The organism is Sphingomonas sp. BL2 (assembly GCF_056680015.1).
Genome location: NZ_CM155261.1, coordinates 1,257,172 through 1,368,608, shown reverse-complemented (window position 1 = coordinate 1,368,608; position 111,437 = coordinate 1,257,172). Strand labels below are relative to the sequence as shown.

Annotated in this window: 117 protein-coding genes, 2 tRNA genes, 1 pseudogene and 1 riboswitch (2 of these 121 only partly in view); of the genes and pseudogenes, 69 read left to right on the top strand and 51 right to left on the bottom strand. The window is 66.1% G+C overall.

The genetic code is table 11. The annotated features are described in order from the left end of the window. From AC1ME3_RS06335 to AC1ME3_RS06320, 4 genes are all read right to left on the bottom strand, one after another. A protein-coding gene (locus AC1ME3_RS06335) for a PAS domain-containing protein (RefSeq protein ID WP_480955299.1) crosses the window boundary here: on the bottom strand, positions 1–684 show its start. The gene continues 798 nt to the left of window position 1, outside the view; 684 of the gene's 1,482 nt are visible here — the first part of the coding sequence; its start codon is at positions 682–684; its stop codon lies beyond the left edge, outside the window. Positions 685–814: 130 nt separating this feature from the next. After that, positions 815–3,232 carry a bifunctional diguanylate cyclase/phosphodiesterase gene (locus AC1ME3_RS06330; RefSeq protein ID WP_480955298.1) on the bottom strand — a complete coding sequence of 806 codons (2,418 nt, stop codon included), beginning with the start codon at positions 3,230–3,232 and terminating at the stop codon, positions 815–817. Positions 3,233–3,321: 89 nt separating this feature from the next. Then, the gene (locus tag AC1ME3_RS06325; RefSeq protein WP_480955297.1) at positions 3,322–4,716 is read right to left on the bottom strand and encodes a sensor histidine kinase; all 1,395 of its coding nucleotides are present in this window, start codon (positions 4,714–4,716) and stop codon (positions 3,322–3,324) included. Then, complete coding sequence (locus AC1ME3_RS06320; RefSeq protein WP_480955296.1) at positions 4,706–5,371, bottom strand: response regulator transcription factor; 666 nt, start codon at positions 5,369–5,371, stop codon at positions 4,706–4,708. Before AC1ME3_RS06320 ends, AC1ME3_RS06325 begins: the two co-directional genes overlap by 11 nt. 91 nt (positions 5,372–5,462) lie before the next feature. Here AC1ME3_RS06320 and AC1ME3_RS06315 point away from each other — a divergent pair, with 91 nt between their 5' ends. From AC1ME3_RS06315 to AC1ME3_RS06300, 4 genes are all read left to right on the top strand, one after another. Then, positions 5,463–6,548, top strand: a complete 1,086-nt coding sequence (locus tag AC1ME3_RS06315; RefSeq protein WP_480955295.1) for an ABC transporter substrate-binding protein — start codon at positions 5,463–5,465, stop codon at positions 6,546–6,548. Continuing rightward, positions 6,545–8,026, top strand: a complete 1,482-nt coding sequence (locus tag AC1ME3_RS06310) for an OprO/OprP family phosphate-selective porin (RefSeq protein ID WP_480955294.1) — start codon at positions 6,545–6,547, stop codon at positions 8,024–8,026. Before AC1ME3_RS06315 ends, AC1ME3_RS06310 begins: the two co-directional genes overlap by 4 nt. A 219-nt stretch (positions 8,027–8,245) precedes the next feature. Continuing rightward, positions 8,246–9,547 carry a CitMHS family transporter gene (locus AC1ME3_RS06305; protein ID WP_480955293.1) on the top strand — a complete coding sequence of 434 codons (1,302 nt, stop codon included), beginning with the start codon at positions 8,246–8,248 and terminating at the stop codon, positions 9,545–9,547. Positions 9,548–9,587: 40 nt separating this feature from the next. Next, positions 9,588–10,247, top strand: coding sequence for an alpha/beta fold hydrolase (locus AC1ME3_RS06300; RefSeq protein WP_480955292.1), 660 nt, complete (start codon positions 9,588–9,590; stop codon positions 10,245–10,247). 8 nt (positions 10,248–10,255) lie between these two features. Here the strand turns inward: AC1ME3_RS06300 and AC1ME3_RS06295 are convergent, their stop codons facing one another. From AC1ME3_RS06295 to AC1ME3_RS06285, 3 genes are all read right to left on the bottom strand, one after another. After that, complete coding sequence (locus AC1ME3_RS06295; RefSeq protein ID WP_480955291.1) at positions 10,256–10,903, bottom strand: hypothetical protein; 648 nt, start codon at positions 10,901–10,903, stop codon at positions 10,256–10,258. Between the two features lie 32 nt (positions 10,904–10,935). Continuing rightward, positions 10,936–11,292 carry a hypothetical protein gene (locus AC1ME3_RS06290; RefSeq protein ID WP_480955290.1) on the bottom strand — a complete coding sequence of 119 codons (357 nt, stop codon included), beginning with the start codon at positions 11,290–11,292 and terminating at the stop codon, positions 10,936–10,938. A gap of 61 nt (positions 11,293–11,353) precedes the next feature. Then, positions 11,354–12,568, bottom strand: a complete 1,215-nt coding sequence (locus AC1ME3_RS06285; protein WP_480955289.1) for a UbiH/UbiF/VisC/COQ6 family ubiquinone biosynthesis hydroxylase — start codon at positions 12,566–12,568, stop codon at positions 11,354–11,356. A 144-nt stretch (positions 12,569–12,712) separates the two neighbouring features. Here AC1ME3_RS06285 and AC1ME3_RS06280 point away from each other — a divergent pair, with 144 nt between their 5' ends. The 6 genes from AC1ME3_RS06280 (at position 12,713) to AC1ME3_RS06255 (ending at position 20,025) form a co-directional block, all read left to right on the top strand. After that, entirely contained in the window at positions 12,713–15,025 is a 2,313-nt protein-coding gene (locus AC1ME3_RS06280) for a DNA translocase FtsK (RefSeq protein ID WP_133020150.1), read from the top strand. Positions 15,026–15,245: 220 nt separating this feature from the next. After that, positions 15,246–16,634 (top strand): carbohydrate porin, encoded by a 1,389-nt coding sequence (locus AC1ME3_RS06275; RefSeq protein WP_480955775.1) that lies wholly within the window; start codon positions 15,246–15,248, stop codon positions 16,632–16,634. 82 nt (positions 16,635–16,716) lie between these two features. Beyond that, positions 16,717–17,346, top strand: coding sequence for a LolA family protein (locus tag AC1ME3_RS06270; protein ID WP_480955288.1), 630 nt, complete (start codon positions 16,717–16,719; stop codon positions 17,344–17,346). Between the two features lie 344 nt (positions 17,347–17,690). Next, entirely contained in the window at positions 17,691–18,473 is a 783-nt protein-coding gene (locus tag AC1ME3_RS06265) for an exodeoxyribonuclease III (protein WP_480955287.1), read from the top strand. Beyond that, positions 18,470–19,516 (top strand): GTP cyclohydrolase II, encoded by a 1,047-nt coding sequence (gene ribA / locus AC1ME3_RS06260; protein WP_480955286.1) that lies wholly within the window; start codon positions 18,470–18,472, stop codon positions 19,514–19,516. Before AC1ME3_RS06265 ends, ribA begins: the two co-directional genes overlap by 4 nt. 29 nt (positions 19,517–19,545) lie before the next feature. Next, positions 19,546–20,025, top strand: coding sequence for a YdcF family protein (locus AC1ME3_RS06255; protein WP_480955285.1), 480 nt, complete (start codon positions 19,546–19,548; stop codon positions 20,023–20,025). A 207-nt stretch (positions 20,026–20,232) separates the two neighbouring features. On the opposite strand, the gene AC1ME3_RS06250 is transcribed toward AC1ME3_RS06255, so the two are convergent. Then, complete coding sequence (locus tag AC1ME3_RS06250; RefSeq protein WP_480955284.1) at positions 20,233–20,907, bottom strand: HAD family hydrolase; 675 nt, start codon at positions 20,905–20,907, stop codon at positions 20,233–20,235. Next, positions 20,904–21,578 (bottom strand): YggS family pyridoxal phosphate-dependent enzyme, encoded by a 675-nt coding sequence (locus AC1ME3_RS06245; protein ID WP_480955283.1) that lies wholly within the window; start codon positions 21,576–21,578, stop codon positions 20,904–20,906. Before AC1ME3_RS06245 ends, AC1ME3_RS06250 begins: the two co-directional genes overlap by 4 nt. Positions 21,579–21,600: 22 nt before the next feature. On the opposite strand from AC1ME3_RS06245, the gene AC1ME3_RS06240 reads away from it, so the two are divergent. Continuing rightward, entirely contained in the window at positions 21,601–22,119 is a 519-nt protein-coding gene (locus AC1ME3_RS06240) for a thiamine phosphate synthase (protein WP_480955282.1), read from the top strand. Positions 22,120–22,335: 216 nt separating this feature from the next. On the opposite strand, the gene AC1ME3_RS06235 is transcribed toward AC1ME3_RS06240, so the two are convergent. Then, positions 22,336–23,043, bottom strand: coding sequence for a hypothetical protein (locus AC1ME3_RS06235; RefSeq protein ID WP_353466927.1), 708 nt, complete (start codon positions 23,041–23,043; stop codon positions 22,336–22,338). 291 nt (positions 23,044–23,334) lie between these two features. Here AC1ME3_RS06235 and AC1ME3_RS06230 point away from each other — a divergent pair, with 291 nt between their 5' ends. The 4 genes from AC1ME3_RS06230 to holA are packed head-to-tail and all read left to right on the top strand — an operon-like array spanning position 23,335 to position 27,927. Beyond that, positions 23,335–23,766 (top strand): DUF3576 domain-containing protein, encoded by a 432-nt coding sequence (locus AC1ME3_RS06230; protein WP_056053843.1) that lies wholly within the window; start codon positions 23,335–23,337, stop codon positions 23,764–23,766. A gap of 11 nt (positions 23,767–23,777) precedes the next feature. Continuing rightward, positions 23,778–26,384, top strand: coding sequence for a leucine--tRNA ligase (gene leuS, locus AC1ME3_RS06225; protein WP_480955281.1), 2,607 nt, complete (start codon positions 23,778–23,780; stop codon positions 26,382–26,384). After that, positions 26,381–26,911: an LPS assembly lipoprotein LptE gene (gene lptE, locus AC1ME3_RS06220; RefSeq protein ID WP_480955280.1), complete on the top strand. Its 531-nt coding sequence runs from the start codon at positions 26,381–26,383 to the stop codon at positions 26,909–26,911. Before leuS ends, lptE begins: the two co-directional genes overlap by 4 nt. Then, complete coding sequence (gene holA, locus AC1ME3_RS06215; RefSeq protein ID WP_056053835.1) at positions 26,908–27,927, top strand: DNA polymerase III subunit delta; 1,020 nt, start codon at positions 26,908–26,910, stop codon at positions 27,925–27,927. Before lptE ends, holA begins: the two co-directional genes overlap by 4 nt. Positions 27,928–28,106: 179 nt before the next feature. On the opposite strand, the gene AC1ME3_RS06210 is transcribed toward holA, so the two are convergent. The 6 genes from AC1ME3_RS06210 to AC1ME3_RS06185 are packed head-to-tail and all read right to left on the bottom strand — an operon-like array spanning position 28,107 to position 33,807. Continuing rightward, positions 28,107–29,006, bottom strand: coding sequence for a ParB/RepB/Spo0J family partition protein (locus AC1ME3_RS06210; RefSeq protein WP_480955279.1), 900 nt, complete (start codon positions 29,004–29,006; stop codon positions 28,107–28,109). After that, positions 29,003–29,785, bottom strand: a complete 783-nt coding sequence (locus tag AC1ME3_RS06205) for a ParA family protein (protein ID WP_056064325.1) — start codon at positions 29,783–29,785, stop codon at positions 29,003–29,005. The genes AC1ME3_RS06210 and AC1ME3_RS06205 overlap by 4 nt, the downstream gene beginning before the upstream one ends. Beyond that, complete coding sequence (gene rsmG, locus AC1ME3_RS06200; RefSeq protein ID WP_480955278.1) at positions 29,782–30,402, bottom strand: 16S rRNA (guanine(527)-N(7))-methyltransferase RsmG; 621 nt, start codon at positions 30,400–30,402, stop codon at positions 29,782–29,784. Before rsmG ends, AC1ME3_RS06205 begins: the two co-directional genes overlap by 4 nt. Further along, a complete protein-coding gene (mnmG, locus tag AC1ME3_RS06195) occupies positions 30,399–32,234 on the bottom strand; it encodes a tRNA uridine-5-carboxymethylaminomethyl(34) synthesis enzyme MnmG (RefSeq protein ID WP_480955277.1) in 1,836 nt (611 codons plus the stop codon). The genes rsmG and mnmG overlap by 4 nt, the downstream gene beginning before the upstream one ends. 54 nt (positions 32,235–32,288) lie before the next feature. Next, a complete protein-coding gene (gene mnmE, locus AC1ME3_RS06190) occupies positions 32,289–33,566 on the bottom strand; it encodes a tRNA uridine-5-carboxymethylaminomethyl(34) synthesis GTPase MnmE (RefSeq protein ID WP_480955276.1) in 1,278 nt (425 codons plus the stop codon). 7 nt (positions 33,567–33,573) lie between these two features. After that, a complete protein-coding gene (locus AC1ME3_RS06185) occupies positions 33,574–33,807 on the bottom strand; it encodes a DUF6489 family protein (RefSeq protein WP_056053820.1) in 234 nt (77 codons plus the stop codon). A gap of 56 nt (positions 33,808–33,863) precedes the next feature. Here AC1ME3_RS06185 and AC1ME3_RS06180 point away from each other — a divergent pair, with 56 nt between their 5' ends. Then, entirely contained in the window at positions 33,864–34,334 is a 471-nt protein-coding gene (locus AC1ME3_RS06180; protein ID WP_480955275.1) for a methylated-DNA--[protein]-cysteine S-methyltransferase, read from the top strand. Beyond that, positions 34,331–35,032, top strand: coding sequence for a dienelactone hydrolase family protein (locus AC1ME3_RS06175; RefSeq protein WP_480955274.1), 702 nt, complete (start codon positions 34,331–34,333; stop codon positions 35,030–35,032). The genes AC1ME3_RS06180 and AC1ME3_RS06175 overlap by 4 nt, the downstream gene beginning before the upstream one ends. A gap of 183 nt (positions 35,033–35,215) precedes the next feature. Here AC1ME3_RS06175 and AC1ME3_RS06170 read toward each other — a convergent pair whose 3' ends face one another. The 4 genes from AC1ME3_RS06170 to hemE form a co-directional block, all read right to left on the bottom strand. Next, complete coding sequence (locus AC1ME3_RS06170) at positions 35,216–35,935, bottom strand: TerC family protein (RefSeq protein ID WP_480955774.1); 720 nt, start codon at positions 35,933–35,935, stop codon at positions 35,216–35,218. A 201-nt stretch (positions 35,936–36,136) separates the two neighbouring features. Next, positions 36,137–37,393: a transcription termination factor Rho gene (gene rho / locus AC1ME3_RS06165; protein ID WP_031395107.1), complete on the bottom strand. Its 1,257-nt coding sequence runs from the start codon at positions 37,391–37,393 to the stop codon at positions 36,137–36,139. A gap of 266 nt (positions 37,394–37,659) precedes the next feature. Next, positions 37,660–38,121 (bottom strand): CopD family protein, encoded by a 462-nt coding sequence (locus AC1ME3_RS06160; protein ID WP_121886474.1) that lies wholly within the window; start codon positions 38,119–38,121, stop codon positions 37,660–37,662. Beyond that, positions 38,118–39,167 (bottom strand): uroporphyrinogen decarboxylase, encoded by a 1,050-nt coding sequence (gene hemE, locus AC1ME3_RS06155; protein ID WP_480955773.1) that lies wholly within the window; start codon positions 39,165–39,167, stop codon positions 38,118–38,120. The genes AC1ME3_RS06160 and hemE overlap by 4 nt, the downstream gene beginning before the upstream one ends. Positions 39,168–39,495: 328 nt before the next feature. On the opposite strand from hemE, the gene AC1ME3_RS06150 reads away from it, so the two are divergent. The 10 genes from AC1ME3_RS06150 (at position 39,496) to AC1ME3_RS06105 (ending at position 46,097) form a co-directional block, all read left to right on the top strand. Next, on the top strand, positions 39,496–40,329 hold the full coding sequence (locus AC1ME3_RS06150) for a pyruvate, water dikinase regulatory protein (protein WP_056488303.1): 834 nt from the start codon (positions 39,496–39,498) through the stop codon (positions 40,327–40,329). Then, positions 40,326–40,916, top strand: coding sequence for a Maf family protein (locus AC1ME3_RS06145; RefSeq protein ID WP_480955273.1), 591 nt, complete (start codon positions 40,326–40,328; stop codon positions 40,914–40,916). Before AC1ME3_RS06150 ends, AC1ME3_RS06145 begins: the two co-directional genes overlap by 4 nt. A 248-nt stretch (positions 40,917–41,164) precedes the next feature. Continuing rightward, positions 41,165–41,977, top strand: a complete 813-nt coding sequence (locus AC1ME3_RS06140; RefSeq protein WP_480955272.1) for a shikimate dehydrogenase family protein — start codon at positions 41,165–41,167, stop codon at positions 41,975–41,977. After that, positions 41,974–42,549, top strand: coding sequence for a dephospho-CoA kinase (gene coaE, locus AC1ME3_RS06135; protein ID WP_480955271.1), 576 nt, complete (start codon positions 41,974–41,976; stop codon positions 42,547–42,549). The genes AC1ME3_RS06140 and coaE overlap by 4 nt, the downstream gene beginning before the upstream one ends. Before the next feature lie 15 nt (positions 42,550–42,564). Then, complete coding sequence (gene dnaQ / locus AC1ME3_RS06130) at positions 42,565–43,257, top strand: DNA polymerase III subunit epsilon (protein WP_480955270.1); 693 nt, start codon at positions 42,565–42,567, stop codon at positions 43,255–43,257. 61 nt (positions 43,258–43,318) lie between these two features. Further along, the gene (gene hpf / locus AC1ME3_RS06125) at positions 43,319–43,918 is read left to right on the top strand and encodes a ribosome hibernation-promoting factor, HPF/YfiA family (protein WP_480955269.1); all 600 of its coding nucleotides are present in this window, start codon (positions 43,319–43,321) and stop codon (positions 43,916–43,918) included. Between the two features lie 100 nt (positions 43,919–44,018). Then, positions 44,019–44,486: a PTS sugar transporter subunit IIA gene (locus tag AC1ME3_RS06120; RefSeq protein ID WP_056064361.1), complete on the top strand. Its 468-nt coding sequence runs from the start codon at positions 44,019–44,021 to the stop codon at positions 44,484–44,486. Further along, a complete protein-coding gene (locus AC1ME3_RS06115) occupies positions 44,476–44,961 on the top strand; it encodes a PaaI family thioesterase (protein ID WP_056064364.1) in 486 nt (161 codons plus the stop codon). The genes AC1ME3_RS06120 and AC1ME3_RS06115 overlap by 11 nt, the downstream gene beginning before the upstream one ends. Continuing rightward, positions 44,958–45,284: a DUF1491 family protein gene (locus tag AC1ME3_RS06110; protein ID WP_480955268.1), complete on the top strand. Its 327-nt coding sequence runs from the start codon at positions 44,958–44,960 to the stop codon at positions 45,282–45,284. The genes AC1ME3_RS06115 and AC1ME3_RS06110 overlap by 4 nt, the downstream gene beginning before the upstream one ends. 153 nt (positions 45,285–45,437) lie before the next feature. Continuing rightward, the gene (locus tag AC1ME3_RS06105) at positions 45,438–46,097 is read left to right on the top strand and encodes a cell wall hydrolase (RefSeq protein ID WP_480955267.1); all 660 of its coding nucleotides are present in this window, start codon (positions 45,438–45,440) and stop codon (positions 46,095–46,097) included. 91 nt (positions 46,098–46,188) lie between these two features. Here AC1ME3_RS06105 and AC1ME3_RS06100 read toward each other — a convergent pair whose 3' ends face one another. The 4 genes from AC1ME3_RS06100 to recQ form a co-directional block, all read right to left on the bottom strand. Beyond that, the gene (locus AC1ME3_RS06100; protein WP_480955266.1) at positions 46,189–48,045 is read right to left on the bottom strand and encodes an AsmA family protein; all 1,857 of its coding nucleotides are present in this window, start codon (positions 48,043–48,045) and stop codon (positions 46,189–46,191) included. An 84-nt stretch (positions 48,046–48,129) separates the two neighbouring features. Then, a complete protein-coding gene (locus AC1ME3_RS06095; RefSeq protein WP_480955265.1) occupies positions 48,130–48,528 on the bottom strand; it encodes a hypothetical protein in 399 nt (132 codons plus the stop codon). Then, positions 48,525–48,953: a protein tyrosine phosphatase family protein gene (locus AC1ME3_RS06090; protein ID WP_480955264.1), complete on the bottom strand. Its 429-nt coding sequence runs from the start codon at positions 48,951–48,953 to the stop codon at positions 48,525–48,527. Before AC1ME3_RS06090 ends, AC1ME3_RS06095 begins: the two co-directional genes overlap by 4 nt. Further along, positions 48,950–50,719: a DNA helicase RecQ gene (gene recQ / locus AC1ME3_RS06085; RefSeq protein ID WP_480955263.1), complete on the bottom strand. Its 1,770-nt coding sequence runs from the start codon at positions 50,717–50,719 to the stop codon at positions 48,950–48,952. The genes AC1ME3_RS06090 and recQ overlap by 4 nt, the downstream gene beginning before the upstream one ends. 140 nt (positions 50,720–50,859) lie before the next feature. On the opposite strand from recQ, the gene AC1ME3_RS06080 reads away from it, so the two are divergent. Beyond that, positions 50,860–51,831, top strand: a complete 972-nt coding sequence (locus tag AC1ME3_RS06080) for a hypothetical protein (RefSeq protein WP_480955262.1) — start codon at positions 50,860–50,862, stop codon at positions 51,829–51,831. A 94-nt stretch (positions 51,832–51,925) separates the two neighbouring features. After that, a complete protein-coding gene (locus AC1ME3_RS06075; protein ID WP_480955261.1) occupies positions 51,926–52,999 on the top strand; it encodes a type I restriction endonuclease in 1,074 nt (357 codons plus the stop codon). Positions 53,000–53,448: 449 nt separating this feature from the next. On the opposite strand, the gene AC1ME3_RS06070 is transcribed toward AC1ME3_RS06075, so the two are convergent. After that, complete coding sequence (locus AC1ME3_RS06070; protein ID WP_480955260.1) at positions 53,449–55,278, bottom strand: ABCB family ABC transporter ATP-binding protein/permease; 1,830 nt, start codon at positions 55,276–55,278, stop codon at positions 53,449–53,451. Here AC1ME3_RS06070 and AC1ME3_RS06065 point away from each other — a divergent pair. Continuing rightward, positions 55,277–55,630 carry a hypothetical protein gene (locus tag AC1ME3_RS06065; RefSeq protein ID WP_480955259.1) on the top strand — a complete coding sequence of 118 codons (354 nt, stop codon included), beginning with the start codon at positions 55,277–55,279 and terminating at the stop codon, positions 55,628–55,630. The two genes, AC1ME3_RS06070 and AC1ME3_RS06065, sit on opposite strands and share 2 nt — an antisense overlap. Positions 55,631–55,754: 124 nt before the next feature. Here the strand turns inward: AC1ME3_RS06065 and AC1ME3_RS06060 are convergent, their stop codons facing one another. The 5 genes from AC1ME3_RS06060 to crtY all read right to left on the bottom strand — a co-directional run bounded on the left by AC1ME3_RS06060 (position 55,755) and on the right by crtY (position 60,662). After that, complete coding sequence (locus AC1ME3_RS06060) at positions 55,755–56,705, bottom strand: phytoene/squalene synthase family protein (protein WP_480955772.1); 951 nt, start codon at positions 56,703–56,705, stop codon at positions 55,755–55,757. 184 nt (positions 56,706–56,889) lie between these two features. Beyond that, positions 56,890–57,471: an LOG family protein gene (locus AC1ME3_RS06055; protein ID WP_480955258.1), complete on the bottom strand. Its 582-nt coding sequence runs from the start codon at positions 57,469–57,471 to the stop codon at positions 56,890–56,892. Positions 57,472–57,565: 94 nt separating this feature from the next. Further along, positions 57,566–57,838: a hypothetical protein gene (locus AC1ME3_RS06050; RefSeq protein WP_480955257.1), complete on the bottom strand. Its 273-nt coding sequence runs from the start codon at positions 57,836–57,838 to the stop codon at positions 57,566–57,568. 185 nt (positions 57,839–58,023) lie between these two features. After that, on the bottom strand, positions 58,024–59,499 hold the full coding sequence (locus AC1ME3_RS06045) for a phytoene desaturase (RefSeq protein WP_480955256.1): 1,476 nt from the start codon (positions 59,497–59,499) through the stop codon (positions 58,024–58,026). Continuing rightward, complete coding sequence (gene crtY, locus AC1ME3_RS06040; protein ID WP_480955255.1) at positions 59,496–60,662, bottom strand: lycopene beta-cyclase CrtY; 1,167 nt, start codon at positions 60,660–60,662, stop codon at positions 59,496–59,498. The genes AC1ME3_RS06045 and crtY overlap by 4 nt, the downstream gene beginning before the upstream one ends. Positions 60,663–61,161: 499 nt before the next feature. On the opposite strand from crtY, the gene AC1ME3_RS06035 reads away from it, so the two are divergent. Next, a complete protein-coding gene (locus tag AC1ME3_RS06035; RefSeq protein ID WP_480955254.1) occupies positions 61,162–61,689 on the top strand; it encodes a GNAT family N-acetyltransferase in 528 nt (175 codons plus the stop codon). 9 nt (positions 61,690–61,698) lie between these two features. On the opposite strand, the gene AC1ME3_RS06030 is transcribed toward AC1ME3_RS06035, so the two are convergent. The 3 genes from AC1ME3_RS06030 to AC1ME3_RS06020 all read right to left on the bottom strand — a co-directional run bounded on the left by AC1ME3_RS06030 (position 61,699) and on the right by AC1ME3_RS06020 (position 64,393). Further along, on the bottom strand, positions 61,699–61,899 hold the full coding sequence (locus tag AC1ME3_RS06030) for a hypothetical protein (protein WP_480955253.1): 201 nt from the start codon (positions 61,897–61,899) through the stop codon (positions 61,699–61,701). A gap of 118 nt (positions 61,900–62,017) precedes the next feature. Further along, positions 62,018–63,979 carry a glycoside hydrolase family 127 protein gene (locus AC1ME3_RS06025; protein ID WP_480955252.1) on the bottom strand — a complete coding sequence of 654 codons (1,962 nt, stop codon included), beginning with the start codon at positions 63,977–63,979 and terminating at the stop codon, positions 62,018–62,020. Positions 63,980–64,051: 72 nt separating this feature from the next. After that, a complete protein-coding gene (locus AC1ME3_RS06020) occupies positions 64,052–64,393 on the bottom strand; it encodes a hypothetical protein (protein ID WP_480955251.1) in 342 nt (113 codons plus the stop codon). An 85-nt stretch (positions 64,394–64,478) separates the two neighbouring features. On the opposite strand from AC1ME3_RS06020, the pseudogene AC1ME3_RS06015 reads away from it, so the two are divergent. The 7 genes and pseudogenes from AC1ME3_RS06015 to thiC all read left to right on the top strand — a co-directional run. Next, a pseudogene (locus AC1ME3_RS06015) lies at positions 64,479–64,762 on the top strand (sterol desaturase family protein); the annotation flags it as partial. 1 nt (position 64,763) lies between these two features. Then, on the top strand, positions 64,764–65,198 hold the full coding sequence (locus tag AC1ME3_RS06010; RefSeq protein WP_480955250.1) for a DUF2141 domain-containing protein: 435 nt from the start codon (positions 64,764–64,766) through the stop codon (positions 65,196–65,198). Positions 65,199–65,288: 90 nt separating this feature from the next. After that, positions 65,289–66,131 (top strand): MipA/OmpV family protein, encoded by an 843-nt coding sequence (locus AC1ME3_RS06005; RefSeq protein WP_480955249.1) that lies wholly within the window; start codon positions 65,289–65,291, stop codon positions 66,129–66,131. A gap of 391 nt (positions 66,132–66,522) precedes the next feature. Beyond that, entirely contained in the window at positions 66,523–67,515 is a 993-nt protein-coding gene (locus AC1ME3_RS06000; protein ID WP_480955248.1) for a ferritin-like domain-containing protein, read from the top strand. A gap of 49 nt (positions 67,516–67,564) precedes the next feature. Beyond that, positions 67,565–68,614 (top strand): ferritin-like domain-containing protein, encoded by a 1,050-nt coding sequence (locus AC1ME3_RS05995; protein ID WP_333961058.1) that lies wholly within the window; start codon positions 67,565–67,567, stop codon positions 68,612–68,614. 76 nt (positions 68,615–68,690) lie between these two features. After that, positions 68,691–69,569, top strand: coding sequence for an outer membrane protein (locus AC1ME3_RS05990; protein ID WP_480955247.1), 879 nt, complete (start codon positions 68,691–68,693; stop codon positions 69,567–69,569). 416 nt (positions 69,570–69,985) lie between these two features. Then, positions 69,986–70,074: riboswitch (TPP riboswitch) on the top strand. Positions 70,075–70,128: 54 nt separating this feature from the next. Further along, positions 70,129–72,048 carry a phosphomethylpyrimidine synthase ThiC gene (gene thiC, locus AC1ME3_RS05985; RefSeq protein ID WP_480955246.1) on the top strand — a complete coding sequence of 640 codons (1,920 nt, stop codon included), beginning with the start codon at positions 70,129–70,131 and terminating at the stop codon, positions 72,046–72,048. 62 nt (positions 72,049–72,110) lie between these two features. Here the strand turns inward: thiC and AC1ME3_RS05980 are convergent, their stop codons facing one another. The 4 genes from AC1ME3_RS05980 to AC1ME3_RS05965 all read right to left on the bottom strand — a co-directional run bounded on the left by AC1ME3_RS05980 (position 72,111) and on the right by AC1ME3_RS05965 (position 73,651). Then, a complete protein-coding gene (locus AC1ME3_RS05980) occupies positions 72,111–72,278 on the bottom strand; it encodes a hypothetical protein (RefSeq protein WP_480955245.1) in 168 nt (55 codons plus the stop codon). 389 nt (positions 72,279–72,667) lie between these two features. Further along, positions 72,668–72,982 carry a type II toxin-antitoxin system RelE/ParE family toxin gene (locus AC1ME3_RS05975; RefSeq protein ID WP_480955244.1) on the bottom strand — a complete coding sequence of 105 codons (315 nt, stop codon included), beginning with the start codon at positions 72,980–72,982 and terminating at the stop codon, positions 72,668–72,670. Further along, on the bottom strand, positions 72,979–73,344 hold the full coding sequence (locus AC1ME3_RS05970; protein WP_480955243.1) for a ribbon-helix-helix domain-containing protein: 366 nt from the start codon (positions 73,342–73,344) through the stop codon (positions 72,979–72,981). The genes AC1ME3_RS05975 and AC1ME3_RS05970 overlap by 4 nt, the downstream gene beginning before the upstream one ends. A gap of 40 nt (positions 73,345–73,384) precedes the next feature. Then, on the bottom strand, positions 73,385–73,651 hold the full coding sequence (locus tag AC1ME3_RS05965) for a Txe/YoeB family addiction module toxin (protein WP_480955242.1): 267 nt from the start codon (positions 73,649–73,651) through the stop codon (positions 73,385–73,387). 110 nt (positions 73,652–73,761) lie between these two features. Between AC1ME3_RS05965 and AC1ME3_RS05960 the strand changes: the two genes are divergently transcribed. Continuing rightward, a complete protein-coding gene (locus AC1ME3_RS05960) occupies positions 73,762–74,616 on the top strand; it encodes a hypothetical protein (RefSeq protein WP_480955241.1) in 855 nt (284 codons plus the stop codon). A 36-nt stretch (positions 74,617–74,652) separates the two neighbouring features. Here AC1ME3_RS05960 and AC1ME3_RS05955 read toward each other — a convergent pair whose 3' ends face one another. Next, positions 74,653–74,952 (bottom strand): alkylphosphonate utilization protein, encoded by a 300-nt coding sequence (locus tag AC1ME3_RS05955; protein ID WP_480955240.1) that lies wholly within the window; start codon positions 74,950–74,952, stop codon positions 74,653–74,655. Next, positions 74,952–75,647, bottom strand: a complete 696-nt coding sequence (ung, locus tag AC1ME3_RS05950; RefSeq protein WP_480955239.1) for a uracil-DNA glycosylase — start codon at positions 75,645–75,647, stop codon at positions 74,952–74,954. The genes AC1ME3_RS05955 and ung overlap by 1 nt, the downstream gene beginning before the upstream one ends. A gap of 182 nt (positions 75,648–75,829) precedes the next feature. On the opposite strand from ung, the gene aguB reads away from it, so the two are divergent. Further along, a complete protein-coding gene (gene aguB / locus AC1ME3_RS05945) occupies positions 75,830–76,690 on the top strand; it encodes an N-carbamoylputrescine amidase (protein WP_480955238.1) in 861 nt (286 codons plus the stop codon). Between the two features lie 138 nt (positions 76,691–76,828). Here the strand turns inward: aguB and AC1ME3_RS05940 are convergent, their stop codons facing one another. After that, positions 76,829–77,404, bottom strand: a complete 576-nt coding sequence (locus AC1ME3_RS05940) for a DUF4337 domain-containing protein (protein ID WP_480955237.1) — start codon at positions 77,402–77,404, stop codon at positions 76,829–76,831. 68 nt (positions 77,405–77,472) lie between these two features. Here AC1ME3_RS05940 and AC1ME3_RS05935 point away from each other — a divergent pair, with 68 nt between their 5' ends. Next, positions 77,473–77,850 carry a hypothetical protein gene (locus AC1ME3_RS05935; RefSeq protein WP_480955236.1) on the top strand — a complete coding sequence of 126 codons (378 nt, stop codon included), beginning with the start codon at positions 77,473–77,475 and terminating at the stop codon, positions 77,848–77,850. Between the two features lie 15 nt (positions 77,851–77,865). Then, complete coding sequence (locus tag AC1ME3_RS05930; RefSeq protein ID WP_480955235.1) at positions 77,866–78,510, top strand: MBL fold metallo-hydrolase; 645 nt, start codon at positions 77,866–77,868, stop codon at positions 78,508–78,510. A gap of 202 nt (positions 78,511–78,712) precedes the next feature. Here AC1ME3_RS05930 and AC1ME3_RS05925 read toward each other — a convergent pair whose 3' ends face one another. Next, on the bottom strand, positions 78,713–79,447 hold the full coding sequence (locus AC1ME3_RS05925) for a uracil-DNA glycosylase (protein WP_480955234.1): 735 nt from the start codon (positions 79,445–79,447) through the stop codon (positions 78,713–78,715). A 22-nt stretch (positions 79,448–79,469) separates the two neighbouring features. On the opposite strand from AC1ME3_RS05925, the gene folK reads away from it, so the two are divergent. The 3 genes from folK to AC1ME3_RS05910 all read left to right on the top strand — a co-directional run bounded on the left by folK (position 79,470) and on the right by AC1ME3_RS05910 (position 80,753). After that, entirely contained in the window at positions 79,470–79,979 is a 510-nt protein-coding gene (folK, locus tag AC1ME3_RS05920; protein ID WP_480955233.1) for a 2-amino-4-hydroxy-6-hydroxymethyldihydropteridine diphosphokinase, read from the top strand. A gap of 21 nt (positions 79,980–80,000) precedes the next feature. After that, positions 80,001–80,076: transfer RNA gene (locus tag AC1ME3_RS05915), tRNA-Lys, on the top strand. 242 nt (positions 80,077–80,318) lie between these two features. Further along, positions 80,319–80,753: a phosphatase PAP2 family protein gene (locus AC1ME3_RS05910; RefSeq protein ID WP_480955232.1), complete on the top strand. Its 435-nt coding sequence runs from the start codon at positions 80,319–80,321 to the stop codon at positions 80,751–80,753. Here AC1ME3_RS05910 and AC1ME3_RS05905 read toward each other — a convergent pair. Then, a complete protein-coding gene (locus AC1ME3_RS05905) occupies positions 80,733–81,566 on the bottom strand; it encodes an HpcH/HpaI aldolase/citrate lyase family protein (RefSeq protein WP_480955231.1) in 834 nt (277 codons plus the stop codon). The two genes, AC1ME3_RS05910 and AC1ME3_RS05905, sit on opposite strands and share 21 nt — an antisense overlap. Next, a complete protein-coding gene (galE, locus tag AC1ME3_RS05900; protein WP_480955230.1) occupies positions 81,563–82,561 on the bottom strand; it encodes a UDP-glucose 4-epimerase GalE in 999 nt (332 codons plus the stop codon). The genes AC1ME3_RS05905 and galE overlap by 4 nt, the downstream gene beginning before the upstream one ends. A gap of 59 nt (positions 82,562–82,620) precedes the next feature. Here galE and msrA point away from each other — a divergent pair, with 59 nt between their 5' ends. After that, the gene (gene msrA / locus AC1ME3_RS05895) at positions 82,621–83,163 is read left to right on the top strand and encodes a peptide-methionine (S)-S-oxide reductase MsrA (RefSeq protein WP_192238486.1); all 543 of its coding nucleotides are present in this window, start codon (positions 82,621–82,623) and stop codon (positions 83,161–83,163) included. Between the two features lie 125 nt (positions 83,164–83,288). On the opposite strand, the gene AC1ME3_RS05890 is transcribed toward msrA, so the two are convergent. Continuing rightward, a complete protein-coding gene (locus AC1ME3_RS05890) occupies positions 83,289–84,308 on the bottom strand; it encodes an L-threonylcarbamoyladenylate synthase (RefSeq protein ID WP_480955229.1) in 1,020 nt (339 codons plus the stop codon). Positions 84,309–84,354: 46 nt separating this feature from the next. Between AC1ME3_RS05890 and AC1ME3_RS05885 the strand changes: the two genes are divergently transcribed. Beyond that, positions 84,355–86,067 carry an acyl-CoA dehydrogenase family protein gene (locus tag AC1ME3_RS05885; protein ID WP_480955228.1) on the top strand — a complete coding sequence of 571 codons (1,713 nt, stop codon included), beginning with the start codon at positions 84,355–84,357 and terminating at the stop codon, positions 86,065–86,067. Between the two features lie 633 nt (positions 86,068–86,700). Beyond that, a complete protein-coding gene (locus AC1ME3_RS05880) occupies positions 86,701–87,516 on the top strand; it encodes an arylamine N-acetyltransferase family protein (protein WP_480955227.1) in 816 nt (271 codons plus the stop codon). Positions 87,517–87,735: 219 nt separating this feature from the next. On the opposite strand, the gene AC1ME3_RS05875 is transcribed toward AC1ME3_RS05880, so the two are convergent. Further along, a complete protein-coding gene (locus tag AC1ME3_RS05875) occupies positions 87,736–88,092 on the bottom strand; it encodes a GntR family transcriptional regulator (protein WP_056053547.1) in 357 nt (118 codons plus the stop codon). A 37-nt stretch (positions 88,093–88,129) separates the two neighbouring features. Continuing rightward, complete coding sequence (locus AC1ME3_RS05870; protein WP_056064276.1) at positions 88,130–88,705, bottom strand: nitroreductase family protein; 576 nt, start codon at positions 88,703–88,705, stop codon at positions 88,130–88,132. Positions 88,706–88,822: 117 nt separating this feature from the next. On the opposite strand from AC1ME3_RS05870, the gene AC1ME3_RS05865 reads away from it, so the two are divergent. Beyond that, complete coding sequence (locus AC1ME3_RS05865) at positions 88,823–90,616, top strand: peptide MFS transporter (protein ID WP_480955226.1); 1,794 nt, start codon at positions 88,823–88,825, stop codon at positions 90,614–90,616. A gap of 105 nt (positions 90,617–90,721) precedes the next feature. Here the strand turns inward: AC1ME3_RS05865 and AC1ME3_RS05860 are convergent, their stop codons facing one another. Continuing rightward, a complete protein-coding gene (locus tag AC1ME3_RS05860) occupies positions 90,722–91,714 on the bottom strand; it encodes an aldo/keto reductase (protein WP_480955225.1) in 993 nt (330 codons plus the stop codon). Beyond that, positions 91,689–92,951 carry a dicarboxylate/amino acid:cation symporter gene (locus tag AC1ME3_RS05855; protein ID WP_480955224.1) on the bottom strand — a complete coding sequence of 421 codons (1,263 nt, stop codon included), beginning with the start codon at positions 92,949–92,951 and terminating at the stop codon, positions 91,689–91,691. The genes AC1ME3_RS05860 and AC1ME3_RS05855 overlap by 26 nt, the downstream gene beginning before the upstream one ends. A 68-nt stretch (positions 92,952–93,019) precedes the next feature. On the opposite strand from AC1ME3_RS05855, the gene glmM reads away from it, so the two are divergent. The 7 genes from glmM (at position 93,020) to AC1ME3_RS05820 (ending at position 99,857) form a co-directional block, all read left to right on the top strand. After that, positions 93,020–94,360: a phosphoglucosamine mutase gene (gene glmM / locus AC1ME3_RS05850; RefSeq protein ID WP_056487731.1), complete on the top strand. Its 1,341-nt coding sequence runs from the start codon at positions 93,020–93,022 to the stop codon at positions 94,358–94,360. Further along, positions 94,360–94,575, top strand: coding sequence for a DUF1272 domain-containing protein (locus AC1ME3_RS05845; RefSeq protein ID WP_192976762.1), 216 nt, complete (start codon positions 94,360–94,362; stop codon positions 94,573–94,575). The genes glmM and AC1ME3_RS05845 overlap by 1 nt, the downstream gene beginning before the upstream one ends. Before the next feature lie 338 nt (positions 94,576–94,913). Further along, positions 94,914–95,774 (top strand): bifunctional hydroxymethylpyrimidine kinase/phosphomethylpyrimidine kinase, encoded by an 861-nt coding sequence (thiD, locus tag AC1ME3_RS05840; RefSeq protein WP_480955223.1) that lies wholly within the window; start codon positions 94,914–94,916, stop codon positions 95,772–95,774. Next, entirely contained in the window at positions 95,762–96,400 is a 639-nt protein-coding gene (locus AC1ME3_RS05835; protein WP_480955222.1) for a ribonuclease HII, read from the top strand. Before thiD ends, AC1ME3_RS05835 begins: the two co-directional genes overlap by 13 nt. Positions 96,401–96,576: 176 nt before the next feature. Then, the gene (locus AC1ME3_RS05830; RefSeq protein ID WP_480955221.1) at positions 96,577–97,716 is read left to right on the top strand and encodes a DNA methyltransferase; all 1,140 of its coding nucleotides are present in this window, start codon (positions 96,577–96,579) and stop codon (positions 97,714–97,716) included. Between the two features lie 126 nt (positions 97,717–97,842). After that, positions 97,843–98,892, top strand: a complete 1,050-nt coding sequence (gene folP / locus AC1ME3_RS05825; RefSeq protein ID WP_480955771.1) for a dihydropteroate synthase — start codon at positions 97,843–97,845, stop codon at positions 98,890–98,892. 80 nt (positions 98,893–98,972) lie between these two features. Continuing rightward, positions 98,973–99,857, top strand: a complete 885-nt coding sequence (locus AC1ME3_RS05820; protein ID WP_056064245.1) for a bestrophin family protein — start codon at positions 98,973–98,975, stop codon at positions 99,855–99,857. Positions 99,858–99,910: 53 nt separating this feature from the next. On the opposite strand, the gene AC1ME3_RS05815 is transcribed toward AC1ME3_RS05820, so the two are convergent. Continuing rightward, positions 99,911–101,326: a sigma-54-dependent transcriptional regulator gene (locus AC1ME3_RS05815; protein ID WP_480955220.1), complete on the bottom strand. Its 1,416-nt coding sequence runs from the start codon at positions 101,324–101,326 to the stop codon at positions 99,911–99,913. A 140-nt stretch (positions 101,327–101,466) separates the two neighbouring features. Here AC1ME3_RS05815 and AC1ME3_RS05810 point away from each other — a divergent pair, with 140 nt between their 5' ends. From AC1ME3_RS05810 to AC1ME3_RS05775, 8 genes are all read left to right on the top strand, one after another. Continuing rightward, the gene (locus tag AC1ME3_RS05810; protein ID WP_082441508.1) at positions 101,467–101,589 is read left to right on the top strand and encodes an aa3-type cytochrome c oxidase subunit IV; all 123 of its coding nucleotides are present in this window, start codon (positions 101,467–101,469) and stop codon (positions 101,587–101,589) included. A gap of 4 nt (positions 101,590–101,593) precedes the next feature. Then, positions 101,594–102,715 carry an NAD(P) transhydrogenase subunit alpha gene (locus AC1ME3_RS05805; protein ID WP_480955219.1) on the top strand — a complete coding sequence of 374 codons (1,122 nt, stop codon included), beginning with the start codon at positions 101,594–101,596 and terminating at the stop codon, positions 102,713–102,715. 10 nt (positions 102,716–102,725) lie between these two features. Continuing rightward, a complete protein-coding gene (locus AC1ME3_RS05800; protein WP_480955218.1) occupies positions 102,726–102,974 on the top strand; it encodes a type II toxin-antitoxin system HicA family toxin in 249 nt (82 codons plus the stop codon). Beyond that, a complete protein-coding gene (locus AC1ME3_RS05795) occupies positions 102,971–103,186 on the top strand; it encodes a type II toxin-antitoxin system HicB family antitoxin (RefSeq protein WP_120300897.1) in 216 nt (71 codons plus the stop codon). The genes AC1ME3_RS05800 and AC1ME3_RS05795 overlap by 4 nt, the downstream gene beginning before the upstream one ends. A gap of 19 nt (positions 103,187–103,205) precedes the next feature. Next, on the top strand, positions 103,206–103,523 hold the full coding sequence (locus AC1ME3_RS05790; protein ID WP_056064542.1) for an NAD(P) transhydrogenase subunit alpha part 2: 318 nt from the start codon (positions 103,206–103,208) through the stop codon (positions 103,521–103,523). 27 nt (positions 103,524–103,550) lie between these two features. Next, positions 103,551–105,047 carry an NAD(P)(+) transhydrogenase (Re/Si-specific) subunit beta gene (locus tag AC1ME3_RS05785; protein ID WP_480955217.1) on the top strand — a complete coding sequence of 499 codons (1,497 nt, stop codon included), beginning with the start codon at positions 103,551–103,553 and terminating at the stop codon, positions 105,045–105,047. A 100-nt stretch (positions 105,048–105,147) separates the two neighbouring features. Continuing rightward, positions 105,148–106,089 carry a hypothetical protein gene (locus tag AC1ME3_RS05780; protein WP_480955216.1) on the top strand — a complete coding sequence of 314 codons (942 nt, stop codon included), beginning with the start codon at positions 105,148–105,150 and terminating at the stop codon, positions 106,087–106,089. Positions 106,090–106,140: 51 nt separating this feature from the next. Next, positions 106,141–106,212: transfer RNA gene (locus AC1ME3_RS05775), tRNA-Val, on the top strand. Between the two features lie 8 nt (positions 106,213–106,220). Here the strand turns inward: AC1ME3_RS05775 and AC1ME3_RS05770 are convergent. Continuing rightward, the gene (locus AC1ME3_RS05770) at positions 106,221–106,781 is read right to left on the bottom strand and encodes a helix-turn-helix domain-containing protein (protein WP_480955215.1); all 561 of its coding nucleotides are present in this window, start codon (positions 106,779–106,781) and stop codon (positions 106,221–106,223) included. A 99-nt stretch (positions 106,782–106,880) separates the two neighbouring features. Here AC1ME3_RS05770 and AC1ME3_RS05765 point away from each other — a divergent pair, with 99 nt between their 5' ends. The 3 genes from AC1ME3_RS05765 (at position 106,881) to AC1ME3_RS05755 (ending at position 108,961) form a co-directional block, all read left to right on the top strand. Continuing rightward, on the top strand, positions 106,881–107,345 hold the full coding sequence (locus tag AC1ME3_RS05765; RefSeq protein WP_480955214.1) for a DUF6456 domain-containing protein: 465 nt from the start codon (positions 106,881–106,883) through the stop codon (positions 107,343–107,345). A 39-nt stretch (positions 107,346–107,384) separates the two neighbouring features. Then, positions 107,385–108,323, top strand: a complete 939-nt coding sequence (dapF, locus tag AC1ME3_RS05760) for a diaminopimelate epimerase (protein ID WP_480955213.1) — start codon at positions 107,385–107,387, stop codon at positions 108,321–108,323. A gap of 83 nt (positions 108,324–108,406) precedes the next feature. Beyond that, on the top strand, positions 108,407–108,961 hold the full coding sequence (locus AC1ME3_RS05755; RefSeq protein ID WP_120301488.1) for a fasciclin domain-containing protein: 555 nt from the start codon (positions 108,407–108,409) through the stop codon (positions 108,959–108,961). 223 nt (positions 108,962–109,184) lie between these two features. Here the strand turns inward: AC1ME3_RS05755 and AC1ME3_RS05750 are convergent, their stop codons facing one another. Further along, positions 109,185–110,450, bottom strand: a complete 1,266-nt coding sequence (locus AC1ME3_RS05750; RefSeq protein WP_480955212.1) for a NupC/NupG family nucleoside CNT transporter — start codon at positions 110,448–110,450, stop codon at positions 109,185–109,187. A 145-nt stretch (positions 110,451–110,595) separates the two neighbouring features. On the opposite strand from AC1ME3_RS05750, the gene AC1ME3_RS05745 reads away from it, so the two are divergent. Together AC1ME3_RS05745 and argB are read left to right on the top strand one after the other, a co-directional pair. Next, positions 110,596–111,243 (top strand): queuosine precursor transporter, encoded by a 648-nt coding sequence (locus AC1ME3_RS05745; RefSeq protein ID WP_480955211.1) that lies wholly within the window; start codon positions 110,596–110,598, stop codon positions 111,241–111,243. Positions 111,244–111,365: 122 nt separating this feature from the next. Beyond that, on the top strand, positions 111,366–111,437 hold the 5' portion of the coding sequence (gene argB, locus AC1ME3_RS05740; RefSeq protein ID WP_060526005.1) for an acetylglutamate kinase. The gene runs 846 nt beyond the window's last position; the window shows 72 of its 918 coding nt (coding positions 1–72); it begins with the start codon at positions 111,366–111,368; its stop codon lies beyond the right edge, outside the window.

The following is a 111,437-nucleotide window of genomic DNA, read 5'->3' as shown; positions in this document are numbered from 1 at the left end:
CGTTTCGAGGAACTCGGGATAACCGAACGCCGCGCCCGGATCATAGCCGAAGACGATCTTGCAGCCATCCGACGCGTCGAGATGCTGGCTGGCGGGATCGAAGGTCCACGCGCCCAGCCGCCCAGCCTTCAACGCGAATTGCAGCCGCGCGGCGCTGTCGGCGAGCCGAACCTGCGTCTCCGCGGCGGACGCCTCGAGTTCGCGCTGCTCGGCCTCCAGCAGCGCGAGCGTTTCGCGTTCGAGCGTCACGTCGTGCTGCGACGCGACGTAATAGCGCAGATGCCGGCTGCGATCGAACACCGGCGCGACCAGTAACCGGTTCCAGAACGGCGTCCCGTCCTTGCGGTGGTTGAGCAGGTCGATCTCGATCCGCTCGGACCGCCTTATCGCATCCCGCAGTCGCGACACGTCTTCTGGATACGTCTCCGGCCCTTGCAGGAACCGGCAATTCCGCCCGACCACCTCGTCGCGAGCATAGCCCGTCAAGTGCTCGAACGCGGCGTTCACGTGAATGATCGGGTTGTCGGGAAGCGTCGGATCGCTGATCGCCATAGGCAATGGCGCTTCGTTGAACCCAACCACGAAAGGATCGGTAGCATCCAGCGAACGGCCGAACGCCGCCATGATCAGAGTATGATCGGCATCCTGGTCCTGCAAGGACGTCTGGTTCTTACTCTGTTCCAAGCGACCATTTGCTATCGAAATTCTAACACGCCCACAATAGCATACCGTCGTTGCACGGAAGCAATTCGACCGCCCGGCACTCTTGCGAATGCGCGGACAGGCGGGATGCCCGCGTGTGAGCGGTAAACGGTCAGGCGGCCATCCGCGCGACGGACGCGGACTCGTCGCCGGTCGGGCTCGAACCCATTCCCACCGCCATCGGCACGAGATTTTCGACCGCGTCGGTGAATGGCACGACAGGTCGCCCGACCAGATAGCCCTGCACCGCGTCGCACCCGATCGAGCGCAGCAACTCGAGCTGTTCGCGCGTCTCGACCCCCTCCGCATGCGTCAGGACGCCGAGTTCCTGGCCGATCGCGACGGTCGCGCGCAGCACCGCCATGCACCGCGCGTCGGAGCCCGCCTCGATCACGAAGCTCCGGTCGATCTTGATCCGGTCGAACTGAAAATCGCGAAGATGCGCGAGCGACGACTGGCCGGTGCCGAAATCGTCAAGCGCGACCTTGATCCCGGTCCGGCGGATCCGCGCCAACATCGCCGCCGTGCGCGCGGCATCGTCGATCAGCGCGGTCTCTGTGATCTCGACCTCGACCCGCTCCGGCGCGATACCATAGACCAGGATCGCCTGCGTCAGATGGTGCAGCAGCGCGTCCGACTTCAGCTGTCCCGCCGAGACGTTGATCGCGACGTGGAGGTGCGGCGACCAGCCCGCCAGCTGCCGGCACGCTTCCATGATCACCCACCGGCCGATTTCCTCGATCAGGCCGCAATCCTCGGCGATCGGGATGAAGGTATCGGGCGATATCCAGCCGCGCGTCGGGTGGTTCCAGCGGATCAGCGCCTCGTATCCCGTCGTGATGCCCGACGACAGCGCCACCACCGGCTGGAACGCCAGCGAGAAACCGCCATTCTGCACCGCCTCGTACAGGTCGTCGGTGATGTGCTGCCGTTCGACCAACCGTTCGGCGAGGCCCGAGACATAGGGTTGCGCACGCCGGCGCCCGCGTCGCTTCGCCTCGTACAGCGCCATGTCGGCGCGTTTCATCAGTTCGTCGGGCGTCAGGTCGTTGGCGAACCCGGCAATGCCGATGCTGCATCCGGGCAGCAGCCGGCGTTCGTCGATGATCACCGGCGCGCTCAGCCGGACGACGATCGTATCGGCCAGCGCGGTCGCCGCATCGCCGAGCTGCGTGGCGATGATCGCGATCTCGTCGCCGCCCATCCGCGCGACGAAGCTGTCGTCGGGCAGCAGGCTCGTCAGCTCGGCCGCGACATGGATCAGCAACGTGTCTCCCACCGCATGGCCATACGCATCGTTGATCCGCTTGAAATCGTCGAGGTCGATCAACAGCAGTGAGAACGGCTTGCCGAGACCGATCCGTGCCTCCTTCTCCTCGCGCAGCGCGCGGCGGTTGCGCAGGCCGGTCAGCGGATCGTGATAGGCGAGATGCGTGAGGTTATCGAGCGCACGGCGTTCGGCGCTGACGTCGTTGAACGTCAGCACGATGCCCTGTCGCGGGATCGACCGGCACTGCATCTGATAGGTGCGGCCATCCTCCATCTCGCACTCGCGGTCGAAATCGTCGTCGAGCTGCACCCACTGCTTCATTGCGCCCCCGACCAGCGTACGCTTCTCTGCCGCCCAGCCGCGGCATGTCGCGATGACGTCGAGGAACTGGTCGATCGTCAGCCCCGGGCCGATCGCGTCGACCGGCGTGTTGAACAGGTCGAGGAAACGCCGGTTGAAATGACGCAGGCGGCCTTCGCGGTCGATGAACACCAGCCCGTCGGACATGCTCTCCATCACCGACTTCAGCGTCTGCGCCTCTTCCTCGCGCGTCGTCTTGAAGCGCGCGAAGGTCAGTAGGCTGCCGAGGCACGTGACCGACACTGCGAAGGTCATGCAGGCCGCGACCAGCCCCGGCGACAACACGCTGCCGGGCACGTCGTTGATGCTGCCGAGGACGAGGTCGCCCGACAGCGACAGGAAATGCGTGACGCAGATCGACAGCGCGAACACCAGGCACCCGATCGGCCGCGAGCGCGACCATCTGCGGTTGATCTGCCAGGAAGACAGCAGCAGCGTCCCCATGATCAGCCCGGCGGCATTGGTCGGCCAAGAAAAGACGTGGATACAGTCGGTCATGCCGGTGATGCCGACCGCGTGCATGCACCAGATCCCCGCCCCCGCCGCACCCGCGGCGACGATCCGCCCCTTGTGCGACCGCAACCGCGTGATCGCGACGATCGGCGCGCCGACGGTCAGTATCCCGACCAGCGCCGACACCGTCGTCACGAACGGGTCGTAGCGCAGCAGCAGGTCGGGCCGGTATGCGAGGATCGCGATGAAGTGCGTCGCCCACACCCCCAACCCGGCCGCCAGAGCCAGCGCACCGTGACGCCAGCCCAACGGCTCGCTCTGCGGGGCGTTGGCCATGTCGGTGGTCAGCAGCGACACGGACCAGCTTGCGGTCAGGCAGATGCCGATCGCGACGACGACCAGATAGCCCGAATGCTGGAAATGGAGATTGAAGAGGGTTGGTAGCATGGTCGCTCGGTCGTTTTTTCCCGAGTGACACGAACACGTTAAGGAAACCGCACACTGGCATTCGGGGTGTCGAGCGATATTGATGCAGGTTACTCGTTCGCATGAAAGAACCGCAGGATCACGCTCGTGCCGCTGGTCACCTCGCCGAACGCCACGGTCGCGTTGAGGCGAGTCGCCGCCGACCGCACGATCGCCAGGCCGAGGCCGCTTCCCTCCGGACTCCCAGTCGCGCCGAGCCGGACGAACCGGTCGAACGCCTTGTCGCGCTGGTCGAGCGGTATCCCCGGCCCATCGTCGACCACCGCGATCGTCGTCTCCGATGGCGTCGTCTGGAGCCTGACCGAGACGGTGCCGCCGCGCCGGTTGTAGCGGATGCCGTTGTCGATCAGATTCGACACGATCTCGAAGATCAGCGTGCGGTGGCCGGAAACCAAGTGGCCGACCTCGGGGTCACCCTCGATCGTCAGGTCGATGCCCGCATCGATCGCGCGGTTGATCTGTCGCGTGATGACCGCCACCGCCACTTCGCGCAGGTCGACCGCCTCGAGGGGCGCGGACACGCCGGCCTCCTCGGCGCGCGCCAACGCCAGCAACTGCGTCACCAGGCGTTCGAGGCGCACCACCGCGTCGGCGATCTCGTCGAGCGCGACGCTGCGTTCGGGTCCCGAGCCGCGGCGGGCGAGTGCGACCTGGACCTTCAGCACCGACAGCGGCGTGCGCATCTGATGCGAGGCGTCGGCGGTGAAGCGGCGGACGCCGACGGTGGCGGTGTCGAGCTGCGCCAGCAGGCGGTCGAACGCACCGGCGAGCGGGCGGAGTTCGCTCGGGAGCGGACCTGTGTCCAGCGGCGAGAAATCGGGACGCGCGCGTCCGTCTCGTGCTTCGACGGCACCGCGGAGGCGGGCCAGCGGGCGGAGGCTCCAACCTAACGCAGGCCGGATGAGCAACGCCGCCGCGCCGACGAGAACGCATTCGCCGATCAGCAGCGCGAGCATCAGCCGGCGGGTTAGCGCACCGCGGTTGTCGAGCGTCTCGGCGATCTGCACGATCACGGGCTTGTCGATCCGGGGGAGCGAGCGGCGCACCTCGGCGATACGGATCTGCTGGCCGCGGTAGCGCGCGAAGCGATAGCGCGGCACGTCGATATCGAGCGTCGCGGGATCGGGGGCGGGCAAATCCGCATAGCCGGTGAGCAGGTCCGGCCCGACGGCAACGCGGTAATAGACGTTGTCGCGCTCGGTGTTCTCCAGCATCCCGAACGCGGCGGACGGCAGGTCGAGCGTAACCTCGCCGCGCTCGACCTGCACCGTCTCGGCGATCGCGCCGAGCGCACCGCCGAGCACGCGATCGTTGGTGCGGCGGACGACGTCGGCGATCAGCGTCGCCCCGACCACGCCGATCAGGATCGCCGCCGCCAGCAACGGTCCGAGCACCGCGACCAGCAGGCGCGTGCGCAGCGCTGGCGTTCGCGTTTCAGCCGGCATCGAGCATGTACCCGACCCCGCGGACGGTGCGGATACCGGGGCCGTCGGGCGCGAGCTTGGTCCGCAGCCGCGTGACGTGGACTTCGATCGCATTGTCGCCGACCGGCTCGTCGAACCCGAACACCTCGCCGATCAGCAGCGCGCGAGGGACGACCCGGCCTGCACGCGTTGCCAACGCCTCCAGCACCGCGCGCTCCCGCCGACGCAAGTCGAGCGCACGGCCGGCAATGTCCGCGTCGCCGGTCGAGCGGTTGATCGTGAGCGTGCCGACGCTCAGCACCGGCAGCGGATCGCCGCCTCGCCGCCGCCCCAGCGCCCGGACGCGCGCCTCCAGTTCCTCGGGGTCGAACGGTTTCCGCAAATAATCGTCGGCGCCGAGATCAAGCCCGCGCACGCGGTCGTCGAGCGCATCGCGTGCGGTCAGCATCAATACCGGCACCCGCTCGCCGCGCCGCCGCAACGTCTCCAGCACGGTAAACCCGTCGATACCGGGCAGCCCGACGTCGAGGATCACCAGCGCATACGGCTCCCCCGCGATCACCGACAGCGCATCCTCGCCCGTCGCGACGTGATCGACCGCATTACCGCCCGCGCGCAGCAACGCCGCGATGCTGCGCGCCAACGCCGCGTCGTCCTCGATCAGCAGGATGCGCATGAAAACCCATGAAAGGTTGGTGACAGGTTCGGTTCGTACTCCACCGTTGCAGTCTATCCGAACACAGAGACGGAAGGCGAGGAGAGTGACGATGGCACGAATTTTAGTGAAGATCGCGATACTGACCGGGCTGTCGACGCTTGCCGCGACCGCCGTCGTGGCACAGCGCCCTGCCAATTATCCGCGCTCCTACGACCAGCTGATCTCCGACGCGCGCGCCGAGCGGCAGGTGCGGATCTACGGCAATGCCGATCGCGCCGAACTGCTGCCGGTCGTCGCCGCCTTCCGGAAACGCTATCCGGGCATCACCGTGCTGTATGCGGACATCGGCTCCACCGAGATGTACCGCCGCTTCGTCACCGAGACGCGCGCGCGCCGCATGTCCGCCGATCTCGTCTGGTCGTCGGCGATGGACCTGCAGGTGAAGCTGATCAACGACGGCTTCGCGCAGGGCTATGCGAGCCCGGAAAAGCCCGCGCTGCCGCCGGTATCGGTGTGGAAGAACATGGGTTTCGGCGTCACCGCGGAGCCGATCGGGATCGTCTACAACAAGCGCCTCGTGCCCGCCGGACAGGTGCCGCGCACGCACGCCGCGCTGGAGACATGGCTGCGGAAGAACGTCCGCGCGCTCAACGGGCGCGTGACGACGTTCGACCCTGCGCGCTCCAACGTGGGCTATCTGTATCTTACGGAAGACATGGCGATCACGCGCGACACGCGGTCGTTGCTGGAGGCGATCGCCGCGACGAAACCGGTTCTTGCGCAGACCAGCGAGCCAATGCTGCGCGGCGTCGCCGAGGGGCGGCAGGCGATCGCGTACAACGTCATCGGCTCCTACGCGCTGGAACGCGCGCGGACCGATCCCCGCATCGGCGTCGCGTTCCTCCAGGACTATACGATCGTCACCTCGCGGATCGCGTTCATCGCGCGCGAGGCCGCACACCCGGCGGCGGCGAAGCTGTTCCTCGATTTCCTGCTGTCGCGCGAGGGCCAGTCGCTGCTCGCCAAGCGCAGCCTGTGGCCGGTCCGCACGGACGTTTCCGCCCGCCGTCTTCCCTCGAGCCAAGCGCGACCGATCCGCGTGGGGCCACAACTTCTCGTCAACCTCGACCGCGTCAAGCGCCAGCGTTTCCTGCGCGACTGGACCGCGATTCTCGCCACCGGAGCCCAACAATGACTCTCTTCCGTACCGGGTGCGCCGCACTCGCGCTGATCGCCGCGACTCCGGCGCTGGCCCAAGCTCCGACCGATGCCGATCTCGGTGCGCTGGTGCGCGCGCAGGCCGCCGAGATCGCCGCATTGAAGTCGCGGCTCGATCGGCTGGAGAACAATGCCGCCGTCGCGCAGGCGTCCGCTCCGGTCGCGCCGTTGCAGCCGGCACCGCAGGCGGTCGCGCAGAACACCGAGCCGCGCCGCACCGTGCCGTTCGCGCCGCAGCTCGCGCCGCCCGGCCCCGCCGATCGCAGTGTCGCGCAGGCGGTCGCCGCACGCGACAATCCGTCGGGCGTGACCACCGAATGGGGCGCCGGCCTGCCCGTCTTCCACTCGGCGGACGGCGTCTACACGTTCAAGCCACGCGGCCGTATCCTGACCGACGTCAGCTCGAGCTTCGGCTCGAAGTACGATGGCCGCAACATCACCACGACGGGCATGCGCGCACTCCGCCTCGGCCTCGAAGGCGGCGTCGGCACGCACTTCTTCTACCAGTTCGAGAGCGATTTCTCGGAGAACGAGGTCGACGTCGTCACCGCGTTCGTCGGCTGGCGCAACAAGATCAAGCCGGGCCTCGACTACGACGTTCGCGCCGGTCACCTGTTCAACGATCGCGGCTTCGAAGGCTCGACCGGCTCGGATTCGACGCCGTTCCTGGAGCGCACCACGGTCGCCACCGCGATCATCCCGCAGCGTGGCTTTTATGGCATCGGCGTGATGCCGCGCATCTTCTGGAAAACCGGCCATGCCTCGGTTACGATCACCGGCGACCGGATCGACGGGACGCAGACCGTCGGCGACAGCCGCACGGTGCTCGGCCGCGCGCACTGGAACCCGATCAAGTCCGATACCGGCGTACTGCACATCGGCGCATGGGGCTTCGACGAATCCCTGTCGTCGGTCGCCGGCACGCTGACTCGCAACACGGTGATCGGCGGCCGCTTCAACGGTGCGCTGCGCGTGTCGACCGGCCCGCTGATCGGCGGTACCGGCACGACCGGCTACGGCGTCGAACTCGGCGGCTATCGCGGACCGTTGTGGGTGATGGGCGAGGCCGGCCGCCGCAACGCGCGGCTCGACGGCGGTCGTCCCGATTTCATCAGCAAGGCGTGGAGCGTCTCGGGCGGTCTGTTCCTGACGGGCGACCTGCCGCCGTACAACCCGCGGCTCGGCAGCTTCGGCCAGCCCAAGGTGTTGAAGCCGACCTTCGATGGCGGCGTCGGCGCGATCGAGCTCACCGCGCGCTACGAAAGCCTCGATTTCGACAATCTGCTGACCGGCGGCGACGGCTGGGCAGCGACCGTCGGGGTCAACTGGTACCTGAACTCCTTCACCCGTTTCCAGGTGAACGCGATCCAGTGGAACACCGACAACCGCGCCGGCGACTATGTCGGCAACGACAGCGGGCAGACGCTGAGTGCCCGCGTCGGAGTTACGTTCTGATGCTGGCCGTCGCCAAATCACTCCGTCACCCCGGACTGGTTCCGGGGTCCACCGTTCCGCACATCAAACGCTCTCGATTGTGCGGCACCGTGGATGCCGGAACGAGCCCGGCATGACGAAGAACTTAGCGATTTCGTCGACTCAAACCGATCGACGTTCGACGCGCATATTCGTCACTGCGCGCTCTCCCTTTTTCACGCCCTTTCCTAGGACGAAGCGATGAACCTTGCCCTGCTCGGCTTCCTGATGGTCGCCACGTTCATGACGTTGATCATGACCAAGAAGATGACGCCGCTGGTCGCGCTCATCGTGATACCGTCGATGTTCGGCGTGTTCGCGGGTGAGGCCGCGGGCCTCGGCCCGATGATGATCGACGGCATCAAGAACCTCGCGCCGACCGGCGTCATGCTGTTGTTCGCGATCCTGTTCTTCTCGACGATGACCGACACGGGCCTGTTCGATCCACTGGTCGGACGACTGATCCGGATGGTCCACGGCGATCCGATGCGGATCCTGATCGGGACGGTCGTGCTGTGCGCGCTCGTCAGCCTCGATGGCGACGGCTCGACCACCTACATCATCACGATCGCCGCGCTGCTGCCGCTCTACAAGCGCTTCAACATGAACCGGCTGTACCTGGTCTGCCTGTTGATGACGACGAGCGGGATCATGAACCTGACGCCGTGGGGCGGGCCGACCGCGCGTGCCGCAAGTGCGCTGAAGCTCGATCCCGCGACACTGTTCCTCCCGCTGATCCCCGGCATGATCGCCGGCCTCGCCTTCCTGATCGGTCTCGCCGTGTATTTTGGGCGCAAGGAGCGCGTCCGGATGGGCGAAGCGGGGATCACGGCGGACACCGAGTTCACCGGCATGGCCGTCTCGCAATATCCCGAGGCACGCCGCCCGAAACTGATCTGGTTCAACGCCGCGCTCGTCATCACGCTGCTGACGTTGCTGGTCTGGGGCATCCTGCCCTTGTCGGTGCTGATGATGCTGGCGTTCGCGATCGCGATGATCGTCAATTACCCCGGCGTCGCCGACCAGAAGGAGCGCATTTCCGCGCATGCCGGCAACGTGCTCGCGGTCGTCTCGCTGATCTTCGCGGCGGGCATCTTCACGGGGATCCTCGGTGGCACCGGCATGGTCGAGGCGATGAGCAAGGCGGTGGTCGGCGTGATCCCGCCCGCGCTCGGGCCGTACATGGCGCCGATCACCGCGGTGCTGAGCATGCCGTTCACCTTCTTCATCTCGAACGACGCGTTCTATTTCGGGATGCTGCCGATCCTCGCCGAGGCCGGCGCGCATTACGGCGTCGCGCCCGAGGCGATCGCCCGCGCATCGCTGATGGGCCAACCGGTCCACCTGCTCAGCCCGCTGGTGCCGTCGACCTATCTGCTCGTCAGCCTGGTCGGGATCGACCTCGCCGATCACCAGCGCTTCACGCTCGTGCCCGCGATCGCCGTCTGCGTCGTGATGACGATCGTCGGCATGATCGCGCTCGCCTTCCCGTTCGTCGCCTGAGGTGAGCATCCCCGCAACCCGCCGCTACCGGAGCTTCCGCATGATCCGACCGCGTACACCGTTGATGCTGCTCCCCGCGATGGGCTGCGACGGGCAGCTCTGGGCACGCCAGATCGTCGATCTCGCCGCCGTCGCACAGGTCGAGTTCGGCGACCTGTCGCAGGACGATACGCTGTCCGAAATGGCCGCGCGCGTGCTCGCCAGCGCACCACCGCGGTTCGCGGTCGCGGGCGTCAGCCTCGGCGGCTACGTCGCGATGGAGATGGTGCGGCAAGCCCCCGACCGTATCGAGCGGATCGCGCTGTTCGGCACGCGCGCGTCGATGGAGGTGCGCCCGCGCACCGTCGTCGGCCAGGGCCTGCTCGCCACCGCGCCGCACGCCGACCCGCGCCTGACCGCGATCGTCGCCGGCCCCGCACAGGCGATGGCGGAACGCGTCGGCCAGACCGTCTTCGAACGCCAGCAACGCGCGCTGCTCGCGCGCCCGGACATCAGCGAGGCGATCGCCGCGATCCACGTCCCGACGCTGGTAGCGGTCGGCGACCGCGACCTGATCTGCACCCCCGACGACGCGCGCGCGCTGAGTGCCCGGATCGAGGGTTCGCGGTTTCACATGCTGCGCTCCTGCGGCCACCTCGCACCGATGGAGCGTCCCGGCGAAGTCACCGCGCTGCTCCGCCAGTGGCTGAAGACCGGCTGAGCGATCGCCTAGTCGCGGACGCGATCGAGCTTCGCGTAAGCCGTGCCGATCTCGACCTCGAGTCGATCCGCGCGGGGATCGAGCGCGATCGCGGGAATGTCGAACGGCTCGACGTCGCTCGGATAATAGGTGAAGCGAAAGCTGTTCGGCCCCCCGCGGCCGAGCGGCACGACCGTCAGCACCTTGCGATCCGACAGCCTCACGACCGAAAACCGTGCCGCGTCGCCCAACTCCTCCACCGAAGCCGAGTGTCGCCCGTCGCTCATCGCGAACAGGCCGTTGGATTCGGGCCATGTCGCCCCGAGCCCCTCGGCCGGCGTACCGTCCGCATTCACGACGGTGACGGACAACCCGACGGCGGGATCACGAATCGGGTTCGGCACCTGTTCGAGCCGAACCGGGCTCGGCCGGTTGTGGATGTGGATCACGTCGCCTGCGAGCGTCCAGAAACCCTCCGCCTTCATGAAGTCCGCATCGGCCTCGCCAGAGGTAATGTGGTACAGCGCGCTATGGTCGGCGTTGAGGCGGACCGTCACTTTCATGCCATCGGCGCGCTCGACATAGCGGTACGCCCCGACCAGCATGCGCTCGTCCTGGATCAGCACGGGAACGCTGTTCGACGGCAGTTGCGCGCTGACCGGGGCCGCCACCATCATCGCCAGGCAACACCCCCATACCCGCGAGAGCGTCATGTGCCCCTGAACGACAGGGACCACGACGCGGGCGTCGTGACCGTGCGCGTCTCGTCCATGCTGTAATTCAGTTCCGCGTCACTGGCATCCCGCATCACCTTGTCCAAGGTCGCGGCGGTCAGGTCGACCGGGAGTGCCGTCTCGATCCGAACGATACCGTGTGCTGCCGACCCGATCGGCACCTGCCTGAACGCAGGAACGGTCGCGCCTTCGATCGCAACGAAGCGTCGGACGTCGTCGGCCCGGCCCCAGATCGTCATGCGCTTCGAGGCGTGCACCGTCGGCGGCTGCCGATTGCTGCACCCCGCCGCGCCGACCGCGACCACGAGTGCCAATACCCATTTGCCCTGCATGATCGGTTCCCCCCGATGCGATGCTAGGGCGACCGCCGCGTCATATCCAGAGGCCTGCGACTTAGATCACCATGCCTTGCAACAGCTTGGGCAGGTCACCCGATTCACCGCGTGCTTCGGCCATGAAGCGGTCCTTCAGCGGCGGGATCGCGTTGACCGCGCTGATGCCGAACCGGCGGACGGCGCTCGCGGTCTTGCCGGGGAGGCCGAACAGGCGGGTGAGCGTGTCGGTGGCGGCGGCGGTCATGAACGTGTCGAGCCCGCGCCAGCGCTGGTAGCGCGCGAGCAAGGCAGCGTCGCCGAGGTCGAGGCCGAGCCGCTTGCCCTCGACCAGCACTTCGGCGAGCGTCGCGACGTCGCGGAAGCCGAGATTGAGCCCCTGCCCCGCGATCGGGTGAATGCCGTGGCCCGCGTCGCCGACCAACGCGAGCCGCGTGTCGGTGATCCGCGCGGCGTGGTGGAAGCCAAGCGGGTAGCTCGACCGCGGCGTCGCCATCGACAGCTTGCCGAGGAAGCCGCCCATGCTCTTCTCGGCTTCGGCGAGGAACGCGCGGTCGCCGAGCTTCAGCATGCCGGGCGCGTTCTTCGCGTCGACCGTCCAGACGATTGCCGAGCGGTGGCCATCGGCATCGTCGGGAAGCGGGAGCAGCGCGAACGGGCCACTCGCATAGAAGATCTCGTACGCGACGTCCTCGTGCGAACGCTCGTGGTGGAACGCGGCGATGATCGCGGTGTGCTCGTACGACCAGCGGGCGATCGTGATCCCTGCGGCCTCGCGCGTCGGCGAGTTGCGGCCCTCCGCGGCGATCAGCAGTGGCGCGCGAATGACGTCGCCCGAGTCCAGTGTGGCGGTGACGCCCGATGCGGCACGGTCGACCGTCGTCGCGCGCGTCTGCATGCGCAGGTCGACATGCGGCGCGGCGGTCGCCGCGTCGAACAGTGTGCGGCGGAGCAGCTTGTTCTCGTACATCGTGCCGAGCGCGCCATCGTCCGCGGCGGGGACGAAATCGAGCGCGCCGGGTTCGAGGCCATCGCTGACCCGAATCTGGCGGATCGCACAGCCCTGCCCCGCCAGCGTCGCGCCGATGCCGATCGCGTCGAGCATGCGGTGGCTCGCGCTTGCCACCGCCGACGCACGGCCGTCGAAGCCGGGCGCCAGCGTCACCGCGGGGTCGGCGGGGTCGATCACGATCGTCGAGATGCCGTGCACGTCGAGCGCCACGGCGAGCGTCGCGCCGACCAGCCCGCCACCGAGGATGATTACATCTGTGTCCATGGCGCCCGCTTTATCCCGCCAGCCGGTCGCTGCCAACGACGTTCCCGACGCGCTTTAACCCGTGTTGCAGCGCGGTTATCTTGACGTTGACGCTGCCGGGGACGATGCATTTCTCTATTGTAGAGAATCTGGAGAATACGGGTCATGGCCAGCCGCGCGCAGCCAGCCTTGTGGCGTGAGACGGTGAAGGCGGGTGCCGTCCGCAGCGGCGCGCTGATCGCGGCGATCGCGTTGTTCGTCGGCACGCTGCTGATGGCGCTGGCGCTGGCGAGCTATCACCCGAGCGACCCCGCGCTGAACACCGCGTCGGGCGGCGACCCCGCCAATCTTGTCGGGCCGCCGGGTGCATGGTTCGCCGATATCGCGCTCACGCTGTTCGGACCCGCGGTCGCGCTGTTGCTGCCGATCGGACCGATTCTGGGCATGCGACTGTGGCGTGACGCGCCGCTCGGGCATTGGCTGCGGATGGTGCGCGGCGCGGCGATCGGCGTCGCGCTGATGGCGAGCGCGCTGGCGTTCGTATCGGGCACGTCGGTGCTCGCGCTCCCCGCCGGCTGGGGTGGCGTGATCGGCCTGTCGGTCTCCAGCGCAGTGCATTGGGCGTTGAGCTTCATCGGCCAGCCGGTCGCCGAACTCTGGTCCGCGCGCGCAATCGGGCTGGTCGCCGCGATCGCCGGCGCGATCGTCTGGGGCAAGAGCATCGAGATCGATCTCGGCGAGCGCAAATGGCGCCTGCCCCGCCGCAATCGCACCGAAGCGCTTGGCTATGACGGCTTTGCGGAGATCGACGAGGACGACGACGAGCCGCTGACGTTGACGCGCAAACCGGTCGAGCCGCGTGCGGTCGCGGAGCCCGACCCGCGTCCCGCTCCCGTCATCGCGGATCGCCAGAACGCGCCGTCGCAGGCGAAACCCAAGGAGCGCCAGTCTTCGCTCGACCTGCGCGATAATTTCACGTTGCCGAGCCTCGACCTGCTGACGCCGTCGCCGCCGAGCCAGGGCAATGTGATCGACAAGGCAGGCCTGGAGCGCAACGCGCGACTGCTGGAGAACGTGCTCGACGACTTCCATGTGAAGGGCTCGATCATCGAGGTCCGGCCGGGCCCGGTCGTGACGATGTACGAACTCGAGCCCGCGCCCGGCATCAAGGCGAGCCGCGTGATCGCGCTGGCCGACGATATCGCGCGCAACATGTCCGCGATCTCCGCGCGCGTCGCGGTGATTCCGGGGCGCAACGTGATCGGTATCGAGCTGCCGAATGCGCGGCGCGAGGCGGTGAGCCTGCACGAACTCGTCGGCAGCCAGACGTTCGAGGACCAGTCGGCGCAGTTGCCGATCATCCTCGGCAAGAACATCGCGGGCGATTCGGTGATCGCGGATCTCGCGCCGATGCCGCATCTGCTGGTCGCGGGCACGACCGGCTCGGGCAAGTCGGTCGGCCTGAACAGCATGATCCTGTCGCTGCTGTACAAGCTGACGCCGAACCAGTGCCGGATGATCATGATCGATCCGAAGATGCTCGAGCTGAGCATGTACGACGACATTCCGCATCTGCTGTCGCCGGTCGTCACCGATCCCGCCAAGGCGGTGCGCGCGCTGAAATGGGCGGTCGAGACGATGGAGGATCGCTATCGCCAGATGTCCTCCGTCGGTGTCCGCAGCCTCGCCGGCTTCAACGACAAGGTGCGCGGCGCGAAGGCTAAGGGGCAGCCGCTCGGCCGAAAGGTGCAGACGGGGTATCACCCGGATACCGGCGCGCCGATGTACGAGGAGGAGAAGCTCGAATACGACGTGCTGCCGCAGATCGTCGTGATCGTCGACGAGCTTGCCGATCTGATGATGACCGCGGGCAAGGAGGTCGAGTTCCTCATCCAGCGGCTTGCGCAGAAGGCGCGCGCGGCCGGCATCCATCTGATCATGGCGACGCAGCGGCCGTCGGTCGACGTCATCACCGGCGTCATCAAGGCCAACCTGCCGACCCGGATCAGCTTCCACGTCACCTCGAAGATCGATTCGCGCACCATCCTCGGCGAACAGGGTGCCGAGCAGCTGCTCGGCAAGGGCGACATGCTCTACATGCCCGGCGGCAAGGGCATCGTCCGCGTCCACGGGCCGTTCGTGACCGATGACGAAGTGCGGCTGGTGGCGGATCACTGGCGGTCGCAGGGGCTGCCGGATTACATCTCGTCGGTGACCGAGGAGCCCGAGGAGAGCTTCGCATTGGAGGGCTCGCCGACCGGGGAGGACTCCGCGGAGGACCAGCAGTATCGCCAGGCGATCCAGCTGGTGTGCGAGTCGCAGAAGGCGTCGACCTCGTGGCTCCAGCGGCAGTTGCGGATCGGCTACAACTCCGCCGCGCGGTTGATCGAGCGGATGGAGAAGGACGGTATCGTCGGCCGCCCGGATCATGTCGGCCGCCGCGAAGTGCTGCGCGATACCGAGGGGCATGCGATCTAGCGTTGCGGTGCTGCGGCGCTCCGTCCTCTGACTCGCTGTTCCCTCGCGAACGCGGGGGTCCAGGAACCAAGAACGATATCGTCTGGAATCCAGGTCTCCCGCCGTCGCGGGAGAACTGGAAGGGGTGCGCCTCATCAAGACATACCTTTGGACAAGGGTTCCGAACAGCCGATGCCCGGTATACGGGATTGATACAGGTTACGAAAAACAGGTGGGCGTTATGGGAAATTGGCGGTTCTGTGCAGCGGCAGCGTTGACGCTCGCGATACCCGGTCAGGTCTCCGCGCAGGATACCGCCAAGCAGACCCCCGGTAGCAGTGCGACCGACACGCAGCACCGCCCGCGCTCCGGCGTGCGCCGTGACAGCGATCTGTCGCCCTCCGCGCTGACCGCGGATACGCAGCGGACCCCGCCGCCCGGCCTGTTCGCCGACTGGTTCGACATCCGCAAACGCCTGGCCGATCGCGGCATCGGCCTTAGCGCGCGCTATGCCTCCGAAAGCGCGTATAATTTCTCCGGTGGCGACCGGAAGCTGCTGCGTGAAACCGGCCAGTTCGACGTCGGCGTGCTGCTCGATCTCGACAAGGTCGTCGGCCTCAGGGGCGGTGCGTTCCAAGCGACCGTCACCTACCGCCGCGGTCGCGATCTGGGTGCGGACGCCAATCTCGGCGTGCTGCAACAGGTGCAGGAAGTGTACGGCCGCGGGCAGACCGTCCGGCTGACGCAATTCTGGTACGAGCAGAAGCTCGGCGAAAAGCTCGAACTGAAGATCGGCCGCACCAATCCGGGCGAGGATTTCGCGTCCTTCTCGTGCTATTTCCAGAACCTCAGCTTCTGCGGTGCGCCGCCGGGCAATCTGAACGGCGATTATTGGCAGAACTGGCCGGTCAGCCAATGGGGCGCGCGGTTGCGCTACGACGTCAATGATCACCTCACGCTGAAGACCGCCGCCTACGAAGTGAACCCGCGCAACCTCGATAACGACTTCGTGATCGGCCATTTCCACGGCGCGACCGGCGCGCTGATCCCGGTCGAGGCCGAATGGCGGCGCGGCGACGATGACGGTCGAGTCGGCGCATACAAGGTCGGCGGCTGGGTCAATACCTCGAACGGCGACGACGTGTTCTACGACCTGAACCGTCGGCCGATCGCGATCACCGGGCTCGAACCGCTCCGCCGCAGCGCGCGCTACGGCGTGTATTTCAACATTCAGCAACAGGTTACCGGCACCTCGAAGGACGGCAAGTCGGTCACCGGGCTCAGCGTGTTCCTCAACGCGACGCAGGCCGATCGCGCGACCTCGACCACCGACAACCAGATTGCCGCGGGGCTGTTCTACAAGGGGCTGGTGCCGTGGCGGCCGAACGACATCCTCGGCTTCGGCGTGGCGCGGACCAACGTCAACGGGCGCGTGGCAAGGGGCCAGGAGCTCGATCCGGCGCGGCCCGCGGTGCGGGATGCCGAATACGCGTCTGAAATCTATTACAGCGTCCACCCGACCAAGTGGCTGGAACTGCGCCCGAACGTGCAGTGGGTCCACAACCCCGGCGGCGTGCACGACGCGAACGACGTCGCGGTGCTCGGCCTGAAGGGCGCGATTACGCTGTAGTCCGCGCGCCCTGACGGAACCCGCCGAATTCAGTGGCGGTTCAAGCGCGGGCGGGCAACGATCGCGCCTTGAGGAGATTTCGATGTTCAATACCCGCCCCGCGGTGATCGCGACGATCGCCGCTTTGTCCGTCGCCGCCATGCCTGCCCCGATCGCCGCGCAGGCGACCGGTGACCTCGCCGCCGTGCAGAAGCACCTGCAATCGGTCGAGACGATGACCGCGAATTTCTCGCAGGCGGATCGCAACGGCAAGGTGCTGACCGGCGTGCTGACGCTGAAGAAGCCCGGCAAACTGCGTTTCCAGTATGAGAAGGGCGTGCCGATCCTGATCGTCGCGGAGGGCGGCGCGCTGACCTTCATCGATTATTCGGTGAAGCAGGTGCAGCGCTGGCCGATCAAGAACTCGCCACTCGGCGTGCTGCTCGATCCGACCCGCGACATCACGCGTTATGCCAAGCTCGTCCCCGGCTACGACCAGCGGATCGTCTCGGTCGAGGCGAACGATCCCAAGCACCCGGAATATGGCCGGATCACGCTGGTGTTCGTCCGCAACGCGACCGCGCCGGGCGGGCTGATGCTGCAGGGCTGGGTCGCGCTCGACAGCCAGAACAACCGGACGACGATCCGTTTAACCAACCAGAAGTTCGGCGAACCGGTCAGCGACAACAGCTTCCGCTGGAACGATCCGCGCCGCACGGGTGTAAGAAAATAACATAAAATTCGTGTCATTCATGCAAGCGACAGGTTCGGCCCCCTAGAGAGTGGCTCGCGGATGTGGGGCATTCGGGATTTTTCCCCCTGTTGCCCGGATGGTTTCCTCACCTCCCGCCTGCGTGACGAACGCTGAGTCGGCCCTCGCTCCATGCCCCCGGAGCGGGGGTCATTCGCGTAGAGCGGCAGGCAAAAAGATTTGCCTGACTCGCTCAAGCGCGGCCGACGGGCAAAGCCCGGTCGACGACAGTGGCTTTGCCGATGGCGCCTTCTGACTTCCTACCTTCTTCCGCACCCCCAGCGCGCTTCCTTGTCCCCACCCCCCCGCAACGCTACATCGCGCTCGTGAAGATCGTCTCCTGGAACATCAACTCGGTCCGTTTCCGGATCGCCATCGTCGAACAGTTTCTGCGCGACGAGCAGCCCGACATCCTGTGCCTGCAGGAGACCAAGGTCATCGACGGCGACTTCCCGCTGGAGGCGTTCCGCGCGCTCGGCTACGAGCACATCGTCCTGCACGGCCAGCGCATGCACCACGGCGTCGCAATTTTGAGCCGAGTCCCGATCGTCGAGGACGACCGCTTCGACTGGCAGGCGAACAGCGAGGCGCGCCACATCGGCGTCCGGCTGGAAAACGGCGTACGGCTCGAAAACGTCTACGTCCCCGCCGGCGGCGACGTCCCCAATCGCGAGGTGAACCCGAAGTTCGGTCAGAAGCTCGACTTCATCGACCGCATGACGACCTGGTCCGAAACGCTGCCAGGCCCAACCATCCTCGTCGGCGACTTCAACATAGCCCCGCTCGAATCGGACGTCTGGAGCCACAAGCAACTGCTCGACGTGGTCAGCCACACCCCGATCGAGGTCGAGGCACTCGGTAAGTTGCAGGCAGCAGGCGACTGGGTCGATCTCGGCCGCCGCTTCCACCCCGCCCCCGCGCGCCTGTTCACGTGGTGGAGCTACCGCGCCAAGGATTGGGCAGCCTCGGATCGCGGTCGCCGGCTCGATCATATGTGGGCGACCGGTGCCGCCGCCGAAGCCGCGGTGTCGCACCACGTCTACGAACGCTGCCGAAGCTGGCTGAAGCCGTCCGACCACGTCCCGATCATGACCGAGTTCGCGTTTTGACCAACCCCCGCGCCGCCGCACGCGCGGTCGATGCGCTCAGGCGCGGCTGGCCGATCGCGATCGACGGGCTAGTGCTGCTCGCGGTCGAGACGGCGGATGCAGAGCGGTTGGCGGCGTTCGATCCCGAAGCGAATGGCGGCGTGCTGATCTCGTCGGGCCGCGCGGCGACGTTGAAGCTCGCGAACCAGCTCGCGGCGGCGGATCCGACCGAGCCTGTGCTCGTCGATCGCGCCCCCTGGATCGACTTCGCCGCCGCTACCGCGCTGGCCGATCCGCAATTCGACCTGGCCACCCCCCTCAAGGGTCCGTTCCAGACGCTCCCGCTCGCCGATCCGAACGCGGCGGCAGCTGCCTTGCGACTTGCCCGGATCGCGGGATTGCTGCCGGCGTTCTTCCTCGGCACGGGCGAACCCGAGGTCCGCATCGCCCGCGCAGACATCGACGCACACGAAGACGCGAACCGACTGACACTCGCGGCACGCGCGCGGCTTCCGGTCGAAGGCGCGGAGGATGCGGAGATCGTCGCGTTCCGCAGCCCCGAAAGCGCAGACGAGCACATCGCGCTACTGATTGGCCAGCCTAACGGCCAACCACCGCTGGTCCGTCTCCACAGCGAGTGCCTGACGGGTGACGTGCTCGGCAGCCTCAAATGCGATTGCGGGCCGCAGTTGCACGCCGCGATCCATGCGATCCAGGATGGCGGCTGGGGTATCCTGCTGTATCTGCGGCAGGAAGGTCGCGGCATCGGCCTGGTCAACAAGCTGCGCGCGTATGCGTTGCAGGACCAGGGCTTCGATACGGTCGACGCGAACACGCGGCTCGGCTTTGCGGTCGATGCGCGCGATTTCGGGGTGGCGGCGCGGATGCTGACGCTGCTCGGCCAGCGCGAAATACGGTTGCTGACCAACAACCCCGCCAAGGTCGCCGGGCTCGAAGCGGCGGGGGTGACGGTGATCGAACGCGTGCCGCATTTCCTCCCCTCGAACCCGCACAACGCGCAGTATCTCGCCACCAAGCGCGACCGCACGGGGCATCAGTTCTGACCGATATCCCACCCTCAAGACGCCTGATCGTGGTGTTCGGCGCGGCGGTTCGTCCCGACGGCAGCCCGAGCCCCACCCTCGCCCGCCGCATCGCGTTCGCAGCGGCGGCGGCGGCGCGCTACGTCGATGCGGACCTGTTCTGCTCCGGCGCGAAGGGGACGCATGGCCCGTCGGAAGCATCCGTGATGACGGATGTGCTGGCGGAAACGGTCGACCCGTCGCGTATCCATCTCGACGAGGCCAGCGTGGATACGTTGCAAAGCGTCGTCGCTGCAACCGCCTTCGCGCGCGCGGGGCATTATGCGCAGTGCATGATCTGCACCGACGGCTATCACCAGCCCCGCATTCGCATGCTGTTCGCGATGCTCGGCATGCCCGCAAGCGCGATCCACGTGCCGCATGGCGGGAGCCGGCGGTACCAGCTCAAAATGCGGTCGCGCGAGGCGGCGGCGATCCCGTATGATCTAGTCGCTGGGATCGGCGCGATCTGGCGACGTAAGCGGGGCTAGCGGTCGCAGCGGACGCGTTGAGTTTGCGCATTCCTCGAACGCCCCCCCCGGCGAAGGCCGGGGCCCAGTCGGGAAGGCCGATGTAGCGAAGGTCCGTCCGCCGTCATTGCCGTTCACCAACTGGACCCCGGCCTTCGCCGGGGGGGTGTGGCTATCGGAGCGGAATACTGGCTGGCTTGTCCCTGACTTTCATAACCGGGGTCTAGCTTACCCAATCAACCGTGCCACGTCGTCGAAGCTCTCCGCCAGCGCGTCGACACCAATCGCCTTCAGCCGCGCGCCATGCTCGGCATTGCAATGCGACCCCGCCGACAAACCAATGACATAGCCCCCCGAAGCCACTGCCCCAGTCGCACCCACAGGCGAATCCTCAAGGATAGCCGTCCGCGCGATATCGACCCCAAGTTGCCGCGCCCCGAACAGATACAAATCAGGCGCAGGCTTGCCGTTCGTCACATGCTCCCGCCCGCTATAGAGATGATCGCCGAACGCATCGCGCAGGCCGATATGCTCCAGATGCCGCGCAATCCACGCGACCGGGCTCGACGAAACGATCGCCTTGGGCAGGTCGGCGGGGAGCGAGCGGACGAACGCCACCGCGCCCTCGATCGCGTCGACGCCCGCCGCCATCACGCGCTCGTCCTCGGCTTTGCGCGCCGCGTAGAAGTCTTCGGGCAGCGGACGGTCGATCCAGCGCTCGACCGCGTCGATGAACTGCGGCCCGGCGAGCCCCATGAAATTCGCCATCGAATCTTCGGCGCTGGTCGGGTGCCCCGCGGCGGTAAGCCATTCGGCGATCTGACGGTTGCCGACGGCTTCGCTGTCGATCAGCACGCCGTCGAAGTCGAACAGCAGCGCGTCGAACCGAACCGAAATGCTCACGCGCCCGTCCCCCGCGCGCCGAACAACGCGCTGCCGATCCGGACATGAGTCGCGCCGATCGTCACCGCGGTCTCGAAATCGTCGGACATGCCCATGCTGAGCCCGGTCAGCCCGTGGTCGCGCGCGAGCTTGGCGAGCAGCGCGAAATACGGCGCCGGCTCGATGTCCGCGGGCGGCAGGCACATCAGCCCGGCGATCGGCAAACCGGCGGCGCGCGCCTGTTCCACCAGCGCGGGCAGGTCCGCGATCGCGCAGCCGCCCTTTTGCGGTTCGTCGCCGATGTTGACCTGGAGGAAACAGTCCGGACGACGATCGCTCGCCTCCATCGCCTTCCCTAGCGCGGTGACCAGCGACGGGCGATCGACCGCGTGAATGCAGTCGAACAGCGCCACTGCCTCGGCCGCCTTGTTCGACTGGAGTTGGCCGATCAGGTGCAGTTCGACGTCGGGATATTTCTCACGCAACGCCGGCCATTTCTCGGACGCTTCCTGCACCCGGTTTTCGCCGAACACCCGCTGGCCCTCGACGAGCAGCGGTTCGATCGCCTCGACCGGATGCGTCTTGGAGACCGCGATCAGCGTCACGTCGTCCGCGCGGCGATCCGCGATCTCGGCGGCCTTGGCGATCCGGGTGCGGATGGCCTGCAATTTGGTGGTGTCGTCAGCAATCATGCGGCGCGCTATAGGCAGCGGCGTGGCCCGTCGTAACCCCATTCCCGCGCGCTGGCTGATGACCGACGAGCGGATGGGCGACGCACTGTGGCTCGCGCTCAGGCAGTTGCCGCCGGGATCAGGGGTGGTGTTTCGCCATTACGCTACGCCTGCGCGGGAACGCCGTGCGCTGCTGGGGCGGATTATGCGCTTGGCCCAGGCCCGGAGGCTGGTCGTGGTGGTGGCTGGAGAGTCCACAGTCGCGGCGGACGGCGTGCATGGTCGGGCACACACTCGCGGGATCAGAACCTGGCCAGCACATTCGAGAGGCGAGGCCTTGGCTGGCAAGCGCGCCGGATCTGCTGCCATGTTCGTGTCGCCGATCCACGTCACCCGGTCGCACGACGGCGCGGCGGGGATCGGTCCAGCGCGGGCTATGCGGATCGGACGAGGACTCGGGATACCAATGATCGCGCTAGGCGGAATGACCGAGTCGCGCTGGCGGCGCATTCAGCGGTTCGGCTTCCACGGCTGGGCCGCGATCGATGCCTGGATCCGTTAGCTGCTAAGCGAGAACGAACACCGCGACCCCGTCATTCCAGCGAAAGCTGGGATCTCACACTGGGGCCCGCATTGCCCGTATCGAGGAATACCCCAGCTTTTGCCGTGGAGACGCCAAAGGGAAGGCAGCGCCAAACTCTATCCCTGAAGGAAAAGCGGCGCGGTAAGGTCACCCGACCGTTCAAAAACTCCAGCAAAGTACCACTTTGCTGGACGTCTAAAAGCGGAAGGCGGTGCCTAGATACACGGCCTGGCTGTCGCGACGGTCGTCATCGACCTTCACGAAGCGCTCGCGATCCGACCGATACCGCACGCCCGCGGTCACCGCGAGGCTACGCGTCAGCGCGTAAGACCCGCCAAGATCGACCGAATAGCTCGGCGCATCCTCGACGAGGCGTGGTGCGCTCGACAGCGGCCGATCCGCCACAGCCTTCACCGTGCCGCTGAAGCGCTTGGCGCTATAGCTCACCGCAAGGTCGGCCGCTTCACGCCCACCCGGCATCACGCCGAGATCGAGCTTGTTCACGTCGCCCGAGATCGCGAACCGCTTCCAACCCACCGACATGCCGAGGTTGTAGGCAATCGGCGCAATACCGACGGTCGGCGTGGTCGAAGCGAGGCTGGCCGTGTTCGCAACACCGCGGTTGGTCTGCGCACGAACCGCAACGGTCACCGCGCGATTATCCTGGCGCGTCTCGGCGGGCGTGAACTTGAAACTACCCGCGTCGAAGCCACCGCGCGCGAACATCGCGGCAAGGCGGGGGTCGGCGGCGGCTGGCGTGAACGATCCGATACCGCGAACCGCGGCGACGTTATGCTTGGCGATCCGGGCGGGCTGTTCGCTGGCGCCGAAGGCAGGCGCGACGATTGCGGCGGTGGCGACAAGCGCCCCGGCAACCACCCCAACTATTCCCCCACGCGTCATCACAACGAATCTGTCCTTCGAATCCCGTAATCGGATCCTGTTAAACCGCATCTAACATGAATTGATCCACAGCAAAGGCCGCAGAACCGCCCATTCCCACCCTTCGTCGCCGAATTGTCGGACAGTGTTGCAATCAGCACACAGATCGCCGCGATAGCGCTACCGAATCGATTGCTCTCCCGGTCGGGGCAGCCCCCCGCGCATATGCTCGTCGCGCACGTCGGCGTCTGCTTGCGGGCGCGCGGGCTCGCCTGTAGAGCAAGGGCTGATTTTCTTGCCAGGATGATGCCCATGTTCCGCCGCTCGCGTATCGCAGTCGTGCTGTTTGCCCTGCCTCTCGTCGCTTGCGGCGGCGGATCGGCGCGTCCCAAGGCGGATCTCGCCGCGTCGAAGATCACCACGATCGGCGTGAACAGCTACCTGTGGCGCGCGAGCCTCGACACGCTGGGCTTCATGCCGCTGCTGCAGACCGACTCCAATGGCGGCGTGATCGTCACCGACTGGTACATCAATCCGCAGACCCCGACCGAGCGCATGAAGGTGACCGTCTCGATCCTCGACCAGGATCTGCGCGCCGATGCGCTGCGCGTCGCTGCCCTCCGCGAAGTCAATCGCAACGGCCAGTGGGTTTCGTCGCCGGTCCAGGCAGCGACCACGCAGAAGCTCGAGGACATCATCCTGACCAAGGCCCGCGACCTGCGCCGCGCCTCGATCGCGGGCTGAGGACTGATATAATGGCGTCGCGTTTCAATGCGTTGAAGGCGGACGCGGCGTGGCAGAAGGTCTGGGACGAGCGCAAGACGTTCGCCGCGGACGACCTGTCGACCAAGCCGCGCTCGTACGTGCTCGAGATGTTCCCCTATCCGTCGGGGCGCATCCACATGGGGCATGTCCGAAACTACACGATGGGCGACGTGCTCGCGCGGTTCCGTCGGATGAAGGGCATGGAAGTGCTCCATCCGATGGGCTGGGACGCGTTCGGCATGCCCGCCGAAAACGCGGCGATGGAAAAGGGCGTGCATCCGGGCAACTGGACGCGCGCCAACATCGCGACGATGAAGGCGCAGCTCAAGCGCCTCGGCTTCGCGCTCGACTGGACGCGCGAGCTGGCGACGTGCGAGCCCGACTATTACGGGCATGAGCAGGCGCTGTTCCTCGACCTGTTCGCAGCGGGGCTCGTCTACCGCAAGGAATCGGCGGTCAACTGGGATCCCGTCGACATGACCGTGCTCGCCAACGAGCAGGTGATCGACGGGCGCGGCTGGCGCTCGGGTGCGCTGGTCGAGCGGCGCAAGCTGTCGCAGTGGTTCCTCAAGATCACCGACTTTGCCGACGAGCTGGTCGACGGTCTCGGCGCGCTCGAGCATTGGCCCGACAAGGTCAAGCTGATGCAGGAGAACTGGATCGGCCGCAGCCAGGGGTTGCAGTTCAAGTTCGCGCTCACTGCTCCCCTCCCGCTTGCGGGAGGGGTCGGGGGAGGGCCTGACACGACCGCGGCGACGGCGATTGGGGAGGCCTCCCCTACCCTGACCCCTCCCGCAGGCGGGAGGGGAATCGATTCGGTCGACGTGTTCACGACTCGTCCCGACACGATGTTCGGCTCGAGCTTCGTCGCGGTCGCCGCGGATCATCCGATCGCGCGCGCGATCGCTGAGACGAACCCCGATGCGGCCGCGTTCATCGAGCTGTGCAAGCGTGGCGGCACCACCGCGGCGGAGCTCGACACGCAGGAGAAGCTGGGCTTCGACACCGGTATCCGCGCGACGCATCCGCTCGACAAGAGCTGGGAACTCCCGGTCTACATCGCGAACTTCGTACTGATGGACTACGGCACCGGCGCGGTGTTCGGCGTGCCCGCGCATGACCAGCGCGATCTCGATTTTGCGCGCAAATACGACCTGCCGGTCAAGCGGGTCGTCTCCGAAGGCGATGACGAGGCTCCCGTGTTCGTCGGCGACACCGCCTGGACGGGTGCCGGCGCTCTGGTGAACTCGCACTTCCTCGACGGGATGGATATCGAGGACGCCAAGCGCACCGTGATCGAGCGCGCCGAGGGCGAAGGCTGGGGCAAGGGCACGACCGTGTTCCGCCTGCGCGACTGGGGCGTCAGCCGCCAGCGGTATTGGGGCACGCCGATCCCGATCATCCACTGCGACGCGTGCGGCGCGGTGCCGGTGCCCAAGGACCAGCTGCCGATCGTGTTGCCTGAGGACGTGTCGTTCGACATCCCCGGCAACCCGCTCGATCGCCATCCTACGTGGAAGAACGTCCCCTGCCCGTCCTGTGGCGGCGCAGCACGGCGCGAGACCGATACGCTCGACACGTTCGTCGATTCGTCGTGGTATTTCATACGCTTCGCCAGCCAGCCGGACGCAAAACCGTTCGACCGGACGGGCGCGGAGAAGTGGCTGCCGGTCAACCAGTATATCGGCGGCGTCGAGCATGCGATCCTGCATCTGCTCTACGCGCGCTTCTGGACGCGTGCGCTGAAGCATATCGGCATGCTCGACATCGCCGAGCCGTTCGCCGGGCTGTTCACGCAAGGCATGGTCACGCACGAGACGTACAAGTCCGCGGACGGGCGCTGGCTCGGCCCCGACGACGTGCGCGACGGCATCGAGATCGCGACCGGTGACGCGATCACCGTCGGTCGCATCGAGAAGATGTCGAAGTCGAAGAAGAACGTGGTCGATCCCGAGCCGATCGTCGACCAGTACGGCGCCGACGCGGTGCGCTGGTTCGTGCTCTCCGACTCACCGCCCGAGCGCGACCTTCCCTGGAGCGAATCGGGCATCGAAGGCGCGTGGCGGTTCGTCCAGCGTCTCTGGCGTCTGATCGAGTCCGACGGTGCCGCCAAGGCCGAGGGCGACGACATCGCGTTGCGCAAGCTCTGCCACCGGACGACGGTCGGTATCGAGAGCGATATCAATGCCTTGCAGTTCAACAAGGCCGTCGCACGGCTCTATTCCTTGTGCAGCGCGATCGAGAAGGCTCCCCCCTCCGCAGATCGCGAAGAGGCGGTCCGCACGCTGCTGCTGCTCGTCAGCCCGATGGTGCCGCACGTCGCCGAGGAAGCCTGGGCGACCGCAGGTAACGACGGCCTGATCGCCGACGCCGCCTGGCCGATCGTCGATCCCGCGATGCTGGTCGACGACGAGGTCACGATCGCGGTGCAGGTCAACGGCAAGCTGCGCGATACGCTGGTGTTCCCCAAGGGCGCGCCGAAGGACGAGGTCGAAGCCGCCGCGCTCGCCTCCGAGAAGATCGTCCGCCTGCTCGAGGGCAAAGCGCCCCGGAAAGTGATCGTCGTGCCCGACCGTCTCGTGAACATCGTCGCATGAAGCGGCTGGCGATCCTCGGCGCGCTGGCGCTGGCACCCGCACTGTCCGGCTGCGGGCTGCACCCGCTCTATGCGGGCGGCAGCAGCGGTCCGGTCGCGGGCGCGCTCGGCCAGGTCGAGGTCGCGCCGATCGCGGGCAAGAATGGCTGGCTGATGGCGACCGCACTGCGCGATCGGCTCCCCTCGAACGGCGCACCTGCGCTCTACCGGATCGACATCCGCCTCGACGACACGATCAGCGGCCTCGGCGTCCGCACCGACGACAGCGTCTCGCGCGAACGCCGCACGTTGCGCGCGCGCTATCAGCTCGTGCGGATCGGCGACAACTCGGTGTTGCTCGACGCGACCGCCGGCTCCGACGCCGGCATCGACGTCGTCCGCTCCGAATATGCGACGATCGCCGCTGAGAATACCGCGCTCGAACGCCTGTCGCAGATCGTCGCCGACCAGATCGTCGCGCGCGTTGCGCTGTATGCGCGCAACACGCCTGCGGTCGCCGCGGCGCAGGCCACTACGCCCGCCAAGTGAAGGCCAGCGCCGGCCAGATCCGCGGTGCGCTGGCCAAGCCGGGCGGCGACATCCGCCTGTACCTGCTCCACGGCCCCGACGAGGCCGGCGCAAGCGACCTCGCCCGCGTGCTGGCCAAGGCGATGGGCGCGGATGCCGAACGCGTCGATCTCGACGGCTCGACGCTCAAGAGCGACCCCGGCCGGCTGACCGACGAAGCCGCGTCGCTGTCGCTGTTCGCCGGCGCAAGGTTCGTCCGCGTTGCGTCGGCCGGCGAGGAAAGCCTGGAAGCCTTCACCAACCTGCTCGCGGCCGAACGCGTCGGCAACCCGGTCGTCGCGATCGCCCCGACCGTCAAATCCACCGCCAAGATCGTCAAGCTCGCGATCGACTCCCCGCGCGCGATGGCGTTCGCCTGCTACGCCCCGACCGCGCAGGACGCCGAACGCCTCGCAACGACGATCGCCAACGAGAACGGCCTCCGCCCCGCCCCCGGCGTCGCCCGCCGCCTGGTCGATACCACTGGCGGCGACCGCGCCGTCATTTCGCGCGAGATCGAGAAGCTTGCGTTGTATCTCGACGCCGCACCCGATCGCCCCGCGGACCTCGATCACCACGCACTCGATGCCGTCGGTGCGGACCTCGGCGATGCGGAAATGAGCCGCGCGATCGATGCGGTGATCGAGGGCCGGGTCGACGATCTCGGCGCCGAACTCGCCGTGCTCGAAGAAGCCGGCACCTCGCCGATCCCGTGGCTCCGCCAACTCGTCCGCCGCCTGATCGCGCTCGCCGACATGCGCGGCGAAATCGACCGCGGCGAAGCGGTCGACGCCGTGATGAAACGCCACCGCGTGTTCTTCAAGGAAGAGGCCAGCACCGCGCGGTCCTTGCGCCGCTGGTCACCGGTAATGCTCGCCACCGCGATCCAGCGCGTCCGGACCGCCGAGCGCGCGATCATGGCATCGGGGAATGCTGGTGGAGTTGTGGCGGAGGCAGCAGTGGTGGCGCTATCCCAAGCGATCGCCCGGCGAAACTAACGCATCTGCCCCCTCCCCGTTCGTGCTGAGTAGAGACCGAGTAGCTCCGTCAGGAGCGTATCGAGGGCTCGTATCGAAGCATGGGTTCCGCGCGCCAACCCGTCCTTCGATACGCCATCTTGATACACGGCGATGCCGCTACTCGATGGCTACTCAGGACGGTTGAGATCCGTCGCGTCTCAGATCGCCCCACCCGTCAGCCGCTGGCAAACCATATCAAGCTGGTCCAACGTCGAGTAACTCAACGTCAGCGTCCCCGCAGTCTCGGTATGCGCCACCTTCACCTGCAACCCGAGCAAATCAGCCAACTGCCGCTCCAACGCCGCAATATCCGCATCCGGCACCCGAGGCTCGGACGAACCACCGCCACTCCGGCTCCGCCCAGGCTTCGCATCCCGCGCCAGCTTCTCGGTCTCGCGCACCGACAGCCCCCGCGACACGACCTGGTCCGCCAGCGACTCCACATCGGGCGACCCGAGCAACGCCCGAGCATGCCCCATCGACAGCGATCTATCGACCACCTGCGACTGCACTTGCGCCGGCAGCTCCAGCAACCGCAGCAGGTTCGCGACATGACTGCGCGACTTATGGACGATCTTGGCGAGCACCTCCTGCGTGTGGCCATACTCGCCCGCCAGCCGCTGATACGCTTGCGCCTCTTCGATCGCGTTGAGGTCCTCCCGCTGGATGTTCTCGATCAGCGCGATCTCGAGCGTCTCGGCGTCGTCGAAGTCGCGGACGACGACCGGCACCTCGTGGAGCCGCGCACGCTGCGCCGCCCGCCAGCGCCGCTCGCCCGCGACGATCTGATAATCGTGGCCGTGCGGGCGGACGACGATCGGCTGGATCAGCCCCCGCGACGCGATCGACGCCGCGAGTTCGTCGAGCATCGCCTCGTCGAAATGCCGCCGCGGCTGATCAGGATGTGGCGACAGCGAGCTGACCGGCAGCATCCGCACACCTGTCGATTGCTGCGCCGCACCATCCGCCGATACCGGCGTCTCGCGCGCCATCTCGCCGAGCAGCGCGTTGAGGCCCCTGCCCAACCCCGGGCGACCACGTTTGTTACCGTCGCTCATGCCGCAACCTGCGCAGTTGCCGGAAGCCGCCCGATAAGCTCACGCGCGAGCGCAATATACGCCTGCGACCCCGAGCAGCGATGATCGTAGATCAGCGCGGGCAACCCGTGGCTCGGCGCCTCCGAGAGCCGCACGTTCCGCGGGATCACCGTCTCGAACACCACTTTGCCGAGAACCGCGCGAACGTCCGCCGAAACCTGATCCGTCAGCCGGTTACGCCGATCGAACATCGTCAGCGCAACCCCCAGGATCGACAGACCCGGATTGAACCGTTGGCGGATTCGCTCGACCGTACTCAACAACTGCGACAACCCCTCAAGCGCGAAAAACTCGCATTGTAGCGGCACCAGCAGCGAGTCCGCCGCGACCATCGCGTTGATCGTCAGCAGCCCCAGCGACGGCGGGCAATCGATCAGCGCGATATCCCAAGGACCCTGCGCCGCCTTCACCGCACGATCGAGCCGGTGCGTCCGCGCGTCGAAATCGACGAGCTCGATCTCCGCGCCCGACAGGTCGACCGTCGCCGGCACGATATCGAGCCGGGGGACGCGCGTATGCACCACCGCGTCCTCGATCGACGTCTCGCCGACCAGCACGTCATAGCTCGACCGCTCGCGCTGCGAATGACCGATGCCGAGTCCGGTCGATGCGTTGCCCTGCGGATCAAGATCGACCAGCAGCACACGCATCCCCGTCGCCGCGAGCGCGGTCGCGAGGTTGATGGCGCTGGTGGTCTTGCCCACCCCACCCTTTTGATTGGCGACCGCGATGGTGATCATCGCGCGCTTACCCGATCCAGAACCACGATCGACGACTCCGGGTTCGTGACGCTTTGTTCCACGTGGAACATAAACCGCCAATGCTGCTTGAGCGCGGCCAGCTCCTCCTCGTCGAAACGCCCCCGAGGAAGCAACCACCGCGTCTCCGTTGTGGCGCAGTGCGCCGCGCCACGCAAAAGGTTTTGCAGCGAGGCGACCGCTCGCGCGGAAATGATCGACGCGTCCGCGGTCGCATTCTCGACTTTCGACGCGTGAACGCGGACCTGATCGCCGAGGCCAAGCCGAGCGACACAAAGCTGGAGGAAGTCCGCACGCCGGCGCCGGGGCTCGACCAGATCGACCGGCCCCTCGCGAACCAGCGCGACGACCATACCGGGAAACCCCCCGCCAGTGCCGATATCGAGCCAGCGCTTCGACGACGTATCCGCCCCAGCGAGAGCGACGAGCTGGAGCGAGTCCACCACGTGCCGATCCCAGACCGTCGGGATTGTCGACGGTGCAATCAGGTTCTGGTGCGGCGCTTCCTCGACGACCATCGCGACGAACGCTGTCAGCCGCTCGGTAACCTCCGCCCCGAACCGTTCGGTTGTCCAGCTCTGTGCATCGTCTTCGGTCATGCTGGCACTCGTTTCGTATGCAATAATACCGCGGACAAAGCCGCCGGGGTGATCCCCCGTACTCGCGCCGCCGCCGCCAGCGAGGTCGGCCGCGCCGCGCTCAGGCGATCGATCATCTCGTTCGAAAGGCCAGGCACGCGGTCATAGGCAAGGTCCTCCGGCAAATGGATCGCCTCGTCGGCCCGCAACCGCGCGACCTCCTGCGCCTGCCGCTCGATATACGGAGCGTAGCGCGCGTCCTCTAACACTTCGTCAACGACCGCGGTCGGGATGCCCGTCGCTGCGTCCGGCGCGACATGCTCGAGCTTGACGCCCTCAAACCGCAGCCAGTCGAACGCAGTCCGCCGCGCACCATCTCGACCAATCGCCACACCCTGATCGGCCACGTGGGTCGCCGTCCGCTCGCAATCGAGCGCCGATCGGAAGCGAGTACGATCCTCGGCCAGTGCATGCTGATGCGCCAGCCGCTCGGGTCCAAGACACCCAGCCGCCTCCGCAATCCCACCCAGCCGCGTCTCGGCGTTATCCGCGCGCAACGACAACCGGAACTCCGCGCGCGCCGTGAGCATCCGATACGGCTCGGTCACCCCTTGCAGCGTGAGATCGTCGATCATCACCCCGAGATAGCTCGACGCACGATCCAAAATCACCGGCGCGAGATCGCACGCATACGCCGCCGCATTGAGCCCAGCGACGAGCCCCTGCCCCGCCGCTTCCTCATACCCCGTCGTGCCGTTGATCTGCCCCGCGCAAAACACGCCCTCGATCGCCCCCAGCGCTAACCGCGTATCGAGTGCACGCGGATCGATATAATCATATTCGACCGCATAGCCCGGCATCGTCATCGTCACGCGCTCGAGCCCGGGAATGCTAGCGAGCATCGCCGCCTGAACCTCGACCGGCAACGACGTCGACAACCCGTTCGGATAGACCGTCGCATCGTCGAGCCCCTCGGGTTCGAGGAAAACCTGGTGCCCGTCGCGGTCGCCGAACCGATGCACCTTGTCCTCGATCGACGGACAGTAACGCGGCCCCGCCGCCTCGATCGCACCGGTAAACAGCGGCGATCGATGGAATGCCTCACGGATGATCGCATGCGTCCGATCAGTCGTACGCGTGATGGCACACGCGATCTGCGGCAGCGGACGCGCCCGAGTCATTGGCGACATCGTCCAGGGATCAAGGTCCGAGGGCTGCTCGGCAAGCGCGCCCCAGTCGATCGTGCGCCCATCGAGCCGCGGTGGCGTCCCCGTCTTCAGCCGCGCCATCGGCAGGTCCCGCGCGCGCAACTGATCCGCAAGTGGCTTGGCCGCCCGCTCGCCAATCCGCCCCCCTTCCTCGCGATCGTCACCCCGGAAGATCCGTCCGCCCAGGAACGTGCCGGTCGCCAGTACGACCGCTCGTGCCGCCACGATCGCGCCATCCGCCAGCACTACACCCGCCACGCGATCGCCGTCGAAATGCAACGCCGTCGCCTCGCCCTCGACGATCGACAGCCCTTCCGTGGTCGCAAGCATCGCCTGGATCGCACCGGAATAGAGACGGCGATCAGCCTGGATCCGAGGCCCCTGCACCGCCGAACCCTTGCTGCGATTGAGCATCCGATAGTGGATCGCGGCAGCGTCTGCGGCGCGGCCTATCAGCCCGTCGAACGCGTCCACCTCGCGAACCATATGCCCCTTACCGAGCCCTCCGATCGCCGGATTGCACGACATGGCGCCAATATGCGCAGCGTCGAACGACACGAGCGCGGTACGCGAGCCCCTCCGCGCCGCCGCGGCTGCGGCTTCGGTTCCGGCATGGCCACCGCCAACCACCACTACATCGAACATGTCACGGCCGTAGAACGCCGCGACCGACGCGTCAAAGATGTTCCACGTGGAACATCACTTACCGATGCAAAAACGTCCGAACAGCGCGTCGAGCATCTCCCCCGTCGCATCGAGCCCGAGCACGCCGGCGAGGATCGCACGGGCCTGTCGAAGGTGTTCCGCGACGATAAGCGCGTCCGAGCTTCGATACCGCAGGGCCTTAACTGCCGCAGCGCATTGCCGGCGCTGGTGCTGCTTCAACGCGATCTCATCGCCACGCGGCAGCATAGCAATCGCTCGCCGATGCAGTTCATCCCACAGTGAGTCGAGCGATCCCTGGTCGTTTTGCGAGACCGCCAATGTCCGACCGGAGGGCAGTTCTCCCCGCCCCGGCAAATCCGCGCGCGCATGAATCCAGATCGCATCCCTGCGGGGCGGCGCGGTGTCCGCCAGCCACATCACGATGTCCGCCGCGGCGAGCGCACCTTCCGCACGCGTGACGCCGATCGCCTCGATCGGATCGAGCGTATCGATCAAACCCGCGGTGTCGGTCAGCACATAGGCGACACCATTCCGCGTCACCGGCACATCGATCCGATCGCGCGTCGTTCCCGAGATCGGCGAAACGATCGCCGCATCGCGCTCGCCGAGCAGGTTGAGCAACGTCGACTTGCCGCTGTTGGGCGGACCGCCAATGACGACGCGCAGGCCGTCCTTCAGCCGCTCGACCGGCGGGGCATCGACCACCGTCTCGATCTGCGCAGCGAGCGCGTCGATCTCCGAGACGATCGCGTCGAACGCTGCGGTATCGCTCGCGACGTCGTCCTCGTCCGCGAAGTCGAGCATCGCCTCGATCCGCGCGGACAGCATCGCAACCGAGTCCATCCAGCCGCGGACCGCTTGGCTCACCCGCCCCTCGGCCGCCGTCATCGCCGCGACGCGCTGACTCTCGGTCTCGGCTTCGAGAAGATCGGCGAGCCCCTCCGCCTCGGTCAGGTCGATCCGCCCGTTGGTCAAAGCACGGCGCGTGAACTCCCCCGGCTCGGCGTGTCGCAAGCCTGGCATCCCCGACAACACCCGCTCGACCGCAGCGATCACCGCGCGACCACCGTGGCAATGAAACTCGACCAGATCTTCGCCGGTTGCCGTCGCGGGTCCCGGAAACACGATCACCAACGCGCGATCAAGAAGCGCGCCATCCGCGTCCCGCAATCCCCGGAGGCTAGCATGGCGCGGCACCGGCAACGGTCCCGCGAGCACCTCGGCCGCGGCAAACGCCTTAGGCCCGCTCACACGAACCACGGCGATCGCAGCTGGTGGCCGCCCGCTCGATACCGCGAAAATCGTCTTCACGGGAAACTCAGCCGCTTTTCGTCGCGCTGTCGAACAGCCGCTTCCACATCGCCATCCCCGCCTCGCCCATCGGCTGCCAGCCGCGCATCATCGACTCGAGCATTTCCGGCTTCATCTGGCCGTCCGGGATCGCCTCCATCATCATCGCGATATAGCGATCGTGGATCGGCGTCAGGTCGGGCAGCCCGACCGCGCGACGCGCCTCTTCGGGGGTGCATTCGATCTCGATATTCATCTTCATGTGACGCACCCTCGATGACGCTTGAGCGGTCCATCGCGGCGCTGCATAGCGGGGGAATGTATGCGCGCGATGCCGCCTCGATCGCAACGCCTATCGGTCTGGTCCGCGTGACCGGCACCGGGGACCGGATCGACGCGATCGATATCGGCGTCGAGGATGGTTCGACCAGCGATGCCCCCGCGATCCTGGAAGCACTCCGCCAGCTCGACGCGTATTTCGCCGGACGGCTTACCGAGTTCGACCTGCCCCTCGCGCTCTCCCCTACCCCGCGCGGTGCCGCCCTTCGCCAGGCGATCGTCGACATCGCCTACGGCACCACGGCAAGCTACGGCGCGCTCGCCAAGGCGATCGGCTCGAGCCCGCGCGCGATCGGCCAAGCGTGCGCACGCAATCCTTTTCCGATCATCGTCCCCTGCCACCGAATTCTGGGAGCCGGGGGAAGGCTTGGTGCGTACTCCGCGGGGGAAGGCCCGATCACCAAATCCCAGCTGCTCGACCACGAGCGGCCGCAAGGAGGACTTTTATGACGAACACTGCAAAGATCGCCACGCTCGCGGGCGATGGCGAATTCACCGCGTATCGCGCGACGCCGGCAGGCACGCCAAAGGACGCGATCGTCGTGATCCAGGAGATCTTCGGCGTGAACGCAGGGATCCGCCGCAAGTGCGATACGCTCGCCGAGGCCGGCTATCTCGCAATCGCCCCCGACCTGTTCTGGCGGCTGAAGCCGGGCATCGAGCTTGATCCGGACATCAAGCCCGAGTTCGACCGTGCGCTCGAACTGATGGGCAAATTCGACCAGGACAAGGGTATCGCCGACATCGAGGCGAGCATCCGCGCCGCCCGCAGCGAACTCGGTGACGACGCCAAAGTCGGCGTGGTCGGCTACTGCCTCGGTGGGCGCCTGGCGTTCATGACCGCGGCGCGGACCGACGTCGATGCGAGCGTCGGCTATTACGGCGTCGGGATCGACGGCCTGCTCGGCGAAAAGCACGCGATCGCGCACCCGGTGCTGTTGCACGTGCCGGAGGAGGATCACTTCGTCGACAAGGCTGCGCAGGCAGCGATGCACGCCGGTCTCGACGATCACCCCAAGGTGACGATCTACGATTACGCGGGCGAGGACCACGGCTTCGCGACCGAGTTCGGCGAGCGGCGCTCGGATGCGTCGGCCAAGCTGGCGGACGAGCGTACGGCGAAGTTCTTTGCGGAGAATTTGGGCTAAAACCTCTCCGTCACCCCGGACTAGTTCCGGGGTCCACGGTTCCGCGAATTCACGACTATCGAGCGTGCGGAACGGTGAATGCCAGAACGAGCCCGGCATGACGGAAGTGCTGACGGCGAACATGAAAAAGGCCTCGCCGGACGATCCCGGCGAGGCCTTTTCCTTATCCCATCCGCACCGCGATCAGCGCAGCAGCGAGATGATCCCGAGCGTCTCGCCGGTGCCGACCCAGCCCTCGTAGATCATCTTCAGCGCGACCACGAGGATCACTGCGAGGCCGATATACGCGATCCAGCGATACTTGTTGATGACGCGCGCGATGTAGTTCGCCGCCAGACCCATCATCGCGACCGACAGCAGCAGGCCGATGACGAGGATGCCGGGATGCTCGCGTGCCGCACCAGCGACCGCCAGGACGTTGTCGAGGCTCATCGAGACGTCGGCGACGGCGACGGCCCAGGCCGCACTGGCGAAGCCCTTCGAGGAACGGATACCCGATCGCTCGTCGCCCTCGATCTCATCGGAGCCGGCGTTCTCCGCGCCCTCGCGGATTTCGCGCCAGAACTTCCAGCTGACCCAGAGCAGCAACAGGCCGCCCGCAAAGATCAGTCCGACTATCCCCATCAGCCACGTCACGATCAACGCGAAGAAGATGCGCAGCACGAGCGCGGCGCCGATGCCGATCAGGATGACCTTCTTGCGCTGGTCGGTCGGCAGCCCGGCGGCGAGTGCGCCGACGACGATCGCGTTGTCGCCCGCGAGGACGAGGTCGATCATCAGGACCGATCCGAACGCGGCAAGCGCCTTCGGGTCGCCCAGATTGGAGAAGTCGGCGACGATATGCTGCCAGATTTCCAGCGGCGAGCCGGGGCCCGCGGTGCTCGATGCGGCGGCGGCCAGCATGGCGATGATACTCAAGATGTCAGCTCCCGGTGACGGTTTTCAGGGTGTTTAATAGCAAAGCGGCACGCGAAAGCCATGCTCTCGCGCGCCGTCTTGGTGTGCTTGGCGGACATGGGCAAAGCCCATGTCGTCGGTCGGGGCCTCGCCCCGCCGGCCGGATCGATGTGAGTCCCGCTGCAGCGTGCAGCGGGCCGCATTCGATCACTGATTCATGGAATCGAAGAAATTCTCGTTGGTCTTCGAATCCTTCATCTTGTCGAGCAGGAACTCCATCGCGTCGATCGTGCCCATCTGCATCAGGATGCGGCGCAGGACCCACATCTTGCTGAGCTTGGCCTTGTCGACCAGCAGTTCTTCCTTGCGGGTGCCCGACTTGCCGACGTCGAGCGCCGGGAAGATGCGCTTGTCCGCGACCTTGCGGTCGAGCACGATTTCCGAGTTACCGGTGCCCTTGAACTCCTCGAAGATCACCTCGTCCATGCGGCTGCCCGTATCGATCAGCGCGGTCGCGATGATCGAAAGCGAACCGCCCTCCTCGATGTTGCGCGCGGCGCCGAAGAAGCGCTTCGGACGCTGTAGCGCGTTGGCGTCGACACCGCCGGTCAGGACCTTGCCCGACGACGGCACGACGGTGTTGTAGGCACGGCCCAGACGCGTGATCGAGTCGAGCAGGATCACCACGTCCTTCTTGTGCTCGACCAGGCGCTTGGCCTTTTCGATCACCATTTCAGCGACTTGCACGTGGCGCTGCGCGGGTTCGTCGAAGGTCGAGCTGACCACCTCGCCCTTCACGCTGCGCTGCATGTCGGTGACTTCCTCGGGACGCTCGTCGATCAGCAGGACGATCAGGAACACCTCCGGGTGGTTGTCGGTGATCGCCTTGGCCATGTTCTGCAACATGACCGTCTTGCCGACGCGTGGCGGCGCGACGATCAGCGTGCGCTGGCCCTTGCCCTGCGGCGAGACGATGTCGATCACCCGCGCCGACTTGTCCTTGACGGTCGGGTCGGCGGGATCGAGCGTCAGCTTGCTCTCGGGGTAGAGCGGCGTGAGATTGTCGAAATTGACGCGGTGGCGGACGACGTCGGGATCGTCGAAATTGACGGCCGTGAGCTTCACCAGCGAGAAATAGCGTTCGCCATCCTTCGGCCCGCGGATCTCGCCCTCGACCGTGTCACCGGTGCGCAGGCCGAACTTCCGCACCTGGTTCGGTGAGATGTAGATGTCGTCGGGACCAGCGAGATAGTTCGATTCCGGCGAGCGCAGGAAGCCGAAGCCGTCGGGCAGCACTTCGATCGTGCCGAGCCCCATGATCTGGTCGCCATTGTCCGCCTGGACCTTCAGGATCGCGAACAGCAGGTCCTGCTTGCGCAGCGTCGAGGCGCTCTCGACCCCCAGTTCCTCGGCCAGCTGGACCAGCTCGGCGGGTTTCTTTTTCTTCAGGTCTTTGAGATGCATGGGGATTTCCGGATAGCAATCAACGGGAGAACGCTCGGTCGGCGGTGCGCTTGGGAAGCGGAACTGGGCGAGACGAGTCTGGCAAGACACGACCGGGCAGGACGCCAGGAGGCCGTGTTGGGAGAAGGGGTTAGAATTGGGGGGCGGGTTAGTCAAGCGGAGACGGGAACTCCGCTCTCGCCGTTCCCCTGCGAACGCAGGGGCCCAGGATCACGGACGCGATCGCCTGTAACCCTGGGCTCCTGCGTTCGCAGGAGAACACGCGTTCAGAACGGCTTGACGATCACCAGCACGACGATCAGCGTCACCGCCAGTGCAGGCACCTCGTTGAGCATCCGCAACTGCTTCCCCGCCAGCGTCGGCTTCCCCGCGGCGAGCTTCTTCGCATAGCCGACCGCCCAGCCGTGATACCCCGACAACAGCAGCACCAGCACCAGCTTCAGGTGCAGCCACCCCAGCCCCGGCGCGCCGTCCGCCAGCCCAAGGTTCAAGGCCAGCGCGATCCCCAGCACCCAGACGACGATCATCGCCGGCGTCAGTATGATGTGGCGAATCTTGCTCTCGCGCTCGACCCAGTTCGCCGCCTCGGTCGTGTTGCCCGCCGCCAGCGCCTCCTGATGATACACGAGATAGCGCGGCAGCATGAACAGCCCCGCCATCCAGAAGATCACGAAGATCAAATGCGCCGCCTTCACCCAGTCATAGGCAGCGCCGAGAAAACCGCTCATGTCGTGCTCCTTACGCGGGCGATCAGCTGCTCGACATGCGCGATGGGCGTGTCGGGCAGGATGCCATGGCCGAGGTTGAAGACGTGCGGGCGATCGACGAACGCCGCGAGGATCCGGTCGATCGCCGCATCGAGATCCGCCCCACCTGCGATCAACGCGAGCGGATCGAGATTGCCCTGCACCGGCATGTCCGCCGGCAACGATGCGTGCGCCCACACCGGATCGACCGTCTCGTCCAGCCCGATCGCATCGACGCCGGTCTCACGCGCATAGGCCGGAAGCTTACCCCCTGCCCCCTTCGGAAAGCCGATGATCGGCACGCCGGGGCAACGCGCGTGGAGGCGCTCGACGATCGATGCGGTCGGCGCGATCACCCAGCGCTCGAACTGTGCGGGCGAGAGCGAGCCCGACCAGCTGTCGAACAGCTGCACCACGTCGACGCCCGCCTCGACCTGCCGCGCGAGATACTCGACCGTGTTGTTCGCGATCGCATCGATGATCGCACCGAATGCCTCGGGATCGCGATACGCAAAGCGCCGCGTCTCGGACTGATCCTTCGAACCCTTCCCCGCCACCATATAGGTCGCGACCGTCCAGGGAGACCCCGCAAAGCCCAGGAACGTCGTCTCGGGCGGCAAGGCAGCGGCGACCTTCGCAACGGTGCCGTAGACCGGCTCCAGCCGCCCCATCACCGGCTGCAACCGATCGAGCGCATGGTCGACCAGCGCCGGCTCGAGCCGAGGCCCCTCGCCGACCCCGAAGCTCAAATCCTGCCCGAGCGCCCAAGGGATCATCAGGATGTCCGAGAACAGGATCGAGCCGTCGAACCCGAACCGGCGGATCGGCTGGAGCGTGACTTCGGCCGCGGCGTCGGGATCCGTCGCGAGCGCGAGGAACCCGCCCTTCTCGGCGCGGAGTTCACGGTATTCGGGAAGATACCGCCCCGCCTGCCGCATGAGCCACAGCGGCGGCACGGCCTGACGCTCCCCGCGAAGGGTCGCCAGGAGCGGCTTGAAGGACGGCGAATGGGAGGTCGGATCGGTCAGCGGAGCACCCTTCTTCTACTATAAGAAGATTCTAGAAATAGGTTGTTGCAGTGGTTGGGCGGTTGAACCCGGGACTTATGCGGTGATCCCGGAAATGCCAACAGCTTGACCCCTCGGCACGCCCACAAACGCGCTGATTCGATTCAAGGCTCCCCGTTACCCACAGCCTGTGGATAAAATCGGCCCCTGTGCGCGGGCATGTGGATAGAATGGGTGTTATCCACGGCACACCGGTCGCTTGGCGAGGGGGATGAGTTACGCTAGCCCTTCTCCCCATGTTATCCACAGATCCACGCCCAGGGACCCCATCGCTGGGGACAAGATGCCGATGATCCGGCTCCATCTTCATCTGCTGTCGGACTCAACCGGCGAGACGCTGGAGAACATCGCGAAGGCGGCGCTGGCGCAATATGACGACGTCGAGACGGTCCGCCATTTCTGGCCGATGGTCCGCACCGAGGCGCATCTCGAGCGTATCCTTCAGGAGATCGCGCAGAACCCGGGGCTGGTCGTCTTCACGCTGGTGAACCCCGCGACCCGGCGGATTCTGGAGCAAAGGTGCCTGGCGTTGGGGCTGCCCGCGGTGGCGCCGCTCGACCCCGTGAATGACGCACTTTCCGGGTTACTGGGACAGCAGGCGAAGGCGCGACCGGGCCGTCAGCATGTCCTAGATGCGGCCTATTTTGCGCGCGTCGATGCAATCCAGTGGACGATCGCGCACGACGACGGGATCGCCTCGGAAGAATGGGAGGAGGCCGATATCGTCCTTGCGGGCGTGTCGCGTTCGTCGAAGACGCCGACCTCGATCTATCTCGCCAACCGCGGCTACAAGACCGCGAACATCCCGATCGTCGTGGAAAGCCCACCACCGCTAAACCTCTACAAGCTCGCCAACCCGCTGATCGTCGGCCTTACGACCAGTGCGGACCGGCTGATCCAGGTCCGCCGCAACCGCCTGCTGTCGCTCAACCAGCAGCCCGACACGTCCTATGTCGAGGAGGAAGCGGTGATGCGCGAGTTGGCCTTTGCGCGCCGCATGTTCGCCGACAATGGCTGGCCGGTGATCGACGTTACCAGGCGTTCGATCGAGGAAACCGCAGCGGCGATCATCGCCTTGTGCAACCAGCGCCGCGCCGACGCCGCTCCGAAGGTCGAGTCATGAGCCTGATCCTCGCCTCGCAAAGCGCTTCGCGTCGCGCGATGCTGACCGCCGCCGGCGTACCGTTCGAGGCGACCTTCGCCGGCGTCGACGAGGATGCAGCCAAGGCGGCGCTACGCGACCTGTCGCCCCGCGATCTCGCCGATGCGCTGGCCGAACTGAAGGCGCTCAAGGTATCCGCGAGAATGCCCGGCTATCTCGTCCTCGGCAGCGACTCGCTGGTAGCACTGGAAGACGGCACCATCCTCGACAAGCCCGTAGACCGCGCAGATGCGGCGGCACACCTGCGGCTGATGTCGGGTAAGCGTCACGACCTCTGGAGCGCCGCGGTCATCGCCGAGAACGGCCAGGCGATCTGGCGCCACGTCGAGCGCGCGAAGATGCACGTCCGCCCGCTGTCCGACGCGTTCATCGAGACGTATCTCGACGCGGAATGGCCTGCGATTTCCGGCTGCGTCGGCTGCTACCGGATCGAAGGCCCCGGCGCGCAACTGTTCGCCAGGATCGAGGGAAGCCAGTTCACGGTACTCGGCATGCCGCTACTCAACGTCCTCGACTTCCTCCGCGTCCGCGGCGAGTTGCCGGCGTAACCCGAAGCTTCAATCCTCCCCCGCCAGGGGGAGGTGTCTGGCGCTTGCCAGACGGAGGGGGAGGCATGCGAAACGCGCGTTCCGTGTCCTCCACCTCCGTCACCTTCGGTGCCACCTCCCCCTTGCGGGGGAGGATTGAGTAGGAGCTGCACATGGCAATCCGCCCGCGCTAGACTAATTCTTGTTCACCCGCGAAGGCGGGTGCCCAGACTGGATCCCCGCCGCCGCGGGGAAACACGGAGCTTCGAATGACCCGTCCCTATGCAGAAGTGATCGGCGATCCGATCGCACAGTCGAAATCGCCGCTGATCCACGGCTTCTGGCTCGACGTGCTCGGGATCGACGCAGAGTACCGCCATAAGCTCGTCACCGCCGACACCCTCCCCGCCTACTTCGCCGAACGCAAAGCCGACCCAGCCTGGCGCGGGTGCAACATCACGATGCCGCACAAGCTCGCCGCACTCGACCACGTCTCCGATCCCGGCAACGTCCGCGGAACGATCGGCGCGATCAACACGGTGTTTCGCAACCAAGCGGGCGACTGCATCGGCACCAACACCGACGCCGCCGGGTTCTGGGCGCCGATCGACGACCTCGACATCGCTGGCCAACCCGTCACGGTGATCGGCGCCGGCGGTGCTGCCCGCGCAATCCTGTTCGCGCTCTCGCGAATGGGTGTCGGCCCGGTGACGATCCTCAACCGCAATCCGCTGAAGGGCGCGGCATTGCTGTCGACGTTCGGCCTCAAGGGTCAAGCGCTCCCGATCGGCCCCGCCGCCCCGCCATCGCGCCTGCTCGTCAACGCCAGCGTACTCGGCATGGCCGGTCAACCACCGCTCGATATCGATCTCGGCGCGCTCGAACCGGACTCGCTCGTCTACGACATCGTCTATTCCCCGCTCGAAACCGGCCTCCTGAAAGCGGCACGCGCGCGCGATCTCGAAACCGTCGACGGCCTGGAGATGCTGATCGGCCAAGCTGCGGTCGCCTTCGAGATATTGTTCCACGTGGAACCACCGCGCGATCGCGACGACGATCTTCGCGCGCTGCTAATCAAATGATCATCGGCCTCACCGGATCGATCGGCATGGGCAAATCAGCCGTCGCCGCGATGTTCGCCGACGAAGCCGTCCCCGTGTTCGACGCCGACGCGACCGTCCACCGCTTGCAAGGTGTCGGCGGGCGACTGGTCCCCGCGATCGAAGCCGCCTTCGCCGGCACCACCACCAACGGTGCAGTCGACCGCGCAAAGCTCGGCGCCGCGGTGTTCGGCAACGACGCCGCGATCAAGCGGCTCGAGGCGATCGTCCACCCCGCCGTCGGCGAAGAACGCGCCGCCTTCCTCGCCCAGCATGCCGGCCAGCGAGTCGTCTTCGACGTCCCTCTCCTCTTCGAGACGGATGGCGACCGCAAGGTCGACGTGATCGTCGTCGTCTCCGCCGCCCCCGACGTCCAGCGCGCCCGCGTCCTCGCCCGCCCCGGCATGACCGCGGAGAAGTTCGCCGCGATCCTCGCCCGCCAGACCCCCGACGCCGAGAAACGCGCCCGCGCGGATCACGTTATCCACACCGACACCAGCTTCGACGCAACACGCGCGCAAGTCCGGGCGGTGCTTGCATCCTTGGAAATCTGAGCCGATACCATCGGGATGCGTGAGATCGTCTTCGATACCGAAACCACCGGCCTAAGTTTTTCCGGCGGCGACCGCATGGTCGAAATCGGCTGCGTCGAGATGCTCAACCGGGTCGAGACCGGCCGCACCTTCCACGCATATTACCACCCCGAGCGCGACATGCCGGTCGAGGCGTTCAACGTCCACGGGCTGAGCGCGCAGTTCCTCTCCGACAAGCCGAAGTTCGCCGACGCGGTCGAGGACCTGCTCGAATTCGTCGGCGACGCGCCGATGATCGCGCACAATGCCGGCTTCGACTTCTCGTTCCTCAACGGCGAGCTGACCAAGTGCGGCCGCCAGATCGTCCACATGAAGCGGATGGTCGACACGCTGCAGATCGCGCGCAGCCGTCACCCCGGCGCCAAGCATTCGCTCGACGCGCTCTGTTCGCGCTTCGGCATCGATCGCAGCCACCGCGTCCTGCACGGCGCGCTGCTCGACGCGCAGTTGCTCGCGCAGGTCTATGTCGAGCTGATGGGCGGCCGCCAGATCGGCCTCGGCCTGCTGAGCGATACCGGCAGCAACGCCGCGACTCCGATCGTCGCACAGGCGCCTCGGGTCGTTCGCCCTGCCCGCGTTTTCGCGGTGAGCGAGGGAGACCTTGCGGCCCATGCTGCGTTTATGAAGGGGATCACGGATCCGATCTGGGGGGCCGTGGCGTCCGGATGACGCTGGCAGGGTGGAGCCAATAGGACCGCCCGAAGACTGTAACGCCGTTAAGGAGACGACAATGGATATCCGGATTTCTGGTCATCAGGTTGACACTGGCGAAGCACTCAACAGCCACGTGGAAGACCGACTCCAGGGTATCGCCGACAAGTATTTCTCGCGCGCCATCTCGGCCGAGGTCACGTTCGGCAAGGGCCCGCACGACGCCGGCTTCAAATGCGACATCGTCTCGCACGTGATGAAGGGCCTCGTGATCAAGGGCCACGGCGACGCCTATGACGCGCGCGCGGCGTTCGATGCCGCCGCCGCCAAGATCGAGACTCAGCTCCGTCGCTACATGCGCCGCCTGAAGGATCGCCACGCCGGCGAAGCAGTCGCGATGGCCGAGAGCAACGGCTACGACAATGCCGGCTACACGCTGTTCCAGGAAAGCATCGAGGAAGACGATGTCGCGGATGCACCGCTGATCATCGCCGAAACGCGCGTGGATATCCCGGAGGCCAGCGTGTCCGACGCGGTGATGATGCTCGATCTGCGTAACACCGCCGCGTTGCTGTTCATGAATGCGGGCACCGGTGCCCACAACATGGTCTATCGTCGCGGCGATGGCACGATCGGTTGGGTCGAGCCACAGCGAGCAGCGGCCACCCCGGCCCAATAAAGAAGGGTCCATAAAGGTGCGGGTCTCAAGGCCGCGCCTTTACGCCCCCGCGCAACCCGCTAAGGCGGACGCGCGCGGGGGCGCTTGAGACATTAACACAATGACCGATTTCAGTGATATGCTGCGTCCCGACGCAGTGCAGACGGGCGTGATCGCCAAAAACAAGAAGGCAGTGTTCCAGCATCTCGCCACGGTTGCGTCTGAGATACTCGATGCAGACCCCAAGATGATCGCCGATCGGCTGGCTGCACGCGAGAAACTCGGCTCGACCGGGTTTGGCGGCGGCGTCGCGATCCCGCACGCCAAGCTCGAAGGGCTCGCGCAGGTAACCGGCGTGTTCGCGCGGCTGGCAGAGCCTGTCGACTTCCAGGCGGTCGACGATCTCCCCGTCGATCTCGTCTTCATGCTGCTCTCCCCCACCGACGCCGGCGCGGTCCACCTGAAGGCCCTCGCCCGCGTCTCGCGACGCCTGCGCGACAAGGCGTTCCTCGAGAAGCTGCGCGGCGGCGGTTCGCCCGACGCGGTCTACGCGCTGTTCACCGCCGACGAGGTCCGCGATGCAGCTTGAGTTGGCTCCCAGTTCGGCCCCAAACACAGCCGGGGCAGACGCGCATTTCCGCGCACTGGAGTCGCTCTACGCGCAAGCGCCGATCAATCGCTTCTTCGACTCCTCGCTCGAAATCCCCGAAGCCGGCGTCGCGCGCATCCATTTCACGATCGACGAGCGCCATTACCACGCCGGCGGTGCCGCGCACGGCACGAGCTATTTCAAGATGCTCGACGATGCGGCCTTCTACGCCTGCAACAGTCTGGTCACCGATCGCTTCCTGCTCACCACCGCCTTCAATCTCCTCCTCACACGCCCGCTGAAGATCGGCCCGGTGATCGCCGAAGGACGCTGGATCAGCGGCAAGCGGCGCGTGTTCGTCGCGGACGCGCGGCTGATAGACGCTGACGGTGAAGAAGCGGCAAGAGGCACCGGCACGTTCATGCGCTCCCGGATCGCGCTCGCCGGCCTCCCAGGATACCGCAGCGCAGCATGAGCGGGCGTCTCCCCAGCGGAGTCCTCGTCAGCGCGCTGTTGCGGCGCGTCAACGACGCCGGCGGCTTCGGCGCGGTGATGGCGAAGGGCGACCCGCAAGGCGGCGCAATCATGGTCATCGCGGTCGACAAGGGCGCCCCTCCCCGCCTGCTGGAACGCGGCATCGGACCTGACGGACGGATCGCGCTGATCGACTCCACCCCGCTCGAAGATCTTGATGGATATTGGCGTCGTCGCCGCGCAAGCGACCCGGATCTCTGGGTAATCGAGGTGGACATCGCATCGGCGGAACGGTTCGCCGCTGAAACGATCCTCGACGATTGACTCGAAAGCCCCCCCAATAGAGGGGAATTGCAACATTGATTGGCGTTGTGCTGGGACGGGTGCGATCCGGATCAGTTACGCAGTCGGGGGGATGCCTGGACGATCGGCTCGTACGATTGCTTCCGCGGTCCAACCGCATCTGAATAAGTTTGAATGACGATTCTTCAGCGGGCTGCGACGATCGCGGTCATGACCTTCTCTCTCGCCGGCCTGCTCGGCAACAGCGCTCCCGGTCAGGCAACCGGTATCGATCGCTCGACCACCAATCTCACTGCTCTCGCCAATCTAAACGCGCTCTCGCCGCAGAATGTTCCGCAGATCGCTCCAGTTGCCGCCACCGTCGCACCTGTCGAGACGAACGCCGAGAACACCGCAGTCAGCCCCGCCGTCGCAGAAGCCGAAGAATTCGACACGCTCGCCCAGGCCGTTGCCGCGCAGGATAGCGCCGCCGCTGACGAAGCGCTCCAGTGCCTTGCCGGCGCGATCTATTTCGAATCCAAGGGTGAGCCGCTGACCGGTCAGCTCGCCGTCGCCGAAGTCATCATCAATCGCGCCAAGTCTGGTCGTTTCCCCGCCAACGTCTGCGCCGTCGTCAAGCAGCGTGGCCAGTTCAGCTTCGTCCGCGGTGGCCAGATCCCCAACATCAACGCCGGCACCGCCTATCGCACCGCGATTGCCGTCGCCAAGGTCGCCCTCGCCGACGCGTGGAACAGCCCGGCCGACAAGGCGCTCTACTTCAACACGCCCGATCGCCGCCCCAGCGTCCGCGCGATCAAGGTCGCCTCGATCGGCAACCACATCTTCTATCGCTGATATCCCCGCGATATCGCTGAAGTCCGACCCCGTCCCGCACCCGCAGGGCGGGGTTTTTCATATCCGCCGACGCCCAGTCTATCGCCTCGGCCTATCGCAGCACCCGCGAGGCCAACCCCGCACAATCCGCATCGCTAGCCGTCGGACCCTGCTTGCCGGTGATCGCACGCCCGATCGCCTTGAAGATATTCCCCACCGATTTCACTTCCGGCGGGATCGTCACGTGCGGCTGCTGGATCGTCCCGGTCATGTACGCCGATCCCGGCAACTGCAGCAGCGCATGTTGTTTAGGCGCGCCACTCAGCCGGATTTCGATCGCTTCGGATGGAAACACGACGCTCCCTTGCCCGTGCAGTTGGCTGGCGGTGGTATCGACGATCATCGGATCGACGCGCCCGCGCCCCCGCGTCACGTCGAGTTTCACCACCACGCAGCGCAAGCCCGCGCGCTCTCCGTCCTTCGCCAGCAACGCACGCGCCGCATCGAACCCCAGCGCCGCCGCGATCCCCTGTGGCAATTGCCCGTCCCGCGCGACGAACCCGATGCTGCCATCGGCATTCCCTACCGCAGTCCGAATCGTCTCCCCCGGCCCCTTCAGCCGGACCCGGGCGCTCACATTACCGCTGAAGTCGCCGCGCCCGCCCGCCAGCGCCTGCACGCTGCTACCCCGCAACCGCAAGTCGATCGCGACGGTCGGCGTCTTGCGATCGCCTCGCTGGTCGACGGAGACCTTGCCGGTGACGGTCCCCTGCGGCAGCCTCGCGACCAACCGGTCGAGCGTCAGCAACTGGTGATCGATCGCGATCGTCCCCTTCGCGGAGACGATCGGCGACGTCCCCTTCGCGGCGACAATATGCTGGATGCGGAACCCGAACTCTGCGTCGGTGGTGTCGATCTTGCCGATGTCGATCCGCGTATTCGGCACCAGTCGCGGCCCGATCGCCCGCTCCAGCGCCGCGCCCTTGGCCTGCGCCTCGTCCGACGACAGATCCGCAAAGTCGAACTGGCGCGAGACGATGTCGCCGTTCACCTTGCTCCGCCCGTCCCGCTTGTCGACCGTCACGTGACCCGCAAAATCCGACCGCCCGACTACGCCCTTCAGCTGCGTGATGGTCCATTTCGGCGCATCGTGACGGACGTGCGCGCTGAACGACACCGGCTGCGTCCGGAACAGCCCCGCTTCGATCACCGCGTCGATCAGCTTCAGGTCGGTCGCGCGCGCCGTCACGTCGAGCGTCATCGCGTCGGTATCGAGCGGCCGGTCCATCACGCCCTTCGCCGAAATCGACAGCTTGTCCCCGTCGATCGACGCGGTGAACGGCCACGGCTTGCCCTGCGATCGCTCGATCGACGGCCCCGAGATTGCGATCCGCACGGCTGCCCCACGCACGGTGCCGGTGCCGTTCGCGCGGATGCCCGTAACCGGATCGGACGAGAACCGCGCGGTGACCTGCCGCCCCTGCTTGGCATCACGGTACGAGATCACGCTGTCGCGAATGACGAGACCCTGCAGGTCGTTCGAACTGCCGCCGCTCTTGGCCTTGCCCGGCCGATCCCAATTGGTCCGCCCCTGCTTGTCACGCACCAGCGCTAGGTTCAGCCCGGACGCCTTCACGTCGCGCGGCCCGAACCCGCCCTTCAACAACGACAGCGCGGAGAACGTCGCCTCCGCCTCGCGCAACCGCACGAAATCGCCGCTACCGGCCCACGCCGCCTGCGGAATACGAACCTGCGTGATGCGGATCGTCGGCGAGAAGCCGAACCCGTCGACCCGCTCGATCCCGCCGATCGTCACCGGCCGCCCGAAGCGCGCGGTCAGCTGCCGCTCGATCACGCCTTTCAGCGATCCCCAGGGGAACACGGCTAGCCCGATTACTACCGTAGCCATCACGGCCACGACGACGATGCCGGTGACTTTCACCCAGCGCTTGGCGACCCATCTTCTCATCTACTGCGGCGACGCGTCGAGACGAGAAACGTTCCGCAAGCGTCAGGACCGCTGCCGCAGAATGACCGCGGCGCGTATGGCTCGCTAGACCCGCACGCTCTTCGGCGCCAACCGGCGGATATCGAGGACGTCGACCTGCGCGAGCATCACTGCGCCCAGCGTCTTGTCCCCGGTCTCGACCAATATCCCCTCGTGCGTCGCGCGCACCGTCCGCCACGACACCTCGCGCACCGTCAGGGTCTTGCCGATCCGCTTCACAGCCGCCACGCGCCCATCGTCGGCAATCGCCAGCGCGCCCTGCCCGTCCGCTCCGACAACGGCACCCGCTACCGCAAACCCGCGAAGCTGTGCCTGCGCCGCGTCCGCCGCCTCTTCTGGCGTCTCGATCTTCACGACCCGCCGCATCTGTACGACCACCCAGGTCAGGCCGGCGAGCAGCAGCACAACGACGGCCACGATGCCGCCGACGATCGCAGGCGTCATCGCGGCCCTGCGAGCGCGTCCAGCATCGGGCGGATACCGCGCAGGTCGTACCCGGCGTCCTCGGCCTGCGCGAGCAGCAGGTTCGGGTTGCGTCCAGCCTTCGCCGCCGCCAGCGCCCACAAATTGCAGCTCCGCGTCCCCGACCGGCAATACGCCAGCACAGGTCCGTCCGAATCGGTCAGCGCCTGCGTCATCGCGTCGATCTGCGGATGCGAGAACCCCGCATGAGTCACCGGAATCGAGACGTATTTCAGCCCGGCCGCTTCCGCCGCGGCGCGGATCGCATCACCCGAAGGCTGCCCCGCATCCTCGTCGTCGGGTCGGTTGTTGACGATCGTCTTGAACCCCGCCGCAACGATTTCCGCGACCTGCTCGACCGCGATCTGTGGCGCGACCGAAATACTTTCGTTTATTTGCCGTATCATGCGGACTCGCGGATGACCTGGAGGAAGGCATCCCCATAGGCGTCGAGCTTGCGCGCGCCAATGCCTGATAACAGGCTCAACTCGGCACGCGACGCCGGCCGCTGCCGCGCAATGTCACGCAACACCGAATCGTGGAAGATCACATACGGCGGAACGCCCGCTTCCGTCGCCAGATCGCGCCGTCGCACGCGCAACGCCTCGAACAGCGGATCGTCCACGGGGTTCGGCACGGCGCCCACCGCGCCCTTGCGCCGCCGCTCACGCTTCGGCGGCACGACGATCGACACCGCCGCCTCACCCTTGAGGATAGCCTTCGCCGCTGGCCCGAACTCGAGGCCCCCATGCGGATTGGTCCTGAGCGCATCCTTAAGCATCAGCGCGCGCGACACGGGCTTCAGCAACGCCACCTCGTCGCCCTCGACGATCCCGTACACCGACAGCGCCTCGTGCCCGTTCATCAGGCTCCGCTCGCTGGACACGCCCGTCAGGATGCCCTCGATATACCCCACACCGTACATCTGCCCGGTCCGGAACACCGCCGACAGGAACTTCCGCGCCGTCTCGGTCGCATCCACCGCATCGACATTGCCAAGGCAATTGTCGCAATTCCCGCAATCCTCGAGCCGCTCCTCGCCGAAATGCTTGAGCAGGATCCGCCGCCGGCACCCGGCCGTCTCGACCAGCCCGCCCATCGCGGTCAGCCGCTGCCGCTCGCCCGCCTGCCGCTCGGGCTCGACCTCGCCGATCCGCTGCCGAGCCCGTGCGAAATCCTCCGCACCCCAGAACAGATGCGCGATCGCCGGATCGCCATCACGCCCCGCACGCCCGGTTTCCTGATAATAGGCCTCGATCGATTTCGGCAGCCCGGCATGCGCGACGAACCGCACGTCGGGCTTGTCGATCCCCATCCCGAACGCGACCGTGGCGCAGATCACCATGTCTTCGCTCGCGACGAAATCCGCCTGGTTCTTCGCGCGCACCTGCGGATCAAGCCCCGCATGATACGCCCGCGTCGGCCGTCCGCTGCGCCCGAGCGCCTCCGCCAGCTTCTCGGTAGCCGCACGCGTCTGCGCGTACACAATGCCCGGCCCCGGGATCTTCTCCAGGATATCCGCGATCTGCCGGTTGACGTTGTCGCGCCCCGAAATCGCATAGCGGATGTTCGGCCGGTCGAACCCCGACACGATCAGCCCCTCTTGCGAGATCCCCAACTGCTCGAGGATATCCGCGCGGGTATGCGCATCCGCAGTCGCCGTCAGCGCCAGCCGCGGCACCTCCGGAAAACTGTCGAGCAACGGCCGCAGCAACCGATAGTCCGGCCGGAAATCATGCCCCCACTCGCTGACGCAATGCGCCTCGTCGATCGCAAACAAGCTGAGCTTGGCCTGCGACAGGAGATTGCGAAAACTCTCGTTTGAAGCCCGTTCTGGCGCCACGTACAGCAGGTCCAGATCGCTTGCTCGAAACCGCGCGATCGTCTCTTCACGATTGGTATCGACCGACGTCAAAGTCGCCGCCTTGATCCCCACCGCGGTGGCGGCCCGCAACTGGTCATGCATCAACGCGATCAGCGGCGACACGACCACGCACGTCCCCTCCAGCATCGTCGCCGGCAACTGGTAACACAGCGACTTGCCCGCCCCCGTCGGCATGACGGCCAACGTCCGCTGCCCCGCGAGCACCCGGTCGACGACATCGCGCTGCACGCCACGAAAATCAGGAAAGCCGAAGATGCGCTGGAGATCGGGAAGAGGGTCGAGTGCCATTGCCATGCGATCTAGGCGTCGTGCAGTCGCTCGTCGAGGGGCCAGCCTGCATTGGTTATCCAATCATTCCCGATCATAAATTCGTTGCGAATACGATATGACGCGGCAAGATCGCGGCGCCTGACGCCGGAGACCTCACGATGATCGCCAATATCCTGAAAACCAGCGTGGCGGCATCGGTGCTCGTGAGCAGCGTCGCGATAGCCGGCGACATGGCCCCGGCCATCCGCGACGTACCGGTCGGCGGGATGATCGCCGCAACGATCGACGGTAAACCCGTCACGCTGCGCGTCGACCCCGCCGCGCCCGGCTTGGTCTTCGTCACGACCGCGGTTGCCGAGCGACTTGCCCTGAAAGGCGGCGCGTTGGGCCTCGGCTATTCGGTCGGCGGGCAAGGCGCGATGCAGGCGACGACGGTCCGCCCGATGACGTTCGGAACCAATGCGGTGAAGCGGCGGATCGGCTTTCCAAGCCGCAAGCACGAGACCAAGGGGAAGACTGCCGACTCGCGCTGGGTCGGGCGGCCCTATGCCGATGTCGGCGACGGCAGCATCGGCCCGGCGTCGCTACCCGAACCCGTCGTGCGCATCCTCCTGAACGCGCCGCGTGCCGGCGAGCGGACCGTCGCGTTGCCCATGGTCGACGGCGGCGGCCTGCTGGGCAAGCTTTCCGGGACCTTCGCGCAGATCACGATCGGCGGCCAGCCGATCCGGGTCCGCTTCGACCCCTATCATCCGCGCACGACCGTCACCGCCAACGCCGCCACGCTGATCGCGCAGGCGCAGCGCGGCACGCTGGCCGGCATCACCGCGCCGGTCGAGATCGCCTTCGGTATCGCCCGACCCGTCCGCACGATGACGCTCGCCACCCCGCTCCTCGTCGGCCCGCTCGCGCTATCGTCGCTCGGCGTCCGCACCACCGACGTCGGCAACGCCACCGCGATCCCCGACGCCGACGCGCCACCACCCGACCCCGACGAGATCGTCGTCATCGCCAAGGGCAAGCGCGACGCCAACCGCGATCGCCTGACGATCGGCGCCGATCTGCTCGACCGCTGCTCATCGATCGTCTTCGACAAACCCGCCAAGCAAATCCGCCTCACCTGCGGGTAGACTCGGTCGATATCCGGCCAGTCTGTTGCGGCCCCATCATGGACCGCGACCCTCCGTGCCTCCATCCTCCCCCGTTCAATCCGGGGGGACGCGCATGGAACTGAGCATCAGGCTGGCCGAGTTGCAGAAACGCACGATCGAACACCGCGAGGTGCTGCTGACCGAAGAGGCGGCGAAGACCGCGCTCGTCATGCCGTTCCTCCAGTCGCTCGGCTACGACGTCTTCAACCCGTCCGAGGTCGTTCCCGAATTCACCGCCGACGTCGGCACCAAGAAGGGCGAGAAGGTCGACTACGCGATCTGCGCGGGCGGGAAAGTGTCGATCCTGATCGAGTGCAAGCCGTCCTCGGTCCAGCTCAACGTCAACCACGCCGGGCAATTGTTCCGCTATTTCAGCGTCACCGACGCGCGGCTCGCGGTGCTGACCAACGGCGTCGTCTACCAATTCTATTCGGACATCGAGCGCCCGAACAAGATGGACGACAAGCCGTTCTTCACCTTCACGATGGACGCGATCAAGCCCGGCGATATCCGCACGCTCGAGAAATTCACCAAGGCCGCGTTCGACATCGACAAGATCGTTCAGGAGGCCGGCAACCTCAAGACGCAGTCGCTGATCCGCCTCGAACTGGAGAAGGAGTTCGCCGAGCCCTCCGACGAGTTCGTCCGGATGATGGCGCAACGCGTCCATGGCGGGCGCCTGACGCCCGCGATCAAGGACGGCTTCGCCAAGCTGCTCGCCCCCGCAATCGCCGCGCTGATCCGCGATTTCGTCAACGAACGCCTGTCGTCCGCACTGAAGGCGTCGAGCCCGGTCGAGGACCTGCCGCCGGGCGCGTCCGACGACCCCTCCGACGGCGACGGCATCGTCACCACGCAGGAGGAGATTTCCGGCTTCCACATCATCCAGGCGATCGCCTCGCGCCTGGTCGACCCGAAGCGCGTGATCGTCCGCGATGCGAAGTCGTATTGTGCCATTCTGCTGGACGACAATAACCGCAAGACCGTCGCGAGGATGCACTTCAACGGCATCACGACCAAGTATCTCGGCATGTTCGCCGGCAAGGACGAAACGCGGCACCTGCTGTCCGACCTGACCCACATCTACCAATATTCGGAAGCGATCGAGGCGAGGTTGCGCGAATTGGATCCCTCGATCCAGGCGTAGGTCGACACAGACGAAGCAACGCCTCCCTTCTGTTCCCTTGCGAACGCGGGGGCCCAGGACCAAGCAGCGCTACCGCCCGTGATTCCTGGCCCCCCGCGTTCGCGAGAGAACAGGAGGGGCAGCGCGTGCCGCGAGGGTCCGCTCCCGTGCTCACTCCGACATCTAACCATTAACCACCCCGGCGAAGGCCGGGGCCCAGTTGGAAAGGTCACAGTAACGAAGTGCAGCCGTCGTCAGCAACGTTTCCCAACTGGACCCCGGCCTCCGCCGGGGAGGGTTGGCAGAGTGAGCCTACTCTTCCGTCATGCCGGGCTCGTTCTGGCATCCACCCGTCCCAGAACTCGAAACGTGTGAGAGTGCGTGGAACAGTGGACCCCGGAACAGGTCCGGGGTGACGGAGAATTGTGTGGCGAGTGTTCGCCGTCACAACAACCGTCGCGAGCCACGCCTTACTCCGCCGCCAGCGCCCCATCATCATCCCCGGCGCGCTCCTGCGCCTGCCGGTTCCACATCTCCGCATACACGCCGCCCTGCCGCAGCAAATCCGCATGCGTCCCCTTCTCGACGATCCGCCCCGCCTCCAGCACGACGATCTGGTCCGCATGCACCACCGTGGATAGCCGATGCGCGATCACGATCGTCGTGCGCCCCCGCTCGATCGCCTCCAGCGTATCGAGGATCTCCGCCTCGGTCCGGCTGTCCAGCGCCGACGTCGCCTCGTCCAAAATCAAAATCGGCGGGTTCTTCAGCAGTGTCCGCGCGATCGCCACGCGCTGCTTCTCGCCCCCCGACAGCTTCAAGCCGCGCTCGCCGACCCGCGTCTCATACCCCAGCGGCTGACGCTCGATGAACCCGGCAATCGCAGCGCCCTTGGCCGCAACCTCGACCTCGGGCATCTCCGCCCCCTCACGGCCATAGGCGATATTATACCCGATCGTGTCGTTGAACAGCACCGTATCCTGCGGCACGATCCCGATCGCAGCGCGCAACGACGCCTGCCGCACCTGCGCGATATCCTGCCCGTCCACGGTAATCCGCCCGCCCGTCAGGTCATAAAACCGGTACAGCAACCGCGCGAGCGTCGATTTCCCCGCCCCCGACGGCCCAACGACAGCCAAAGTGGACCCGGCCGGCACGTCCAGATCCAGATCGCGCAGGATCGGCCGCCCCGCGTCGTACCCGAACGACACCCCCTCGAACCGCACATGCCCCGCGCTCACCGCCAGCGCAGGCGCACCCGGCGCATCGACGACCGTGGCCGGCGTATCGATCAGGTCGAACATCGCCGCCATGTCGAGCGCGCCCTGCCGGATCGTGCGATACACCATCCCCAGCAGATCCAGCGGCCGGAAAAGCTGCGCCAGCAGCGTCGACACGAACACCACGTCGCCAGCAGACGCCTCGCCCCGGCTCCACCGCCACACGACGAACCCCATGCCGCCCGCCAGCATCACATTGGTGATCAGCGCCTGGCCAAGGTTCAACCACGCGAGCGAATTCTCGCTCTTCACCGCAGCCTCGGAATACGCCGTAATCGCGCTGTCGTAACGCCGGGCCTCGCGCTCCTCCGCGCCGAAATACTTCACCGTCTCGAAGTTCAGCAGCGAATCCACCGCATGCGCGACCGCCCCCGTATCGAGGTCGTTCATCCGCGCACGCAGCGCATTGCGCCAGTCGGTCACCATCCGCGTGAAGAGGATGTAGCCGACCACCATCACGACGGTCGCGACGACCAGCGGCCAGCCGAACTTGGTCCAGAACAGCCCGAGCACCAGCACCAGTTCGAACACGGTCGGCGCGATGTTGAACAGCAGGAAATACAGCATCGTGTCGATGCTCTTGGTGCCGCGCTCGACCACCTTGGTGACCGCACCCGTCCGCCGCGACAGATGGAAATCGAGGCTCAGCGCATGGAGATGGCGAAACACCTGCGCCGCCAGCCGCCGCGACGCGTCCTGCCCGACGCGCTCGAACACCGCGTTGCGCAGATTGTCGAACAGCGTTGTCCCGAACCGCGACGCCGCGTACCCGACCACAAGCAGCACGACGAGCGTCAGCGCCCCGCGATCGTTCCCCGCCATCCTGTCGACCGCGTATTTCAACGTGAACGCCGCGCCGAAAACCTGGATCAGCTTCGACGCGATCACGAGCAGCATCGCGACGACGATCCGCGCCTTCAGCTTGGGCTGCCCCGCCGGCCACAGGAACGGCAGGAAGCGGCGAAGCGTCGGCAGCAAGGGCTGGTCCGCGCGGGTGGAGGTGTAATTGTCAGGTGGCATGGATCGAAGCGATGTAGGCGCAGTCAAGCCCCGGCGAAAGCAGTTGGGGGAACAATCCTGCCACTTCGTCGCTTTTGTTATCGTGTCCGATGTCGGCCACCGCGATCCACTGGAGAATGAAATGGAACCGCTGTTCTACGTCATGGCCATCATGGGCTGCGGTGACGGCAATGTGAACTGCACCGAGGCACGGGTAATCCCGGCGCGCTACGAGACGATGGCGCAGTGCCGCGCGGCGCTGCCCGATCAGCTCGCGCAGAACACCGATGTTCCCTATCCGATGATCGGCGCCAATTGCCGCGCGAACGGTAACTTCATGGCCAAGGCCGGCAAGGCCAAGTCGCAGGGCTGACATTTATCGGTTATGAGTTGCGCGGGCACCATAAATCCCCCGTTCGTGCTGAGCGAAGTCGAAGCACCTGAGTCACATGCCCTTCGACTTCGCTCAGGACGAACGGGGTCGAGTGGGCAGGTAATCAAGCCCTAGGCCGCGTCCACAACCGCACATCCCGCACCGTTCGTGGATACAGCGTATCCCGCCGGGCCGCCTCACGCGCCGCAGTCACGATAAAACCCAGCTTCTGCATCCCCGACGTCGTCACCCGGTGGTCCCAAGCATGCTCCCCCCGTGCCGCCACAGTCCGCCCAATCGCGCCATAGATCCCCGCCGCCGACAACACCGCCCAAGCCGACCGGAATGACAGCGCCGGCGTTCCCTCCCGCGCACTCGCTTCGAACGCCGCAGCGCGATCCGCCATCCGCTTCGTCAACACCGCGAGGCGCGAGCGAAACGGCGGCTTCATGTGCTGACCCGGCGGAAAATCCATCTCGACCAGCCACTCCTCGGGCAGATAGCATCGTCCGACCCGGTCATCCTCTTCGACATCGCGCGCGATATTGGCGAGCTGGAACGCCATTCCCAGATCGCACGCGCGATCGAGCGTATCCTCGTCGTCAGGATCAACGCCCATCGCGATCGCCATCATGCACCCGACCACGCCCGCGACATGATAGCAATATTTGTAGAGGTCGTTCTCCGACCGCGGTCGCCACTCGCGCGCATCCAGTGCAAAGCCCTCGACCAGATCGCGCGCGAACCGCTTCGGCAGGCGAGTCTCGGTCGCAAAGATCCGCAACGCGTCGAACGCCGGCTCGCCGACCACTTCCCCCGCCAGCGCCTGCTCGGTCATCGCCGACAGCGCCACCAACCGGGCCGGCGCATCCTCGACCACGGTCATCCCGTGCCCATGATCCTGCCCATCGGCGATATCGTCACACCGCCGGCACCACGCATACAGCAACCAAGCCCGCTCGCGCGTAGGCTTGTCGAACAACAGGCTGGCAGCGGCAAAGCTCTTCGACCCACGCGAGATCGACTCATGCGCGGTCGCGACGATCGCCTCGCGCGAGGGAAGGGGGTGGGTCACTTCGTAACCCAGCACGTCACCACCTTTTCAGCCTCCACCCCGGCGAAGGCCGGGGCCCAGTTGAGGGGCATCAGTTGGCTGGCGCTGCGCGTCGTTACTGCAACCTTTCCAACTGGGCCCCGGCCTTCGCCGGGGTGGCGGCGAACATTGGGATGGCGGCAGGTGCTGGAGTGAGCCGTCAACCTCACAAATCCGACGCGTTCATCCGCACGATCGGCTGCGTCGGCACGTGGCTCGCCATCCGGTCGAGCAGCACCTCCAGCGTATCCGCCACGATCAACAGATCCCGGTGTTGCGGCCGCAAGAACCCAACCTCGCCCATCTTCTCCCAGAACGCGATCAGGTGATCGTAATAGCCCGCGGTATTCAGCAATCCGACCGGATCCGCATGATACCCAAGCTGCGCCCAGCTCAGCGCTTCCCACAGCTCGTCCATAGTCCCTGTCCCACCCGGAATCGTCACGAACCCGTCGGAGAGATCGGTGAACATCTGCTTGCGCTGATGCATGCCGCTGACGACGTGCAACTCGGTAAGCCCCCGATGCGCCACCTCGGCATCGACTAGTGCCTGGGGAATAACCCCGATAACCTCGCCGCCGCCCTCGAGCGCGCCATCCGCAATCGCGCCCATCAGCCCAAGCCGCCCGCCGCCATAAACGAGGCCAATCCCCCGTTCGGCAAACGCCAGCCCCAGCGCCCGAGCGCCCTCGATAAAAACAGGATTAGCCGGCGTCGCCGACCCGCAATACACAGCAAGACGTTTCATATGCCCGCGTTAGGGGATGTCATACCCGGTCACAAGCAGGGTATCCGGCCCGATTATGCGGGTGCCGCCGCAATGGCGGCACCCGTCGACTATCTCAGCACTTGCTCCGGCAAAAATCACCGGCCTTCTCGGCGGCGTAGTTGCAGACCGTGTTCGCGGGCCAAGGCAGGAGGCCACATGCGGCCTGGGCAGCCTGCTGAGCGATGCTGCAGGCCGTCGTGCACGCGTTGCCGGCGTTTGCCTCCAGGGGCGTATCGCCGACATCAACCGTCTGTCCGTCGAAGTTCTTGCCGATGATGTCGCGGATCTGCTGCTGCTCGTCGCTGCTGATCCCGTTCCAGTCCACGCTCTTGACAGTAATGGCCATGATGCATCCCCTTTGTTGTTGACCGAAATCCGGTCGAGAGGGATGCTAGAACAACGATCGACGGCATCTACACTCGATGCAGTCATTACGGAGTTATTCGCCACTTCCGAGCAAGTATAGCCTAGCAGTCTACGACAACTGCACCGTTTTGGACTACTCTCTCGGACGATAGAGGCTTGGTACGCCTATTGCCCGCTGAGCATCAGTGCCGCTGTAGCCTTTGCACTTCCCACGACTCCTGGAATGCCGGCACCCGGATGCGTTCCAGCGCCCACGAAGTACATATTCGGAATATGCTCGTCGCGGTTATGCACCCGGAAATACGCGCTCTGCGTCAGCACCGGCTCCAGCGAGAACGCGCTACCCAGATGCGCATTCAGATCCTCCGCGAAATCCTTCGGCGCGTACGAGAATTTCGTCACGATCCGCTCGTGGATATCCGGGATCAACCGCCGCCCGATCTCGTCGAGGATGCGCTTCTCCAGGATCGGCGCGATCTCGTCCCAGTCGACCGGGAATTTCCCGAGATGCGGCACCGGCGCCAACGCGTAAAACGTCGAATGCCCCTCCGGCGCCAGCGAAGGATCGGTCACGGTCGGGTGATGCAGGTAGAGCGAAAAGTCCTCGCTCAGCACGCCGTGGTCGTAAATGTCCTCGAGCAGCCCCTTATAGCGCGGCCCGAACAGGATCATGTGGTGCGGGATGCCCGGCCACGTGCCCTTGATCCCGAAATGCACCACGAACAGCGACGGCGAATATTTCTTCCGCTCGAGCGACCCGGTCTTCCGCTTGGCACTGCGCGAGGTCGACAGCAGGTCGCGATAGGTGTGCATGATGTCGCTGTTCGCGGCGATCGCATCCGCCTGACCCGACCAGCCGCTCGCCGTCGTCACGCCCGTCGCGCGATCGCCCAGAGTCTCGATCGACGTCACCGGATCGTCGAGCCGCAGCACGCCGCCCAGCCGCTCGAACTGCGTCACCAGCGCCGCCACCAGCCGGTTGGTCCCGCCACGCGCGAACCACACCCCGCCATCACGCTCCAGCTTGTGGATCAGCGCATAGATCGCGCTCGTCGTCATCGGGTTGCCGCCGACCAGCAGCGTATGGAACGACAACGCCTCGCGCAGCTTCTCCGACTTCACGAAGCTCGACACGATCGAATAGACCGACCGCCACGCCTGGTATTTCGCCAGCGCTGGCGCCGCCTTGATCATCGACCCGAAGTCCAGAAACGCGACATGGCCGAGCTTCTCATAGCCCTCGTGAAACACCCCCGCCGAATATTGCAGGAACTTCTCGTACCCCGCCCAGTCGCCCGGATGCAGCTTCTCGATCTCGGCGCGCATCTGCACGTCGTCGTTGGTATAGTCGAAATTGGTCCCGTCGGGCCAGTTCAGGCGGTAGAACGGCAGCACCGGATCAAGCGTCACGTCCTCGCTCATGTCGCGCCCGGTCAGCGCCCACAGCTCGCGCAAACAATCCGGATCGGTGATGACGGTCGGCCCCGCATCGAACGTGAACCCGTCGCGTTCCCAGAAATACCCACGCCCACCCGGCTTGTCGCGGCTTTCGACGATCGTCGTCTGCACGCCCGCGGATTGCAGCCGGATCGCGAGCGCCAGCCCGCCGAAACCTGCGCCGATGACTATTGCGGTCTTCATGATGACATACTGCCTGCGATGGCGCGGACGGCGCGCACGATGGGGACGGGGGGCTTGCCGGTAAGAACGCGTGCCTTGTCGGAAAGCGTCGAGCGCCCGGCATAGAAACGGCCGATGAGCGAGGGGGAGAGGCGGTAGAAGCGCTCGAGGATGCGGTAGCGTTCCTCCGGTTCGGCGGCGCGAAACAACATCGTGTCGAGCATCCGGTAGAACCCGCGCGATTGCCACGTCGCCCGCGCCATCGAATGCGTCGCATCGTGGAGCTTCGCGCCCGAAAAATCGCCGAGGCTCGCCAGCATGGAAGCAGTCCGAACCGCGTCCGGCAGCGAGTACCCCGTAGTCGGATGAAACATCCCCGCGCGCATGCCGGCCTTGGCCACCCGAGCACCACCCGACCGCCAATACGCCTCGAAATCGCCCCCCATCGCGACCGGAAGCACGCCGGACTCCTCGCGAACGACGCTTTCGACCGACCAGCCACGCGCCGTGACATACTCGTCGATCCGCGCGCCCAGCACCGGAATATCGAGATTCGGCGTGTCGCTATAATAGGTGTCCTCGACGAACATCCGGTCAGCCGCGAACGGCAGACAATAGACGAAGCGATACCCGTCGATCTGCGGAATCGTCGCGTCCATCACCATCGGCCGCGGGCTTTCGTGCGACACGCTCAACGCCAACTCGCGTCCGAGAAACTTCTGCCACGCGAGATCGAGCAGCGACAGATCGCCCGCCCCCCGCGCGTCGATCACGCCGGTCGCCTCGATCCGGTCGCCATCGGCCAGCACCACCGCGGTCGCACTAGCCCCCGACACCTTCCGTCCAAGCATCAGCGCATCCGCAGGAAGCACGCGGCGAACCTCGCGATCAAGCCGCGTGCTCTCGATCGAATAATAGGTCGCGTCGATCGTCCGCTCATGCGCCGGGAAGCGCACGTCGTATCCGCGCCACGCATGCACCACGAGCGGCGCGACGATCCAGCGATCGCCTTGCGCCACGTCGCTCCCGAAAAACGACCAGAGATGATTGCCACCGACGACTGGCGCAGCGTCGATCAGCCGCACGTCCAACGCCGGATGCTTTGCTTTCAACGCCAGCGCGATCATCCCGCCGGCCAAACCCGCGCCAACGATCGCAACGTCGCAGGAGATCGTCGATGCCATGCCTCCGACTAGCGCAAAGCGGGGGACACGAAAACAACCTTTCCGAACCAATCGCCTGCGAAGACAACCTGCGTTGCCGGAGGTGGGGGAGGGGCAGGGGCTCACCTCAATCCTCCCCCGCTAGGGGGAGGTGGCTGGCCCTAGCCAGACGGAGGGGGAGGAAAGGGAAACCTCCGTTCCGCATCCTCCCCCTACGTCACCTCCGGCGACACCTCCCCCTGGCGGGGGAGGATCGAACGATCGAAAATCGCAACGTCTGAACCGTGCGAACCATACGAAGAGGAAAAGCCCAACCTGCTCCCCTCCCTGGAAGGGAGGGGCTGGGGGCGGGTCGGCTTCCGCAAGTTCGAACACGCGCGGCTAAGGGGGGACTGGCCTCCGCAAACCGGAACGCCAGCGGCTCAAGCGGGCCGACCCACCCCCGGCCCCTCCCTTCCAGGGAGGGGAGAGTGCGCGACGACGGATACCCTTCCACCGAGATACCTCTTAGACAGTACGAATGCCCACATCCGCCCCCACGCTAACCACAGCCCGGCTAACCCTAACCGCCCACACTGCCACCGACCTCGAAGACTGCGCCACAATGTGGACCGACCCGCGCGTCTACACGACCATCGGCGGCCAGCCCCGATCGCGCGAGGACGTCTGGATCCGCCTGCTCCGCTCGGTCGGCCAATGGACGCTGTTCGGCTACGGCAGCTGGATCGCCCGAGATACCGCCACAGGCCACCTGATAGGCGAACTCGGCCTCATCGAGGCGCGCAGAGCCATCGACCCCTCGATCGACGCAACGCCGGAAACAGGCTGGACCCTGACCGGCGACGCGCAAGGCAAAGGCTACGCTTCCGAAGCGCTCGCAGCGATCCTCGCCTGGACCGACGCGCGCATCCCCGCGACGACCTGCATCATAGACCCCGCCAACGCCCCCTCGATCCGCCTCGCGGAACGGCTAGGCTATCGCCTGCGCACCACGGGCACCTACCGAGACGCGCCGATCCTGATCTTCGACCGAGCCGCGGCGTCGTAAGCCCCGGCGCTATTTTTGCGCAGTAACCACCGGAGTCTGCACCGACGCGATCGGCATGGGATCGCCCGCCCGGTCGTAGAACGCCATCAACACCAGCCCCAGCGCCAATATACTTCCCGCGATCACATAGATCAGCCTCTTGTGATCCCTGCCGGAATTAGCGCTGGTATTCGTGCCGGTATCCCCGCGCGCGGCGTTTTGATGTGCCATGCATCTCTCTCCGTATTGGCAGGTCGTCCTGCTCTGGAGAGGGAGGCTATCAGGTTTCGCTGCACTGCATAGAGGCTATCGCAACCGCGTCGAACGCGTCGGGACTGCACCGCCCGACCTAAGCCAATCCCGGCGCGATCGGCCAGTATGTCGCATAGCGCTCATGCGCGACGCGGAAATACGGCACCATCCGCACCGGCTGCCGGTCCGCCGCGAGGATCGTGAACTCCAGCGGCCGCTCCCCCGCGCGCATCCCTTCCGCGATCGTATCTGGATCGCCCGCCAGCGTCGGCGGCGTGAACGGCGCGGCATTATACTCGCCATATTTGCGCTCGTTGACGATGATGTCCGATCCCGGCGCCAGCCCCTCGCGCCCGAAGCTCCCCGCCATCACCAGCGGCCCGTAAGTGAACGCGACGATATCCGGCGCGGCCGGCGACCGCTCGACCCCGGCGCGCATATCCAGCCGCAGTTCCACCGTATCGCCGTCGCGCCACCCCCGCGCCAATTCCAGATACCGCCCCGGACTGGTCGACCGCACCGCCTCGACTCCGTTCACCAGCACCACCGCAGTCCGGCTCCACCCCGGATGCCGCAGCTTCAGCGTCAGCTCGGCCGGTCGCTTCAACGTCCATCGCAGCGTCGTCGTCGCCGCATCGGGGAACGCCGTCACCTGCGTCAGCACCGCGTCCTTGTCCTTCCACCGCACGGCGGAGGGCACGAACAAATTCACGTACAGCGCGCGGTCGTCGTGGAAATAGATCGAGTCGCGGTATTTGACGTGGTTTTCCATCCCCGTGCCGGTGCAGCACCAGAACGAGTTCTCGGGCGTGTGATACAGCTTCATGTACCCCGGCCGCGCGCCCTGGAAGTACGTCGCCATGCCGCTGTCCGGGTCCTGCGACGCGAGGATCCCGTTATACAGCGTCCGCTCGTAATAATCGGCATAGCCCGCCTGCGGATCATGCAGGAACAGCGCCCGCGTCAGCTTGAGCATGTTGTGCTGGCAACACGTCTCCGATCCCTTCGCCGACAGGACGTGCTCGGCGAAATCCGCGACCGGAAAGAAATGCTCGTTGTCGCCGTGCCCGCCGGTCGCGAACGACCGCGTCAGCGCCACCGTCTTCCAGAAGAATTCGGACGCATCGCGGTATTCGGGCTTTCCCGTCACCTCCCAGACCCGCTGGAAGCCGATGATCTTCGGCACCTGCGTATTGGCATGCAGCCCGTCGAGATGGTCGCGGCTCTTCGCCAGCGGCGCGAGGATCGCCTTGTGCGAAAACCGCTCCGCCATCGTCCGATACTCGGCGGTCCCGGTCATCGTGTAGAGGTCGGCGAACACCTCGTTCATGCCGCCATGCTCGGTATCCAGCATGGTCTCGAACTGCGCATCGCTCAGCGGCCGGCTCGCGACCACCGCCCAGTCTGCCAGCCGCAGCAGCACCGCGCGCGCCGTGTCGCTGTCCGCCAGCAATGTCGCATCGCGCAGGCCCGCATACACCTTGTGCAGCGTGTACCACGGCACGCCGGTGATCGGATCGCCGCGCAGATGCGCCGCCACCAGCGCCGGCCCGTCCGGAAACGCACAGACCAGCCCGGTCCCCGACGCCGCCTGGCATGCCGCCAGTTCGCGCGCGATATGGTCGATCCGCGCCTTGAACCGCCGGTCGCCGGTCGATCGATAGGCCAGCGCGCACGCCGACAGATAATGGCCCAGCGTATGCCCGTGGCAGTTGATGTCCGCCCACAGCGGATCCGATTCCCAGCCGCCATAGACCGGTGCCTTCGGTGGCAGCCCGGCATTTACCCGGAAATTATGCAGCATCCGGTCGGGTTGCAGCGCGAGCAGATACGCCTCGGTCTTGCGCTGCGCATGCAGGAACGGCCCCTCGCCGAGCGTGACGTCGGCCAGGTCGAACGCCTGCAATTTCGCGGTCGGCACCGTTGTCGGCACCGCTCCTTCCGGCACGAACGCAAACGCCTGAGGACCGATCGACAGGGAGCCCACGGTCAAAGCACCGGTCGCGACACCCGTCAGGAATTTCCGGCGGGATTGGCCCCCGCGGCACAACTCGACCATAACGACACCCTCTTATGCTCTCATTGTTTGTCTGAGTAGCAGGCGTGTCGTGCAGGCGAAAGAGGCAGAGGGTCAGGGTACCCGGTGCACGCAGACATAGCCGGCGAACCGGGGCACGAGCCGGGTCGACTGCATCGCGCCCATCGTCGCCGAGGTCTGGCACGCCAGCCCGTCGCGGTGGGCGCAACGCCGGTCCGCGGTATTGACGGCAGCCAGCCGCGCGCGGTCCAGCCGCGACAGGCTCCGCTCGAACCCGTCCTGGAGATAATCGAGGTCGCCGGGGGTAATCGTCCGTACATGGCGTGCCGGGCACAGCCTGTCGGTACGCCGCCCCAGCGCCTCGAACCCTGCACGGGTCGCGGGGGGCATACCGGAATACCCCGTTACGGTCAGGATCAACGCGAGCAGAACCATCGACGACTCCATCATGCTGTAATCGCCCGAGACTATCACGCGCCTGCGACGATGTCTCGCGGCCCCCCCTGGTCGAGGCGCTCCGATCACCGGCGCTGTGGTAATTCCGCTACGGGTGCGGTTGATTCCGATCAACATCGGCGCGCCGGGTCTGGTACTGACGATCACGACGGCTATGGGGTAACCATCGCATGAGGTGGGGAGGTTTTCCCCCGGTTCATGTGGCGGGGCGCATGGGGCGGCTGGCTGATCACGGCGAGCCATCATCGGCGACATCACGAACGACACGGGTGCAACTATGGCCTCTATTTCCGCTTTTGGGATCGGCTCTGCGGCACCGACAAGCAACGCGGCGATCTTGCCGGCGCGCATGCGAAAGCGGCTGCTCGTCATGGCGGCAGCAACGACGTGGGCGATGCTGTCGGCGGCGGCGCCCGTCACGCGGCTCGACGTCCAGGTCGACAATCTCCGCTCGTCGAAGGGGATGATCCGGATCTGCCTCACCGCCGACCCCGACAATTTCCCCGCCTGCGTCGACGATGCCAAGGCACTGACGCGCACGCTGCCCGCCAGTGTCCACGCCACCAGCTTTTCGGGCCTGCCCCAGCGCGGCTATGCGCTCGCGATCATCCATGACGAGAACAGCAACGCGAAGCTCGACACGATCGCGGGCATCCCGCGCGAAGGCTATGGGTTCTCGCGCAATGCCGCCGTCCGCTTCGGTCCGCCGCGTTTCGATGCCGCCCGGTTCATGCTTGCCGGTGATGCCGAAATGCAACAGGTAAAAATGCGTTACATCTTCTGACCGATCGCAGCGGACCGAAAACGGTTTTACCGCGTTGCGACGTGGAACCTTTTTCTCCGGAGCATTTCCTTGCGCGCATTCACCCTTCTCATGTCTGCCGCAATTGCGGTGCTGGCAACCGCCACCCCGGTGCTCGCCCAGACCGATCCGAACCCGTCGCCGACGATCACGGACCCGCGCGACAACAACCGTATCACCATAGCGGTCGGTGCGGTGTCGATGCCCGATTACGAGGGTGCGGACAGCAATTCCTTCACCCCCGCCGGCGCGATCGTCGGCACGGTGCGCGGGCATGACTTCTTCCTTCGCGGCACACAGCTCTATTTCAACCTGATCCCGAACACGGGCGAGGTCGGCATCAACTACGAAGTGGGCGTCATCGGTGGCATCCGCCGCGATCGCACCGGCGACATCGACAACCGCCAGGTCCGCGCACTCGGCAAGATCGATACCGCGTATGAGCTCGGCGGCTATGTCGGCATCGGCAAGACCGGCGTCATCACCAGTGACTACGACACGATCACCGCGCGCGTCGCGTACGTCCACGACGTTTCGGGCACCTATGACAGCTACGTTATCACGCCTCAGGTGAACTACACCACGCCGCTGTCGGTCCGCACGCTCGTCTCGCTCGGCGTGTCGGCGGATTATGCCGGCAAGGGCTTCGGCCGCACCTATGCCGCGGTGACGCCGATCGGCTCGCTGAACAGCGGCTTGCGCACCTACGACATCAACGACAGCGGCTTCCGTCGTGCGAACGCCTCGCTGTTCGTCGTGCAGAGCCTTTCGGGCGATCTGCGCCACGGCTTCGGCGTCGGCGCCGGCGTCCTCTACGGTCGCATGCTCGGCAAGTATAAGAACACGCCGATCGTCGCCGACGTCGGTGATGCGGACCAGTGGCTCTACGCCCTCGGCCTGACCTACACGTTCTAAGCTATCGATTTCGGCGGATCCGGCTCGGCCCGATCCGCCGAACGCGCTACCTTTTCTCTGTCTCCGGTAGGGAGAGAAAAGAGGGCCTGCCGGGCGTTTTCCCGGAGGACCAAGAAAAGGTGAAGCCGGCATCCAGCCGCCACCAAAACCCCAATCATCGCAAGCAGGTAAGCCTCTCTGCCGGGTCGTGAAATTTATTTCATCGCACCCCCTTGAACCGTGCATCCATTCTTCATCCGCGTACGTTCCTCGCCACGGACGGCTTTTTTTATGTCCGTAATTGAGCGCGTTACGAGCGGGATTCGAGCAATCGACCTGATCGGGGCATGCCCCGTTGCGCGACTGCCGCAGAGCATTTCGACGTCCGCAACAGCAAGGGGAGGACCCTGATATGACCGAGAGCGTGCACCTGATCGAAGCCCTCGATGCGCGAGTGGAACGCCGCAGCGAGCGACGTGAATTCTTCAAGACCGCGCTGGGCGCCGCTGCGATGACCGCAGCCGGTGCGACCGCGCTGTCCTTCTCCACGTCGGCGTCGGCACAGACGATCACCGATGCGGACGTCCTGAACTTCGCACTCAACCTCGAATATCTCGAGGCGCAGTTCTATTCCTACGCCGCCTACAACACCGGCCTCGACAACAGCCTGCTCAGCGGGACCGGCACGCAGGGTGCGGTTCGCGGTGGCCGTCAGGTCAACTTCACCGACCCAATCGTTCGCCAGTACGCACGCGAGATCGCGCAGGACGAGATCGCTCACGTCAAGTTCCTCCGCACCGCACTCGGCTCCGCCGCCGTCGCGCAACCGGTGATCGACGTAAGCGTCTCGCCGACCAGCGCGTTCTCGCTCGCGGCACAGGCTGCTGGCCTCGTCCCCGCCGGTACCGCGTTCGATCCGTACGCTTCGGACGAAGCGTTCCTGCTCGGTGCGTTCATCTTCGAAGACGTCGGCGTGACCGCATACAAGGGCGCTGCCCCGCTGCTCACCAGCAAGGCCTATCTCGAAGCCGCCGCCGGCCTGCTCGCGGTCGAGGCGTATCACGCCGCGATCGTCCGCACGACGCTGTACGGCAAGGGCATCGCGACCCCGTCGCTGCGCCAGTCGGCCGATGCGATCTCGAATGCACGCGACAGCCTCGACGGTACGACCGATCTCGATCAGGGCATCTCGCCCATCTCGCAGACGCCGATCAACCTGAGCACGACGCAGGCCGCGGTCACCGCGTCGAACATCGTTCCGCTCGATGCGAACGGCGTCGCCTTCAGCCGCTCGGCCAGCCAGGTGCTCAACATCGTGTACCTCAACAAGGGTGCGGCGTCGGCAGGCGGGTTCTACCCGAACGGCATGAACGGCAACATCAAGACGAGCATCGCGGCAAGCTGATCGGTCATCCGATCACCCGCTCTTCTTCGATATTCAGGGGATTAACCCAATGACCGATCTCAATACCAAGCTGGAAATATTCGACGCGATCGCCAGCCGTCGCAACGAACGTCGTAACTTCCTGCGCTTCGCCGGCGGTTCCGCTCTCGCCATCGGCGGCGCCACGCTGCTCTCGGCATGCGGCAGCGACGATTCCGATCTCGCACCGACCCCGACGCCGGGACCGGCGCCGGTCGCGGCACTCAACGACGCCGACGTGCTCAACGTCGCACTGAACCTCGAATATCTCGAAGCGCAGTTCTACGCCTTCGCGGCATTCGGTGTCGGCCTCAACGCCAACATGCTGACCGGCATCGGTACGCAGGGTGCGGTCACCGGCGGCGCACAGGTGCCGTTCCAGGACACCGTCGTCCGTGAATACGCGCGCGAAATCGCGATCGACGAAGTCGCACACGTCGCCTTCCTGCGCTCGGCCCTCGGCAGCGCCGCCGTCGCCCAGCCTGCGATCGACATCTCGGTCGGCACGGCAGCCGCTCCGGGTGCGTTCACGGCGGCCGCACGTGCGGCTGGCGTCATCGGTGCGACGGGTGTGTTCAACCCCTATGCCGACGACAACAGCTTCCTGCTCGGCGCGTACATCTTCGAGGACGTCGGTGTGTCGGCCTACAAGGGCGCAGCACCGCTGATCGCCAACAAGACCTATCTCGAGGCGGCCGCCGGCATCCTCGCGGCGGAGGCGTATCACGCAGGCCTGATCCGCACGATCCTGTACCGCAAGGGTCTGCAGACTCCGAACCCGATCCCGTCGCTCATCACCGCCGCGAACCAGATCAGCGACGCACGCGACAGCCTCGACGGCACCGTCACCAACGCGACGACCGGTGTGATCGGCGACGACGACCAGGGCATCACCGGGTCGGATCCAACGATCTCGAACATCGTGCCCACCGACGCCAACGGCCTGGCCTACAGCCGCTCGGTCGCTCAGGTGCACAACATCGTCTACCTGACGCCTACTGCAAAGATCGGCGGCGGCTTCTTCCCCAACGGGACCAACAACCGCCTCGACTCGCTGCGGACCAGCGGCGCCAACGCGTGATCGCGACGATCGTCTAAAACATAAACCTGGGGTCGCGGCGCACGGGAGCACCGCGACCCTTGTTTGGGGAACGACCATGAAAAACCTAACGAAGCTCACCATGCTCGCCGGTCTCGCCACCGCGGGCATTTTTGCCGTTCCGGCTGCCGCGCAGGACATGACGACGGACAGCGACCGCAATCCGTTCTCGGGCGTCTATATCGGCGCGGCCGGCGGCTATGACGTCCAGCCCAATGATGTTGGCTCGTCGATCCTGTTCGACCGCAACAACGACGGCAATTTCAGCGACAGCGTCAACACCATCACCGGCGCCAACGCCTTCTCGCCGGGCTTCTGCAACGGCTCGGCCCGCACCGCCGTGCCGGCCTATGGTTGCCGCAACGACGATGACGGCTGGTCGTATTACGGCCGCGCAGGCTTCGACGTACAGCGCGGTCCGTTCGTGGTCGGCATCGTCGGCGAATTCGGCAAGTCCGAGATCACCGACAGCGTCGCCGCTTTCTCGACCACGCCCGCCAGCTACACGATGGCACGCAAGCTGAAGTGGGAAGGGTCGGCCCGCCTCCGCGCCGGCCTCGCCGCGCGCAACACGCTGTTCTACGCCACTGGCGGCGCCGGCTATGCCAAGATCGACAACCTGTTCTTCACCACCAACACCGCCAACGCGTTCGCAGCCACCGGTTCGGACAAGAAGTGGGGCTATGTCGGTGGCGGCGGCATCGAGCAGAAGCTGACCAAGAACATCTCGATCGGCATGGAATACACCTACCACCAGTACAAGGACGACGACGCCCGCGTCCTCGTCACCGCCGGCAGCGCGATCACCGGCAGCCCGATCCTGCTCGCGAACAACCCGTTCGTCCTCGCCCCCAACACCGCCGGCACGACCTTCCGCCGCAGCGACGACCAGTTCCGCTGGCACTCGCTGCGCGGCACCGTGAGCTTTAGGTTCTAAGGCTAAGGGCGGCTTGCGCCAAGCTGGTGCAGGACTCGCCCAAGCCCGGCCAGCGCAGCAAAGCACGCTACAAGGCGTAGCTTAGCTACGACTGACAGCGCGCGGAGTGACAGAAAAGGCCGCTGCCCCAAACCGGGCAGCGGCCTTTTCTTTACGTGCTCGATCCTCCCCCGCCAGGGGGAGGTGGCGCCGAAGGTGACGGAGGGGGAGGACACGCAACAGCGGTGATCCATTACCGCCCCCTCCGTCTGGCAAGTGCCAGCCACCTCCCCCTGGCGGGGGAGGATCGCAAGAGGCACCCCCCGTTCGCCCCGAGCGAAGTCGAAGGGCAGACCCTAAGCACAAACGCCTCGCCCCCGCTCAGGCCCCCCAAATTCGTCATTGCACCCCACCCCAACCCCCCTATGCTCACCGAACCCCGGGGGAGCGCTTATCCGCGCTTGAGAGGAAGGCAGGAGCCTTCGACCCGCTGAACCTGATCCGGTTGATACCGGCGGAGGGAGGGAGCGGTCGCCACAGAACCGTAAGCCTTTGCTCCGAGACCCGTAGGAGCAAGCGCATGGCCGATTTCGAAGCACGCACCCCCACAGCAGACATCGGCGTAACCACCGGCCCGATCCGAGGCTCGCGGAAAATCCACGTAGCGGTCCCGTCCAGACCCGACGCCCGCGTAGCCATGCGCGAGATTGTCCTAGACCCGAGCTGCTCCGAACCCCCGTTACGCGTCTACGACACCAGCGGCCCCTACACCGACCCCCGAGCGACAATCGACATCAACGCCGGCCTCCCCCAACTCCGCCGCGCCTGGATCGAAGCACGCGGCGACGTGGAATCCTACGAAGCCCGAGAACTCCGCCCCGAAGACAACGGCCAGCTAGGCCCGGACCGCTCCGGCGGCGTCCCCCAGTTCCCCGCCACCATCAAGCGCCCCCTCCGCGCCAAGCCCGGCCACAACGTCAGCCAGATGCACTACGCCCGCCGCGGCATCATTACCCCCGAAATGGAATACGTCGCCACCCGCGAAAACCTCGGCCGCGCCATGCTGAAAGACTATGTTCGAGACGGCGAATCCTTCGGCGCAAGCATCCCCGACTTCGTAACCCCCGAATTCGTCCGCGACGAGATCGCCCGCGGCCGCGCGATCATCCCCAACAACATCAACCACCCCGAATCCGAACCGATGGCGATCGGCCGCAACTTCCTCGTCAAGATCAACGCCAACATCGGCAACTCCGCGGTCGCCAGCAACGTCGCCGCCGAAGTCGACAAGCTCGTCTGGTCGATCCGCTGGGGCGCGGACACGGTGATGGACCTCAGCACCGGCCGCAACATCCACGACACCCGCGAATGGATTCTGCGCAACTCGCCCGTCCCGATCGGCACCGTCCCCATCTACCAGGCGCTCGAAAAGGTCGGCGGCGTCGCCGAGGACCTCACCTGGGAGATCTTCCGCGACACGCTCATCGAGCAGGCCGAGCAGGGCGTCGATTACTTCACGATCCACGCCGGCGTCCGTCTTGCCTACATCCCGATGACCGCGAAACGCGTCACCGGCATCGTCTCGCGCGGCGGCTCGATCATGGCGAAATGGTGCCTCAGCCACCACAAGGAGAGCTTCCTCTACGAGCGCTTCGACGAGATCACCGAGATCATGAAGGCGTACGACATCGCCTACAGCCTCGGCGACGGCCTGCGCCCCGGCAGCATCGCCGATGCCAACGACGAAGCGCAGTTCAGTGAACTCTACACGCTAGGCGAACTCACACACCGCGCGTGGAAGAGCGACGTCCAGGTCATGATCGAAGGCCCCGGCCACGTCCCGATGCACAAGATCAAGGAGAACATGGACAAGCAACTCGAAGTCTGCGGCGAAGCACCCTTCTACACGCTGGGGCCGCTCACCACCGACATAGCCCCCGGCTACGACCACATCACCAGCGGCATCGGCGCCGCGATGATCGGCTGGTACGGCACCGCGATGCTCTGCTACGTCACGCCGAAGGAGCACCTGGGCCTCCCCGACCGCGACGACGTGAAAGTGGGCGTAGTAACCTACAAACTAGCCGCCCACGCCGCCGACCTAGCGAAGGGCCACCCCGCCGCCCAGATGCGCGACGACGCCCTCAGCCGCGCCCGCTTCGAGTTCCGCTGGAGAGACCAGTTCAACCTCTCCCTCGACCCCGACACCGCCGAGCAATACCACGACCAGACGCTCCCCGCAGAAGGCGCCAAGACCGCCCACTTCTGCTCGATGTGCGGCCCAAAATTCTGCTCGATGAAGATCACGCAGGAAGTGCGAGACTTCGCGGCGAAGCAGAATGCGCCGGCGGATACGTTCCTGGCGGCCGACGTCGATCAAACCGACACCAACCGAGCGATCTTCGCCAAGAGCAGCCATGCCGATGCGGAAAAGGGCATGGCCGAAATGAGTGAAAGATTTCGAGAGAAGGGAAGCGAAATCTACTTACCGGCTGAGTGATTGTTGGTGGGCAGGGGAATACCCTGCCCACCGTCAACCGATCGCTTCGGGTAGACTACTCGCTAAAGGCCGATCACGGCCATGCAAGCAGCATCTAGGTTCAGGAGAGCATCTTCACGACGGAAGAAGCACTTCTTCGACATCGCCAACGGTTGGCCAAGGCGGTTGGTCAAAAACCAACGCCACATCCAACGGCTGTCCATGTGGAGGAACCATTCTGTCTGCTCCATCTGCCTTCTCCATTGAAGATACAAGATGGGATCCATGCATTTACTACAACTGAGCTGCGCGTAGTACGATCTTCGATGAAGCGGATGTGCTACTGGAGCGCGCGGTGTTCCACATCGCCTGTCATAGTGCCGACTTAAACCCGACCGATTAGTCATTCAGTTGTCAATAATGCGGCGAAAATCTTGATTTAACGCGCTCGAATAGGCTCCTCCCTCAGCTTGGCGGCCCGAAGCGAATCAGGTCGACTTGTGTAGATTGGCACAGTTGTATGGCAGGAACAATGGTAGAACGAGGTTCGCAATAAGAGAGTTTTTGGGTCAGGCCTGCCCTCGGCTTTGCACCATCTTTTGAACTGAGGCCTAGCGATGTTTTGGATGATAGGACCTGTTCATTCTCTCGAAATCACTGGCTTCTTAAGCAACCGATCAAGGCCGCTGAAACGTGCAGCATGCACGACCCGTACGATATCCACGCTCTCGCGCTCGATCCGATACAGAACGAGATAGTTGCCGACCGTGATGCTTCTTGCGCCAGCCCCGATCTCAGGCCGAGCCGGACCACTTTCGGGATAGTCAGCCAGCCGAGCCACACTCGACGCAAGTCGCTCGACCAGTCGTGTTGCCGCATCGGGATCGTGCCGTGCGATATACAGCCATATGTCGTCGACATCGCATATCGCCTGCGGGAGGCGACGGATCTTCATCCGTGCTTGCGAACCGCCTCACCAGACCGGCCGCCGCGGCGTGCTATATCTGCAGCATTGAAATTGCCGTCGACGGGAGGGCCACTGCCGATACCCTGAGCCCAGGACCAGCGCAGGATATCAAGGGTATCGTCGTCGCGATCTCGGCGTGCAGTCACGTCCGCCATCGAGTCGTCAGTTGGTTCCGAAGCAAGACCTTCCTCGATCGCAGCATTCGACGCCGCTAGTTTTCCAGCATCATCCATGTCGCGCGTAACAAGATCAGCGACATAGGCGTCAAGACTATCATAGCGACCTTCGGCGACTTGCCGCTCGGCCCAATCCATCAGGTCGTCATGAAGAGATACGCTGATCTGTGCCATGTCCCGATCCTATGCCTTCGCCGGGTACGCGACAAGCGCATCAATAATGATACCGGCACGACAAGACCTCAAGCGCTCGCACCTCACCCGATCCACGAACGCGGTACACCAGTCGGTGCTCGCCAGGGATCCTGCGCGACCACCAGCCCGCTAGGTTTTGCCGCAGCGGTTCAGGTCTGTCAGTACCGGTGAACGGATGCCGCCTGCATTCCTCGATAAGGACGTTGATCCGTTGCAGGACCTTGGCGCCCGCCTGTTGCCAGCCGAGATACTCGGACCAGTCTTCCAGATCGAACGTGACCTTCAAGGCTGAAGGAGAGCGCGCTCTTCGCCTTCGCCGGCATCAAGCCGCGCGATCCCGTCCAACAGCCCACACAAACGCTGTCCTACACGCCGCCCGCCTGATCCGCTCCGGCCATGACCAAACCCACGCGCACGCGCGCTCGCCGCGATGTCATGCCCGACATCGCCCCCGCTCTCGAACCGGCCACTCCCGAGCCAACCGCACGGACCACCGCGATGACCATCATCGAGGCGGAGCACCTCCCGACGGTCGAGGACTTCGACCTTGCCGAATACGACTGGGTGCCGGTCCGGCGGAAGGTGCGGCACGATGGCTGGACGGTCGCGACGCAGCAGGCGTTCATCGGCGTGCTCGCGGATACCGGCTCGGTCACGCAGGCCGCGCGCGAGGTGAACATGTCGGCGACCTCCTGCTACCGCCTGCGCCGCGCGGCCGATGGCGCGGCGTTCGCGGCGGCGTGGGATGCGGCGGTGCAGACCGCGTCGCTGCGGCTGGTCGATCTCGCCTTCGATCGCGCGATCAACGGGTCGCCCGAGCCGGTGTTCGACCGCGACGGCAACCGCGTCGGCCAGCGCATCCGCTACAACGATCGGCTGCTGATGTTCCTCCTGCGCGCGCACCAACCCGATCGCTATCGCACCCCCGGCCAGTCGCCTGCGCCGGCGCCCATCCCGGTATCGCCGGTCGAGGCCACGCTCGCCGCGCTCGCGCCGCCGACGCCCGCCGAACCGCACCGCCTGATGGCCCCAGAGGCGCTGGTGATGGCGCTCGAAGTCGCCGATATCCGCGCCGAACCCGTCGCCAAGCGTCGTCCCGCGTCAACGCTTGCCACACCGTCCGTCCAGACGTTCGAGGCGCAGCTTGCCGCCGCGAAGGCGACGATCCCGCCCAAATATCCCGAGAGGGTCCGCGCCCAGGAGGGTGAGGATGACCATGAAGGTCCTGGCCGGCGTCGTTTCCGAGCGTAACTTTATCGTGACCTTTGGCGCCGGCCATCTCCCAACCTAACGCTTCCGGACGAATTCCGCGCGCAGCACCAGCCCCTTGATCCCCTCGTACCGACAGTCGATTTCCTGCGCGTCACCGGTCAGCCGGATCGACTTGATCAGCGTGCCCCGCTTGAGCGTCTGCCCCGCGCCCTTCACGGTCAGGTCCCTGATCAGCGTCACCTGGTCGCCGTCCGCCAGCACGTTGCCGACCGAATCCCGCACCACGACCGCGCCATCATCCGCCGCAACAGCCGTCGCCGCACCGCCCGCGACCCACTCGCCAGTCGCTTCGTCATAGACATATTCGTCGCTCATTAGTCGGTCTCCGGCAGCGCCCAGTCGATCGGCGCGCGGCCCTTGGTTTCGAGAAAGTCGTTGGCCCGGCTGAACGGCCGCGATCCGAAGAACCCGTTCCGTGCCGCCAGCGGCGACGGGTGCGCGGACTGGATCACCAGATGCCGCCCGCCCTTGCTCACATCGTCGACGAACGCCGCCTTCTTCTGCGCATACGCCCCCCAAAGCAGGAACACGACCGGTTTGTCCTGCGCGTTCACCGCCGCGATCACCGCATCGGTAAACCGCTCCCACCCGCGCTTGCTGTGCGACGCAGCCTCCCCCATCCGCACGCTCAGCACCGCGTTGAGCAACAGCACGCCCTGCGCCGCCCAATGATCGAGCATGCCGTGAGACGCCCGCGGGATCCCGAGATCCGCCTCCAGCTCCTTGTAGATATTCACCAGGCTAGGCGGCGTCCGCACGCCCTTGCGCACCGAGAAGCTCAGCCCGTGTGCCTGCCCCTCGCCATGATACGGATCCTGCCCCAGGATCACGACCCGCACCTGATCCAGCGGCGTCAGCTCCAACGCACGAAACCGGTCCGCCTCCTCCGGAAACACCCGAACCCCCACCGTCCGCTCGGCCTCCAGAAACGCATCGAGCGCGCGCATGTACGGCGCGTCGAACTCGGCAGCGAGCGCCTGCCAGCTTGGGGGGAGCGTCTGATCGATCATCCCCGCCGCATGTCGGACAGGGCAGGGCAGTGTCAATCGCGCGCGCACCCGGGAGCTGTTCCCCCGCGAAGGCGGGGGCCCAGGATCACAAACGACACCGCCCGAGACCCTGGACCCCCGCCTCCGCGAGGGAACAGCAAGAAGGCTCGCACTCCATGGCGCGTCACCTTATATGCGCCGCCATGACCGAGATCACCGTCGCCGCGCTTCAGCTGGGCTTTACGCCCAACATCGACCGCAACATCGCCAACGTGTCGCGCCTCGTCCACGAGGCCGCCGCGAAGGGCGCGCAGGTCATCCTCCCCCCCGAGCTGTTCGAGGGCGAATATTTTTGCCGCGTCGAGGACGAGGGCCTGTTCGCCAACGCCGCACCGGTCGGCGAGCACAAGGCGGTACTCGCGATGCAAGCGCTCGCCGAGGCGCTCAAGGTCACCATCCCGACCAGCTTCTTCGAGGCGGACGGCCCGCACCACTATAACAGCCTCGCGATGATCGGCCCCGACGGCAACGTCCAGGGCGTCTACCGCAAGAGCCACATCCCCGACGGCCCCGGCTACGAGGAGAAGTTCTACTTCCGTCCCGGCAATACCGGCTTCAAGGTCTGGCCGCATGCGTCGGACGCCGGGCGGACGACGCTCGGCGTCGGCGTCTGCTGGGATCAATGGTACCCGGAGACCGCGCGCGCGATGATGCTTATGGGCGCGGAAATCCTGTTCTACCCGACCGCGATCGGCAGCGAGCCGCACGACACGTCGCTCGACACCGCCCGTCTCTGGCGCCGCGCCATGGTCGGCCACGCGGTCTCGAACGTCGTCCCGATCGTCGCGGCAAACCGCGTCGGCGTCGAGCACGGCCAGACCTTCTACGGCACCAGCTTCATCGCCGACGAGCGCGGCGACATCCTGGCCGAGCTAGGCCGCGACGACGAGGGCGTCATCACCGCGACGATCGACCTCGACATCGTCAAGCGCCACCGCGCCGCGTTCGGCTTCTTCCGCGATCGCCGCCCCGACCTATACGGCCGTCTCGTCCAGGACATCTGACCACCTAATCCTCCCCCGCAAGGGGGAGGTGGCTGGCTCTTGCCAGACGGAGGGGGAGGGGAGGACAACCGCCGTTCCATATCCTCCCCCTCCGTCACCTTCGGCGACACCTCCCCCTGGCGGGGGAGGATCGAGGGATCATAACCAAGCCATCCCAGCCAACAACGCCCCCACCAGCGCAGCAGCCCCCGCGACCCACAGCAACCACCGCCGCCCGGTCAGCGCCGTAATCGACGCCAGCGCGATCGCCACCTGGATCGCAGTCACCGCCAGCGCCAGTTTCGTATGCGGCCGCAGAGCCTCGTCCGACTCTCCATCCGCCGCCGCCGAGCGCCGATCGAGCGTCTCCGCCTCCCGCTTCAACGCCGCCCCCCGCGCCTTGTACCGCGCGATATCCGCCCGGTGCGCAGCCATCTGCGTCGCATCGAACCCGGGCGGCGCGAGGTCGACCTCCATCTGCGCGATATGCCGCTTCAAATCCTCCGCCTGATAATAGCCCCACGCATCCGACGCCTGCGCCTTGATCAGCACCGCCTCGTTCTTGTGGAGCAGCGCCTCGTTCTGCGTATGCCCGCCGAGGAAACTGGTCACCGCCGCCAGCGTCGCCAGGATCGCGGTGAAAAGCGCGATTCGCTGGTCGAACGCCTCACCCTTGGCTGCGCGCTCCTCCGACAGTTGCTCATGCAACCCGCGCACTTCGAAATCATCATCCATGTTGGTCGCTATGGCCCTCCGCGCGTGACTGGACGCTGATGATCGCGTGACATAGTCATCAGCGCGCCATGATCCGCCCTCGCTCGATACTGCTCGCGCTCGCGCTTCTCACCGGCTGCGCAACGCCGTCGACAAAGTCCTTTCCGCTGAGCAATCACTTCGACGGCGAACGCTTCTTCAACCCCGACGGCGTGCAGGGCAGCACCGGCGAGCAGAAACAGGGCCCGGTCGCGCTGCTCCGCAATTTGGTGAAGCCACCCTACCGCACCTGGCCCGAAGTGCCCGTCACCCCGACGCGGCCCCCGGCCCATGTCGAGGGCCAGACGATGCGCGTCACCTGGATCGGCCATTCCACCGTGCTGGTGCAGACCCAGGGGCTCAACATCCTGACCGATCCGATGTGGCTCGAGCGCTCGTCCCCGGTTCAGTTCGTCGGGGTGAAGTGAGCCCGCGAACCCGGCGTGCGTCTCGCGGACCTGCCGAAGATCGATCTGATCCTGCTGAGCCACGATCACCGCGACCATCTCGACATGACGGCGATGCGCAAACTCTGGCACCGCGACAAGCCGCTGATCGTGACCGGCCTCGGCAACGGCCAGATCCTCGCGCGCAGCGGCGTCCGTGCGGTCGCGCGCGACTGGGGCGGGCGCGTGACACTGCGCCCCGGCATCGACGTGATCGTGGAGCGCGCGCACCACTGGAGCGAATACGACCCCGGCGACCGCGACAAGACGCTCTGGGCGGGCTTCACCGTGACGCTGCCCGGCGGCAACCTGTATTTCGCGGGCGACACCGGGCCGGGTGACATGCGCTGGGCAGCCGAAGCGCGCGCAGCCGGCCCGGTCCGCCTCGCGATCCTGCCGATCGGCGCGTATCATTTTGCAGGCCACGAAACCGACAACCACATCGGCCCGGACCAGGCGGTGACCGCGTTCGAACAGCTCGGCGCGGCCTATGCGATCGGCGTCCACTGGGGCACGTTCGAGCTGACGTCCGAGGGTATCAACGAACCGCCCGAGCATCTCCGCGCCGCGCTGATCCGCGAACACATCCCCGCAAACCGCTTCCGCACGCCAGAGGCCGGTGAGGGCTGGGTCATCGAGTAGCGCCCAATCCCCGGAGTTACACAGGAACCCACCGTTTGCACCTCCCCGGCGGAGGCCGGGGTCCAGTTGGGAAACACCGCCAATTAGCCGTCGCGTTCCGTTACTACGGCCTCACCAACTGGACCCCGGCCTCCGCCGGGGAGGTGCGTCTTTCTACTGCGAGAGACACTGACGTGTCGCGGTCCCGGATTAGGTGAGCGTTTCAAACCGCCCCGCGCAACTCAAGCGCCCGCTTGAACACCGCGTCGAACATCTCCGCGGTCAGCACACCCGTATTCACATTGTACCGCGAGCAATGGAAGCTATCGATCAGCACGCGACCATCGGGCATCACATGCTCCGCGCCATGCGCGAACCGCGCCTTTGGCAACCGCCCCCCGAGCATCTTCACCGCCGACTGATGCGCGATATGCCCCAAGGCCACGAACACCCGCGCGGTCGGCACCGCATCCGCCTGCGTCTCGAGGAACGGCCGGCAGGTGCGGATTTCCTCCGGCGTCGGCTTGTTCTCGGGCGGAAGGCACTTCACCGCGTTGAGGATGATCGCGCCGTCCAGCGCCAGCCCGTCCTCGGCCTTCGCACCGTAAGTCCCGGTCGCAAGCCCGAACCGCCCGAGCGTCTCGTACAGGAACTGCCCCGCATAATCCCCGGTGAACGCGCGGCCCGTGCGGTTCGCGCCATGCTTCCCCGGCGCGAGGCCGATGATGCCGAGCCACGCCGCCGGATCGCCAAAGGCGGGAACCGGCGCGTTCCACCAGGTCGGGAACTCGGTCCGCAACTGCTCGCGCACGGCGACGAGGCGAGGGCAGAGCGGGCAGTCATGCGGCGGCTCGGTCTTGGGCAACGCGGAGACAGGCGCGAAGACGGTCGTGACGTCGATCTCGCCGGTCTCGTCGACGGTTTCGGGAAGCTCGGAGGTGTAAGGTGTGGAATCCATGGGATTGCGCTAGGCGGACCAAATGTCGCCTGCAACCCCGCTCCCGCCGATCGCGCAGGCCGCAACCACCTACGCGATCGCGCTCGGATCCAACCGACGTGGCCGTCACGGGAGCCCGGAGCGCGAAATCGCCGCCGCTTTGGAAACCCTCGGCACTGTCGTCGCACGGTCGCCGACCGTCGCCAGCACACCATTAGGTCCCTCGAACCGCCGCTACGCCAACGCCGTCGCACTGATCAAGACGCAGGAGGACCCTGCCGCGCTGCTCGTCCGCCTCAAACGGATCGAGCGCGCGTTCGGCCGCCGCCCCGGTCGCCGCTGGGGAAGCCGCGTCATCGACCTCGACATCATTCTCTGGACGGGCGGCGCATGGTCGTCGCCCGGCCTCACCGTTCCGCACGCTGCCTTCCGCACGCGCAGCTTCGTCCTCGGCCCCCTCGCAGGGCTGATCCCACAATGGCGCGATCCATTGACCGGGCGAACGATCCGGCAATTGGCGCAATCGGTTGACCGAAAGCGGCCACGCGATTAGGTGCGCGGTCCACGATGGCGGGGGTCCGTAGCTCAGTTGGTAGAGCAAGCGACTTTTAATCGAGAGGTCCCGGGTTCGAGCCCCGGCGGACCCACCATCGATGCCTCGGGCGTTGCGCCGAGTAGGCGGCGGCATGTCCCGGCGATTCTCGCGGGCGCATCGGTCGCGGCTATTGGGCTTGCCCTCATCCTCCTCGTCGGTCTCGCGGTCGATCACTGGCCGTTCGCGTTCGACCGGTCGATCATCCTCGGCCTGCGCGCGTGGGGCGGGCCGTCATGGCTGCCCAAGGTCGCAGCCGACGTCACCGCACTCGGCGGCGGCATCGTCCTGACGATCGTCGTGGTGGTCGCCGCCGGCCTGCTGATCGTTCAGCGCCTCTGGCTGACCGCCGCCGCGATGGTCGCGGCCAGCGTCACCGGCAATATCGTCGTCGAACTCGTCAAGCTGCAGGTCGCCCGCCCGCGCCCCGACATCGTTGCGCACCTCGTCACCGTCACGCATATGAGCTTCCCGAGCGGGCATTCGGCGAACAGCGCGATCGTCTATCTGACGCTCGCCGGCCTCGCCTCGCAGGTGACTCGAGATCGTGCGACCCGAGCGTATCTGCTCGTCGTCGCGATCCTGCTGGTCGGCATGATCGGCTGCAGCCGCGTCTATCTCGGCGTTCACTGGCCCAGCGACGTGCTGGCCGGGTGGAGCTTTGGCACTCTCTGGGCGCTGGCCTGGTGGCTGGCGACCGCCCGCGTGCGCAGCTCAATCGGCGGCGAGCGCTAGCAGCGCCTTTGCCGCCTTCAGATGCGGCGCGTCGACCATCCTGCCATCCAACTGGAGCGCACCCGCACCCGGATTGGCGGCGAAAAGGTCGACGATCGCCTGTGCCTTGGCGCGCTCCTCGGGAGACGGCGTGAAGGCCGCGTTGATCACCGCAACCTGGCTCGGGTGGATCGCCATCATCCCCGTAAACCCGTCGCGCCGCCCCCGCGCGGCATAGGCGGTTAGCCCGTCGAGATCGCGGAAATCGGGATAGACCGTCTCGATCGCGGGAACCCCCGCCGCATGCGCACCGAACAGCGTCAGCGACCGGGCAAGCTGGTACGGCGCGGAGTACGATCCGTCCACCTCGCGCGAGGTCGCCGCGCCGATCGCAGCAGGCAGGTCCTCCGCGCCCCAGGTTAGCCCGGCCAGCCGCGGCGTCACGCTGCCATAGGTCCCGAGCGCGAAGATCGCCGCGGGCGTCTCGGTCGCGATCGGCAGGATGGCGATGTCGCCGCTCAGCCGAGCATCGAGCGCGGCTAGCGATGCGCCGCCCTCTGCCTTTGGCAGCATGATGCCGTCGGGCTTGCCGGGGAGGACCGCTGCGAGATCATCGTCTGCGAGCCCGGAGTCGAGCGGATTGATCCGCACGAACAGCGGCACCGTCCGAGGCTCGCCGAGGAACGTTGCCACATGTTCACGTGCCGCCACCTTGCCGGCGGGCGCGACCGAGTCCTCCAGGTCGAGGATCAGCGCGTCCGCGCCGAGCCCGAGCGCCTTGACCATTCGCTCGGGCCGGTCGCCCGGCACGAACAGCAGCGAGCGGAGTCTCACCGGCCCTTCTCGGCCAGCGCGCGCTCCCACGCCAGCGCATCGCGGACGATGCCGTCGAGATCGGCGTGGCGTGGCGTCCAGTCGAGCGTCTCGAGGATCGCGCGATTGTCCGAGATCAGCATCGCCGGATCGCCTGCGCGACGCCCTTCGAGGCGACGCTCGATCGTCCGGTTGGTAACCTTGTCGACCGCATCGAGCACCTCGAGCACTGAGAAGCCCTTGCCATAGCCCGCGTTGAGCGTGTGGCTCTTGCCGGGGTCCGCGATCAGGACTTCCAGCGCGGCGACATGCGCGGCGGCGAGGTCGGTGACGTGGATGTAATCGCGCACGCCGGTGCCGTCTGGCGTGGCGAAGTCGGTGCCATAGACGCCGACATGACCGCGCTTGCCGGTCGCCGCCTCGACCGCGATCTTGATCAGGTGGGTAGCGCCGACCGTAGACTGGCCGCTGCGTCCCTGCGGATCCGCGCCGGCGACATTGAAGTAGCGGAGCGCCGCGTAGTTCATCGGATGCGCCGCGGTGACGTCGCGCAGCATCGCCTCGGTCATCAGCTTCGACATGCCGTAGGGGTTGATCGGCACGGTCGGATCACTCTCGGCCACGGGCACCTTCTCGGGCGTACCGTAGGTCGCAGCGGTCGACGAGAAGATGAAGTGCGGCACGCCCTCGACCACCGCGCTCTCGATCAGCGCACGGCTGGCGGCGGTGTTGTTGCGGTAATATTTGAGCGGGTCGCTAACCGATTCGGGGACCACGACCGAGCCCGCGAAATGCATGATCGCCTTGACGTTGTGCTCGCGGATCGCCGCGCGGACCTTGGCATCGTCGGCGACGTTCGCCTCTACGAGTGCGGCGCGAGGATCGACCGCCCAGTCGAATCCCGTGACCAGATTGTCGAGTACGACGACGTCATACCCTGCGTCGAGCAACGCCAGTACCGCGTGGCTGCCGATGTACCCGGCGCCGCCAGTCACCATAACCTTACCGTCAATCACGCGCGTCTCCTCTTTGTTGCGGGGTAGCGACTTCCTACATTGGCGGAAAGGAGATCGTTATGACGGATTATGTAACGCTGGCCGGCGGCTGCTTCTGGTGCACCGAGGCTGTGTTCAAGGACGTGATCGGCGTCGAGAGTGCCGAGAGCGGGTATATCGGCGGGCATGTCCCTGATCCGACGTACAAACAGGTTTGCGGCGGCGACACCGGCCATGCCGAGGCGATCCGCATCGGGTTCGATCCGGAGCAGCTGAAGCTCGGCGATCTGCTCGACATCTTCTTCGCGACGCACGACGCGACGACGCTGAACCGGCAGGGCAACGACGTCGGCACGCAGTATCGTTCTGCGATGTTCCCCGCGGACGACGCGCAGAAGGCGGAGATGGAGGCGGCGTTGCAGCGGGCTCAGGCCGACTCGCCCAAGCCGATCGTCACCACCATCGAGCCGATGGATACGTGGTACGAAGCTGAGGGATACCACCAGGATTACTGGGAAACCTCGGGTCGCTCGAACCCGTATTGCATGGCCGTGATCCCCCCCAAGCTGCAGAAGCTCCGCAAGAGCTTCGCGGCACGGTCGAAGGCGGCGGTGAACGCGTAAGACAGAATGGGTTCACGCGAAGGCGTGAAGGCGCAAAGATGGGGAGCTTAGGTATGCCCGTCCCGGCTTATCGAAATGCCTAAACCTCTTCGCGCCTTTGCGCCTTTGCGTGAACCACTCTTCTTTCAACGATGCGCAGCACGCCGAAGGCGGTCGTTGATCGCTTCACCGATACCGTCGCGAGGAATCGGCGCGATAGCGATCTTCGGGTGGTCGTTCGCATCGGCCGCGTGGAGCAGGTCGAACAGCTTGGCGGCGGCTTCGACGAGGTCTCCCGATGCGGAGAGGGTTACGTTGCCCGTCACTTCGCCAAACCCGATTAGCCACTCAGCCGACCCGGCCTCGGTCGCATTCAAACGAAGCGCCTTGTTCGGCGCATAATGGCTCTCAAGCTGCCCCGGCGCAGTGACCACACCCTCACTCCCCCCCGGCGAAGGCCGGGGCCCAGTTGGGGGACTGTCATGATCGGTGTTGCGCGTAGTTACTTCCGACGTTCCAACTGGGCCCCGGCCTTCGCCGGGGTGGTGTTGGAGGTGCCGGCGGATAACCTCCGCCGTCACCGGTCCCGGCCGCAGCACTGTTCGTCCGGACACGATCGTCGACTCCAACCCCGCCTCGGTCGCGCCATCGTCGATGATGAGGGGCACGTTCCCCCCCAGACTTCCCGCAACATGTGCGGCAGTGGTCGGACTGATCCCCCCGCTCGCATTGGCCGACGGCGCCGCCAACGGCCGACTCGATGCGGCGATCAACCCCTGCATGACGCGATGCCGTGGCACCCGGATCGCGATCGTATCCAAGCCCGCCGTCACCAGCGCAGCGATCCCCGAATCCTGCCGGACCGGCAGCACCAACGTCAGCGGACCGGGCCAGAACGCCACGGCCAGCGCCCGCGCGTCCGCATCGAACACCGCGATCCGCTCCGCCGCCGCCAGATTCCCCACATGCACGATCAACGGATTGAAACTCGGGCGGCCCTTCGCGGCATAGATCCGCGCCACCGCCTCCGCATTGGTCGCGTCCGCCGCGAGCCCGTACACCGTCTCGGTCGGCACCGCGACGATACCCCCGTCGCGAATCAGCGTGGCGGCCTCGGCGACCGCGGCCGTACCGTACGGTAAAATCACAGGGTGTGGACGCGACATCTGTCAGGCCTATAGCGGGTCCAAACCGTAGCGATAAGAGGATGCGATGGCCTTCACCCCAGCAACCACCGAACAGCGATTCCTGCTCGACCACGTCGTGCGGATCGGCGAACTTGCCGACACCGAACGCTATGCCGCCGCCAGCGACGACGTCGTCGACGCAGTGCTCGAAGGCGTCGGGCAACTCGCGGCCGGCGAATGGGCCCCGCTCAACCGCACCGGCGACACGGTCGGCGCGAAATGGACCCCCGACGGCGTGGTCATGCCCGACGGTTTCGCGCAGGCGTACAAGGATTATGTCGAGGGCGGCTGGGGCGGGATCGGCGTCGAGGAAGAATGGGGCGGGCAGGGCCTGCCGTTCGCGATCCAGACCGCGGTGCTCGACACGCTCGGCTCGGCCAACATGGGCTTCGCGCTGTGCCCGACGCTGACCGTCGGCGCGATCGAGGCGCTCCAGCATCACGGCAGCCCCGAGCAACAGGCGCTGTATTTGCCCCATCTCGCGACCGGCGAGTGGACCGGCACGATGAACCTTACCGAGCCGCAGGCCGGCTCCGATGTCGGCGCATTACGCGCGACCGCCACCCCGCTGGGTGACGGCAAATGGTCGATCAAGGGCACCAAGATCTACATCTCGTTCGGCGATCACGACATGGCGCCGAACATCGTCCACCTCGTCCTCGCGCGGACCCCCGGCGCCCCCGCCGGTACTAAGGGCATCTCGCTCTTCCTCGTCCCCAAGTTCCGCCTTCAGGAAGACGGCACGCCGGGCGAGTTCAACGACGTCCGCGTCGTCTCGATCGAGCACAAGATGGGCCTTCACGCGTCGCCGACCTGCGTGCTGAGCTTCGGCGACAATGACGACTGCATCGGCGAGCTGATCGGCGCGGAACTCGGCGGCATTCGCGCGATGTTCACGATGATGAACAACGCGCGGTTGAACGTCGGCCTCCAGGGCGTCCAGGTCGCCGAGGGTGCGACGCAGGGCGCGGTCGCCTACGCACTCGACCGCGTCCAGTCGGCCCGCGCTGGCTCGCCGAACAAGGAGTCGGTCAAGATCGTCGAGCATCCCGACGTCCGCCGCATGCTGATGCGGATGAAGGCGCAGACCCAGGCGGCACGCGCGCTCGTCTACTACGCGGCGGGGCAGGTCGATCGCGCCAACCTCGGCGACCGCGCCGCGCGCAACCGCCTCGAACTCGTCACGCCGCTCGCCAAGGCGCACGGCACCGATCTCGGCAACGAGGTCGCCTCGCTCGGCATCCAGGTCCACGGCGGCATGGGCTATGTCGAGGAAACCGGCGCCGCGCAGTATTTTCGCGATGCCCGCATCACCCCGATCTACGAGGGCACCAACGGCATCCAGGCGGCGGATCTTGTCGGGCGCAAACTCGGCCTCGACAATGGCGGCGCGTTCGCAGCGCTGATCGCCGACATCCGCGCGGAAGCGAAGGACGAGCGGTTGCTGGCCCTGGTCGACGCCTGCGAAGCGATCGGGCGTAAGCTCGCCACCGCGGACGCCGACGACAAGCTGGCCGCGAGCTACCCGTTCCTCACCATGTTGTCGGTCGTGACCTGCGGCTGGCTGATGGAGCGGCAGGGCGGGGTCGCGGGCAGCGACGATTTCGGCCGGATGAAGGCGGCTGCGGTGCGCTTCTACCTCGACCAGATCGTCCCCGAGGCAATGGGCCTGAATGCGGCGGCCAACGCGAGCGCAGCGGTGCTGTACTCGATCGAAGCGGACCTGTTCGCGGCCTGATCGAACGCGACATCGTCGTTCGCCCCTCCCCGGCGGAGGCCGGGGTCCGATTGGGGGACGGTCATGATCAGCGCGGTGCCCAGTTGCATCCGACGTTCCAATTGAGCCCCGGCCTCCGCCGGGGAGGTAGCTAGTGGGAAGGCGGTACAGGCTGTCGCGGAGTGGCACCCAGGCCTCGATCCTCCCCCGCAAGGGGGAGGTGGCATCGAAGGTGACGGAGGGGGAGGAACACGCAACGAAAGTGGCCCTTCTGCCCCCTCCGTCTGGCAAGCGCCAGCCACCTCTCCCTGGCGGGGGAGGATCGAGAGGGACGCCTCTGTTCGCGACAGCCCCAAACAACCGTCATGCCGGGCTCGTTCCGGCATCCACCGTTCCGCAGACCCGAGAGAAATGAAAACGCGGAACGGTGGTCCCCGGAACAAGCCCGGGGCGACGGAGCAAGCAGGGGTAGCGCCCTTTTTCCGTTCGCCCTGAGCGTAGTCGAAGGGCATGCCCAACGCGCAGTGCTTCGACTGCGCTCAGCACGAACGGGGGAGGGGGCACTGCATCACGGGCAACATCAGCTGCCCCACACTCGACGCCCCCGCCCAACGGACGGTATGGGGAAACAGAAAATCTCTGAAAGCCCGACTGATGTTCGACCTCGACGCCTATCTCCTCCGTGTCGCGATGCCCGCGCGGCCCACGCTCGACTCGATCGGCCTCGGCCGCCTCCAGCACGCGCACCGTCTCGCCATCCCGTTCGAGGACCTCGACGTCGTCCTCGGCCGCGGCATCGCGATCGACAGCACATCGGTCTTCGCCAAGCTCGTCACCGCGCGCCGCGGCGGCTATTGCTTCGAACACAACCGCCTCTTCCTCGACGCCCTCGCGGAACTCGGCTTCACCGCCCGCCCGTTGCTGGCCCGCGTGTGGATCGCCGCGACCGACGTGCCGCCGCTCACCCACACCTTCGCGCTGGTGACGATCGACGGCCAGGACTGGATCGCCGACACCGGCTTCGGCGGCAGCTACACGCCGGTTCTCCCGCTCGCCGATGGCGCGGAAGGCACAGCCCCAGACGGCGCCCGCTTCCGCCTCGAAGCGACCGAGCAAGGCTGGATGCTGCTCCGCGACGGCGATCCGATGACCACCGATGGTCGCGGCGAAACGGGAGGATTCCAGCCGCAATACAGCTTCACCCTAGCGCAAGTGTTCGATGCGGACTTGGCAATGTCTAACCACTGGACCTCGACCGCGCCGTCCAGTCGATTCACCCACACCCCGATCGCCAGCATCGTCCTCCCGAACGGCTTCGCATCGCTGATCGGCCGCAACTACCGCCGGCGCTCGGGGACGGATACGACGGTCGGCGAGATCACCGATCCGCGCGTGTATCGCATCCGCATGAGCCTGTTGTTCGGGATCGACCTGAGCGTCGAGGACGTCGCGGCGCTGGGATTGTTCTGAAGTTCAACCCCACTTCCGTTCGTGCTGAGTAGCGGCCGAGTAGCTGCGTAAGCAGCGTATCGAGGGCGTATCGAAGCATGGGTTCCACGCGCCAACCTGTCCTTCGATACGTCCTCTCGATACGCGGCTTCGCCACTACTCGATGACTACTCAGGACGAACGGAAGGGGGCAGCAAGTAGGACGGAGTTGGGAAAGCAGGACGAACGGCAGGTGAGGATCTAAGCCCGCTCGCGCTCCAAAAGATCATGCGCATCCAATCCCAACAGATCGATATGCCCCAAGATCCTGGGCCACTGCGTCGTCACGAAATTCTCGCGCTCCGCCACCCGCAAAGCCTCAGCGGCACCCGGCATCACGAACATCCCGACCCCGCGGCGAACCTCGACATAGCCGTCGTCCTGAAAGCTCTGATACGCCTTGGCGACCGTCAGCGGGTTGGCCCCCTGCTCCGCTGCAAACGCGCGCACCGACGGCAGCTGATCACCCGCACGGTAATCGCCGCGTAAAATCCCCGCGGCGATCGTGCTGCGAAGGCGGATATATACGGGGCTGTCGTCGCTGCTGAGCGCTGTCATGCTGTTCTAATACAGCAATCTGGCGGAAAGTCGAGGCTCAGGATTCCCAATGGCTTACGAGCCGTGCCATATCCGGGCGAGGCCGTTCGTCGAGCGCGCGCGACGGCGTGCCGATGAACATGAACCCGGCGATCCGCTCCGCCGCGGACCCGAACGCGTCGCGCACCAGGTCCGAATAGGCCGGCCACCCCGTCAGCCAACCGCCCGCAAATCCCTCCGCATGCACTGCGTGAAGCAGGTTCATGCACGCCGCCCCCGCCGAAAGCTCCTGTTCCCAAAGCGGAATCTTGCTCTCCTTCGGCGACGACAGCACGACCACCAGCGTCGGCGCCTGGTGCGCGAACTGGTCGAGCGACTCGAGTTCGGTCCGCGATGCCGAAGGCCGCTCCGCGAGGTACGCATCCGTAATCAGCGTCGACAGTGCCGCGCGGTGTTCGTCACCCACGACGACGAACCGCCACGGCGCGAGCTTGCCGTGGTCGGGCGTCCGCGCCGCGATCTCGAGGATCGTCGCCAGCTGGTAGGAATCGGGGCCGGGCGCGATCAGGTCGCGCGGCTTTCCCGAGCGGCGGGTGGCGAGCAGCGAGAGCGGCGTGGAGCGATCGTTGAGCATGCCCCGGCAGATAAGCCCTGATGTGCGATATTTACAGGCCGAGCTTTGCCGCTAGGTTGCGCGCCATAACGGCCCCGCGTTCGACGGCGGCCAAGACGAGTATCAGGGAGCGTAAGAATGGTGGACACCCCGACCGCGGATACCCCGCGAGAGCCGGATATCACCCATATCAACCCGGCGTCCGGCGAAACCTGGTTCGGGCATCCCCGCCAGCTCGCGCGGCTGTTCACCACCGAAGCGTGGGAGCGGTTCGGCTATTACGGCATGCGCGCGCTGCTCACGCTGTACCTCACCAAGCATTTCGTGTTCGGCGACCGCGAGGCGACCGGGCTCTACGGCGGCTACACCGCGCTGGTGTATCTGACGCCGCTGGTCGGCGGCTATCTGGCGGACCAGTATCTAGGCTCCAAGCGTGCCGTAAAATTCGGCGCGATCATCATGGCGCTCGGCTATCTGCTGCTCTGCTTCGGCGGCGAGACCGCCAAGCCCTACGCGACGATCGCCAACCAGCGTTACGCGATCGAAGTCGTCGACCAGGCCGATAGCGAAGTCCGCTATCTCGTCGACGGCGCGAACAAGCTGAAGATCAAGGGCAACGACGACGGCACCGTCTCGCTGCTCGCGCCCGACGGCTCGACCGCGCGCACGGTCGAGAAGGGCGGCTTCGAGTCGGGCGCCGAACGCAGCAGCTTCTACGTCACGATCATGCTGCTCGCTTTGTGCATGATCTCGGTCGGCAACGGCTTCTTCAAGCCCAACATCTCGACGATGGTCGGCGAGCTTTACGCACAAGGCGACAAGCGCCGCGATGCCGGGTTCACGATCTTCTACATGGGGATCAACCTGGGCTCGCTGTTCTCGCAGCTGCTCTGCCCGTTCCTCGCGGTCGCGGTCGGCTGGTGGGCCGGCTTCGGCCTCGCCGCGATCGGCATGCTCGCCTCGTGGACGCTGATCCAGTTCGATGGCGGCAAGCTCGACGGTTACGGCGAGCCCCCGGTCCGAACTGGTCCCGATCGCGCGCTCGGCATCTATGCGCTCGCGTTGCTGGGCATCCCGATCTTCTACCTGCTGTTCGTCAATCTCATGAACGCCGTGCCGCCGGTGCCGGGGTCGGGGATCGTCGGCTACATCGCCTCGCTGTCGCTGATGGGCAAATTGCTGTTCGGCACGTTCCTGATCGCGGTGCCCGGCATCCTGATCTGGTCGTTCGTCAACGGCGAGCGTCGCGAGTTCCAGATGATGCTGGCCGCGATGGTGCTGATCGTGTTCAACGTCGTGTTCTGGACGCTGTTCGAGCAGGCGGGGTCGTCGCTGACGCTGTTCGCGGATCGCAACACCGACCTCAGCGTGTTCGGGCTGTTCAGCATCTCGGCCGGCCAGACCCAGTTCTTCAACGCGTTCTTCATCGTCGCGCTTGCGCCGGTGATGTCGATCCTGTGGACCAAGCTCGCCGCCAAGGGCCTGGAACCGTCGATCCCCGTCAAGTTCGGCATCGCGCTGATCGGCGTCGGCGTCGGCTTCCTGTTCCTCGTCTGGGGCGCGAGCATGGTCGGGCCTTCGTTCAAGGTCGCGATCTGGTGGCTCGCCGGGCTGTATTTCATCCACTCGTTCGCCGAGCTCTGCATCTCGCCGGTCGGCCTCAGCATGATCACCAAGCTGTCGATCGCGCGCGTCGTCGGTCTGATGATGGGCGTGTGGTTCCTGTCGATCTCGGTCGCGCAGTATGTCGCGGGCGTGGTCGCGCAGGTGGCGAGCGTCGAGACGGTCGGCGGGCAGGTGACCAATATGAAGGTCAGCCTGGATACCTATGCCGGCGTGTTCTGGACCATCGGCCTGGTCTCGGCCGGCATCGGCGTCGTGCTGCTGCTGATCTCGCCGCTGATCAAGAAGTGGATGCACGGCGTTCAGTAATGAAATTCCCCTCCCGCTTGCGGGAGGGGCTAGGGGAGGGCGCGACGTACGTACTGGCGTCCGGTCTACTGGGTCGGCCCCTCCCGCAAGCGGGAGGGGAGGCCGTCAGATCCGCGTCATCGACATCGCCTTCTCGCCATACCGCGGCCCGGCAGTCCCACCCCGAGGCGCCGCCGCATCCAGCTTCGCCAGATCGTCCGCCGTCAGCGCAACCTCCGCCGCCTTCATGCTGTCCTCCAGCGTAACCCGGCGCTTCGACCCCGGGATCGGCACGATATCGTCCCCCTGCGCCAACAGCCACGCGAGCGCGATCTGCGCCGGCGAGGCGCCATGCGCATCGGCAATCGACTTCACCACCGCGACCATCTCCATGTTCTTGGCGAAGTTCTCTTCCGAATACCGCGGATCGTTCCGCCGATAATCGCCCTCGGGCAGATCCGACCGAGCGGTAATCTGCCCTGTCAGGAACCCGCGCCCGAGCGGCGAATACGGCACGAACCCGATCCCCAGCTCGCGACACAGCGGCAGGATCTCGTCCTCGACATCGCGCTCCCACAGCGAATATTCGCTCTGCAACGCCGCGATCGGATGCGTCGCCGCAGCCCGCCGGATCGTGTCGAGCCCGGCCTCCGACAGCCCGAGATGTCGCACCTTGCCCTCGCGAACGAGGTCCGCCATCGCCCCGACCGTATCCTCGATCGGCACGCCCGGATCGACGCGGTGCTGGTACAGCAAGTCGATCGTCTCGACCCCGAGCCGCTTCAGCGATCCCTCGCAAGCCCGCCGCACATTGGCCGGCGTGGAATCGACCCCCGTCATCCCGTTCTCGTCGTAGCGGAAGCCGAACTTGGTCGCGATCACGACGCCGTCGCGCTTGCCGCGGATCGCCTTGCCGATAAGCTCCTCGTTGACCAGCGGGCCATAGATTTCGGCGGTGTCGAACAGCGTCACGCCAAGCTCGATCGCGCGCTGGATCGTGGCGATGCTCTCGTCGGCGTTCGCCTCGCCGTACATGCCCTTGCCGATGCCGGCCATCGGCATGCAGCCGAGACCCAGCGCGGAAACCTCGAAATCAGGGCCGAGCGTGCGATACTTCATGCGGAATCTCCTGTGAGCCACTGCGGGCTGAAACGGAGATGGTGACGGCGGTGTCCATCGTCACGTTCCCGACGGTACGAAACAGGTCGGGCACGGTCTCTACCGCGATGAACAGCCCCAGAGCCTCGATCGGCACCCCCATCGCGATCGCGACCGGCGCGACCGAGGCGATGAAGCTCACCGTACCCGGCAGCGACACCGACCCCATCGTCGTGATCGCCGCGGTCGCGATCCCTGCGGCGAGTTGCCCCGGCCCGATCGGTACGCCGACCAGATGCGCGACGTAGAGCGCCACTGCGAGGTTCATCGCCGGACTCGTCGCACGAAAGACGGCAACCGCAAGCGGCAGCACGATCCCCGCGGTGGCGGGCGAAGCCCCCAACTCGACCGAGCCCTTCAGCATCGCCGGCAGCGAGGCGAGCGACGACTGCGTGCTGATCGCCACCGCCTGTGCGGGCGCGACCGCGCGCGCAAAGCGCCCGAATCGCACGCGTCCGCCGATCATCCCGACCGGATACGCCGCGATCAGCACCACTACGCCGATCGCCGAGACACAAACGATGTAGTGCACCAGCGCACCGAACGCCGCGGTGCCGGTCCGCGCGCCGACCCCGTAGGCGAGCGCGAAGATGCCGATCGGCGCGAGCTTCAACACCCAGCCGATCACGATCAGCAGGGCGTCGACCACCGCCTGGAAAAACCCGGTCAGGATACTGCGCTGCGCTTCGGGCAATTGCGTGACCGCGAACGCGAACGCCAGCGCGAACACGGTTAGCGGCAGGAACGCGTCCCCCGCCGCCGCCGCGACGACGTTGGTCGGCACGATCGTATCGAAGAACGCACCGATCCCCGGCACCGACCCGACCGGAGCGGTGGTCGTCAGCGCGGTGCGGAGTGCGGTCGCAAGTCCAGCGGGCAACGGCCACGCTTCGAGCAGCAACGGCGTCACCAGTGCGGACATGATCGTCACTGCCCACAGGATCGCGACCATCATGACCAGCGCGCGGATCGTGATCCGTCCCGCGCGTGCCGCCTCGGCCGTCGCGCCGATTCCCGTGACGAGCAGCGACACGATCAACGGCACGATCACCATCTGCAGCCCGTGCAGCCACGCCGAGCCGATCGGCTGCGTCACCGCGGTGACCGCGATCGCCTGGGACGGCGCGAGCGCGGCGGCGAGAATGCCGATCGCGATGCCGCCGATGAGGGCGATCAGGATCCGTGTAGCCTGCGACATGCTCGCCCTTCGTGGTTTACCGCGCTATCAACGGTGCAAACCTCGATACCGGACGGAAAGCACGTGTGATGGCAAGAAAATACTTCGGCACCGATGGCATTCGTGGCGCCACCAATGTCTCGCCGATGACGGCGGAGATGGCGATGAAGGTTGGCATGGCCGCCGGCGCCTACTTCCTGCGCGGCGATCACCGCCACCGCGTCGTGATCGGCAAGGATACGCGGTTGTCTGGGTATATGCTCGAATCCGCACTGGTTGCAGGGTTCACCAGTGTCGGCATGGACGTCGTCATGGTCGGGCCGATGCCGACACCCGCGGTCGCGATGCTCACCCATTCGATGCGCGCCGATATCGGTGTCATGATCTCTGCTAGCCATAACGCCTACGCCGACAACGGCATCAAGCTGTTCGGTCCAGACGGCTACAAGCTGTCGGACGAAGCGGAGGAAGCGATCGAGGCGCTGATCGACGGCGACATCCCGCTCGTACCGTCGAGCCAGATCGGCCGCGCGCGCCGCATCGACGATGCGCAGGGCCGCTACATCCACTTCGCCAAGTCGACCTTCCCCGAGAACCTCCGCCTCGACGGGATGCGGGTCGTGATCGATTGCGCGAACGGTGCTGCCTACAAGGTCGCACCGTCGGCGCTGTGGGAACTCGGCGCGGACGTCGTCGCGATCGGCGTCACCCCCAACGGTACCAATATCAACGACGGCGTCGGCTCGACCGCCCCGCAGACGCTCGCCGAGACGGTGGTCGCGAGCGGCGCGGACATCGGCATCGCGCTCGACGGCGACGCGGATCGCCTGATCGTCGTCGATGAGACCGGCACGATCGTCGACGGCGATCAGTTGATGGCGACGATCGCGGCAAGCTGGGCGCGGCAGGGGCGGCTGGCGGGCGGTGGCCTCGTCGCGACGGTGATGTCCAACCTGGGCCTAGAGCGCCACCTCGCGGCCCAGGGCCTCGGCCTCGTCCGGACCAAGGTCGGCGACCGCCACGTGCTCGAGAAGATGCGCTCGAGCGGCTACAATGTCGGCGGCGAGCAGTCGGGCCACATCATCCTGTCGGACTATGCGACGACCGGCGACGGGTTGGTCGCGGCGCTGCAGATCCTGGCGGAGGTCAAGCGTTCGGGCGCACTGGCGAGCGAAGTGCTGCACCGGTTCGAGCCATTGCCGCAGTTGTTGAAGAACGTCCGTTTCGCCGGTGGCAAGCCGCTCGACGATGATGCCGTAAAGGCGGTGATCGCGCAGGCCGAGGCAGAACTGGCCGGCAACGGACGTCTGGTCATCCGTCCATCGGGCACCGAACCCGTGATCCGCGTGATGGCGGAAGGCGACGACCCGGCACAGGTCGAGCGCGTCGTCGACCGCATCTGCGACGCGGTCCGGAAGGCTGCCGCCTGATGCTCGAGATGCGCCCCGCCTGCGAACGCTGCACCGCCGACTTGCCCGCCGACGCGCCGGGCGCATTCATCTGCTCGTTCGAATGCACCTTCTGCGCGGAATGCGCGGATGCACTTGACGAGCGTTGCCCGAACTGCGGCGGCGAATTGCTCGACCGCCCGACACGGCTGGGCGAGGCGCCACCGCAAAAGCCGGCAGCTGGGAGGCGGCACTAGGCGCCGTTCGAGTAATCGCCACCTCGCACCTTATTGCCACCCCAACCCCTTCTACCACCCCGGCGGAGGCCGGGGCCCAGTTGGAAAGGTCCAAGTAACAGATCGCAGTCCGCGGTTAGCGACGTCTCCCAACTGAGCCCCGGCCTCCGCCGGGGTGGATGCAGGCGTATGTCGAGCACCCCTGTCCTACATCCGACCGATCATGCCATAGCGCACACCATGATCGCCAACCGCGCCAACCCCAGTCCGGTATCCCCATTCCAGCCCCGTCTCAGACAAGGTACAGACCCGCGCCAGCGTCTGCACTTCGTGCACTTCGCCCCGATCTGGGACACTTTATGACAGCGCGGGTTCTCATAATAGCCGGCTCCGACTCCGGCGGCGGCGCAGGAATCCAGGCGGATATCAAGACGGTAACCATGCTCGGCGGCCACGCGATGACGGCCGTTACTGCGATCACCGCACAGAACACGCTCGGCGTGCAGGCGGTCCACGAGATTCCCACCGACATCGTCCTCGCGCAGATAGACTCCGTCGTCTCGGACATCGGCATAGACGCTGTAAAGATCGGCATGATCGGCTCGGCCGAAACGGCGAATGCGGTCGCTGACTACCTACCAAGCTTGTTCTCCCGCGAAGGCGGGAGCCCAGACTGGACTCCCGCCTTCGCGGGAGAACAACGAGGGGAAGGGCAACATTACCCAGCAAGTATCCCCATCATCTTCGACCCGGTCATGATCGCAACCAGTGGCTCCGTCCTAGCCGACGCAGCCACCATAGCCGCCTTCACCCGCCTCATGCGGATCGCCACGCTCGTTACCCCCAACCTCCCCGAACTTGCAGCCCTGGGCGGCGAGACCGCAATCCGCGCACTAGGCCCGGCCGTCCTCATAAAAGGCGGCCACGCCGAAGGCCCCCACATCACCGACCGCCTCGTCACCGACGCCGGCGAAACCCGCTGGACCAATCCCCGGATCGAAACCCGCCACGCCCACGGCACCGGCTGCACGCTCGCCAGCGGCATTGCGACCGGGCTTGCCCAAGGCCTGCCACTCGACGCCGCAATCAAGCGCGCCATCGCGTTCGTCCGCGCCGCGCTTGCCAACGCACCGGGGCTAGGCGCAGGCCACGGCCCGATGGGCCACGCACTCGGCACCAGTCCGTTCGACCAGTTGAAAGACCGCCAATGCCCGGCATGAAACACGAAAAGCTCTGCGTCGGCCCCGTCGCCGGTGTCGACGAAGCCGGCCGCGGTCCGCTCGCCGGCCCGGTCGTCGCAGCCGCCGTGATCCTGCCCACAAAAGGTGTCCCCCGCGGCATCGACGATTCGAAGAAGCTCTCCGCCTCCGAACGCGAACGTCTCTGCGCCCGCCTCAAAGGCTGCGCGATCGTCGGCATCGGCATCGTCCAGCCGGAAGAGATCGACACGCTCAACATCTACTGGGCGACGATGAAGGCGATGACACTCGCCGTCGACGCATTGGCGGTCGAACTCGGCCAGGCCCCCGGCCACGTCCTCGTCGACGGCAACCGCCTGCCGCGCTGGACCTACCCCGCCACGCCGCTGGTCGGCGGCGACGCGAAGTCGCTGTCGATCGCCGCCGCCTCGATCGTCGCCAAGCACACGCGCGACCTCATCATGATCGCCGCCGCCGAGGTCCATCCCGAATATAACTGGCATTCGAACAAGGGCTATGGCTGCGCGCACCACATGAAGGCGCTCCGCGATCACGGCCCCACGCCGATTCACCGCCGCAGTTTCGCGCCTGTCGCCGCCGCCTATCTCGCCCGCGAGGGACTTTTCGCACAGGAAACGACGAGCTGAGTCTTTCGCGCCACACCCCAAGGGCTTGAGCCGCGAGTCTCCCACGACTCAACATCTGGGCAACGAAGACTCGTTTGGTCGCAGCCGCAGATTCTCGCGAAAACGCCGTTAACGAATGTTTGCTTGACGGAGTCGGACAATTCCGCAGCTATAGACGCCGACAAGGGGCGGAAATCATGGGTTTGATCGACACGATCGCACGGCCGCGTGCGAAGAAGACAGCGGAGCCGGCGGTTCAGGCCGTCCTCCCGCTCGACCAGATCCTGCGCGGCGACTGCATCGAGCGGATGAAGGCGCTGCCGTCGAACTCGATCGACATGATCTTCGCCGACCCGCCGTACAACCTCCAGCTCGGCGGTGAACTCTATCGCCCCGACGGCAGCCACGTCGACGCGGTCACCGACGACTGGGACAAGTTCGACACCTTCGCCGCCTACGACCGCTTCACCCGCGCCTGGCTCAAGGAAGCGCGCCGCATCCTCAAGGACGACGGGTCGCTCTGGGTCATCGGCAGCTACCACAACATTTTTCGCGTCGGTGCCGCCGTCCAGGATTTGGGGTACTGGATCCTCAACGACATCGTCTGGCGCAAGACCAACCCGATGCCGAATTTTCGGGGCACGCGCTTTACCAACGCGCACGAGACGCTGATCTGGGCGTCGAAGGGCGAGAAGGCGAAGTACCACTTCAACTACCGCGCGATGAAGACGCTCAACGACGAGCTCCAGATGCGCAGCGACTGGGAATTTCCGACCTGCGGCGGCGCCGAGCGGCTCAAGAAGAACGGCACCAAGGTGCACCCGACGCAGAAGCCCGAGGCGCTGCTCTACCGCATCCTGCTGGCGTGCACGAAGCCCGGCGACGTCGTGCTCGACCCGTTCTTCGGCACCGGCACGACCGGCGCGGTGGCCAAGCGTCTCGGTCGCAGCTGGATCGGCATCGACCGCGAAGGGGATTACATCGAAGCCGCGCAGGAGCGGATCGAGGCCGCGCTGCCGCTCGATGAGTCGGCACTCGCGACGATGATGAGTCCGCGCACGCAGCCCAAGGTCGCGTTCGGCGTCCTTGTCGAGAACGCATATCTCGCCCCCGGCGCGGTGCTGACCGACTCGAAGCGGCGGTGGCGCGCGACGATCCGTGCGGATGGCTCGCTGCTCAGCGACTGCGGCACGATCGGCTCGATCCACAAACTCGGCTCGACCCTCCAGAACGCCCCCGCCTGCAACGGCTGGAGCTTCTGGCATTACGAGAGCGACAAAGGTCTGAAACCGATCGACGATCTCCGCCAGACGTATCTGCTGGCGACCACGATCTGACTTTTGCTCCCCTCCCGGGAAGGGAGGGGCTGGGGGTGGGTTGGCGGCTTGGCGGGCGATACGTAAACCAACCGGCCGACCCACCCCCGACCCCTCCCTTTCAGGGAGGGGAGCAGGAGAACGATCATCCACCTCCGCCCCGTCCAGTTCGTCGACACCCCGATCGGCCACGAAGACAACAGCGTCGCGCGCCTGGCGGGCGGCCTGCAATGGTTCGCCGCCTACGAGGTGATCGAAGGCCGCGCCCGCCGCACCATCCCCGTCGCCGAAATCGCGAGGCTGGGCGAGCACGCCGCGCACCTCCACGCCGCCATCACCGCCCCCCGCGCGCCCCTCCAGCTTGGCGAACGCACCCTCCGTTTCGACCAGCCGATCGTCGCCGGTATCCTCAACGTCACCCCCGACAGTTTCTCCGACGGCGGCAAGCATGTCGACGATCCCGCCGCCGCCGCGGCTGCCGGAATCGACATGGCCGCCGCCGGTGCCACGCTGATCGACGTCGGCGGCGAGTCGACCCGCCCCGGCGCCCCCGCGGTCTGGGAAGGCGACGAAATCGCACGCCTCGTTCCCGTCGTCGAGCGCCTCGCGCGCGCAGGCGCGATCGTCTCGGTCGACACCCGCAAGGCCGCCGTCATGGAGGCCGCGCTCGCCGCTGGCGCGCACATCGTCAACGACGTCGCAGCACTTCTCTGGGATGACCGCGCACTCGACGTCGTGGCAAAAAGCGGCTGCCCCGTCGTCCTGATGCACTCGCCCGACCCGAAAAAGGGCGGTCACGGCAATGGCGGCTATACCAACGTCCTGACCGACGTCTTCGACTGGCTGGAAGCTCGCATCGCCGCGGTAGTCGCGGGCGGCGTCGACCGGTCGCGGGTCATCGTCGATCCCGGCATCGGCTTCGGCAAGACGCTCGCCGAGAATCTCGCGCTGCTCAACGGCCTCGCGATCTTCCACGGGCTTGGCTGCCCGATCATGCTCGGCGCCAGCCGCAAGCGTCTGATCGGCGCGCTCTCGAACGAAGCGCCGGTCGACCAGCGCCTCGCCGGTTCGCTCGCGCTGGCACTCAAGGGCGCCGAGGCCGGCGTCCAGATCCTGCGCGTCCACGACGTCGCAGAGACGGTGCAGGCGGTGAAGATCTGGCGCGGTCTGCGCGATCAGTCGCTCGTTGGCGGCTAAGCGGGGCGGCTGATCGTCGCTGCATTGCAGCGAAACGCCTCTTCGCGCATTAAAAGCCCTGTTAACAAGGGAGCTTTCGTTTGATCGTCACTGCAACACCGCGCCTCAGTCAAATCTTGAGCGAGGTCTGGCGCCCGCTGCTGGGTCTTTTCGTCTGGGACGTCGTCGTCACGATCACCTATTACGTCCTGCCGTTTCACGCGCCGGCCCTGCCCCTGACGCTGTTCGGTACCGCGCTGGCGCTGTTCCTCGGCTTCCGCGACAACTCCGCGTATCAGCGCTGGTGGGAAAGCCGCGGGCTGTGGGGCCTGATGATCAACGCCTCGCGCAACTTGGCGCGGATGGCGCGCAACATGCTGCCAGAGCCCGAGGGCCACGATATGAAGCGGACGATCGTCCTCCGCCAGATCGCGTATGTGAACGCATTGCGCTGCCAGTTGCGCAAGCAGCCAGCGCCCCCCGAAGTGTTGCGCTTCCTGTCGAAGGAAGAGGCGTCGTTCGCGCTCGATCGTACCAATATCGCCAACGGCCTGCTCGACGGCACCGGCCGCCGAATCGATATAGCGCGCCGCAACGGCTGGATCGACACCATCCAGCAGACGCAGTTCGAGGCGATTCTCGTCGATATCGCCAACGCGCAGGGTGGCATGGAGCGCATCAAGAACACGCCGCTGCCAAACCAGTACCGATTCTTCCCCAGTATCTTCACGCGGCTGTTCTGCATCCTGCTGCCAATCGGTCTGGTCGAGACGCTCGGGTTCGCGACGCCGATCGGCTCAACGATTGCCGGGTTGATGTTTCTCGCTGTGCTCCAGATCGGCGACGATCTGGTCGATCCGTTCGCGGACACGATCCACGACGTCCCGCTGAACGCAATGTGCCGAACGATCGAGATCGACCTGCTTCAGGCGATCGGGGACGAGGCACCGGAGCCGTTGCAGCCCGTACGTGGCGTTCTGTGGTAGAGCAGGATCTGGCTGGGTCACGTTCGTAGGATCAGCCATATTCCAGCGTCGTCTCACGCGGCGTTGTCGATCCCGAGTTCGCCGAGCTTGCGGTAGAGCGTCGAGCGGCCGATGCCGAGGCGGCGGGCAACTTCGGTCATGCGGCCGCGGTAGTGGCCGATCGCGAGGCGGATGACGTCGGCTTCGATCTCCTCGAGCGCGCGGAGGTTGCCGTCGGGGCGGAACAGCGTGACGCCGCCGCCGCCGACCGCTGCCGGCGCGGATGGCCGCTCGCGCGTGCCCAGCGCGGCGATCTCGGGGAAATCCTCTTCGGTCAGCGCGGTGTCCTCGCACAGCACGGCGGCGCGGAAGAGCGCGTTCTGCAACTGGCGGACGTTGCCGGGCCAGTCGTACTGGACCAGCAGCGCGAGCGCGGAATCGGTGATGCCGAGCGGTCGCAGCCCCGGCTGCTCGGCAATCCGCGCGAGCAGGTGGCGGGCGAGCGCGGGGATGTCGCCGGTGCGTTCGCGCAACGGCGGGATCGTCACCTGGACGGCGTTGAGACGGTAATACAGGTCTTCGCGGAAGCGCCCCGCCTCGACCTCGTCCAGCAGTTTGGTATTGGTCGCGGCGATCACGCGGACGTCAACTTCGCGCGGGTGGCGGGCACCGATCGCGAGGACTTCGCCGGTTTGCAGGACGTGCAGCAGTTTCGCCTGCGCCTCGAGCGGCATCTCGCCGACCTCGTCGAGGAACAGCGTGCCGCCATCGGCGTCGTGGAACCGGCCGATCTTGCGCTCGAACGCGCCGGTGAACGCGCCCTTCTCGTGACCGAACACTTCCGATTCAATGAGATTGGCGGGGATCGCGCCGCAATTGACGCTGATCATTGGCTTCTTCGCGCGCGGGGAGGCGGCATGGATCGCCTCGGCGATGACGTCCTTGCCGACGCCGATCTCACCTTCGAGCAGGATCGCGACGCGGGCGCGGGCGGCTTTCGCGGCGATCGCGAGGGCAGCGCGGAAATCGGGGGAGGAGCCGACGATCTCGTCGAAGGCGAGCAGGGCGGGGATCTTCTCGGTCAGCGGGCGAAGCTCGCCCGACGATTTGCCGACCACCGCCGCGTCCAGCGCGGCGAGCAGGCGATCGGGGGCAAGCGGCTTGACCAGGAAATCGGTGGCGCCGGCGCGCATCGCGCTGACCGCGTACGCGACCGATCCGTTCGCCGTGATGACCAGGATCGGCAGCGCCGGACGCCGCTCGCGCAGGGTCGCGATCAGGGTGGTCGCATCCTCGTCGGGCGCCCAGTGATCGATCACGATCGCGTCGAGCTGCATGCCGTCCTGCGTGCCGAGCGTGGCGATCGCGGTCTCGTCGTCCGCCGCGAAGACCGCGCGCCAGCCGCCTCGCGCCGCGAGGGCGGCCACCAGCCGCCGCTGCGTGGGCTCGTCGTCGATCAGCAATAATAGGCGCTGGCCATTGCGCGTCATGGCGAATCCTGTCCCGTTCCGGCACGTGCAATAGCTAGCGCAAGTAAAGAGCGACTTAAATGTCCTGCTTGGCGTTCCAGGATACGCGCGATAAGGTCTCGGCCATAGAGGATGGCACTGACAGGATTGGGGCACGAACCATGGCCGGCAACGGGGACATGAAGGCGCACGTCGCGACCTATTCGAGCGTGACGGGAATGATGAAATGGGGCGCAGTCGGGTGTGCGCTGGTCGTCGCGCTCGTCATCTGGCTGATCTCGTAACGCCATGAAGATCGCCGTCCTGAAAGAGCAAGCGGACGGCGAGCGGCGGGTTTCCGCGACGCCGGAAACGGTCAAGAAATTCATTGCGCTGGGGGCGACGCTGGCCGTGGAAGCGGGCGCGGGTGAGACCGCCTCGATCGCCGATGCCGCGTATTCGGATGCGGGCGCGTCGGTAGGTGACCGTGCGGCGACGCTGGCGGGGGCGGATATGGTGCTCGGCGTGCAGGGGCCTGATCCTGCTTCGCTGAACGGCGTGACGCGTGGGGCGTGGATCGTCGCAAGCCTCAATCCCTTTGCAGAGCGTGCGCGAGTCGAGGCTTATGCCGCGGCGGGCTACGAAGCGCTGGCCATGGAGTTCATGCCGCGCATCACGCGCGCGCAGTCGATGGACATCCTGTCGTCGCAGTCCAACCTGTCGGGGTACAAGGCGGTGCTCGACGCGGCGGCCGAATATGGTCGCGCGTTTCCGATGATGATGACCGCGGCGGGGACGATCTCGGCGGCCAAGGCGTTCGTGATGGGCGTCGGCGTGGCGGGGCTCCAGGCGATCGCGACCGCGCGGCGGCTTGGCGCGCAGGTGTCGGCGACCGACGTGCGCGCCGCGACTCGCGAGCAGATCCAGTCGCTCGGCGCGAAGCCGATCTTCGTCGAGAACGTCGCGGGGATCGAAGGCGAGGGGACGGGCGGGTATGCCGGCGAGATGTCGCCCGAATATCAGGCGGCGCAGGCGGAGCTCGTGTCGGGGCATATCGCCAAGCAGGACATCGTCATCACGACGGCGCTGATCCCGGGGCGTGCCGCACCGCGGCTGATCTCGGCGGCGCAGGTTGCGAGCATGAAACCGGGATCGGTGATCGTCGATCTTGCGGTCGAGCAGGGCGGCAACGTCGAGGGCTCGGTCGCGGGTGAAGTCGTCGTGGTGAACGGTGTGAAGATCGTCGGTCACCGCAACGTGCCGTCTCGATTGGCGGCGGACGCCAGCGCGCTGTTCTCGCGCAACCTGTTCAATTTCCTCAACGCCTTCTGGGACAAGGAGGCGGGGCGACCCGTGCTCGACGCCGAGATCGGCGATGCGATCCGGCTGACGCAGGGTGGCAAGATTGTGAACCCAAGGCTGCTGACATGATCCGGAGAGCATGACCCGTGGCGAGCGGCTTCTCGATGCGATGCGGGCCAATCCGCGGGACTGGCGTATCCAGGATGTCGCCGCCGCGTGTTCGGAGGTGGGGATATCTTGCAGCCCACCTCGCAACGGCTCACACTACAAGGTGAAGCATACAAGCCAGGTCGAAATCCTAACGATCCCCGCGCACCGGCCGATCAAGCCGGTTTATATTCGCGATCTCGTCAGGTTCATCGATGCGGTGCGGAGAACGGAACGATGAACCCGCAAGATTATGAAGTCGTGATCCGGCCGCTGTCGCCTTCAGATGGCGGGGGATATTTTGCGGTTGTCCCGGCACTCCCTGGGTGCAAGTCCGACGGCGATACGCCGCAGGACGCTCTGGCCAATGCCTATGATGCGATCGCCTGCTGGATCGAAGCTGCCGAAGACATGGGACGCAATATCCCCGCCGCTGCGCGCGCGGCAGCCTGAGAGAATCGGAGACCGAACAATGGACTTTATCGCGATCCTGTCGATCTTCGTGCTGGCGTGTTTCGTCGGGTATTTCGTTGTCTGGGCGGTGACGCCCGCGCTGCACACGCCGTTGATGGCGGTGACCAATGCGATCTCTTCGGTGATCATCGTCGGCGCGCTGATTGCTGCAGCTGCGGCAGGCATCGGCGCCGGATCGGGCGTGGCAAAGGCGCTCGGGTTGCTGGCGGTGGTGCTGGCGAGCATCAACATCTTCGGCGGTTTCGCGGTCACCGCGCGGATGCTGGCGATGTACAAGAAAAAGGAACGGCCGGTCGCGCCTGCTGCGAGCAAGTGAGCGATGCGGACGTGAAGGGGACGCGCGATGCATGAACTGACGGTCAGCCCCTGGGCATCGCTCGCCTATCTGGTAGCGGGGGTGTGCTTTATCCTTGCGTTGCGCGGGCTGTCGAGCCCCGCATCGAGCCAGCGCGGCAACCGGTTCGGCATCATCGGCATGACGATTGCGGTGGTGACGACGCTGGTGACACATGTGCCATTCGTTCAGCACCTTCTCGTTTCCGACACCGGATCTACGATAGTCGTGCGCGCTATCGACTGGACCACGGTCGTCGAAATCCTTGCGGCGATCGGCGTCGGCGCGGCGATCGGCCTCGTCACCGCCCGCCGGATTGCGATGACCGCGATGCCGCAACTCGTTGCCGCATTCCATAGCCTCGTCGGTCTCGCCGCGGTGCTGGTCGGCGTCGCGGCCTATCTCAACCCGCAGGCGTTCGGGATCTCCGACCTCGTCATCCCGCTGATCGGCCAGCCCTTCGCCGTCATCCACCCGGTCAGCCGGATCGAACTCGGGCTCGGCGTCGCGATCGGTGCGATCACCTTCTCCGGCTCGGTCATCGCGTTCCTGAAACTCAACGGCAACATGGGCGGCAAGCCGATCATGCTGCCTGGCCGGCACGTCATCAACATCGCGCTGCTCGCCGGCATCCTCGGGTTGATCGCGTATTTCGTCACGAACCAAGAGCCGTGGATCTTCTGGACGATCGTGATCCTGAGCTTCGTCATTGGCTTCCTGCTGATCGTCCCGATCGGCGGCGCGGACATGCCGGTGGTGGTCAGCATGCTCAATTCCTATTCGGGTTGGGCGGCGGCGGCGATGGGCTTTACGCTGCACAACAGCGCGATGATTATCACCGGCGCGCTGGTAGGCAGCTCGGGCGCGATCCTCAGCTACATCATGTGCCGCGCGATGAACCGCAGCTTCATCAGCGTGATCGCGGGCGGCTTCGGCACGGTCGCGGACACCAGCGGCGGCGCGGTCGCGAGCGATCGCCCGTGGAAGCGCGGCTCGGCGGAAGATGCCGCGTTCCTGATGAGCCAGGCCGAGCAGGTCATCATCGTCCCCGGCTACGGTATGGCTGTCGCGCAGGCGCAGCATGTGCTCCGCGAAATGGGCGACAAGCTGAAGGCCGAGGGGGTCCGCGTGAAATACGCGATCCACCCCGTCGCGGGGCGCATGCCAGGGCACATGAACGTCCTGCTGGCGGAGGCGAACGTGCCGTATGACGACGTGTTCGAGCTCGAGGACATCAACAGCGAGTTCGCGCAGACCGACGTCGCGTTCGTAATCGGCGCGAACGACGTGACCAACCCCGCCGCCAAGACCGACAAGACCTCGCCGATCTATGGCATGCCGGTGCTCGACGTCGAGAAGGCCAAGACCGTGCTGTTCATCAAGCGATCGATGGGCGGCGTGGGCTATGCCGGCGTCGATAACGAGCTGTTCTACCGCGACAATACGATGATGCTGCTGGCCGACGCGAAGAAGATGGTCGAGGATATCGTCAAGGCGCTCGACTGAGCTCTTCGCTTGGGGTCCCAACTGGAACGGAACTCGATCCAGTTCGGGTGTAACTCCTCACCTGACGCAGGTTAGTCTCCGCATCACAGCGGAGACCTTGATGACCCTATCTGACGGCCCGCCTGACGCGGCGAATTACGACACGGGGATCGACGCGGTCCTGATCGCCGGGCCCGGCGCACCGGACCGGCTGACCGTTGCCCTCGCCGCGCTGAACGGTCGGATCGTTGCCCGCCTCGATTGGCCAGCAGGCTTCGGTGATCATGCGACGCCGCAGGTCGTTGTCGTCGAGGCCGGCGGGGTCGATCCAGCGATAATAGCCGAACACTTGCCAGGTATCGTCGATCAGGCCGTCAGAATGCAGGCGGGACTGGTCGTCGCCATGAGCGTCGACGAGATCGACGTCGTGGCCGCGGCGACGCTGGGTGGTAGCACGCGGTTACTGGTCGATCCCACCGTCGGCGATTGCGTCGCTGCGATCGTGGTCGCTGCCGAGGCGGCGCGTATCCCGGCGGGCGTCTTCGATGTTCACCGCGAGACCGACGGCACGCGGCTCGAGCGACTGAACACCGAGGTCGCGCGGATCGCCGAGGCGCTCGCCCGACTGACGCGGGCGGAGATCGAGGGCGACGCACCCGCCGCGCCGATCGTCGGCGACCGCACCAATCGCTACGGCGCACCGCCCGCCTTGATCGAGCCCAGCGCGGCGGATGTCCGTCGAGCAATCCGCGCGCGCCGATTGCGCGACCAGTTCTTCGGCGCGACATTGTTCGAGGATCCCGGCTGGGACATGCTGCTCGATCTCTACGCCGCCGAGCTGGAGCGGGGCCGTGTCTCGGTGTCGAGCCTGTGCATCGCGGCGGCAGTCGCGCCGACCACTGCGCTGCGCTGGATCGCGCGGATGACCGACACCGGACTGTTCGAACGCCGTCCCGACCTGCTCGACCGACGCCGCGCGTTCATGGTGCTGTCCGATCGCGCGAGCGAGGCGATGCGTGGGTATATCGTGGCCACCAGGGGCGCCGACCTCCGCATTCCGTGATTTTAGCTTGCCCTGGCCGCCCGGCTTTGGCATCGGACGCCCACCCGAGAGGGGCGATTAGCTCAGTTGGTAGAGCGTCTCGTTTACACCGAGAATGTCGGCGGTTCGAGCCCGTCATCGTCAATCACCCTCTATAGCTCGCGCACCAGTCGAACTGCGACCGCGATCCAGGCGGGGGCGGCGATGGTCAGCGACTGCGTGCCGGTGTCCGGCGGGAGGACGGTAACGCCGCCGCCGCATCCGGTGAGCTGGCCGAACGCGAACCTTCCTGCGGGTTGCGGGACGAGGACGTCGCGGTTGAGCGCGGTTGCGAAATCTCGGGGGGCGAGGGTCGCTGCCCAGATCACGTCGCCTGCGTGATAGTCGCCGGTGTCGTTCGCGACGGTTATTGCGACTTGGCCGGGTGCGACTTGAGGCGGGGGGACGGTCGTGGTTCGGCGGGGAGCGTGGGCGCCTCGGCCGTCGAGTATTGCGACGACTGGGAGGTCGGTGCGGTCCGGCAATGTCACGAGATCGCTCGCCTCTACGCCTAGTGCCGCCGCGATCCGGTTGAGCCAGCCGATCGAGACCGTGCGCGTGCCCGTCTCCAGCCGCCCGATCGTCTGCGCGGTGGTCGGTGGATCGCAACGCCTGGCGACGTCCTCCAGCGTCAGTCCCTTGGCACGCCGGACTTCGCGAATGGCGGTGATCATTGCAATGCGATCATCGAACGGTTCCAAACCAGATGGGTTAATTCTCTGTCCTACAACGGTGGAGCTATGGCAACCGCCAAGCGCAACGGGAGATGGCGGATGCGCGAACTGGTAGAGCGGACGGTCGATTCGGAGGGCGTCCCACAAGCAGCCGGCATGCGCCGCGGTCGTATGGTAACCATCAACCTCGCGGAGTCGCCGCTCGGGTGGTTGCGATCGCGGGCGCTGATCGACTTGAAACAGCTCGAGGCGGGGGAGCGGTTGCGGGCCGATTACGAACGCGCGTCGATCGCGCCGAGCGTGACGATGCGCTGGGTCGAGCGGGTCGATGGCGATGGTGGTGACGGACTCGACCCGACGTCGGCGCAGATCGCGGCGAAGCGTCGGTTCGATGCGGCGCTGGCGGCAGCGGGGCCTGGGCTGGCGGATATCCTTTGGCGCGTGGTTTGCGCGGGGGAGGGGCTGCCGGTGGCCGAGAAGGCGTTGCAATGGCCGGCGCGGGCGGAGCGGGTCGTGCTGACGCTCGCGCTCGATCGGTTGGCGGCGCATTATGGGATTGGTTAGGCGCTCGCATTGGTGCGCGGGCGTGACTAAGTGTCGAGCATGCTCTTCGACCTCATCAAATGCCACGGTTCCGGTAACGACTTTCCGCTGATCGACGCACGCGCGTCGGCGCTTGGCGATGCGGCTTGGGCTGCCGTCGCGCGGGCGCTGGCGCATCGGGATGGGCCAGTCGGTGGCGATGGACTCCTGCTCCTGACGGGCGGCGACGCGACCCACGCGTTCGGCATGCGGATGTTCAATTCGGATGGCAGCGAGTCTGAGACGTGCCTCAACGGCCTGCGCTGCGTCGCGCGCGCGGGGTTCGCGGCCACGGGCTCTGAAACTACTTTAGCGCTGCTGAAGACGAGCGACGCGGCCGTCGAGCGCGATGCCGATATTGCCGATGGCGTGTTCACCGTGCGCGAGATCGCTGGCCCCGCATCTCTGGATGTCGCGGTGTGGCCGATGACCGTCGGGACCGATCGCATCGTCGATACGCCGATCGCGCCCTTGCCGACGGATCGCGCCTTCACGGCGGTGGCGATGCCGAACCCCCATCTCGTGACGTTCGTGGATGCCATCGACGAAGGCGAACTCGTCCGCGTCGGCGAAGCGTGCGAGGCGGCGCCCGACTGGCTGCCCAATCGCGCGAACGTCAGTTTCGTCGAGGTGCGTGGCCATGACCTGTTCGTCCGCACCTTCGAGCGCGGGGTCGGGCTGACCGACAGCTGTGGCAGCGCGATGGCGGCGTCGACCTATGCCGCGTGCCTGACCGGGCGGATCGCGTACGATACGCCGACGACCGTCTTCAACAAGGGCGGGCTGGTTCGCGCGGAGGCGAGCGAGGCGGCGATGGTCACGCTGTCTGGCAATGCGACGTTCGAATGGACCGGCTCGGTCGAGGTCGATCTCGACACGGCGATCGCTAGCGATCTGGTCGTCACACGGCGGCACGACGATGAGATCGCGGCGTGGGCGGGACTTCTCGCGACGATCTGAGCACCGGCTGCGTCCTTCTTGTGGCACGCGCGTATCTCCCCGCAGTGGCGCCGCACACCGGCTCCGCACGCAGGAGAGAAGCCATGAACCACTTCATTCGTACCGCGATCGTCGCGGCCGCCGTTGCCGTCAGCGGCAGCGCCATCGTCGCAGCGCAGACCAACCCGATGGTCGGCGGCGCCGCTATGTATCCGACCAAGACGATCGTCGAGAACGCGGTCAATTCGAAGGACCACACGACGCTGGTCGCCGCGGTCAAGGCCGCCGGCCTGGTCGAGACGCTGTCGGGCCCGGGTCCGTTTACCGTGTTCGCGCCGACCAACGCCGCGTTCAAGAAGCTGCCGGCCGGCACCGTCGACACGCTGCTCAAGCCCGAGAACAAGGCGCAGCTCGCCAGCGTCCTGACCTATCACGTCGTCCCCGGCACGATCACCGCCGCCGACATCGCCGCCAAGGCGAAGGCGAACGGCGGCACCGCGACCTACACGACCGTGCAGGGCGAGCCGCTGATGTTCAAGAAGGTCGGCACCGGCTGGGGCATCATGGACGGCAAGGGCCACAAGGGTAAGATCACGATCGCCAACGTCATGCAGTCGAACGGCGTGATCCACGTCGTCGACACGGTGATGCTGCCGTAATCGGCGATCCCGCGAGATAGCTGCCCGCGGACCATTACGCGGCAGTGGCGTCGGGCCCGTTGCCAAGAGGTGACGGGCCCGATTGCATTTAGGTGCCGTGGCATCCCAGTCCCGTCATCTCAACCTCTCCGTCATCCTGACGAAAGTCAGGACCCAGAGTAACAAGCGCTGCCCCTCGTGGCTCTGGGTCCTGACTTTCGTCAGGATGACGGATGGGCGGGATTCAGCCGATCAGCAGGCCCGCGAGCGCGGCCGACATCAGGTTCGCCAAACTCCCCGCGGCCAGCGCACGAAGGCCGAGCTTAGCGATCATCGGCCGCTGGTTCGGCGCGAGGCTGCCGGTCACCGCCATCTGGATCGCGATCGACGAGAAGTTTGCGAACCCACACAGCGAGAAGGTGATGACCGCGATCGTCCGCGGGCTCAGCCCCTGCTGCGTGCCGAGCGAGATGTAGGCGACGAATTCGTTCAGCACGATCTTCTGCCCGAACAGCCCGCCGGCGATCCCCGCCTCGCTCCACGGCACGTTGAGCAGGAACATGATCGGCGCAAAGACATAGCCGAGCAGCCCCTGGAAGCTCAGCCCGGGCAGCCCGATCATATTGCCGAGTCCGCCGAGTAAGCCATTCGCGAGCGCCACGAGTGCGACGAACGCCAGCACCATCGCACCGACCGCAACCGCCAGACGCACGCCGGTCTGCGCGCCCTGGGCTGCTGCCATGATCAGATTGGCGGGTTTTTCCTCGTCGTGCGTCGCCTGCGGCATCGGTTCGCCCGCCGACGATTCACTCGGCAGATCGCCAAGTGCGAGTTCGCCTTCCGGCGGCGTGACGCGGTCGGGCATGATGATCTTCGCCATCAGGATCCCGCCCGGCGCGGCCATGAAGCTTGCCGCGAGCAGATAATCGATGCGGATGCCCATCGACGCATACGCCGCGAGGATGGTGCCCGCGACGCCGGCCATGCCGCTGGTCATCACGGTGAAGAGCTGCGCCGGGGTCAGGCCCGCGAGATAGGGGCGGATGACGAGCGGCGATTCGCTCTGGCCGACGAAGATGTTCGCCGCCGCGCACAGCGACTCGACCTTCGAGACGCCGATGACCTTCTCGATCCCGCCGCCGACCCACCGCACCACGAACTGCATGATGCCGAGATAATAGAGGATCGAGACGAGGCTGGCGAAGAAGATGATCACCGGCAACGCGGCGATCGCGAAGCTCTGTCCGCCGATCTCGGGAGTCGCCATCTTGCCAAACAGGAACTCGGTGCCCTTCTGCGAATAGCCGAGCAAATTGGCGACCCCGCCGGACATCTCGCCGAGCACGACCTTGCCGAAGCTGGAATACAGCACGAGCACGGCGATCCCGGCCTGCAGCGCGAACGCGGCGCCGACGATGCGCAGGCGGATCGCGCGGCGGTCGCTCGACAACAGCACGGCAATGCCCAGGATGACGGCGATGCCCGCCAAACCGATGAAGAGTCTTTCCATGGACGCCCTGCGTTTTCTTGCGATGACACGCGCCGCCCCCCGGCTGCGCAAGCGACCGACATGACACGCGAGCGCCGCGCTCGCCAGTTATTTGAAGCGCGCTAGTCATTTGACGGCGCGCGCGATTTCGCTAGCGTCCCCGGCGATGGATAAGTCTGTTCCCGCGTTCCCGCGTTCGCTCTTCGTTTTCTCAGTCCTGTACGGCGGCATGGTGTGCATCGCCGGCGTGTTGGGGGTGAAGCAGGTCGCGCTCGGCCCGCTCGCGGTCGAGGCGGGAATCTTCGGATTCCTGCTGTTGGTGGTGTTGAGCAGTGCGATCGCCGAACTGCACGGCCAGAAGACCGCGACGTTCCTGGTGCGCCTGGGGTTCATTCCGCTGCTGGTGTCGGCGGCGCTGATCCACCTGGTGCTGGCCTTGCCGCACGACCCGGGGATGTACCCGCCCGCGGTCGACGCGTTCCCGGTCGTGGTCGGCCAGAGCTCGCGGATGATGATTGCCGGGCTGATCTCGTACGGAATCTCGCAGACACTCAACGTGCTCATCTTCTCGAAGCTGTCGGGACAGGTCGGCAGCGGTGAGGGCAAGCTGGTGTGGCTGCGCGGGATGATCGCGAGCATCATCTCGCAGATCATCGATACGATCCTGTTCATCACCATCTCGTTCCTCGGCGAACGGCCGATCGTCGCGTTGATGGAAGGGCAGATGCTGACCAAAGTCATACTGTCGATCGTGCTGGTGCCCTTCATGATCACGTTCTTCGTGAAGCTGGGACGGCGGTTGGACCGGGTCTGACCTCGTTGTTTCCCCGCGAAGGCGGGGACCCAGTCTGGGCTCCCGCCTTCGCGGGAGAACAAGGAGGCGGGGACCGCGGTCCGCGTCTTTCGCTCCCTCACCCAACTGGCTAAGGGATCGGCATGACCGATCACACGCCCGATCCCGCCCTGCTCGCCAAGGCGGAAACGCTCACCGAGGCGCTGCCGTACCTG

Coding starts and splice junctions, on each gene's coding strand:
- AC1ME3_RS06330 (WP_480955298.1), bottom strand. CDS start 3,232: ATGCTACCAACCCTCTTCAATCTCCATTTCCAGCATTCGGGCTATCTG.
- AC1ME3_RS06325 (WP_480955297.1), bottom strand. CDS start 4,716: ATGCCGGCTGAAACGCGAACGCCAGCGCTGCGCACGCGCCTGCTGGTC.
- AC1ME3_RS06320 (WP_480955296.1), bottom strand. CDS start 5,371: ATGCGCATCCTGCTGATCGAGGACGACGCGGCGTTGGCGCGCAGCATC.
- AC1ME3_RS06315 (WP_480955295.1), top strand. CDS start 5,463: ATGGCACGAATTTTAGTGAAGATCGCGATACTGACCGGGCTGTCGACG.
- AC1ME3_RS06310 (WP_480955294.1), top strand. CDS start 6,545: ATGACTCTCTTCCGTACCGGGTGCGCCGCACTCGCGCTGATCGCCGCG.
- AC1ME3_RS06305 (WP_480955293.1), top strand. CDS start 8,246: ATGAACCTTGCCCTGCTCGGCTTCCTGATGGTCGCCACGTTCATGACG.
- AC1ME3_RS06300 (WP_480955292.1), top strand. CDS start 9,588: ATGATCCGACCGCGTACACCGTTGATGCTGCTCCCCGCGATGGGCTGC.
- AC1ME3_RS06295 (WP_480955291.1), bottom strand. CDS start 10,903: ATGATGGTGGCGGCCCCGGTCAGCGCGCAACTGCCGTCGAACAGCGTT.
- AC1ME3_RS06290 (WP_480955290.1), bottom strand. CDS start 11,292: ATGCAGGGCAAATGGGTATTGGCACTCGTGGTCGCGGTCGGCGCGGCG.
- AC1ME3_RS06285 (WP_480955289.1), bottom strand. CDS start 12,568: ATGGACACAGATGTAATCATCCTCGGTGGCGGGCTGGTCGGCGCGACG.
- AC1ME3_RS06280 (WP_133020150.1), top strand. CDS start 12,713: ATGGCCAGCCGCGCGCAGCCAGCCTTGTGGCGTGAGACGGTGAAGGCG.
- AC1ME3_RS06275 (WP_480955775.1), top strand. CDS start 15,246: ATGGGAAATTGGCGGTTCTGTGCAGCGGCAGCGTTGACGCTCGCGATA.
- AC1ME3_RS06270 (WP_480955288.1), top strand. CDS start 16,717: ATGTTCAATACCCGCCCCGCGGTGATCGCGACGATCGCCGCTTTGTCC.
- AC1ME3_RS06245 (WP_480955283.1), bottom strand. CDS start 21,578: ATGATTGCTGACGACACCACCAAATTGCAGGCCATCCGCACCCGGATC.
- AC1ME3_RS06235 (WP_353466927.1), bottom strand. CDS start 23,043: ATGACGCGTGGGGGAATAGTTGGGGTGGTTGCCGGGGCGCTTGTCGCC.
- AC1ME3_RS06230 (WP_056053843.1), top strand. CDS start 23,335: ATGTTCCGCCGCTCGCGTATCGCAGTCGTGCTGTTTGCCCTGCCTCTC.
- leuS (WP_480955281.1), top strand. CDS start 23,778: ATGGCGTCGCGTTTCAATGCGTTGAAGGCGGACGCGGCGTGGCAGAAG.
- lptE (WP_480955280.1), top strand. CDS start 26,381: ATGAAGCGGCTGGCGATCCTCGGCGCGCTGGCGCTGGCACCCGCACTG.
- AC1ME3_RS06210 (WP_480955279.1), bottom strand. CDS start 29,006: ATGAGCGACGGTAACAAACGTGGTCGCCCGGGGTTGGGCAGGGGCCTC.
- AC1ME3_RS06205 (WP_056064325.1), bottom strand. CDS start 29,785: ATGATCACCATCGCGGTCGCCAATCAAAAGGGTGGGGTGGGCAAGACC.
- rsmG (WP_480955278.1), bottom strand. CDS start 30,402: ATGACCGAAGACGATGCACAGAGCTGGACAACCGAACGGTTCGGGGCG.
- mnmG (WP_480955277.1), bottom strand. CDS start 32,234: ATGTTCGATGTAGTGGTGGTTGGCGGTGGCCATGCCGGAACCGAAGCC.
- AC1ME3_RS06185 (WP_056053820.1), bottom strand. CDS start 33,807: ATGAAGATGAATATCGAGATCGAATGCACCCCCGAAGAGGCGCGTCGC.
- AC1ME3_RS06180 (WP_480955275.1), top strand. CDS start 33,864: ATGTATGCGCGCGATGCCGCCTCGATCGCAACGCCTATCGGTCTGGTC.
- AC1ME3_RS06175 (WP_480955274.1), top strand. CDS start 34,331: ATGACGAACACTGCAAAGATCGCCACGCTCGCGGGCGATGGCGAATTC.
- AC1ME3_RS06170 (WP_480955774.1), bottom strand. CDS start 35,935: ATGCTGGCCGCCGCCGCATCGAGCACCGCGGGCCCCGGCTCGCCGCTG.
- rho (WP_031395107.1), bottom strand. CDS start 37,393: ATGCATCTCAAAGACCTGAAGAAAAAGAAACCCGCCGAGCTGGTCCAG.
- AC1ME3_RS06160 (WP_121886474.1), bottom strand. CDS start 38,121: ATGAGCGGTTTTCTCGGCGCTGCCTATGACTGGGTGAAGGCGGCGCAT.
- AC1ME3_RS06150 (WP_056488303.1), top strand. CDS start 39,496: ATGATCCGGCTCCATCTTCATCTGCTGTCGGACTCAACCGGCGAGACG.
- AC1ME3_RS06145 (WP_480955273.1), top strand. CDS start 40,326: ATGAGCCTGATCCTCGCCTCGCAAAGCGCTTCGCGTCGCGCGATGCTG.
- AC1ME3_RS06140 (WP_480955272.1), top strand. CDS start 41,165: ATGACCCGTCCCTATGCAGAAGTGATCGGCGATCCGATCGCACAGTCG.
- coaE (WP_480955271.1), top strand. CDS start 41,974: ATGATCATCGGCCTCACCGGATCGATCGGCATGGGCAAATCAGCCGTC.
- dnaQ (WP_480955270.1), top strand. CDS start 42,565: ATGCGTGAGATCGTCTTCGATACCGAAACCACCGGCCTAAGTTTTTCC.
- hpf (WP_480955269.1), top strand. CDS start 43,319: ATGGATATCCGGATTTCTGGTCATCAGGTTGACACTGGCGAAGCACTC.
- AC1ME3_RS06120 (WP_056064361.1), top strand. CDS start 44,019: ATGACCGATTTCAGTGATATGCTGCGTCCCGACGCAGTGCAGACGGGC.
- AC1ME3_RS06115 (WP_056064364.1), top strand. CDS start 44,476: ATGCAGCTTGAGTTGGCTCCCAGTTCGGCCCCAAACACAGCCGGGGCA.
- AC1ME3_RS06110 (WP_480955268.1), top strand. CDS start 44,958: ATGAGCGGGCGTCTCCCCAGCGGAGTCCTCGTCAGCGCGCTGTTGCGG.
- AC1ME3_RS06105 (WP_480955267.1), top strand. CDS start 45,438: ATGACGATTCTTCAGCGGGCTGCGACGATCGCGGTCATGACCTTCTCT.
- AC1ME3_RS06100 (WP_480955266.1), bottom strand. CDS start 48,045: ATGAGAAGATGGGTCGCCAAGCGCTGGGTGAAAGTCACCGGCATCGTC.
- AC1ME3_RS06095 (WP_480955265.1), bottom strand. CDS start 48,528: ATGACGCCTGCGATCGTCGGCGGCATCGTGGCCGTCGTTGTGCTGCTG.
- AC1ME3_RS06090 (WP_480955264.1), bottom strand. CDS start 48,953: ATGATACGGCAAATAAACGAAAGTATTTCGGTCGCGCCACAGATCGCG.
- recQ (WP_480955263.1), bottom strand. CDS start 50,719: ATGGCACTCGACCCTCTTCCCGATCTCCAGCGCATCTTCGGCTTTCCT.
- AC1ME3_RS06080 (WP_480955262.1), top strand. CDS start 50,860: ATGATCGCCAATATCCTGAAAACCAGCGTGGCGGCATCGGTGCTCGTG.
- AC1ME3_RS06075 (WP_480955261.1), top strand. CDS start 51,926: ATGGAACTGAGCATCAGGCTGGCCGAGTTGCAGAAACGCACGATCGAA.
- AC1ME3_RS06065 (WP_480955259.1), top strand. CDS start 55,277: ATGGATCGAAGCGATGTAGGCGCAGTCAAGCCCCGGCGAAAGCAGTTG.
- AC1ME3_RS06070 (WP_480955260.1), bottom strand. CDS start 55,278: ATGCCACCTGACAATTACACCTCCACCCGCGCGGACCAGCCCTTGCTG.
- AC1ME3_RS06055 (WP_480955258.1), bottom strand. CDS start 57,471: ATGAAACGTCTTGCTGTGTATTGCGGGTCGGCGACGCCGGCTAATCCT.
- AC1ME3_RS06050 (WP_480955257.1), bottom strand. CDS start 57,838: ATGGCCATTACTGTCAAGAGCGTGGACTGGAACGGGATCAGCAGCGAC.
- AC1ME3_RS06045 (WP_480955256.1), bottom strand. CDS start 59,499: ATGAAGACCGCAATAGTCATCGGCGCAGGTTTCGGCGGGCTGGCGCTC.
- crtY (WP_480955255.1), bottom strand. CDS start 60,662: ATGGCATCGACGATCTCCTGCGACGTTGCGATCGTTGGCGCGGGTTTG.
- AC1ME3_RS06035 (WP_480955254.1), top strand. CDS start 61,162: ATGCCCACATCCGCCCCCACGCTAACCACAGCCCGGCTAACCCTAACC.
- AC1ME3_RS06030 (WP_480955253.1), bottom strand. CDS start 61,899: ATGGCACATCAAAACGCCGCGCGCGGGGATACCGGCACGAATACCAGC.
- AC1ME3_RS06025 (WP_480955252.1), bottom strand. CDS start 63,979: ATGGTCGAGTTGTGCCGCGGGGGCCAATCCCGCCGGAAATTCCTGACG.
- AC1ME3_RS06020 (WP_480955251.1), bottom strand. CDS start 64,393: ATGGTTCTGCTCGCGTTGATCCTGACCGTAACGGGGTATTCCGGTATG.
- AC1ME3_RS06010 (WP_480955250.1), top strand. CDS start 64,764: ATGCGAAAGCGGCTGCTCGTCATGGCGGCAGCAACGACGTGGGCGATG.
- AC1ME3_RS06005 (WP_480955249.1), top strand. CDS start 65,289: ATGTCTGCCGCAATTGCGGTGCTGGCAACCGCCACCCCGGTGCTCGCC.
- AC1ME3_RS06000 (WP_480955248.1), top strand. CDS start 66,523: ATGACCGAGAGCGTGCACCTGATCGAAGCCCTCGATGCGCGAGTGGAA.
- AC1ME3_RS05995 (WP_333961058.1), top strand. CDS start 67,565: ATGACCGATCTCAATACCAAGCTGGAAATATTCGACGCGATCGCCAGC.
- AC1ME3_RS05990 (WP_480955247.1), top strand. CDS start 68,691: ATGAAAAACCTAACGAAGCTCACCATGCTCGCCGGTCTCGCCACCGCG.
- thiC (WP_480955246.1), top strand. CDS start 70,129: ATGGCCGATTTCGAAGCACGCACCCCCACAGCAGACATCGGCGTAACC.
- AC1ME3_RS05980 (WP_480955245.1), bottom strand. CDS start 72,278: ATGGAGCAGACAGAATGGTTCCTCCACATGGACAGCCGTTGGATGTGG.
- AC1ME3_RS05975 (WP_480955244.1), bottom strand. CDS start 72,982: ATGAAGATCCGTCGCCTCCCGCAGGCGATATGCGATGTCGACGACATA.
- AC1ME3_RS05970 (WP_480955243.1), bottom strand. CDS start 73,344: ATGGCACAGATCAGCGTATCTCTTCATGACGACCTGATGGATTGGGCC.
- AC1ME3_RS05960 (WP_480955241.1), top strand. CDS start 73,762: ATGACCAAACCCACGCGCACGCGCGCTCGCCGCGATGTCATGCCCGAC.
- AC1ME3_RS05955 (WP_480955240.1), bottom strand. CDS start 74,952: ATGAGCGACGAATATGTCTATGACGAAGCGACTGGCGAGTGGGTCGCG.
- ung (WP_480955239.1), bottom strand. CDS start 75,647: ATGATCGATCAGACGCTCCCCCCAAGCTGGCAGGCGCTCGCTGCCGAG.
- aguB (WP_480955238.1), top strand. CDS start 75,830: ATGACCGAGATCACCGTCGCCGCGCTTCAGCTGGGCTTTACGCCCAAC.
- AC1ME3_RS05940 (WP_480955237.1), bottom strand. CDS start 77,404: ATGGATGATGATTTCGAAGTGCGCGGGTTGCATGAGCAACTGTCGGAG.
- AC1ME3_RS05935 (WP_480955236.1), top strand. CDS start 77,473: ATGATCCGCCCTCGCTCGATACTGCTCGCGCTCGCGCTTCTCACCGGC.
- AC1ME3_RS05925 (WP_480955234.1), bottom strand. CDS start 79,447: ATGGATTCCACACCTTACACCTCCGAGCTTCCCGAAACCGTCGACGAG.
- folK (WP_480955233.1), top strand. CDS start 79,470: ATGTCGCCTGCAACCCCGCTCCCGCCGATCGCGCAGGCCGCAACCACC.
- msrA (WP_192238486.1), top strand. CDS start 82,621: ATGACGGATTATGTAACGCTGGCCGGCGGCTGCTTCTGGTGCACCGAG.
- AC1ME3_RS05890 (WP_480955229.1), bottom strand. CDS start 84,308: ATGTCGCGTCCACACCCTGTGATTTTACCGTACGGTACGGCCGCGGTC.
- AC1ME3_RS05885 (WP_480955228.1), top strand. CDS start 84,355: ATGGCCTTCACCCCAGCAACCACCGAACAGCGATTCCTGCTCGACCAC.
- AC1ME3_RS05880 (WP_480955227.1), top strand. CDS start 86,701: ATGTTCGACCTCGACGCCTATCTCCTCCGTGTCGCGATGCCCGCGCGG.
- AC1ME3_RS05875 (WP_056053547.1), bottom strand. CDS start 88,092: ATGACAGCGCTCAGCAGCGACGACAGCCCCGTATATATCCGCCTTCGC.
- AC1ME3_RS05870 (WP_056064276.1), bottom strand. CDS start 88,705: ATGCTCAACGATCGCTCCACGCCGCTCTCGCTGCTCGCCACCCGCCGC.
- AC1ME3_RS05865 (WP_480955226.1), top strand. CDS start 88,823: ATGGTGGACACCCCGACCGCGGATACCCCGCGAGAGCCGGATATCACC.
- AC1ME3_RS05860 (WP_480955225.1), bottom strand. CDS start 91,714: ATGAAGTATCGCACGCTCGGCCCTGATTTCGAGGTTTCCGCGCTGGGT.
- AC1ME3_RS05855 (WP_480955224.1), bottom strand. CDS start 92,951: ATGTCGCAGGCTACACGGATCCTGATCGCCCTCATCGGCGGCATCGCG.
- glmM (WP_056487731.1), top strand. CDS start 93,020: ATGGCAAGAAAATACTTCGGCACCGATGGCATTCGTGGCGCCACCAAT.
- AC1ME3_RS05845 (WP_192976762.1), top strand. CDS start 94,360: ATGCTCGAGATGCGCCCCGCCTGCGAACGCTGCACCGCCGACTTGCCC.
- thiD (WP_480955223.1), top strand. CDS start 94,914: ATGACAGCGCGGGTTCTCATAATAGCCGGCTCCGACTCCGGCGGCGGC.
- AC1ME3_RS05835 (WP_480955222.1), top strand. CDS start 95,762: ATGCCCGGCATGAAACACGAAAAGCTCTGCGTCGGCCCCGTCGCCGGT.
- AC1ME3_RS05830 (WP_480955221.1), top strand. CDS start 96,577: ATGGGTTTGATCGACACGATCGCACGGCCGCGTGCGAAGAAGACAGCG.
- AC1ME3_RS05815 (WP_480955220.1), bottom strand. CDS start 101,326: ATGACGCGCAATGGCCAGCGCCTATTATTGCTGATCGACGACGAGCCC.
- AC1ME3_RS05810 (WP_082441508.1), top strand. CDS start 101,467: ATGGCCGGCAACGGGGACATGAAGGCGCACGTCGCGACCTATTCGAGC.
- AC1ME3_RS05805 (WP_480955219.1), top strand. CDS start 101,594: ATGAAGATCGCCGTCCTGAAAGAGCAAGCGGACGGCGAGCGGCGGGTT.
- AC1ME3_RS05800 (WP_480955218.1), top strand. CDS start 102,726: ATGACCCGTGGCGAGCGGCTTCTCGATGCGATGCGGGCCAATCCGCGG.
- AC1ME3_RS05795 (WP_120300897.1), top strand. CDS start 102,971: ATGAACCCGCAAGATTATGAAGTCGTGATCCGGCCGCTGTCGCCTTCA.
- AC1ME3_RS05790 (WP_056064542.1), top strand. CDS start 103,206: ATGGACTTTATCGCGATCCTGTCGATCTTCGTGCTGGCGTGTTTCGTC.
- AC1ME3_RS05785 (WP_480955217.1), top strand. CDS start 103,551: ATGCATGAACTGACGGTCAGCCCCTGGGCATCGCTCGCCTATCTGGTA.
- AC1ME3_RS05780 (WP_480955216.1), top strand. CDS start 105,148: ATGACCCTATCTGACGGCCCGCCTGACGCGGCGAATTACGACACGGGG.
- AC1ME3_RS05770 (WP_480955215.1), bottom strand. CDS start 106,781: ATGATCACCGCCATTCGCGAAGTCCGGCGTGCCAAGGGACTGACGCTG.
- AC1ME3_RS05765 (WP_480955214.1), top strand. CDS start 106,881: ATGCGCGAACTGGTAGAGCGGACGGTCGATTCGGAGGGCGTCCCACAA.
- dapF (WP_480955213.1), top strand. CDS start 107,385: ATGCTCTTCGACCTCATCAAATGCCACGGTTCCGGTAACGACTTTCCG.
- AC1ME3_RS05755 (WP_120301488.1), top strand. CDS start 108,407: ATGAACCACTTCATTCGTACCGCGATCGTCGCGGCCGCCGTTGCCGTC.
- AC1ME3_RS05750 (WP_480955212.1), bottom strand. CDS start 110,450: ATGGAAAGACTCTTCATCGGTTTGGCGGGCATCGCCGTCATCCTGGGC.
- AC1ME3_RS05745 (WP_480955211.1), top strand. CDS start 110,596: ATGGATAAGTCTGTTCCCGCGTTCCCGCGTTCGCTCTTCGTTTTCTCA.